The 112529-nt window shown below is 58.9% G+C and carries 114 protein-coding genes and 4 pseudogenes (1 of these 118 running past the window's edge); 54 read left to right on the plus strand and 64 right to left on the minus strand.

What is annotated here, in order from left to right:
• The 8 genes from MEB48_RS18950 to norR form a co-directional block, all read right to left on the minus strand.
• Window positions 1–886, minus strand: an 886-nt coding sequence (locus MEB48_RS18950) for an IS4 family transposase (protein WP_237885602.1), incomplete at its 3' end; no start/stop codon positions are given.
• Between the two features lie 200 nt (window positions 887–1086).
• Window positions 1087–1557 (minus strand): ubiquinone anaerobic biosynthesis accessory factor UbiT, encoded by a 471-nt coding sequence (gene ubiT / locus MEB48_RS18955; protein ID WP_237885493.1) that lies wholly within the window; start codon window positions 1555–1557, stop codon window positions 1087–1089.
• On the minus strand, window positions 1551–2441 hold the full coding sequence (locus MEB48_RS18960) for a U32 family peptidase (protein WP_237885494.1): 891 nt from the start codon (window positions 2439–2441) through the stop codon (window positions 1551–1553). Before MEB48_RS18960 ends, ubiT begins: the two co-directional genes overlap by 7 nt.
• 10 nt (window positions 2442–2451) lie before the next feature.
• A complete protein-coding gene (gene ubiU, locus MEB48_RS18965) occupies window positions 2452–3447 on the minus strand; it encodes a ubiquinone anaerobic biosynthesis protein UbiU (RefSeq protein ID WP_237885495.1) in 996 nt (331 codons plus the stop codon).
• A gap of 122 nt (window positions 3448–3569) precedes the next feature.
• Window positions 3570–4805 carry a molybdopterin molybdotransferase MoeA gene (locus MEB48_RS18970; RefSeq protein ID WP_237885496.1) on the minus strand — a complete coding sequence of 412 codons (1236 nt, stop codon included), beginning with the start codon at window positions 4803–4805 and terminating at the stop codon, window positions 3570–3572.
• On the minus strand, window positions 4802–5356 hold the full coding sequence (gene moaB, locus MEB48_RS18975; protein ID WP_237885497.1) for a molybdenum cofactor biosynthesis protein B: 555 nt from the start codon (window positions 5354–5356) through the stop codon (window positions 4802–4804). Before moaB ends, MEB48_RS18970 begins: the two co-directional genes overlap by 4 nt.
• A 247-nt stretch (window positions 5357–5603) precedes the next feature.
• On the minus strand, window positions 5604–6251 hold the full coding sequence (gene pdxH / locus MEB48_RS18980) for a pyridoxamine 5'-phosphate oxidase (RefSeq protein WP_237885498.1): 648 nt from the start codon (window positions 6249–6251) through the stop codon (window positions 5604–5606).
• Window positions 6252–6329: 78 nt separating this feature from the next.
• Entirely contained in the window at window positions 6330–7859 is a 1530-nt protein-coding gene (gene norR, locus MEB48_RS18985; protein ID WP_237885499.1) for a nitric oxide reductase transcriptional regulator NorR, read from the minus strand.
• Between the two features lie 154 nt (window positions 7860–8013).
• Here norR and ytfE point away from each other — a divergent pair, with 154 nt between their 5' ends.
• Window positions 8014–8688, plus strand: coding sequence for an iron-sulfur cluster repair protein YtfE (ytfE, locus tag MEB48_RS18990; protein WP_237885500.1), 675 nt, complete (start codon window positions 8014–8016; stop codon window positions 8686–8688).
• A gap of 75 nt (window positions 8689–8763) precedes the next feature.
• Here ytfE and MEB48_RS18995 read toward each other — a convergent pair whose 3' ends face one another.
• Window positions 8764–9201, minus strand: coding sequence for a hypothetical protein (locus MEB48_RS18995; protein ID WP_237885501.1), 438 nt, complete (start codon window positions 9199–9201; stop codon window positions 8764–8766).
• Between the two features lie 28 nt (window positions 9202–9229).
• Complete coding sequence (locus MEB48_RS19000; RefSeq protein WP_237885502.1) at window positions 9230–10420, minus strand: NnrS family protein; 1191 nt, start codon at window positions 10418–10420, stop codon at window positions 9230–9232.
• A 592-nt stretch (window positions 10421–11012) separates the two neighbouring features.
• On the opposite strand from MEB48_RS19000, the gene MEB48_RS19005 reads away from it, so the two are divergent.
• Window positions 11013–11696, plus strand: coding sequence for a Crp/Fnr family transcriptional regulator (locus MEB48_RS19005; protein WP_237885503.1), 684 nt, complete (start codon window positions 11013–11015; stop codon window positions 11694–11696).
• Entirely contained in the window at window positions 11693–11893 is a 201-nt protein-coding gene (locus tag MEB48_RS19010) for a protein DnrP (RefSeq protein ID WP_237885504.1), read from the plus strand. The genes MEB48_RS19005 and MEB48_RS19010 overlap by 4 nt, the downstream gene beginning before the upstream one ends.
• A 51-nt stretch (window positions 11894–11944) precedes the next feature.
• Here MEB48_RS19010 and MEB48_RS19015 read toward each other — a convergent pair whose 3' ends face one another.
• The 6 genes from MEB48_RS19015 to MEB48_RS19040 form a co-directional block, all read right to left on the minus strand.
• Window positions 11945–13786: a nitric oxide reductase activation protein NorD gene (locus MEB48_RS19015; protein ID WP_237885505.1), complete on the minus strand. Its 1842-nt coding sequence runs from the start codon at window positions 13784–13786 to the stop codon at window positions 11945–11947.
• A 78-nt stretch (window positions 13787–13864) separates the two neighbouring features.
• Entirely contained in the window at window positions 13865–15292 is a 1428-nt protein-coding gene (locus MEB48_RS19020) for a cbb3-type cytochrome c oxidase subunit I (protein WP_237885506.1), read from the minus strand.
• Between the two features lie 3 nt (window positions 15293–15295).
• On the minus strand, window positions 15296–15736 hold the full coding sequence (locus tag MEB48_RS19025; RefSeq protein ID WP_030130714.1) for a c-type cytochrome: 441 nt from the start codon (window positions 15734–15736) through the stop codon (window positions 15296–15298).
• A 246-nt stretch (window positions 15737–15982) separates the two neighbouring features.
• Window positions 15983–16240, minus strand: coding sequence for a cytochrome C oxidase subunit IV family protein (locus MEB48_RS19030; RefSeq protein WP_237885507.1), 258 nt, complete (start codon window positions 16238–16240; stop codon window positions 15983–15985).
• A gap of 11 nt (window positions 16241–16251) precedes the next feature.
• Window positions 16252–16839 (minus strand): cytochrome c oxidase subunit 3, encoded by a 588-nt coding sequence (locus tag MEB48_RS19035; RefSeq protein ID WP_237885508.1) that lies wholly within the window; start codon window positions 16837–16839, stop codon window positions 16252–16254.
• Window positions 16823–17614 carry a CbbQ/NirQ/NorQ/GpvN family protein gene (locus tag MEB48_RS19040; protein WP_237885509.1) on the minus strand — a complete coding sequence of 264 codons (792 nt, stop codon included), beginning with the start codon at window positions 17612–17614 and terminating at the stop codon, window positions 16823–16825. The genes MEB48_RS19035 and MEB48_RS19040 overlap by 17 nt, the downstream gene beginning before the upstream one ends.
• 313 nt (window positions 17615–17927) lie before the next feature.
• On the opposite strand from MEB48_RS19040, the gene nirS reads away from it, so the two are divergent.
• The 11 genes from nirS (at window position 17928) to MEB48_RS19095 (ending at window position 26845) form a co-directional block, all read left to right on the plus strand.
• Window positions 17928–19496, plus strand: a complete 1569-nt coding sequence (gene nirS, locus MEB48_RS19045; RefSeq protein ID WP_237885603.1) for a nitrite reductase — start codon at window positions 17928–17930, stop codon at window positions 19494–19496.
• Window positions 19497–19520: 24 nt separating this feature from the next.
• A complete protein-coding gene (locus MEB48_RS19050; protein ID WP_330932713.1) occupies window positions 19521–19835 on the plus strand; it encodes a c-type cytochrome in 315 nt (104 codons plus the stop codon).
• 16 nt (window positions 19836–19851) lie between these two features.
• Window positions 19852–20178 (plus strand): c-type cytochrome, encoded by a 327-nt coding sequence (locus MEB48_RS19055; RefSeq protein ID WP_237885510.1) that lies wholly within the window; start codon window positions 19852–19854, stop codon window positions 20176–20178.
• Window positions 20175–21353, plus strand: coding sequence for a cytochrome D1 domain-containing protein (locus MEB48_RS19060; protein WP_237885511.1), 1179 nt, complete (start codon window positions 20175–20177; stop codon window positions 21351–21353). The genes MEB48_RS19055 and MEB48_RS19060 overlap by 4 nt, the downstream gene beginning before the upstream one ends.
• 1 nt (window position 21354) lies before the next feature.
• Window positions 21355–21813, plus strand: a complete 459-nt coding sequence (locus tag MEB48_RS19065) for an Lrp/AsnC family transcriptional regulator (RefSeq protein ID WP_237885512.1) — start codon at window positions 21355–21357, stop codon at window positions 21811–21813.
• Window positions 21810–22325, plus strand: a complete 516-nt coding sequence (gene ahbB, locus MEB48_RS19070; protein ID WP_237885513.1) for a siroheme decarboxylase subunit beta — start codon at window positions 21810–21812, stop codon at window positions 22323–22325. Before MEB48_RS19065 ends, ahbB (MEB48_RS19070) begins: the two co-directional genes overlap by 4 nt.
• Entirely contained in the window at window positions 22318–22761 is a 444-nt protein-coding gene (locus tag MEB48_RS19075; RefSeq protein ID WP_237885514.1) for an Lrp/AsnC family transcriptional regulator, read from the plus strand. Before ahbB (MEB48_RS19070) ends, MEB48_RS19075 begins: the two co-directional genes overlap by 8 nt.
• Window positions 22736–23239 (plus strand): siroheme decarboxylase subunit beta, encoded by a 504-nt coding sequence (gene ahbB, locus MEB48_RS19080; protein WP_237885515.1) that lies wholly within the window; start codon window positions 22736–22738, stop codon window positions 23237–23239. Before MEB48_RS19075 ends, ahbB (MEB48_RS19080) begins: the two co-directional genes overlap by 26 nt.
• A 27-nt stretch (window positions 23240–23266) precedes the next feature.
• On the plus strand, window positions 23267–24445 hold the full coding sequence (nirJ, locus tag MEB48_RS19085; protein WP_237885516.1) for a heme d1 biosynthesis radical SAM protein NirJ: 1179 nt from the start codon (window positions 23267–23269) through the stop codon (window positions 24443–24445).
• A gap of 70 nt (window positions 24446–24515) precedes the next feature.
• Complete coding sequence (gene cobA, locus MEB48_RS19090; RefSeq protein WP_237885517.1) at window positions 24516–25355, plus strand: uroporphyrinogen-III C-methyltransferase; 840 nt, start codon at window positions 24516–24518, stop codon at window positions 25353–25355.
• Window positions 25352–26845, plus strand: a complete 1494-nt coding sequence (locus MEB48_RS19095) for a nitrite reductase (RefSeq protein ID WP_237885518.1) — start codon at window positions 25352–25354, stop codon at window positions 26843–26845. Before cobA ends, MEB48_RS19095 begins: the two co-directional genes overlap by 4 nt.
• A 403-nt stretch (window positions 26846–27248) precedes the next feature.
• On the opposite strand, the gene MEB48_RS19100 is transcribed toward MEB48_RS19095, so the two are convergent.
• Window positions 27249–27653, minus strand: a complete 405-nt coding sequence (locus MEB48_RS19100) for a TraR/DksA family transcriptional regulator (RefSeq protein WP_007907888.1) — start codon at window positions 27651–27653, stop codon at window positions 27249–27251.
• Between the two features lie 327 nt (window positions 27654–27980).
• A pseudogene (locus tag MEB48_RS19105) lies at window positions 27981–28229 on the minus strand (ABC transporter permease); the annotation flags it as partial.
• A gap of 64 nt (window positions 28230–28293) precedes the next feature.
• Between MEB48_RS19105 and MEB48_RS19110 the strand changes: the two are divergent.
• The gene (locus MEB48_RS19110) at window positions 28294–29214 is read left to right on the plus strand and encodes a MurR/RpiR family transcriptional regulator (protein WP_237885519.1); all 921 of its coding nucleotides are present in this window, start codon (window positions 28294–28296) and stop codon (window positions 29212–29214) included.
• A gap of 76 nt (window positions 29215–29290) precedes the next feature.
• On the plus strand, window positions 29291–29902 hold the full coding sequence (locus MEB48_RS19115; RefSeq protein WP_237885520.1) for a glutathione S-transferase: 612 nt from the start codon (window positions 29291–29293) through the stop codon (window positions 29900–29902).
• 219 nt (window positions 29903–30121) lie between these two features.
• On the opposite strand, the gene MEB48_RS19120 is transcribed toward MEB48_RS19115, so the two are convergent.
• Complete coding sequence (locus MEB48_RS19120; RefSeq protein WP_237885521.1) at window positions 30122–30661, minus strand: hypothetical protein; 540 nt, start codon at window positions 30659–30661, stop codon at window positions 30122–30124.
• Window positions 30662–30894: 233 nt separating this feature from the next.
• Complete coding sequence (locus MEB48_RS19125) at window positions 30895–31845, minus strand: hypothetical protein (protein ID WP_237885522.1); 951 nt, start codon at window positions 31843–31845, stop codon at window positions 30895–30897.
• Between the two features lie 270 nt (window positions 31846–32115).
• Between MEB48_RS19125 and MEB48_RS19130 the strand changes: the two genes are divergently transcribed.
• Together MEB48_RS19130 and MEB48_RS19135 are read left to right on the plus strand one after the other, a co-directional pair.
• A complete protein-coding gene (locus tag MEB48_RS19130) occupies window positions 32116–32799 on the plus strand; it encodes a response regulator transcription factor (RefSeq protein WP_237885523.1) in 684 nt (227 codons plus the stop codon).
• Window positions 32777–34171, plus strand: a complete 1395-nt coding sequence (locus tag MEB48_RS19135; RefSeq protein WP_237885524.1) for a sensor histidine kinase — start codon at window positions 32777–32779, stop codon at window positions 34169–34171. Before MEB48_RS19130 ends, MEB48_RS19135 begins: the two co-directional genes overlap by 23 nt.
• A gap of 198 nt (window positions 34172–34369) precedes the next feature.
• On the opposite strand, the gene MEB48_RS19140 is transcribed toward MEB48_RS19135, so the two are convergent.
• Window positions 34370–34876 carry a DinB family protein gene (locus MEB48_RS19140; protein ID WP_237885525.1) on the minus strand — a complete coding sequence of 169 codons (507 nt, stop codon included), beginning with the start codon at window positions 34874–34876 and terminating at the stop codon, window positions 34370–34372.
• A gap of 274 nt (window positions 34877–35150) precedes the next feature.
• Between MEB48_RS19140 and MEB48_RS19145 the strand changes: the two genes are divergently transcribed.
• Complete coding sequence (locus tag MEB48_RS19145; protein ID WP_237885526.1) at window positions 35151–35447, plus strand: DUF2388 domain-containing protein; 297 nt, start codon at window positions 35151–35153, stop codon at window positions 35445–35447.
• 57 nt (window positions 35448–35504) lie between these two features.
• Here MEB48_RS19145 and MEB48_RS19150 read toward each other — a convergent pair whose 3' ends face one another.
• The 3 genes from MEB48_RS19150 to MEB48_RS19160 form a co-directional block, all read right to left on the minus strand.
• Complete coding sequence (locus MEB48_RS19150; RefSeq protein ID WP_237885527.1) at window positions 35505–36437, minus strand: pyridoxal-phosphate dependent enzyme; 933 nt, start codon at window positions 36435–36437, stop codon at window positions 35505–35507.
• A 229-nt stretch (window positions 36438–36666) separates the two neighbouring features.
• On the minus strand, window positions 36667–37341 hold the full coding sequence (locus MEB48_RS19155) for an HAD family hydrolase (protein WP_237885528.1): 675 nt from the start codon (window positions 37339–37341) through the stop codon (window positions 36667–36669).
• Between the two features lie 68 nt (window positions 37342–37409).
• A complete protein-coding gene (locus MEB48_RS19160; RefSeq protein ID WP_237885529.1) occupies window positions 37410–37817 on the minus strand; it encodes a response regulator in 408 nt (135 codons plus the stop codon).
• Window positions 37818–38083: 266 nt separating this feature from the next.
• On the opposite strand from MEB48_RS19160, the gene MEB48_RS19165 reads away from it, so the two are divergent.
• Window positions 38084–38617, plus strand: a complete 534-nt coding sequence (locus MEB48_RS19165; RefSeq protein WP_237885530.1) for a sigma-70 family RNA polymerase sigma factor — start codon at window positions 38084–38086, stop codon at window positions 38615–38617.
• Window positions 38610–39146, plus strand: a complete 537-nt coding sequence (locus MEB48_RS19170; RefSeq protein WP_237885531.1) for a FecR family protein — start codon at window positions 38610–38612, stop codon at window positions 39144–39146. The genes MEB48_RS19165 and MEB48_RS19170 overlap by 8 nt, the downstream gene beginning before the upstream one ends.
• Before the next feature lie 285 nt (window positions 39147–39431).
• Here MEB48_RS19170 and MEB48_RS19175 read toward each other — a convergent pair whose 3' ends face one another.
• A complete protein-coding gene (locus MEB48_RS19175; protein ID WP_237885532.1) occupies window positions 39432–39815 on the minus strand; it encodes a hypothetical protein in 384 nt (127 codons plus the stop codon).
• A gap of 49 nt (window positions 39816–39864) precedes the next feature.
• Between MEB48_RS19175 and MEB48_RS19180 the strand changes: the two genes are divergently transcribed.
• The 11 genes from MEB48_RS19180 to MEB48_RS19230 all read left to right on the plus strand — a co-directional run bounded on the left by MEB48_RS19180 (window position 39865) and on the right by MEB48_RS19230 (window position 53766).
• A complete protein-coding gene (locus MEB48_RS19180) occupies window positions 39865–42228 on the plus strand; it encodes a TonB-dependent receptor domain-containing protein (protein ID WP_237885533.1) in 2364 nt (787 codons plus the stop codon).
• A gap of 75 nt (window positions 42229–42303) precedes the next feature.
• Window positions 42304–43245 (plus strand): class I SAM-dependent methyltransferase, encoded by a 942-nt coding sequence (locus MEB48_RS19185; protein ID WP_237885534.1) that lies wholly within the window; start codon window positions 42304–42306, stop codon window positions 43243–43245.
• 413 nt (window positions 43246–43658) lie between these two features.
• A complete protein-coding gene (locus MEB48_RS19190) occupies window positions 43659–45032 on the plus strand; it encodes a glutamine synthetase family protein (RefSeq protein WP_237885535.1) in 1374 nt (457 codons plus the stop codon).
• 9 nt (window positions 45033–45041) lie between these two features.
• Window positions 45042–46433 (plus strand): aldehyde dehydrogenase family protein, encoded by a 1392-nt coding sequence (locus MEB48_RS19195; protein WP_237885536.1) that lies wholly within the window; start codon window positions 45042–45044, stop codon window positions 46431–46433.
• Window positions 46434–46436: 3 nt separating this feature from the next.
• Window positions 46437–47597: an iron-containing alcohol dehydrogenase gene (locus tag MEB48_RS19200; RefSeq protein WP_237885537.1), complete on the plus strand. Its 1161-nt coding sequence runs from the start codon at window positions 46437–46439 to the stop codon at window positions 47595–47597.
• A gap of 105 nt (window positions 47598–47702) precedes the next feature.
• Window positions 47703–49268, plus strand: coding sequence for an amino acid permease (locus MEB48_RS19205; protein WP_237885538.1), 1566 nt, complete (start codon window positions 47703–47705; stop codon window positions 49266–49268).
• Between the two features lie 285 nt (window positions 49269–49553).
• A complete protein-coding gene (locus tag MEB48_RS19210; protein WP_442969111.1) occupies window positions 49554–50342 on the plus strand; it encodes a dienelactone hydrolase family protein in 789 nt (262 codons plus the stop codon).
• 233 nt (window positions 50343–50575) lie between these two features.
• Window positions 50576–50764, plus strand: coding sequence for a DUF1843 domain-containing protein (locus MEB48_RS19215; RefSeq protein WP_237885539.1), 189 nt, complete (start codon window positions 50576–50578; stop codon window positions 50762–50764).
• A gap of 41 nt (window positions 50765–50805) precedes the next feature.
• Window positions 50806–51453 (plus strand): DUF1842 domain-containing protein, encoded by a 648-nt coding sequence (locus tag MEB48_RS19220; RefSeq protein WP_237885540.1) that lies wholly within the window; start codon window positions 50806–50808, stop codon window positions 51451–51453.
• Between the two features lie 54 nt (window positions 51454–51507).
• Window positions 51508–52089, plus strand: a complete 582-nt coding sequence (locus MEB48_RS19225; protein WP_237885541.1) for a DUF1842 domain-containing protein — start codon at window positions 51508–51510, stop codon at window positions 52087–52089.
• Window positions 52090–52302: 213 nt separating this feature from the next.
• Complete coding sequence (locus MEB48_RS19230; RefSeq protein WP_237885542.1) at window positions 52303–53766, plus strand: GDL motif peptide-associated radical SAM/SPASM maturase; 1464 nt, start codon at window positions 52303–52305, stop codon at window positions 53764–53766.
• 213 nt (window positions 53767–53979) lie between these two features.
• Here the strand turns inward: MEB48_RS19230 and MEB48_RS19235 are convergent, their stop codons facing one another.
• The 3 genes from MEB48_RS19235 to MEB48_RS19245 all read right to left on the minus strand — a co-directional run bounded on the left by MEB48_RS19235 (window position 53980) and on the right by MEB48_RS19245 (window position 57443).
• Window positions 53980–54933, minus strand: coding sequence for a LysR family transcriptional regulator (locus tag MEB48_RS19235; RefSeq protein WP_237885543.1), 954 nt, complete (start codon window positions 54931–54933; stop codon window positions 53980–53982).
• Window positions 54934–54962: 29 nt separating this feature from the next.
• Entirely contained in the window at window positions 54963–55937 is a 975-nt protein-coding gene (locus tag MEB48_RS19240; RefSeq protein WP_237885544.1) for a quinone oxidoreductase family protein, read from the minus strand.
• 84 nt (window positions 55938–56021) lie between these two features.
• The gene (locus MEB48_RS19245; RefSeq protein WP_237885545.1) at window positions 56022–57443 is read right to left on the minus strand and encodes an MFS transporter; all 1422 of its coding nucleotides are present in this window, start codon (window positions 57441–57443) and stop codon (window positions 56022–56024) included.
• A gap of 129 nt (window positions 57444–57572) precedes the next feature.
• Here MEB48_RS19245 and MEB48_RS19250 point away from each other — a divergent pair, with 129 nt between their 5' ends.
• Window positions 57573–58466, plus strand: a complete 894-nt coding sequence (locus MEB48_RS19250) for a LysR family transcriptional regulator (RefSeq protein WP_237885546.1) — start codon at window positions 57573–57575, stop codon at window positions 58464–58466.
• Window positions 58467–58485: 19 nt separating this feature from the next.
• On the opposite strand, the gene MEB48_RS19255 is transcribed toward MEB48_RS19250, so the two are convergent.
• Window positions 58486–58662: a DUF1289 domain-containing protein gene (locus MEB48_RS19255; protein WP_038982653.1), complete on the minus strand. Its 177-nt coding sequence runs from the start codon at window positions 58660–58662 to the stop codon at window positions 58486–58488.
• 3 nt (window positions 58663–58665) lie between these two features.
• Window positions 58666–59037, minus strand: coding sequence for a hypothetical protein (locus MEB48_RS19260; protein ID WP_237885547.1), 372 nt, complete (start codon window positions 59035–59037; stop codon window positions 58666–58668).
• Between the two features lie 517 nt (window positions 59038–59554).
• On the opposite strand from MEB48_RS19260, the gene katG reads away from it, so the two are divergent.
• A complete protein-coding gene (gene katG / locus MEB48_RS19265; RefSeq protein ID WP_237885548.1) occupies window positions 59555–61843 on the plus strand; it encodes a catalase/peroxidase HPI in 2289 nt (762 codons plus the stop codon).
• A 560-nt stretch (window positions 61844–62403) separates the two neighbouring features.
• Here katG and MEB48_RS19270 read toward each other — a convergent pair.
• On the minus strand, window positions 62404–63258 hold the full coding sequence (locus MEB48_RS19270) for a sterol desaturase family protein (RefSeq protein ID WP_237885549.1): 855 nt from the start codon (window positions 63256–63258) through the stop codon (window positions 62404–62406).
• Between the two features lie 67 nt (window positions 63259–63325).
• On the opposite strand from MEB48_RS19270, the gene MEB48_RS19275 reads away from it, so the two are divergent.
• Entirely contained in the window at window positions 63326–64288 is a 963-nt protein-coding gene (locus tag MEB48_RS19275; protein ID WP_237885550.1) for an AraC family transcriptional regulator ligand-binding domain-containing protein, read from the plus strand.
• A gap of 29 nt (window positions 64289–64317) precedes the next feature.
• Here MEB48_RS19275 and MEB48_RS19280 read toward each other — a convergent pair whose 3' ends face one another.
• Window positions 64318–64692, minus strand: coding sequence for a tautomerase family protein (locus tag MEB48_RS19280; protein WP_237885551.1), 375 nt, complete (start codon window positions 64690–64692; stop codon window positions 64318–64320).
• 108 nt (window positions 64693–64800) lie between these two features.
• Between MEB48_RS19280 and MEB48_RS19285 the strand changes: the two genes are divergently transcribed.
• Complete coding sequence (locus MEB48_RS19285) at window positions 64801–65694, plus strand: LysR substrate-binding domain-containing protein (RefSeq protein ID WP_237885552.1); 894 nt, start codon at window positions 64801–64803, stop codon at window positions 65692–65694.
• Window positions 65695–65700: 6 nt separating this feature from the next.
• On the opposite strand, the gene MEB48_RS19290 is transcribed toward MEB48_RS19285, so the two are convergent.
• The 4 genes and pseudogenes from MEB48_RS19290 to MEB48_RS19305 form a co-directional block, all read right to left on the minus strand.
• Complete coding sequence (locus MEB48_RS19290) at window positions 65701–66594, minus strand: tyrosinase family protein (RefSeq protein WP_237885553.1); 894 nt, start codon at window positions 66592–66594, stop codon at window positions 65701–65703.
• Window positions 66581–67036: a hypothetical protein gene (locus MEB48_RS19295; protein ID WP_095055747.1), complete on the minus strand. Its 456-nt coding sequence runs from the start codon at window positions 67034–67036 to the stop codon at window positions 66581–66583. Before MEB48_RS19295 ends, MEB48_RS19290 begins: the two co-directional genes overlap by 14 nt.
• A 113-nt stretch (window positions 67037–67149) precedes the next feature.
• Window positions 67150–67290, minus strand: a pseudogene (locus MEB48_RS19300) (transposase domain-containing protein); the annotation flags it as partial.
• Window positions 67291–67442: 152 nt separating this feature from the next.
• Window positions 67443–67997 (minus strand): YdeI/OmpD-associated family protein, encoded by a 555-nt coding sequence (locus tag MEB48_RS19305; protein ID WP_237885554.1) that lies wholly within the window; start codon window positions 67995–67997, stop codon window positions 67443–67445.
• Between the two features lie 255 nt (window positions 67998–68252).
• On the opposite strand from MEB48_RS19305, the gene MEB48_RS19310 reads away from it, so the two are divergent.
• Window positions 68253–69062, plus strand: a complete 810-nt coding sequence (locus MEB48_RS19310) for an NYN domain-containing protein (protein WP_095060553.1) — start codon at window positions 68253–68255, stop codon at window positions 69060–69062.
• 192 nt (window positions 69063–69254) lie between these two features.
• On the opposite strand, the gene MEB48_RS19315 is transcribed toward MEB48_RS19310, so the two are convergent.
• The 4 genes from MEB48_RS19315 to MEB48_RS19330 form a co-directional block, all read right to left on the minus strand.
• Window positions 69255–70850 (minus strand): DHA2 family efflux MFS transporter permease subunit, encoded by a 1596-nt coding sequence (locus tag MEB48_RS19315; protein ID WP_237885555.1) that lies wholly within the window; start codon window positions 70848–70850, stop codon window positions 69255–69257.
• Window positions 70847–71938, minus strand: a complete 1092-nt coding sequence (locus MEB48_RS19320) for an HlyD family secretion protein (protein WP_237885556.1) — start codon at window positions 71936–71938, stop codon at window positions 70847–70849. Before MEB48_RS19320 ends, MEB48_RS19315 begins: the two co-directional genes overlap by 4 nt.
• A gap of 98 nt (window positions 71939–72036) precedes the next feature.
• Complete coding sequence (locus tag MEB48_RS19325) at window positions 72037–72450, minus strand: cupin domain-containing protein (RefSeq protein ID WP_237885557.1); 414 nt, start codon at window positions 72448–72450, stop codon at window positions 72037–72039.
• 82 nt (window positions 72451–72532) lie between these two features.
• Window positions 72533–73294 (minus strand): SDR family oxidoreductase, encoded by a 762-nt coding sequence (locus MEB48_RS19330; RefSeq protein WP_237885558.1) that lies wholly within the window; start codon window positions 73292–73294, stop codon window positions 72533–72535.
• 241 nt (window positions 73295–73535) lie between these two features.
• Between MEB48_RS19330 and MEB48_RS19335 the strand changes: the two genes are divergently transcribed.
• Window positions 73536–75125, plus strand: coding sequence for a winged helix-turn-helix domain-containing tetratricopeptide repeat protein (locus MEB48_RS19335; RefSeq protein WP_237885605.1), 1590 nt, complete (start codon window positions 73536–73538; stop codon window positions 75123–75125).
• Between the two features lie 80 nt (window positions 75126–75205).
• Here MEB48_RS19335 and MEB48_RS19340 read toward each other — a convergent pair whose 3' ends face one another.
• Window positions 75206–75796 carry a DJ-1/PfpI family protein gene (locus MEB48_RS19340; RefSeq protein ID WP_237885559.1) on the minus strand — a complete coding sequence of 197 codons (591 nt, stop codon included), beginning with the start codon at window positions 75794–75796 and terminating at the stop codon, window positions 75206–75208.
• Window positions 75797–75997: 201 nt separating this feature from the next.
• Between MEB48_RS19340 and MEB48_RS19345 the strand changes: the two genes are divergently transcribed.
• Window positions 75998–76657: a LysE family translocator gene (locus MEB48_RS19345; RefSeq protein WP_237885560.1), complete on the plus strand. Its 660-nt coding sequence runs from the start codon at window positions 75998–76000 to the stop codon at window positions 76655–76657.
• Window positions 76658–77406: 749 nt separating this feature from the next.
• Here MEB48_RS19345 and MEB48_RS19350 read toward each other — a convergent pair.
• Window positions 77407–78486, minus strand: coding sequence for an SDR family oxidoreductase (locus tag MEB48_RS19350; RefSeq protein ID WP_237885561.1), 1080 nt, complete (start codon window positions 78484–78486; stop codon window positions 77407–77409).
• 74 nt (window positions 78487–78560) lie between these two features.
• On the opposite strand from MEB48_RS19350, the gene MEB48_RS19355 reads away from it, so the two are divergent.
• The gene (locus tag MEB48_RS19355) at window positions 78561–78950 is read left to right on the plus strand and encodes a MerR family transcriptional regulator (RefSeq protein WP_237885562.1); all 390 of its coding nucleotides are present in this window, start codon (window positions 78561–78563) and stop codon (window positions 78948–78950) included.
• 73 nt (window positions 78951–79023) lie between these two features.
• Here the strand turns inward: MEB48_RS19355 and MEB48_RS29455 are convergent.
• From MEB48_RS29455 to MEB48_RS19370, 4 genes and pseudogenes are all read right to left on the minus strand, one after another.
• Window positions 79024–79170: pseudogene (locus MEB48_RS29455) on the minus strand (DUF6124 family protein); the annotation flags it as partial.
• Window positions 79171–79186: 16 nt separating this feature from the next.
• Complete coding sequence (locus MEB48_RS19360) at window positions 79187–79477, minus strand: hypothetical protein (protein ID WP_237885563.1); 291 nt, start codon at window positions 79475–79477, stop codon at window positions 79187–79189.
• Between the two features lie 180 nt (window positions 79478–79657).
• On the minus strand, window positions 79658–80080 hold the full coding sequence (locus MEB48_RS19365) for an MAPEG family protein (RefSeq protein ID WP_237885564.1): 423 nt from the start codon (window positions 80078–80080) through the stop codon (window positions 79658–79660).
• A 79-nt stretch (window positions 80081–80159) separates the two neighbouring features.
• Window positions 80160–81113: a diiron oxygenase gene (locus MEB48_RS19370; protein ID WP_237885565.1), complete on the minus strand. Its 954-nt coding sequence runs from the start codon at window positions 81111–81113 to the stop codon at window positions 80160–80162.
• A gap of 199 nt (window positions 81114–81312) precedes the next feature.
• Between MEB48_RS19370 and MEB48_RS19375 the strand changes: the two genes are divergently transcribed.
• Window positions 81313–82269, plus strand: coding sequence for an AraC family transcriptional regulator (locus MEB48_RS19375; RefSeq protein ID WP_237885606.1), 957 nt, complete (start codon window positions 81313–81315; stop codon window positions 82267–82269).
• A 38-nt stretch (window positions 82270–82307) separates the two neighbouring features.
• Here MEB48_RS19375 and MEB48_RS19380 read toward each other — a convergent pair whose 3' ends face one another.
• A complete protein-coding gene (locus MEB48_RS19380; protein WP_237885566.1) occupies window positions 82308–83168 on the minus strand; it encodes a LysR family transcriptional regulator in 861 nt (286 codons plus the stop codon).
• A gap of 184 nt (window positions 83169–83352) precedes the next feature.
• On the opposite strand from MEB48_RS19380, the gene MEB48_RS19385 reads away from it, so the two are divergent.
• Window positions 83353–84879 carry an MFS transporter gene (locus MEB48_RS19385; RefSeq protein ID WP_237885607.1) on the plus strand — a complete coding sequence of 509 codons (1527 nt, stop codon included), beginning with the start codon at window positions 83353–83355 and terminating at the stop codon, window positions 84877–84879.
• Window positions 84880–84916: 37 nt separating this feature from the next.
• Here the strand turns inward: MEB48_RS19385 and MEB48_RS19390 are convergent, their stop codons facing one another.
• Together MEB48_RS19390 and MEB48_RS19395 are read right to left on the minus strand one after the other, a co-directional pair.
• Window positions 84917–85306, minus strand: a complete 390-nt coding sequence (locus MEB48_RS19390) for a hypothetical protein (protein ID WP_237885567.1) — start codon at window positions 85304–85306, stop codon at window positions 84917–84919.
• Window positions 85307–85620: 314 nt separating this feature from the next.
• Window positions 85621–86505 (minus strand): LysR family transcriptional regulator, encoded by an 885-nt coding sequence (locus MEB48_RS19395; protein WP_237885568.1) that lies wholly within the window; start codon window positions 86503–86505, stop codon window positions 85621–85623.
• A gap of 105 nt (window positions 86506–86610) precedes the next feature.
• Between MEB48_RS19395 and MEB48_RS19400 the strand changes: the two genes are divergently transcribed.
• Window positions 86611–86904, plus strand: coding sequence for a muconolactone Delta-isomerase family protein (locus MEB48_RS19400; RefSeq protein WP_237885569.1), 294 nt, complete (start codon window positions 86611–86613; stop codon window positions 86902–86904).
• A 77-nt stretch (window positions 86905–86981) separates the two neighbouring features.
• Here MEB48_RS19400 and MEB48_RS19405 read toward each other — a convergent pair whose 3' ends face one another.
• The 3 genes from MEB48_RS19405 to MEB48_RS29460 form a co-directional block, all read right to left on the minus strand.
• On the minus strand, window positions 86982–87314 hold the full coding sequence (locus MEB48_RS19405; RefSeq protein ID WP_237885570.1) for a DUF1330 domain-containing protein: 333 nt from the start codon (window positions 87312–87314) through the stop codon (window positions 86982–86984).
• A 476-nt stretch (window positions 87315–87790) separates the two neighbouring features.
• Window positions 87791–88555 (minus strand): tetratricopeptide repeat protein, encoded by a 765-nt coding sequence (locus MEB48_RS19410; protein ID WP_237885608.1) that lies wholly within the window; start codon window positions 88553–88555, stop codon window positions 87791–87793.
• Window positions 88556–88822: 267 nt separating this feature from the next.
• On the minus strand, window positions 88823–88972 hold the full coding sequence (locus MEB48_RS29460) for a DUF2790 domain-containing protein (RefSeq protein ID WP_442969113.1): 150 nt from the start codon (window positions 88970–88972) through the stop codon (window positions 88823–88825).
• A gap of 328 nt (window positions 88973–89300) precedes the next feature.
• Here MEB48_RS29460 and MEB48_RS19415 point away from each other — a divergent pair, with 328 nt between their 5' ends.
• The 3 genes from MEB48_RS19415 to MEB48_RS19425 all read left to right on the plus strand — a co-directional run bounded on the left by MEB48_RS19415 (window position 89301) and on the right by MEB48_RS19425 (window position 92494).
• Window positions 89301–90041 (plus strand): response regulator, encoded by a 741-nt coding sequence (locus MEB48_RS19415; protein WP_237885571.1) that lies wholly within the window; start codon window positions 89301–89303, stop codon window positions 90039–90041.
• On the plus strand, window positions 90038–91351 hold the full coding sequence (locus MEB48_RS19420; protein WP_237885572.1) for an ATP-binding protein: 1314 nt from the start codon (window positions 90038–90040) through the stop codon (window positions 91349–91351). Before MEB48_RS19415 ends, MEB48_RS19420 begins: the two co-directional genes overlap by 4 nt.
• A gap of 213 nt (window positions 91352–91564) precedes the next feature.
• Window positions 91565–92494: an alpha/beta fold hydrolase gene (locus MEB48_RS19425; RefSeq protein ID WP_237885573.1), complete on the plus strand. Its 930-nt coding sequence runs from the start codon at window positions 91565–91567 to the stop codon at window positions 92492–92494.
• Between the two features lie 101 nt (window positions 92495–92595).
• Here MEB48_RS19425 and mqo read toward each other — a convergent pair whose 3' ends face one another.
• The 6 genes from mqo to MEB48_RS19455 all read right to left on the minus strand — a co-directional run bounded on the left by mqo (window position 92596) and on the right by MEB48_RS19455 (window position 98400).
• On the minus strand, window positions 92596–94242 hold the full coding sequence (mqo, locus tag MEB48_RS19430; RefSeq protein ID WP_237885574.1) for a malate dehydrogenase (quinone): 1647 nt from the start codon (window positions 94240–94242) through the stop codon (window positions 92596–92598).
• Window positions 94243–94560: 318 nt separating this feature from the next.
• On the minus strand, window positions 94561–95271 hold the full coding sequence (locus MEB48_RS19435; RefSeq protein ID WP_237885575.1) for a GNAT family N-acetyltransferase: 711 nt from the start codon (window positions 95269–95271) through the stop codon (window positions 94561–94563).
• 68 nt (window positions 95272–95339) lie between these two features.
• A complete protein-coding gene (locus MEB48_RS19440) occupies window positions 95340–95909 on the minus strand; it encodes a YceI family protein (RefSeq protein ID WP_237885576.1) in 570 nt (189 codons plus the stop codon).
• A 236-nt stretch (window positions 95910–96145) separates the two neighbouring features.
• A complete protein-coding gene (locus tag MEB48_RS19445; protein ID WP_237885577.1) occupies window positions 96146–96526 on the minus strand; it encodes a nuclear transport factor 2 family protein in 381 nt (126 codons plus the stop codon).
• A 78-nt stretch (window positions 96527–96604) separates the two neighbouring features.
• Complete coding sequence (locus MEB48_RS19450) at window positions 96605–97861, minus strand: cation:dicarboxylate symporter family transporter (RefSeq protein ID WP_237885578.1); 1257 nt, start codon at window positions 97859–97861, stop codon at window positions 96605–96607.
• A 113-nt stretch (window positions 97862–97974) separates the two neighbouring features.
• Window positions 97975–98400, minus strand: coding sequence for a VOC family protein (locus MEB48_RS19455; RefSeq protein WP_237885579.1), 426 nt, complete (start codon window positions 98398–98400; stop codon window positions 97975–97977).
• Window positions 98401–98517: 117 nt separating this feature from the next.
• On the opposite strand from MEB48_RS19455, the gene MEB48_RS19460 reads away from it, so the two are divergent.
• Window positions 98518–99393: a LysR substrate-binding domain-containing protein gene (locus MEB48_RS19460; protein ID WP_237885580.1), complete on the plus strand. Its 876-nt coding sequence runs from the start codon at window positions 98518–98520 to the stop codon at window positions 99391–99393.
• A gap of 38 nt (window positions 99394–99431) precedes the next feature.
• On the opposite strand, the gene MEB48_RS19465 is transcribed toward MEB48_RS19460, so the two are convergent.
• A complete protein-coding gene (locus MEB48_RS19465; RefSeq protein WP_237885581.1) occupies window positions 99432–100763 on the minus strand; it encodes an aminotransferase-like domain-containing protein in 1332 nt (443 codons plus the stop codon).
• A gap of 88 nt (window positions 100764–100851) precedes the next feature.
• Between MEB48_RS19465 and MEB48_RS19470 the strand changes: the two genes are divergently transcribed.
• Both MEB48_RS19470 and MEB48_RS19475 read left to right on the plus strand, forming a co-directional pair.
• A complete protein-coding gene (locus MEB48_RS19470; protein ID WP_237885582.1) occupies window positions 100852–101748 on the plus strand; it encodes a DMT family transporter in 897 nt (298 codons plus the stop codon).
• A 145-nt stretch (window positions 101749–101893) separates the two neighbouring features.
• Window positions 101894–102439: an Hsp20/alpha crystallin family protein gene (locus MEB48_RS19475; protein WP_237885583.1), complete on the plus strand. Its 546-nt coding sequence runs from the start codon at window positions 101894–101896 to the stop codon at window positions 102437–102439.
• Window positions 102440–102524: 85 nt separating this feature from the next.
• Here the strand turns inward: MEB48_RS19475 and MEB48_RS19480 are convergent, their stop codons facing one another.
• Window positions 102525–103442 (minus strand): universal stress protein, encoded by a 918-nt coding sequence (locus tag MEB48_RS19480; RefSeq protein ID WP_237885584.1) that lies wholly within the window; start codon window positions 103440–103442, stop codon window positions 102525–102527.
• Between the two features lie 129 nt (window positions 103443–103571).
• Between MEB48_RS19480 and MEB48_RS29145 the strand changes: the two genes are divergently transcribed.
• Both MEB48_RS29145 and MEB48_RS19490 read left to right on the plus strand, forming a co-directional pair.
• On the plus strand, window positions 103572–103856 hold the full coding sequence (locus tag MEB48_RS29145; protein WP_269137550.1) for a universal stress protein: 285 nt from the start codon (window positions 103572–103574) through the stop codon (window positions 103854–103856).
• A gap of 132 nt (window positions 103857–103988) precedes the next feature.
• Window positions 103989–104414 (plus strand): potassium channel family protein, encoded by a 426-nt coding sequence (locus MEB48_RS19490; protein ID WP_237885609.1) that lies wholly within the window; start codon window positions 103989–103991, stop codon window positions 104412–104414.
• A 46-nt stretch (window positions 104415–104460) separates the two neighbouring features.
• Here the strand turns inward: MEB48_RS19490 and MEB48_RS19495 are convergent, their stop codons facing one another.
• Entirely contained in the window at window positions 104461–105138 is a 678-nt protein-coding gene (locus tag MEB48_RS19495; protein ID WP_237885585.1) for a dienelactone hydrolase family protein, read from the minus strand.
• A 66-nt stretch (window positions 105139–105204) separates the two neighbouring features.
• Window positions 105205–105903 (minus strand): ion channel, encoded by a 699-nt coding sequence (locus tag MEB48_RS19500; protein WP_237885586.1) that lies wholly within the window; start codon window positions 105901–105903, stop codon window positions 105205–105207.
• Between the two features lie 378 nt (window positions 105904–106281).
• Between MEB48_RS19500 and ftsH the strand changes: the two genes are divergently transcribed.
• The gene (gene ftsH / locus MEB48_RS19505; RefSeq protein ID WP_237885587.1) at window positions 106282–108108 is read left to right on the plus strand and encodes an ATP-dependent zinc metalloprotease FtsH; all 1827 of its coding nucleotides are present in this window, start codon (window positions 106282–106284) and stop codon (window positions 108106–108108) included.
• A gap of 6 nt (window positions 108109–108114) precedes the next feature.
• Here ftsH and MEB48_RS19510 read toward each other — a convergent pair whose 3' ends face one another.
• Window positions 108115–110496 carry a phosphoketolase family protein gene (locus tag MEB48_RS19510; RefSeq protein ID WP_237885588.1) on the minus strand — a complete coding sequence of 794 codons (2382 nt, stop codon included), beginning with the start codon at window positions 110494–110496 and terminating at the stop codon, window positions 108115–108117.
• Between the two features lie 213 nt (window positions 110497–110709).
• Here MEB48_RS19510 and fnr point away from each other — a divergent pair.
• A pseudogene (gene fnr / locus MEB48_RS19515) lies at window positions 110710–111457 on the plus strand (fumarate/nitrate reduction transcriptional regulator Fnr).
• A 34-nt stretch (window positions 111458–111491) separates the two neighbouring features.
• Window positions 111492–112475 (plus strand): zinc-dependent alcohol dehydrogenase family protein, encoded by a 984-nt coding sequence (locus MEB48_RS19520; protein ID WP_237885589.1) that lies wholly within the window; start codon window positions 111492–111494, stop codon window positions 112473–112475.
• Here the strand turns inward: MEB48_RS19520 and MEB48_RS19525 are convergent.
• Window positions 112465–112529, minus strand: the 3' end of a protein-coding gene (locus tag MEB48_RS19525) for a universal stress protein (RefSeq protein WP_237885590.1). The gene runs 856 nt beyond the window's last position; 65 of the gene's 921 nt are visible here — the last part of the coding sequence; the start codon falls outside the window, past its right edge — the gene reads right to left on this strand; it ends in the stop codon at window positions 112465–112467. The two genes, MEB48_RS19520 and MEB48_RS19525, sit on opposite strands and share 11 nt — an antisense overlap.

Consider the following 112529-nt stretch of genomic DNA (forward strand, 5'->3'; position numbering starts at 1 on the left):
CCGATTCAAGACGCTGGAACATCCCTTCGATACTCCAGCGACGACGGTATAAATCGGCGATTTGCTCAGCGCTGATGGTGTCGGGCAAGTTGCTCCAGAACCACATCACGCAGTCGCCTGATTCGGTCGGTGTTTGCAGGCTCAGTTCAACTCGGCGCCAGCGGTGGCCGCCTTTGAGTTCGATAATTTGTTCGCGTACTGTCCCGGCCTCGACAGGCACCGGTGCTTGCCAATCGCTTTCCCGAATCAGCCGTGGATGCTTGCTTTGCTGGCGAATAATGAACGAAGCCCCCGTTTCCTCGCAGGCCTGCATGACGGGCAGCGTGCAATAAAGCCGATCGGCCATCCACAGCTGTCCCGCACTGGCGCGGGCTAACAACGGCAGCACGCTGACGCGCTCACTGGCGTAGGCATCCTCGCAAGGCTGCAAGTCAACGATCTGATCCAGGTCAGGATCGTAAACCACAACCGAAAACCCCGGCCGAGCTGCACCTCGTTCGCGCCGCAAAGCCCCCAGGCGTTTTTCGGTAGACGGCAGGTGATTGCCGTCAACAATGCGCAACTGCCAGCCGGGCAAAATGGCTGAACAGCCCAACTCTTTTATCGTCGGCGCCAGGCGCTCTGCGCTACCGGTGACCAAGGCTCGCAGCAATGCCGGTTCGGTGCGGCTGACCTTGTCATAGAGCGCCGCCAAGGTAACCGGTAGAGCATCCATCTGGCGCGCAGCGGCATGTAAGGACGGGCGCAGGCCCAATGAAACAAGGGACATCAGCTCAACGATGGTCGAAAACAAAAGCTCACGCGGGTACTGGCGTTGACGATGCTCTTCAAACACCTGATCAACCCACTCAGCAGGAATGGCGTGCTCCAGTGCCAACTTGACCATGACACTGGCCGGTGCCTTTTTTTCAAACCGCGCTAGAACTTCTGCCCACATCGTTTTCGTCACCCTGACTGGAGTTTTGGGGGAGTTTAAACGAAGACCTTGAAAGGGCTGGCCGTAAGGGCGGAACCCTAAGCCGCCGTTACCGCAGAAATGGATATGTACTGAGCCGCGAGCCAGCGCCCACAATTGAACGATATGGATTACCCCGCCGCCAACCCCTTCCCCGCCCGCTCCAGATTGCGCCACAGCCAGACAGGCAGAACATCAGGGTCAAGACTGTCGATCAGGTTCTTCAGCGCCAGCCCCAGTTCGGTATCCCCCTCAATCACCAAACGCCGACGAAAAAACAGCGTATCCGGATCCTCCTGACGGCTCGCCAACAGTAAAAACTCCCGCCAGTTACCACTGATCATCACATGCGCCGTAGCGTGCTCAGCAATCCGCAACCCTTTACCACTGATCGTCAAATACCAGGACAACCCCAGATCCGGAATCCGCAGACACAACCAACGCCCACGCAAAACCTCAAACTCGCCATCACACAACGGCCCGGCGAGGCAACGATTCAGCGCTTGCTGCAACGCCAGGCGCTGCACGGCAAAAGGCACCCGGCGCACTAGCGGCAATATCCGGTCGGCACCTTTCAACAGCCACTTTTTTCGATTCAACACAGGCCGACCTCCTCAACACGCAGCATGCCGGCCTGGCCATGCCAATAACCATTGCACCCTTCGACGAACACCGGCGGTGTCTCGCCCAGACGAACCCGTTGATAGGCCGCCACCACTTCGGCCATGCCCTGAGCACGAGGACTCAAGCGCAACAGATCGGCACCGCAGGCCACCAGCCCGGAATAATCGGCCAACAGATTGGTCACCTCGGCCGACATCGTTTGAATACCGTTGATGGTGAACAGCGCCTGCCCTTCCTGACTGGTCAGCGCCAAGCCGTCGGGGTAGTTGATGCAGCAAAACTGGCAGTCGTCCTTGGGCCGGTTTTCCGCCCGAGCCGTAAAGCAGCGTGCGGAGTAGGCCAACGGCAAATGCCCATAGGCGAAGATTTCAACTTCCGGCACTGCATGGCCCAGTTCGCGCACCTGCCCGATCACATCACCAATCAGCGCCGCCGAACATTCCACGGGCGGCACCCAGCGGGTCATTCCGCTGTCGAGCAATTGCGCCAATGAGTGACCGTTGTACAGATTGAGGGCCGGGCCGCCCACGAATGGCAACTTGCGCTCGGCCAAAAACTGCACCGCGCCCATGTCGTTGGCTTCCACCAGCAATTGGCCGTTATCGCATAGCCGGCGCAGGCTGGAGAGTTCGGACGCCGCTTCAATCAGCGTCAGGCTGGAAAGAACCAACTGCGCCTGACTGCACTCCTGCAACTCACGGCCCAAACCCAGCCATTGATCCAGTGAAAAGGCCCGACGTTTCGAGCACACGGTTTCCCCCAGGTAAATCACATCCAGGGGCAAGGCCGACATCTCGGCGTAAAAGTTGCTGAGTTGCTCTTTGTCCCAATAAAACAGGACCGGTCCCAGGCTGAGTTTCATGTCGAACCCCTCATTGCCATGATCGATGATAAGCACCCAGGGTGGTCTGGCTGCCTTCGGACAAACCGGCCAGCACCTGACGCCATTCCTCCTTGACCCGAAAACTGCCCGGTGTGCCACGATGGGCATCCAGTGCCGCGCGCCAGACACGGGTGACTTGTTCGACATAGGCCGGGCTGCGTTGGCGGCCCTCGATTTTCACCGCTTCGACGCCGATGGCCGTCAGTTCCGGCAGCAAGTCCAGGGTGTCGAGACTGGTGGGTTCTTCCAGCGCATGGAAGCGCTTGCCGCCGACCAGGAAGCGGCCCTTGCACAAGGTCGGGTAACCGGCTGGCTCGTCAGGGGTGTAGCGATCGATCAGCACTTCGCTGAGGCGCGCGCTCAAGCCTTCGGCGTCCTCGCTCCAGCGCACGGCCTTGGCCGGCGAACAGACACCGCACAGGTTCGGCGACTCGCCGGTAATGTATGAAGACAGATGGCAACGCCCTTCAGCCATGATGCACAAGCTGCCGAAACCAAACACTTCGATGGGCACCGGACTGCTGGCGGCGACCTGACGTACCTGCGCCAACGACAACACCCTCGGCAGCACCGCACGTCGAATGCCGTAGCGCTGCGCATAAAACTCCAGCGCCGCGGCATGGGTCGCCGAGCCCTGGACCGACAGGTGCAACGCCAGTTGCGGGTGACGCTGACTGGCGTAGTTGAGCACCCCAGGGTCGGCGGCGATCAGCGCATCGACACCGAAATCGGCGGCACGATCCACCGCCCGTTGCCAGCGCTCCCACCCCTTGGGTTGTGGGTACGTGTTGACCGCGACGTAGAGTTTGCGTTGATGCTGGCGAATGTGGGCAACGGCGGCGTCGAACTGTTTGTCGTCCATGTTCAGCCCCGCGAAGTGCCGGGCGTTGGTGTCATCGCGAAAGCCGACATAGACGGCATCGGCGCCTTGGCGCACCGCCGCTTTAAGCGCAGGCAGATTCCCTGCCGGGCAGACCAGTTGCATGGGTAATCCTCATGAAATTACGCGTCCGGAGCATCGCCCGGCGTCTGTGGCGCACCGTTCGAAAAAGGCGCTGCCAGTCTAGTCAAACCGGCAGGCACGGCCTTGACGGCAATCAATTGCCATCATTGCATCAGGTCGGCGAAGGACAGGAACATCACGTTGTCGTGCTTGAGCACTGGCTGCTCGCACTCGATCACCGCCAGCCCGTCGGCCCAGCACGCGGCGGTCAACATGGCCGAGCTTTGCTGAGGGTGCAATTCCACGCTCAACTGGCCGTCGGCGCCGGGCGTCAATCTGGCCCGCAGGTACTGCCGACGCTTGTTACGCTGCAACCAGTCGAACCCGGCGGGCACGGCCAACGGCACCGGCAGTACGTCAGTCACGCCTTGGGCCCTGAGCAGGAACGGACGCACCACCACCAACGCGGTGATCAGCGCCGCCGAAGGATTTCCCGGCATGCCGATCCACGGTTTGCCGGCCACTTCGCCAAAGGCCAGTGGCTTGCCCGGCTGGATGGCCAGCCGCCAGAAATCGACGTTGCCCAGTTCCTCGATCGCCTGTTTGAGGTGATCTTCCTCGCCCACCGACACGCCACCGGAACTCAACAGCAAGTCGCATTCCGAAGACGCCAGGCTCAAGGCATGCCGGCTGGCAGCCAACTCATCGACCATGACGCCATAGTCGTGAACCTCGACGCCCCAGCCGCGCAACAACGCGGCGAGGCAATACCGGTTGCTGTTGTAAATCTGCCCCGGCGCCAAAGGATCGCCCGGCTCACGCAGTTCATTGCCGCTGCTGAGCAGGCACACCTGCAACGGCCGATAGACCTCGACCCGCGCAATACCAGCACCGGCCAACAATCCCAGTTCTTGTGCGCGCAGGCGTTTGCCGGCCTTGAGCAACAGATCCCCGCGGCGAACTTCCTCACCCTCCTTGCGCACATGATCACCAACGGATACGGGCGAGAACCAGACGCGCTCGCCCTCGACCCGACAGCGCTCTTGCGGCACCACGGTATCGGCACCCGGTGGCAATGGCGCGCCGGTAAAGATCTGCACCGTTTGCTGCGCGAGCAAGGGCGAACCCGCTTGATCTCCCGCCGCAATGCGCCCGCCAATCGATAAACAGTCACCCGCCTGGGGCAGGTCAGCCGCCCTGAGGGCATAACCGTCCATGGCGCTGTTGTCCCAGGCCGGCAGGTTCACCGGGGAATGAATGTCCGCCGCCAGCACCCGCCCCATGGCTTGATCCAGACGAACCATTTGCGCCAGGGGCGGCGGCGGTGCGTGGTCCAGCAGACGGCTGATGGCCTCGTCCACCGGCATCAGGTTGCCGATGTCGCACACCCGCCCGGTCATGAGCGGGTCCCGCAGGCGTCGATGACCCGCTGCGCTTGCGGTTTCAAATGCGGGGCGAAATTGCACGGGCCGGTGCGACTGTCCAGTTGTTCGAGCAGAATCTTGTTCCAGGCCGTCCGGCAGGCACCCGGCGAGCCTGGAACGCAACACACCAGCACGCCGTTACTCATGCCGGCCAGTGCCCGGGACTGCAGGCTGGACATGCCGATTTCCTCCAGAGACACCTGGCGAAACAGTTCGCCGAAGCCTTCCACATGTTTGTCCAGCAGCGGCAGCACCGCTTGTGGTGTGTTGTCGCGAGCGGTGAAACCAGTGCCGCCGGTCATCAACACCACTTGCACTTTGGGGTCGGCGATCCACCGGGAAACGGTGGCGCGGACCTGATAAATGTCGTCCTTGACCAGATCGCGATCGATCAACACATGCCCGGCCGTTTGCAGCAAGTCCGTCAGGGTCTGTCCCGAAGTGTCGGTGTCAAAGGTGCGCGTATCGCTGATGGTCAGTACGGCGATGTTCAGGGGTTCAAACGTGCGTTGCGCCAGATGGGCCATATCCAGGTCTTCCCGTGAATGAGGGTATAGGACAAAGCCTGAACTGGAATGCCCGGTGAGCCTATTCCTCCAAGGAGGTACCTCGTCGGGGACATGGAGAGAATGTGCCGGGCACAAAACCTGTGGGAGCGGGCTTGCTCGCGAATGCGGTATGTCAAACAACATTAATGTCGACTGACACACCGCATTCGCGAGCAAGCCCGCTCCCACACTGTCCTCCATCGCTACAGGTCCTGCGCAATGGGGCTTAAGGCGCCAACCGGCTTCGTTTCCACAGACCATCGCGCAAACGGTAATCGACACGATCATGCAAGCGGTCAGCCCGCCCCTGCCAGAACTCCAGACGTTCAGGGCGCAGGCAGTAGCCACCCCAATGCTCGGGGCGCGACACGGTCTGGCCAACGAAGCGCTTGATGGTTTCAGCCAGCATCGATTCCAGCGCTGCACGACTGGCCAGCGGGCGGCTTTGCGGTGAAGCCCAGGCCCCCAGACGACTGGCCATGGAACGAGAATCGAAGTACTCATCCGACAACGCCGGATCGAGCCTGGACACCTGCCCTTCGATACGCACCTGACGCTCCAGCCCCGGCCAGAAGAACGTCATGGCGGCATAGGGATTGGCGGCCAGTTGCTGACCCTTATCGCTCTGGTAATTACCAAAGAACGTAAACCCTTCATCGCTCAACCCCTTGAGCAGCAGAACCCGACAATGCGGCCGTCCTTCAGGGTCGACCGTCGCCAGCACCATGCTATTGGCCTCGACAGGTGCGCACTCGGTGTCGCGGGCCTGTTGCAGCCACTGCCGGAACATCGCCAGCGGATCGTCCAGTGCAGCCTCATCTTGCAGGCCATTAAGGGTGTAGTTACGGCGCATTTGAGCCAAAGAAAGCGGCATGACGGTGATCTCCGGAAGGTTTTACGCAGTGTGCGAGGCACTGCGCAAAGCCACCTTGACCGCCATCAACACTGTCGCCTACTTGAGACGCAGACGCCGCGCCAGTTTGTGCAGGTTGCTGGGGTCGACTTCCAGGATTCGTGCGGCGCTGGCCCAGTTTTCCCCGGACAGGCTCAGGGCCTCGAGGATTTTCTTGCGCTGGTAATCGTCGACGGCTTCGCCCAAGGGCTGGAACGGCAGATCAGCCGTAACGTCCGGGGATGGCTCGATCGCCGATCCCGGGGCCGTCATCGCGCTGTCGAGATCGAGAATCTCAGGCTCCAGCGTCATGATCAACGCGCGACTCGTCCCACGACTGAGCTGCTTCAACGCAGCCCGACTGATCACGTGTTCCAATTCGCGCACATTGCCCGGCCAGGTATAAAGCAGCAGCGCGCGTTCGGCCGCCGGCGACAGGCGCAAACCACGCAGGCCGAGCCGCGCCCGATTGAGTTCAAGGAAACGCCCGGCCAGCATCAACACATCGTTACCGCGCTCACGCAGTGGCGGAATCGGCACCGGATACACCGAGAGCCGGTGATACAGATCGGCGCGAAACAAGCCGTCGCGGATGCTGTCCGGCAGGTGCCGGTTGGTGGCGGCGATGATTCGCACATCAACATGCAACGGCTTGTCAGCGCCGAGGCGCTGGATCTCGCCGTTCTGCAGGGTGCGCAGCAACTTCGCTTGCACGCTCAACGGCAACTCCCCGACCTCATCGAGAAACAGCGTGCCACCGTTGGCGGCATCGAAGCGTCCGGCGCGGTCACTGGTGGCGCCGGAAAACGCACCTTTGACATGCCCGAACAACTCACTCTCTGCCAGCGACTCCGGCAAGGCGGCGCAGTTAACGTGTATCAGCGGCTTGTGATGGCGCCTTGAAAGGCGATGCAAGCGCCGGGCGAACAGCTCTTTGCCGACACCGGTCTCGCCCAACAGCAATACCGGCAGATCGGAGTCGGCCAGTACATCCAGTTCATTGAGCAACTGATGCAACACCTCACTCTGCCCAAGGATCTCGCCCTCCTCGACGGGCATGCGCAAGTCTTGGGGATCGCTGCGGGACAGGCGCAAGCTGCGGTTTTCCTGCTCCAGGCGGGTGACCCGCACGGCGGCTTCGATCTGCAAGGTGCAGCGCTTGAGCTCTTCCCGCGCGCGGCTGTCAAAAGTCCCGGCGTGCAGCGCATCGAGGGTGATCGCGCCCCAGATCCGCCCTTCGACATACAGGCTCACACCCATGCAGTCATGCACCGGCAGCGGTTCGCCGATGTGGTTGTCGAGCAAGCCGTCGTAGGGGTCAGGCAGGCGGCTGTCGGGCTCGAACCAAGTCGGCTCGCGCGACGCCATGATTGCCGCCAGCCGAGGATGCTGGGCGATGACGAACCGGCGCCCCAACGCTTCATGAACCAGCCCCACCGTCGCAACGGGCCTGAGGCTGTCGTCATCCAGACGCAGCAAGCCCACGGCGCCACTGTTAAAGTATTCGCGCAAGGTCTGGACCAGTCGTTGCAACCGTACGGCATTGGGCAACTCGACGATCAGGTCGGCTGCCAGGCTTTCTCGCAGCATGGTAGTAATCACCCTCTATGGTTGGATTCACCCTAAAGCGTCAGGGTGCCTATCACCACAACTAAAAAATAATCGATGTTTTTCAATCACTTAAATATGGCATGCCGGATGCAATGAGCTTGGGGAACCGTTGAAACCCAAACAAGGAACCCTGATGAGCCAGACCCTATTGGAACAAAGCCTCGGCCAACTGGCCTGCGACATTCCCGGTGCCACCCGGATCTTTCACACCTTCAAACTGGACTTCTGTTGCGGCGGGCAAAAAAGCCTGCGTGAAGCGGCCCTTGGCAAAAACCTCGATCCGGTCCTCATTGCCGACGCCCTGCAGATTCTGCAAGACGCCGGCGAAACCCAGCACGACTGGCGCAACGAACCGTCGGAACTGCTGATCGCCCACCTGCTGACGCGCTACCACGCCCGCCACCGCGAGCAACTGCCGGAACTGATCCGTCTGGCCCGCCGCGTCGAGCAGGTTCATGGTGCGCGCAGCAGCTGCCCCAACGGCCTGGCCGATCTCCTGACCGACATGCAGCAAGAACTCGAAGGCCACATGCTTAAGGAGGAACAAGTGCTGTTCCCGATGCTGCAACAAGGCATCGGTGCTCAAGCGGCTCCGCCGATCCAGGTGCTGCGCTTCGAACATGATCAACATGGCGAAGCACTGGAGAAGATGCTCGCCCTGACCAATCACATCATCCCGCCTGCCGATGCCTGTAACACCTGGCGTGCCCTCTATCGCGGGCTGCTGGAATTCAAGGATGACCTGATGCAACACATTCATCTGGAAAACAACGTGCTGTTCATCAACGCCCTGAACCCTCGTCACTGATCGATCACCTGTCACACCCAACCCGCGCCAGCCCACCGGTTGACGCGGGTTGGGTTTATCCGGGAGTGCTTGTGATCAACCGTGCCAATAGAACATCGCCTTGGCCAGGATCACAATCAACACCATGTGCCCAAGGATGCTGCGGCGAATCCAGCTGGCGCGAGTCGCGGTCAGGCGCGCGTGGGTCAGCCAATAGGCCAACAGCAAGTAATGGCCGATGATGCTCAGGGCCAACAGGATTTTCAGGCTCAGCAACGTACCAAAACTGCTGGCCAGCGGCTGACTCAATGCGCCCCGGTACTGCCACGCCAAACCGATGCCGGCGCCATACAACAGCAACACCACGCCGTGCAGAACCTTACGCGAACGCAGTGCAATCGCCTGATCCGCCGTCGCTTGCGCAGTATCCGTCAACGGCTGGCGCGCGCGATGCCAGATGACCACCTCGAAAAACAGCGTGCCTATGAAGGCAATCGCTGCCAGCAAATGCGTGACCAGTAAAAAGGGGTACATCAGCGCCAGCCTCTGTCAGTTCGCGTGCTCATCCCGGATGACCGTCAACCCGGGCCCGCAGCAGCATCGGCCCATAACGCCAGGCATACAGCGCAAACGCCAGCGCCCAGCACAGACCGGCAAGCCACAATGCCGGCAAGGGAAAGAACTCGATCAACACGACCCGGCTCAGGCACGCCAGGTTGAGCAAGATGAACGCCAGGGTCATGCCCGACGGCGGTTCCAATGCGCGGCCGGTGTGGCCCAGGCTGACGCGCGCGATCATCGCCAGAACCAGACCGCCCATGGCCCCGATGGTCAGGCAATGCACTGCCAGACTCGGATTGATCGGTACACCGAAATGCCACAGCGCCATCCCGAGACACGCCACCGCCAACCAGCCATAAGCCAAGTGCAGCGACCACAGCAACGGCACGCTCCAGAGTGTCCGGTCATGCCAGCGCACCAGTCGCACCAGATGCCCCGCCGCCAGCACCGCGAACAGCAGGCCCACCCAGACATTGGGGTTGAGCGCAGGTCCTGCGGCATACAACAGCGCCACCAGCGGCGAGCCCACTAACAGCAATCGATCCAGCCAGGGCCAGGCGGCAACGCCTTCCACCCGACCAAGGCCACGCTGAGTGAAGAACGGAATCACCCGCCCGCCAATCAACCCCATCATCGCCGCCACCAGCCAGATACCGGTCAGCACGCCCTGGCGCTGCCAGCCTTCATGCCCCTCGACCAGACCGTACAGGGACAACCCGTCGGCCACGGCCAACAACAGCAGAACCACCACAATCGGGTAGTTACGTTTCTGCCGCACCTTCCACAAGGTGAAGCCCATGAGCACCGCCACCGCCAACGGGAACGCCATTTCCAGCACCGCGAGCAACGGCCACGGCACATTGGCCAACCAGGCCACTCGCGCCAATAACCACAGCAACGCCAGAGCGGCCAACGGTTTGCCGCTGAGGCCGGGGCGACCGGTCCAGGTCTGCACGGCCGTCAGCAGAAAGCCCGCGATAATCGCCAAGCCGAACCCGAACAGCAATTCATGCCGATGCCAGCCCAGCCAACCGCCTGCCGGCTGCCAGTCGGATATCGAACCACCAAAAGCCGCCAGCCACAGCGGAATGGCCAGCACCGCCAACAGGCAGCCGGCGAGGAAAAACGGCCGAAAGGCCAGCCGTAACAGCGGTGCGATTGCCATCGCTTTACGGCGGTCAAGCACTTGCATAAAGCCACTCCTCTACCTGTTTGCCGACCTGGCGCCAACCCGCACGCGCCGAGGTAAATCCAGGAGGCAATCATCGGGTATTCCCGATTCATTGCCTTTGTCGCAGATCAAGTGTGCAAGGGGCGTGCCCCGATGCCGAGCGCGCGCCCTTTGTGGCGAGGGAGCTTGCTCCCGCTCGGGTGCGCAGCAGCCGTAAACCGGCTGATGCGTAGTATCTGAAGAATTGCGATGGCCAGTATTGGGAGTGCTTCGCACTCCAGCGGGAGCAAACTCCCTCGCCACAAGGTATTCCCGACCAGGGTTTAAATGACCCTTTGATGGTCATTTAAACCCTAAACATCACGGTATTTTTTACCCTGATCGCTGACACCCCCAATAAACAAGGCCCTCCAAGCCTGGCCCGCGTCTTGCTCTGCATGGGCAACCTTTCATAAATCCTGGATCCCTCTCGATTACCCGGAGTCGTCATGAAAAAAGTCATCCAGCCACTGGCCTGGTTTGTTGTGTTGACCTCAATCCTGGCCCTGGCCAGCGGCGTGTCTCTAGGTCTCGTCTGACCTGATCCCCTTCTCTATCTTCAGGATGAATTCTCATGGTGCTTCATCGCGTCCATCACCAGATTCTGCGCAGTCATCACTTGTTCGAGCCGTTGAACGAAGAACAGCTGGATGAACTGATGAGTACCAGCCACTTGCTGAGCATCGACAAGGGCGAGCCGTTGTTCCGTCAGGGTGAGCCGGCCGATTCGTTCTATTTCATCATTGCCGGCGCGGTGAAAATCTACCGGCTGACACCCGATGGGCAGGAGAAAGTGTTTGAGGTCATCAGCGATCGGCAAACCTTCGCCGAGGCGATGATGCTGATGGACACCCCGAACTATGTGGCCTCGGCCGAAGCCATCTGCCCCACCCAGCTCTACCGGATATCCAACAGCACCTACATGCACCTGCTGCAGAGCAACAGCCGGCTGACTTTTGCGCTGCTGGGCAAGCTCTGTGTTCGCTTGCATCAACGGGTCAACGAAATCGAAACCCTGTCGCTGAAAAACGCCACCCACCGGGTCGTGCGTTATCTGCTGACGCAACTGGTGCGCCAGCAAACCATTGACAGCCAATTCGAATTGCCGATGGCCAAGCAACTGATTGCCGGGCATCTGTCGATCCAGCCAGAAACCTTTTCGCGAATCATCCGCCGCTTGATCGATGAAAACATCATCACTCAGGACGGCCGTCAGATCGCCATTCTTGATCGTCTGCGCCTGGAACAGTTCGAGTGAGCGCCATGCCCGTCTGCCTGTATTGCCAACATGCCAACCCACCACAAAAAGTCGAATGCCGCCAATGCGGCATGCCCCTGCCGGCACTGGCGTCACATGCAGCGCAACGTCGGTTGCGCCGATTCAAGTGGTTTTGCGTTGGCCTGACGGTCTTTTGCGTGGTGATGTTTTTCTGGTTGCCGCGCAGCATCAACTGATGCTGCATATTCAAACCCTGATGCCAGTCAGTTAAGGTGCAAAACCCGGGCTCAAGGTTGAGTCAGCTGCCGGTACAACTGCGGTAAGCGCAGAGGTAACTGCTCAGGCTGACGGATCAAGGTGTAGCCATTGGCGCCGAACATGTACGGCAGGTAATCCCCGGCCTCGCGATCGATCGTGATACAGAACGGCGTCAGCCCCTGACGCCGCGCCTGCAGCACCGCCTCGCGGGTATCTTCAACACCGTAGCGCCCTTCATACAGGTCCAGATCATTCGGTTTGCCATCCGTGAGCAGCAGCAACAGTTTGCTGCGCCGCTTGCTCATGCCCAATAGTTGCGTGGCCTGGCGAATGGCGGCGCCCATGCGCGTGTAATACCCCGGTTTGAGCCCTTGGATGCGACCTCGGGTGGTGTCGTCATAACGCTGGGTGAATGACTTGAGTTCCTGCATGCGCACTTGCTGACGACGCAGCGAGGAAAACCCGTACAGGGCGAAATCATCACCCAGCACCGACAAGGTTTCGCCGAACAGCAGCAGACTGTCGCGGATCACGTCGATGACGCGGTGCTCATCGTTCAGGTGGGCGTCGGTGGACATCGACACGTCGGCCAGTAACAGGCACGCCAGGTCGCGGCGAGTCTGCCGTTGCTCCATGAACAGACCGCGTTCGGCGCACTGGCCATGCTCGCGTTCGACGTGAAAATCCAGCCAGGCCTGCATGTCCAGCTCTGATCCCTGGGATTGTTGGCGTAACCATTGACGATCATTGCGCAGATGCTCGAATTGGCGCCGCAAGCGGTGCGCCGAGGCCTTCAAGCGTAATGGCAGCGGCTGCGCTTCACAGTCGCGGGGCACCATCATTTGCAGGTTGACGAAGCTGTCCTGCATCTGTTGTTTGCGGTAGTCCCACTCCGGCAACTTGATGCCCTCCCCGAGGGGAATATCGTCGACATCGGCCGGTGGTAAATCCAGATGCAGCTTGAGACCGCCGCCCTTGCGCAGACGTGTGCGCGACAGCGTCAATTCATCCAGGTCGTCGGCGACTCGGGCAGCGTCCGGGTCTTCGCTGTCGTCCGACCAGCGATCCAGGTCGACGTGCTCGGTCCAGCTGAACAGGTTCTCCAGACGCACGATTAACAACCCGCCGTCGCGGCTGCCTTCATCGATCCGCGTCGCGCGTTTACGCCCGCTTTTCTGTTCGCCCGGCGGCGTGGTCAAAGACTCTTCGGATTCATCGCCAAGATCGGCAGCCTGCGGGCTCGCGAGGTTTTGCGGCGGGTACAACCACAGCGGCAGCGGCCATGCGGCCCGTTCGCTGCGGGGAAAATGTTCGACACTGCCCGGTTCGCGTAGCGCCTGGCATAACGCTCGTTCCAGTGCGGCTTCGCTAGCGTTCAATGAGGCCGGATCGGGGCGTAATTGCAGATGGGCATCGACCAGTCGTTGGTAACGAACACGCAACGCGGGATAGCGTCGCAGCAGCTGTTGCGTCCAGCGTTGATTATCCCGACCCCAGTGACGCATCTGCCCGGCTTGTGCCGCCAGCAACGTGAGCCAGCGATAGAGTTCCTCGTTCAGTGCGATTTCAGGGAAGACCGCCAGGCTCGATGGCAGCCGCAAATTATTCGCGTCACACCACGCCAACGGCACTTGTTTGCAGGTGCCGGCGATTTGCTGCAACACATTGCGTCGCAGCAGCAGATCGCGGTCGCTGGCCGCTTCCACGCCGATGCCATTGGCGCCGCCCATGGCACGGAACAACAGCGCCAGCGGGCGTTGCTGGCTGGCCAGTTCAACCCGTGCTTCAGGGAAGTCCGGGCTGGCACGCCGGGTGATGAAACGATGCCAGACACTGCCGACCCACTCTTCCAGTTCGACGGTAAACGCCATGATGCCTGCCCTTGCTGGAAACCAAAAAAACGGCCCGCTGTATCAGCCGGGCCGACCTTTTCTAGCTGTTGCACTCGTTCATGAAGGTACGACCGTAGCCGGGGCACGCAAGGCTGCGCGGCTACGTTGCTTGAAGCTGAGCAGGTAACAGAGCAAGCCTGCGAAGAAGCCGAGACCGGCGCCCAGACGCGCCCAGAACAGCACCTGCAGATGTTCGACCGTGGACATGAATGGCAACGCAATCCCGTCGGCCTGCCAGCGTTGCAGGTAAACCTGGACGACACCGGCAGCGGTCAGGAACAGCGTGATCATCACCATCGACAGGGTCATCAACCAGAAGCCCCAGATTTCGAAGGTTTGCGAACGCTCGTCAGCGGCTTCACCCAGCCCGCGCAAACGCGGCATGGCATAGCTGATCAAGGTCATCACGATCATCGCGTAAGCACCGTAGAAGGCCAGGTGACCGTGAGCCGCCGTCAGTTGCGAACCGTGGGTGTAGAAGTTGACCGGTGCCAGGGTGTGCAGAAAACCCCAGACGCCCGCACCGAAGAACGCGGTAACCGTGGTGCCCTTGGCCCACAGTGTGGCGGCGCGGTTCGGGTGTTGCCGGCGACGATTCTTCACCATGCTGAAGGCGAAGATCACCATGGCCAGGAACGGTAACGGCTCAAGTGCGGAGAAGATTGAACCGACCCACAACCAGACCTCAGGCGCACCGATCCAGAAGAAGTGGTGACCGGTGCCGATGATCCCGGTAATCAGCGCCATGGCGATGATCACGTACAGCCATTTCTCCACGACTTCCCGGTCGACACCGGTGATCTTGATCAGCACGAAAGCGAGCATCGAACCCATGATCAGTTCCCACACGCCTTCCACCCAAAGATGCACCACCCACCACCAATAGAACTTGTCGCGGGCCAGGTTACCGGGGTTATAGAAGGAGAACAGGAAGAACACCGCGAGCCCGATCAGCCCGGTCATCATCACCATGCTGACGGTGGTCTTGCGACCTTTGAGCAGGGTCATGCCGATGTTGTAAAGGAAGCCCAGGCACACCACCACAATGCCCATCTTGGTGATGGTCGGCTGCTCCAGGAACTCCCGGCCCATGGTCGGCAGCAGCTCGTTGTGGGTCAGTTTGGCCAGGCCCGCATAAGGCACCAGCAGATAGCCGAGAATCGTCAGCACGCCCGCGACGGCGAATACCCAGAACAGAATGATCGCCAACTTCGGGCTGTGCAGTTCGCGGTCGGCCTCTTCCGGAATCAGGTAGTAGGCAGCGCCCATGAAGCCGAACAGCAGCCAGACGATCAGCAGATTGGTGTGCACCATCCGCGCCACGTTGAAGGGAATGATCGGGAACAGAAAGTCTCCCACCACGTATTGCACACCCATGATCAAACCAAACAGCACCTGACCGAGAAACAGCATCAGGGCAAACACGAAGTACGGTTTGGCCACGGCTTGCGAGGCGAATTTCAGATGCGGATTAGCAATGCTCATCGCTTAGCCCTCCTTGTTTGGCGGCCAGCCATTGGTGTTGATGTTCGAACTCCATTTGAGGAACTCGGCGATGTCATCCACCTCCTGCTCGCTCAACTTGAACTGCGGCATCGCTCGCCGGCCCGGTACGCCCAGCGGCTGCATTTTCATCCAGGCATGCAGAAAGGGTTTAAAACCCGCCTCCCCGCCGCGCCGCTGAAACACGTTGCCCAGCTCAGGCGCAAAGTAGGCGCCCTCGCCCAGTAATGTATGGCAGCCGATGCAGTTGTTTTGCTCCCAGACTGTCTTGCCGCGAATCACTGATTCGGTTAACTGCGCTTCGTTGCTGCGCACTGGAAAGGTCTGTTCCGTGTGATAGGTCAAGGCCAGGAATATCAGGAAGAAGAAGATGCTTCCCCCGAAGTAGATATTCCTGGCCATGCCTTTGGTGAAGGTCTCTGACATGGTCGCTTCCTCTTTGCTTGGCGTGCCCATGATAGAAAGCGAAGGGTTGAAACCTGCTTGATGGCGATCAAGAAAGGCAGATGGTTTGGGTCGGGTATCGATCGTATGGCTGACAGAGATTGAATGTGGGAGCGGGCTTGCTCGCGAAGGCGGCGTGTCAGTCAACATGGATGCTGAGTGTGCCGGCCCCTTCGCGAGCAAGCCCGCTCCCACATTAGAATCGCGCTGTTTTACAGACTGTATTCCTTAGCCGACCAACACCAGCGTCAGCCCCACAACGGCGGCCAACACCAGCGCCCAGCTCACCATCAACCGGCGCCACAATCGCGGGGCATGACGCATCTCCATAAAGCCATCGGCAATCAGCCAGGCCTTGCCGACCGCCACCAGTAAAATGGCCACCGACAGCAGCCACGTCGCGCCCACCTGTGCCAGCACCACGGTGCACACACTTAACGTGGCCAGCGCTGCCCAGCAGACGAGCAAAAACCTGGAAGCCGACATCAGAACCTCCGTCAATTCAGAACATAGACCAGCGGAAACAGCACGACCCAGATCAGATCGACCATGTGCCAATACAGCACACCCGATTCAAGCCCGCTGCGGTTGGCCGCGTTATACAGGCCGCGACGGCAGCGCTCGGCCAGCCATCCGAGAATGACCATGCCGAGCAGTACATGGAGAAAATGAAAACCGGTGAGGATCCAGTAGAGGGTGAAAAACGTGTTGTGCTCCATGCCCAGCCCCGAGGCCAGCAAGTGCCGGTATTCGGTAAGCTTCAACACCACGTAGACACTGGCGGCGAGCAATGCTGCCAGCAGGTAGACCGCGCCGTGGCGAGACCGAGAGCGCCTGACTTGCTCTTGAGCCAGTGCGGCAAACAGCCCAGCGGTGAGCAAACTGAGGGTCATCGCCAAACCGGTCGATGTGTTCAGCAACAGACGGCTTTCAATGAATAGCTGCGGCTTGAGTGCCTGAGTCACGGCGAATACCAGAATCAGAATGGCGAACACCGACAGCTCGGCCAGAATGAAAAACCACATCGCCAGGTCACCCGGCAAGTGATCTGGTGAAACACGTCTGGACTCAGCCGAAGTGGACATCAACCACGCCCATCAGCGCCGCAACCGTCAGCGGATCATCGCTCAGCGGCTCGGCCAGGCAGGCCATGCACGCTTCACGCGGGCTCATGCCGGAGCGGATCATTCGCGCGGTAAAAATCAACAGCCGCGTCGAGGCGACCTCCTCCAGGTCATGTTGATCCAGCCGGCGCAGTGCCTGTCCCAGCCGGACCACTTGCGCCGCCAGTGCGCTGTCCACCTGCGCTTCCCGGGCAACAATGCGCTCTTCATCGGCCACCGGCGGATAGCCGAAACGCATCGCCACGAAACGTTGTCGGGTGCTGGGTTTCATGCCTTTGAGCAGGTTCTGGTAGCCAGGGTTGTAAGACACCACCAGCATGAATGAGGGTGGTGCCTGCAGCACTTCGCCGGTGCGTTCCAGGAACAACTCGCGACGATCATCGGCCAGTGGGTGCAGTACCACCACCGTGTCCTGGCGCGCTTCGACCACTTCATCCAGATAACAAATGCCGCCTTCACGCACCGCGCGGGTCAGTGGTCCGTCCTGCCACCAGGTGCCTTGGGCACCGATCAAATGGCGGCCGATCAAGTCGGCGGCGCTCAAATCGTCATGGCAAGCCACGGTATACAGCGGCAGTTTCAACCGATGGGCCATGTGCTGGACGAAACGGGTCTTGCCGCATCCCGTCGGGCCTTTGATCAGCACCGGCATGCCGTGTCGCCAGGCCTGCTCGAACAGCGCCTCCTCATTGTTGAGCGGTTGATAGAAGGGTTCGCAAGACTGGATTCGGTCCATGGGCTGTCTGTTCCAAAAGCGGATTCAAGCCACACGCTACGGGCCCCTGCGACAACCTGGCAAGTGACATGGCCGGCAAACTTGATCGCGGTCAAGCAAGCATTGGCCTGCTCGGGCATAGCCTTGCACGGCACTAAGAACCTGCGTTCTGCGCTGCCGTTTCAGCACATCGCAAAGGTCTTGCCTGAGGAGAAATGGAATGCTGATCAGCAATAGAAAAACGTTTGCTCTGACTGTCGCCACATTGTGTTCGGCGCTGGCCTTTGCGGTGACTCACGCGGCTAGAGCCGACGAGCCTGCTACCACACCACCCATGCTCAAAACCGCTGGCGCTCCCGACATGAGCCAGGCCGAGTTCGACTCATCCAAGGAGATTTACTTCCAGCGCTGCGCCGGCTGCCACGGTGTTCTGCGCAAAGGCGCCACCGGCAAACCACTGACACCGGACATCACCCAGTCCCGCGGGCAACCGTTTCTGGAGGCGTTGATCACCTACGGCTCGCCGGCGGGCATGCCGAACTGGGGAACGTCGAATGCGCTGACCAAGGATCAGATCACGTCAATGGCCAAGTTCATTCAGCACGCGCCGCCGACGCCACCGGAATGGGGCATGGCCGAGACGCTGAAAACCTGGAAAGTGCTGGTCAAGCCCGAGGATCGTCCGAAGAAGCAACTGAGCAAACTCAACCTGCCGAACCTGTTTTCGGTGACGTTGCGCGATGACGGCAAGATTGCCTTGATCGACGGTGACAGCAAGAAAATCGTCAAGCTGATCGAGACTGGTTATGCGGTGCACATCTCGCGCATTTCTGCCTCCGGTCGCTACCTGTTGGTGATTGGTCGAGACGCCCGGATCGACATGATCGACCTGTGGCCGGTGGAGCCGACCAAGGTCGCCGAAGTCAAAGTGGGCATCGAGGCGCGCTCGGTGGAGACCTCCAAGTTCAAGGGCTACGAAGACAAATACACCGTCGCCGGCTCCTATTGGCCACCGCAATTCACCATCATGGATGGCGAAACCCTGGAGCCCAAACAGATCGTCTCGACCCGCGGCATGACTGTCGACAAGCAGGAATATCACCCCGAACCCCGGGTCGCGGCGATCATCGCCTCCCATGAATGGCCGGAGTTCATCGTCAACGTCAAGGAAACCGGCAAGGTCATGCTGGTCAATTACCAGGACATCCAGAACCTCACCATCACCTACATCGATGCCGCGCCGTTTCTGCATGACGGTGGTTGGGACAGCACCCACCGCTACTTCATGACCGCCGCCAACAACTCCAACAAAGTCGCCGTGATCGACTCCAAAGATCGCAAATTGGCAGCTCTGGTGGAGGTCGGCAAAACCCCTCATCCGGGACGCGGCGCCAACTTCAACCACCCGACCTACGGCCCGGTCTGGGCCACCAGCCACCTCGGTGATGACGGCATTTCCCTGATCGGTACCGACCCGGTCAAACACCCGCAATACGCCTGGAAACAGGTCGCCTCACTCAAGGGCCAGGGCGGCGGATCGTTGTTCATCAAAACCCACCCGGACTCCCGTCACCTGTATGTCGACACCACCCTCAACCCGGACGCCAAGCTGAGCCAGTCGGTGGCAGTGTTCAACATCGACAAACTCGACGCCGGCTACACCGTGTTGCCCATCGCCGAGTACGCCGGCATCAAGCAAGGCGCGATGCGGGTGGTGCAGCCGGAATACAACAAGGCCGGTGATGAGGTCTGGTTCTCCGTGTGGAGCGGTCAGTCAGAGGAGTCGGCGCTGGTGGTGATCGACGACAAAACGCTGAAGCTCAAATCAGTCATCAAGGACAAACGGCTGATCACCCCCACCGGAAAATTCAACGTCTACAACACCCAACACGACATCTATTGAGCTCCATCAATGCAAGGAATCCTTATGAAAAATATTCTGTTTTCACTGTTCGCCCTGACCGCTGCGCTGAGCGTGCAACCGGTCATGGCTCAAGACGGCCAGGAGCTGTTCAAGAGCAAACCCTGCGCCGCCTGCCATTCCATCGACACCAAGCTGGTCGGTCCGGCGCTCAAGGATGTCGCGGCCAAGAACGCTGGCGTAGCCGGGGCCGCGGACACCTTGGCCAACCACATCAAGAACGGTACGCAAGGCAATTGGGGCCCGATGCCAATGCCGGCCAACCCGGTGACGGATGAAGAAGCGAAGACACTTGCAACCTGGGTCCTGAGTCTCAAATAGCCAACTGGAGGGCGTCATGAAGGTTTATCGACACGCTGCGATTCTGGCGGCCCTCCTCCTCATTTGCGCAACCGCGGTTGCCGCGCCGGACGCCAAGCGTCAGGCGCAACTCGAACATTTGCTGGCCCAGGACTGCGGCGCCTGCCATGGCCTGCACATGACTGGCGGGTTGGGTCCCGACCTGACCCGCGCAACGCTGGCGGGAAAGTCCAGGGACAGCCTTATAGCCACCGTCAGCCAAGGCCGGCCCGGCACCGCGATGCCCGGCTGGGCTCCGTTGCTCAGCCCGGACGACATCCGTTGGCTGGTCGATCTTCTTCTCCAGGGATACCCCGCACCATGATCCGTTCAACCCTGCTTTTAGCGGCGACCGGGCTGTTGTTGTCCGCGTGTGTTCAGCCACCGTTGCGTGGTACCGGCGATCTGGGCGTGGTGGTGGAGCGCGCCACGGGTAGCGTGCAAATCATCGAAAGCGACACCCGCACGGCACTGGTCCGACTCGAGGGTTTCGGCGATCTGTCCCATGCCTCGGTGGTGTTTTCCCGCGACCAGCGTTATGCCTATGTGTTCGGCCGCGACGGTGGGCTGAGCAAGATCGACCTGCTGACCCAACGCATCGATCAACGGGTGATACAGGGCGGCAACAGCATCGGCGGCGCGATCAGTCAGGACGGCAAACTCATCGCCGTGTCCAACTACGTGCCCGGCGGGGTCAAGGTGTTCGATGCCGAGACCCTGCAACTGGTGGCCGATATCCCGGCCACGCCCCTGGCTGATGGCAGCAAGCGCTCACGGGTGGTCGGCCTGGTCGACGCGCCCGGTCAGCGTTTTGTGTTCAGCCTGTTCGATACCGGCGAGATCTGGACCGCCGATTTCAGTCAGGGCAACACGCCTCGGATCAGCCGTTTCACCGACATCGGCCAGCAACCCTACGACGCGTTGGTGACCCCGGATGGTCGCTATTACATGGCTGGACTGTTCGGCGAAGACGGCATGGCACAACTCGACCTCTGGCATCCGGAGCGTGGTGTACAGCGAGTGCTCGGTGATTACGGACGCGGCCAGGCGAAATTGCCCGTCTATAAGATGCCGCATCTGGAGGGCTGGGCCGTTGCCGATCACCAGGCCTTCGTACCCGCCGTCGGCCGTCACCAGGTGCTGGTGATGGATTCGCGCACGTGGCAGCAGACCGCTGCCATCCCGGTGGCCGGCCAACCGGTGTTCGTCACGGCGCGGCCGGACGGTCGGCAGCTGTGGGTCAATTTCGCCTACCCGGACAACGATCGGGTTCAAGTTATCGACAGCGAAATCCATGCCGTGGTCGCCGATCTGCGGCCAGGGCCGGCGGTGCTGCACATGGAATTCACCGCCCGCGGCGATCAGTTGTGGCTGTCGTTACGCGATGGCGATCAGGTTCAGGTCTGGGACCCGTACAGCTTGAAGCAGCTGAGCACCCTTCCCGCCACTGCGCCGAGCGGCATCTTCTTCAGCAGTCGCGCGCAAAAAATGGGTTATTGAAATGAACCTCGACCTGCTCAGCCGCCAACTGATCGACCGCTTCCAGCACGGCATGCCGTTGTGCGCGGAACCGTACAAGGAGATGGCGCGGATTCTCGGTTGCCGCGTGGGCCAGGTGATGGCTTGCCTGGAAGAAATGGATCAGGCCGGCACCCTCTCACGGATCGGCCCGGTGTTCGAACACAGTCGCGCCGGGGCCAGCACTCTCGCCGCCCTCGCCGTGCCCGCCGAACGCTTGCAACAGGTCGCCGAGCACGTCAGCCAGTATCCCGAGGTCAACCATAACTACGCGCGGGAGCATTTCTACAACCTGTGGTTTGTGCTGACTGGCCCTGATCGCCAACACATCGAGCGCGTTCTCGAACAACTCGAGAAAGACACCGGCCTCATGCCGCTGGATCTGCCGATGTTGACCGCTTACCGCATCGACCTCGGTTTTGCTCTGGGAGAAAGCCCATGACGCCGGGGTTGAGTCACAAACAGGCGCTGGCGCTGCGTCGGCATCTGGAAGATGGGTTGCCGCTTGTATCGCGCCCCTATCAGGCCCTCGCCGAACGGATAGACGCCGATGAAAACCAGGTGCTCGCGCAAATGCATCAGTGGCATGAGCAAGGGCTATTTCGCCGGATCGGCCTGGTGCTCAACCATCGTGCGCTGGGTTTTACCGCCAACGCCATGCTGGTCCTGGATGTTCCGGACGCGCTGATCGACGAAGTCGGCCAGCGCCTGGGGCGAGCGCCCGGCATCACCCTCTGCTATCAACGGCCACGGCGCCTGCCGCAGTGGCGCTATAACCTGTTCTGCATGGTTCACGGGCGTCAACGTGCGCAGGTCGAAGCGCAGATCCAGGCGTTGCTGGAAGAACACCTGCTGAGCGATCTGCCCCACCAACTGCTGTTCAGCACTCACGCGTTCAAACAGCGCGGCGGACGCTTCGCCCCCTCGCCAACAGGAGCCCCCTCCCATGGATGACCTCGACCGTCGGCTGATCAACCGCCTGCAACTGGGCCTGCCGCTGGTGCGCCACCCGTGGCAGGCACTGGCCGCCGAACTGGACAGCAGCAGCAACGAATTGCTCGCTCGTCTTCATCAACTGTTGGAAGACGGCATGCTCACGCGCTTCGGCCCGATGTTCGACATCGAACGCCTCGGTGGCGCCTTCACCCTCGCGGCGTTGGCGGTACCGGAAGAACGTTTCGACGAGGTCGCCGAGCAACTGCACGCCCTGCCTGAAGTGGCGCACAACTACCGACGCGAACATGCCTGGAACATGTGGTTCGTGCTCGGTTGCCCGACCGAACAAGGTATCGCTGAAACCCTGCAGCACATCGAAACCCTGACCGGCCTGCCGCTGCTCAACCTGCCCAAAGAGGAGATTTACCATGTCGGTCTGTACTTCCCGGTCTGAAGACACCCTGGCGCACCGTCTGATCGAGTTGACCCAGGCCGGCCTGCCATTGCTGGACGATCCGTGGGCCTGGCTTGCCGAACAGCTGGAGCTGAGCATCGAATCCACCCTGGACTTGCTCAAGCGCTTGCAGGCCGAGGGCGCCATCCGACGTATCGCCGCCGTCCCCAACCACTATCGCTTGGGCTATCGCTACAACGGCATGACCGTTTGGGATGTGCGCGACATCGACATGCCGCGCCTCGGCGCACTGATCGGTGCGCAGCCCTTCGTCAGCCACTGTTATCGACGCCCGCGACGAACCGCGTGGCGCTACAACCTGTTCGTCATGGTCCACGGCCGCAGCCGCGAGGAAATCGACAGCTACCGCGAACACCTGCGCTACTTGCTGGGCGATGCCTGCGACGCCGACGAGATGCTGGTGAGCAGCCGCATCCTGAAGAAAACCGGTTTGCGGCTGCCGCCAGTGCCACGCTGAACACGCGCTTATTTCAAGGAGATTTGCATGTTGAGGATCAGCCAATACCTGCGTGCCCTGACCGGTCAGGTGCCTGCGCCCAGAACCAGCCCACCGGGCAGCAACCGGCCGCCGGTGGTGATCTGGAACCTGCTCAGGCGCTGCAACCTGACCTGCAAACACTGCTACGCCACGTCCGCCGACAGTGTCTTTCGCGATGAACTGGATACGCCTGCTGCGCTGACCGTGATCGACGATCTGCACGATGCCGGCGTGAAGGTATTGATTCTTTCCGGCGGTGAACCTCTGCTGCGTGACGATCTGTTTGAGCTCAGCGCCTACGCCCGTACCAAGGGCTTTTTTGTGGCGTTGTCCACCAATGGCACGCTGATCACTGAGCAGAACATCACACACATCCGCGCGGCGAATTTCGACTATGTCGGGATCAGCATCGATGGCCTGGAAGCCACCCATGACGCCTTCCGCCAACTCAAGGGCAGTTTCGCCAGTTCCATGCGAGCGATCCGGCTCTGTCGTGAACAAGGCATCCGCGTCGGCCTGCGCACCACCCTGACTCAAGAGAACCATCAACAATTGCCCCAATTACTGGCGCTGATGCGCGAGTACGACGTGCAGAAGTTTTATCTGTCGCACCTCAACTACAGCGGTCGCGGCAAACGCAGCCGCCAGCTCGACGCTCGGCAGCAGATGAGCCGCGAGGCAATGACGCTGATTTTCGAACGGGCCTGGGAAGACATCCAGCACGGCCGCGATAGCGATTTTGTCAGCGGCAACAACGATGCCGACGCGATTCTCTTGCTGCAATGGGTGGGCCTGCATCTTCCCGAATATTACCGGCGCCTGGAACATATGCTCCGCGCCTGGGGCGGCAATGCCTCGGGCAGCGGCATCGCCAATATCGACAACACCGGCGAAGTGCACCCCGACACCTATTGGTGGCAGCACTCGGTGGGCAATGTCCGGCACACGCCGTTTCGCACGCTGTGGCTGGATCGCCCGGACGCTTTGTTGCAGCAGCTGCGTGTGCATCCGCGCGCCGTCGGTGGCCGTTGCGGCCAATGCCGCTGGCTGAACATCTGCAACGGCAATACCCGCACCCGCGCCTGGGCCGAAGGCGACCTCTGGGGCCAGGACCCCGGTTGCCACCTCAGCGATGAAGAAATCGGTATGCCGCCATTAATGACCATCCCTTGCGTCATGCACTGAAGCACCCGCCTGGCGAGCCATCTGGCAAAGGATGGGGCCGGCCCACCTGATGAAGAACCAAGGACGTCCCATGCACCCATCGATTGTTTTACCGGCCGCACTTGCGTCTCCGTTCAGACCGGGCGAAGTGGCCCTGGTCGGCGCCGGCCCCGGTGATCCACGCTTGCTGACCCTGCGTGCCTGGAGCTTGTTGATGCAGGCCGACGCCGTGGTTTACGACCGCCTGATCAGCCCCGAGCTGCTGACGTTGATCCCCCTCACTTGCGCCCGGCATTACGTCGGCAAGGCCAGCGGTTGCCACAGCCTGCCCCAGGAACAGATCAACGAACTGCTCGCAGACCTCGCCGATTCGGGGCAGCGCGTGGTCCGGCTCAAGGGTGGCGACCCGTTCATATTCGGCCGTGGCGCCGAAGAACTGGAGTATCTGCTGCAACGCAACATCGACTGCCAGGTAGTCCCGGGCATTACCGCCGCTTCCGGGTGCAGCGCTTATGCGGGCATTCCGCTGACCCATCGGGATCTGGTCAACTCCTGCCGCTTCATTACCGGGCATTTGCAGCGCGATGGTGAGTTGCAATTGCCTTGGAGCAGCCTCGCCGACAGCAGCCAGACCCTGGTGTTTTACATGGGGTTATCGAACCTCGGGATTATCGCCCAGCGCTTGATCGAAGCCGGAATGGCAGCCGACACACCGGCGGCGCTGATCAGCAATGGCACGCGTCCCGACCAGTACGTCGCGCGAGGCAGGCTGCACCAGTTGCCGACCCTGGCGCTGGATTGCCCACCGGGCATTGCGACGCTGACAGTGATCGGCAAAGTGGTCGATCTGTTCGCAACCCAACAGCAGGAGTACCCGGCGCGCTTTTACTCCGCTCCCGTGTTGCAACGCCACGGTAAGGTGGCGATATGAGGCGCATGCTGCTTGCCCCATTGTTATGGGTCGGCGCGGCCCATGCCGGTGTAGCGCTTCCATCCTCCGAAGCAGCCGCCGACCTCTACCAACAACATTGCCAGCGCTGCCATGGCGCCAACCGTTTAGGCGGTACGGGGCCGGCCTTGCTGCCGGAGAGTCTGAGCCGGATCAAACCCGATGAAATCCGCAGCGTCATCCAGAACGGCCGTCCCGCGAGTCAGATGACCGGGTATGCCAACGTGTTCAGTCCGGCACAGATCGACGCCCTGGTGGATTACCTTCAGCAACCACCCGCCACTCCACCCACCTGGAATAACGACGACATTCGCGGCAGTCATTCCATTCTCGCCGATATCAGCAAACTGCCCGACACGCCCCAGCATGGCGCCGATCCGCTGAACCTGTTTGTGGTGGTGGAAGCCGGCGACCATCACATCAACATCCTCGACGGCGATCATTTCGACGTGCTGGCGCGGTTTGTTTCACACTTTGCGGTGCATGGCGGACCAAAGTTCTCGCCGGATGGGCGCTTCGTCTACGTCGCCTCACGCGATGGCTGGGTCAGCCTGTACGACTTGCACAACCTGAAGCTGATCGCCGAGGTCCGCGCCGGGCTCAATACCCGCAACCTGGCGGTGAGCAAGGATGGCCGCTGGGTGCTGGTGGGTAATTATTTGCCGGGCAATCTGGTGGTGCTCGATGCCCGCGATTTGTCACTGGTCAAAACCATCCCCGCAATCGGCCAGGACGGCACCGCGTCACGGGTCAGCGCGGTGTACACCGCCCCGTCACGGGACAGTTTCATCGTGGCGCTCAAGGATGTGAAGGAAGTCTGGGAGTTGTCGAGCGCCGGCACACCGGACTTCGAACCACGACGGATCCAGGCCGAAGATGTGCTGGACGACTTTTCCTTTTCACCGGACTACAAGCAACTGCTGGCCACGTCGCGCAAGGCCAAGGGCGGTCAGGTGATCGACCTCGACAGTGGCAAGGTGGTCACCGACATACCGCTGCCGGGCATGCCGCATCTTGGGTCCGGGACCTACTGGAAACGTAACGGTGAGTGGGTGTTCGCCACGCCGAACATCAGCAAGGGCTTGATCTCGGTCATCGATTTCAAGACCTGGAAACTGATCAAGGAAATTCCGACCTTGGGGCCGGGCTTTTTCATGCGCAGTCACGTCAATTCGCGGTATGCCTGGACTGACGTGTTCTTCGGGCCGGACAACGATGCGATCCACCTGATCGACAAACAGACTCTGGAAATTGCCCACACCTTGCGCCCGATGCCTGGCAAGACGGCTGCCCACGTTGAGTTCACTCGCGATGGCCGCTACTTGTTGTTGAGCATCTGGGCCAGCGATGGCGCGCTGATTGTGTATGACAGCAATACCCTTAAGGAGATCAAGCGACTGCCGATGAACAAGCCGTCGGGTAAATATAACGTGGGGAACAAGATTGAGTTTGTGGAGGGGACTTCGCATTAGGGTTTGGGTTTGGGTTTGGGTGTATATCCGTTTCTGCGGTAACCGGATTGCCCACTGCGCAGAACCTGCGCTCGACCTCTCGAAGGGGCGAGTACCGCAAAAGCACTGCGCGGCGGCCTACCGGCCGGCCTGCTTCCTCAACACCTGCGCGTACACCTGATCGTTCCCACACTCCGCGCGGGAACGATCAGAGTGGGAACGGCTCCTGGTGCTTTGCTTTGGCTTTTTATGTTGACCTGCCCCGTCGGAAGGCCGAGCGCAGGTTCTGCGCAGTGGGGAACGACAGGGGCAAAAGCCCTTGGTTACTTGGGGCTTTTCCAAGTGACTCGCTGTAAAAGCGAAACCGCCCGCAGCCGTTACCGCAGAAACTGATATGTACATCACAAATCAGGACGCTACGAAATCAGGCCTGACGCTGGTGCTTGTCGATCTGCTCGTGACGCTCTTGAGCTTCGATGCAGTACTTGGTGGTCGGGCTGATCAGCAGGCGTTTCAGGCCGATGGCCTCGCCGCTGTCATCGCACCAGCCAAAGCTGTCTTCCTTAATGCGTTCCAGAGCCTGTTCCAATTGAGGCAGCATGCGCTGGTCGCGATCGATCGCGTTCACCAGCCAAGTGCGCTCTTCTTCGACAGAAGCCGCGTCAGCCGGATCGGCCGGGGTGTCCAGGCTCTCGATGGCGATGCGATTCTGTTCGATGCGTTCATGGGTTTCGACTTTCATGTTCTGCAACAGCTCAGAGAAAAAAGCATGTTGCTCGGCATTCATGTAGTCATCCGCCGGCATGGCCAGCAACTTGTCCTTTGTCATTGATATCTCTATAAAAAAACGTGCATTAAGGCGAATTAGGGAGCGATCCGTTGAACCTGAAGCGGTCATTGGAAAGGCGCCGTTTATTCCAAGCGCCACCCGGCACTCAATTTACGAGGGGCGGCAGTCTAAGGCCCACTTGAGGCCTCAGCAACTGAAAAGACAGCAAATCTGTCCGACAAAGCCCTGAAAGTGCACTATGGCAGGCTTTGAGGCGCTTATCGGAGTGCGTTTATAGCAAGAAATTCACTCGAGCGGCTGTATATAGAAGACAAACGGCTGCGCCACGCAGGTCAGGCGTGGCGCTTTTCTGCATTTTGTCCGGCTTCAGCGCTTGAGTTTGCGCTTGTTGCGGTACTGGTCGATAACCACCGCCACCACAATAATCAGCCCCTTGATGATGTCTTGAATATAAGCATCAACACCGACAAAGGTAAAGCCACTGGCCATGACCCCGAGAATCAACGCGCCGATCACGGTGCCAGTGATCCGCCCGACGCCACCCGCCAGGCCTGCAAGCAACCCGGCGGTGCTGTAGACGATTACCAGATGCCGCTTGACGTTGATCCCGGAGGTACCGGGGGATGACGCGACCTGTCATCTCTATAAGCACAATAAGCACAAGCCAGAAGGATTCCTTATGTCCCGCACCGATCAGCCGGCTACGACCGAGAGCACGCCCGACAGCGATCTCGCCAGCCCACCGATCAATGCCGAGCGTTTGTTGCAGCTGATCACCGATGAATATGAAAGCCTGCCGCGTCAGCTCAAACGCATCGCCAGCTACATGAGCCAGCAGAGCGACCGGATCATGGTCGACCGCATCAGCGACATCGCCCGCGAATGCGAAGTGCACCCGTCGGCCATCGTGCGGTTTTCCCAGCGCTTCGGCTTCAGCGGGTTCAGCGAAATGCAGGCACTGTTCCGCGAGGCCTACACCCATAAAACCACGCCGGTGCAGAACTACCAGCAACGCATCCGCAGCATGATCGCCAACAAGTCGCAGAAAGCCAGCGGCGGCGATCTGGCGCGCGAATGCATTAACGCCACTCTGTCGGGCATCGAACGGCTGGGGCTGGAACTCGATGACCAGTCCTTCGACAAGGCCGTGGATCTGGTGGTGAATGCCGACAACATCTACGTGGTCGGGGTGCGCCGTTCGTTCGCAGTGGCCGATTACCTGGTCTACAACCTGCAACACACCAACAAGCGCATTCATCTGGTGTCGGGTCTGGGCGGCAGCTACCGCGAACAGATGCGCAGCGTGCGCGCCAATGACCTGGTGATCGCCATCAGCTTCACGCCCTACGGCAAGGAAACCCAGCACTGCCTGCGCATCGCCCAGCACAATCAGGCGAAAACCCTGATCATCACCGACAGCAACCTTTCACCTTTGGCCAAGCGCGCCAACACCGTGCTGCTGGTCAACGAAGGTAGCTCGTTTGCCTTCCGCTCGTTGAGTGCAACCTTGTGCCTGTGCCAGGCGCTGTTTATCGCCGTGGCTTATCGGCTGGAATTGAAGGTTGATGAAATTCACGAACAAGTGGGGTTTGAGGATTAGCCTAATGCCGCTTGCAGGTCGCTGAACCTCAGCTAAGGTTGTCCATCCCCGATGGACTGTCTTAAGGAGAGGCTCAATGAAACTGATCGGCATGCTGGATTCGCCCTACGTGCGGCGCGTCGCCATTTCCGCCAAGTGCCTGGGCATACCGCTGGAGCATGAGTCGGTTTCGGTGTTCAGGAACTTCGAGCAATTCCAGCAGATCAACCCCGTGGTGAAGGCACCGACCCTGGTGCTGGATGATGGCGAGGTGTTGATGGATTCGACGCTGATCATCGACTACCTGGAGGCTCTGGCGGCGCCGGGTAAAAGCCTGATACCCAACAATCCGGAGCAACGCTTGCGCTCGCTGCGCCTGATCGGTCTGGCATTGGCGGCGTGCGAAAAGTCGGTGCAGCTTTACTACGAACGCAACCTGCGGCCAGCGGAGATTCAGTACGCGCCCTGGGTGGAACGGGTCGAAGGGCAATTGGCCGCGGCGTATTCGGCGCTGGAGCGGGAGCTGGAAAAACAGCCGCTGAAAACCGACGGTTCGATTGCGCAGGACGGAATTACCCTGGCGGTGGCCTGGAGCTTTACCAACCTGGTGGTGCCGGATCAGGTGGAGGCCGCGCAGTTTCCGCGGACCAGCGCGTTCACAGAGTATGCCGAGGGGCTAGAGGTGTTTGTCGGTACGCCGATTAACTGAGCCACAACGATCGTTCCCACGCTCTGCGTGGGAATGCATCCAATGACGCTCTGCGTCATATCGGACGCGGAGCGTCCGGGGCGGCATTCCCACGCGGAGTGTGGGAACGATCATCACAGGTCATCGCCGATCATGAGGGCACTGACTACCTGTAGGAGCGAGGCTTGCCCGCGAAGGCGCCCTCAAGCATTCCATTTCTGCCGCACTCGGCACCGATCTTCAACTGGAAAAAACGTAGCGTCCTTTGACCTTCTTCGAACCCAGAAACCCCAGATCCGGGAACAACAGCGTTTTAAGGTAGGCGACAAAAAACACCATGCCCAGGGTGATCCCGGCACCGACGAGCGTCAGCAGCGGATCTTCCTCAAACCCCTGGAACATTCGTGGAAACTGGCTCAGGGAAAGGATCACGTAAATGGTGTAGGCCTGTGCAACGTTCTTATAAAAACCCCAGGCGAACAGCAGCGGCACTCCTGCGGCAAACAGGGTGAAAAACACGGCGGCACCTGGCCCGATCATCGAGCCGAGGAAGAACCCGAAGACTGCACCGAGCAACGCTTGAGCAATCGTCAGGAAAAGTAATGTCTTGATCTTGCCGGAGTGCCGCTGACACAGCGCAGGGTCCGCATAAGCACCGATCCAGTACGCCAGCACCCGATCCTTGACCTCCCCGCCGGACAGCGTCTTGAAAATTTCGGTCTTCGAATGCCCGCTTTCGAGCATCGCCACCAGTTGCCGTTTGCTTTCCTTTTTGTCCACGGTATTTCTCCCGTCAGGCAACACAAATCAGAAGTGGGAGCGGATGCGCTGCCGCTGGGGACGATTCTCGCTGCTTGGGCATCCGAAAAGCAAAACGCCGCTTCTACCTGAAATAGAAGCGGCGCAGGCAGAGCGCCTCAAAGGGCTCACGTCAGCAAGGCAATCAGAATGATGATCGGGATAGGTACGCCGAGAAGGAACAGCAATATTGAACGCATGATGGATCTCCCGGGTTAGCGAACAGGTGGCAGCGTCGTGGTTGTGGTGGTGGTCACGTAGGCATCGGTTTCCAGATACTCCACGGCATCCCGACGACGACCGCCGAAGATCGCGGCGAGGCTGGCAAAAAATGCCCCGGCCAGCAGCGCGACGAACATCCACAACGCCGTCAAGGCTGCGGCTTTGGCTGCGGTGTCGGCCGCTTGTTGCGCGGCCAGTTTGGCGTCGGCGACGGATTTTTGGGTGCGGGCATAGACTTCATCGACACGACGCTCGGCGTCCGCTTGAGTGAGGTTGGTCCGCTGGGCGACCAGTTGTGCCAGGTAAGCCCGATCCTCGGGCGCCAATTGGCCGTCGTTGCGCAGGCTGCGCGCGAAGATCCGGGTGACGGTGCCATTGGTGGCGTCATCGCTGACGGCGACTGGCCGATCATCGCGAAACAGGCTGTCGATGAAGTAGCCGTATGGATCACTGTCGGTATTGCCGACAGCACTGCCGGCCGCCTGGGTCATGGCGCTGGCGGCACCGCCGGCGACCGTGGCCCCGGCCTGCACGCCGCCGCTGACGATGTTGCTGACCGAGCCGACCACCAGGGTCGCGGTCACCAGCGTCGCGATACACCAGGCCAGGAAGCCATGGGCCGTGTCACGGAAGTAAACCTCATCGCCGTGCATGTAGGCCCATCTCACCCGCAGGCGACCGGCGATATAGCCGCCGAGCCCGGAGGCCACGATCTGGGTAAAGGCCAGCCAGACAATCGTCGAGATACCCAGGCTTTTGGCGCTGACGCCCTCATGGGCCCACGGCGAAACCGCCGAAAAACCCAGACCAAACCCAAGCAGCACGAGGATCAGCGACAACGCCGCAGCCGCCGCGGCCCCGGCGAAGATAGCGGCCCAGGACACGCCCGAGAGCGTGCTGAACTCATCTGCGACAGGATAAAAACCATCAGAGGATCTGTTCATTGTTGTAGTGCTCCAGGCAGGTGTTACAACTCGTCAAACGAGCAATTGCAGTCAACGTGCCAGTCGTACCACTTCAATAAATCGTTTTATTTCAATGAGTTGAAATCAACGAACTTCTCAGGATCATGCAGTTTGCAAGGAGCAGGCCTGATCGGCGGGTTTTATGCATTGCTTGAAACGGCGCCTGCATGAAGTTTTATTTAGAAAACCATCGATCATTTCTTGGCAAAATGTCGCGCAACGTCTTGAACACCTAATCAGGCAAGCCCTATGACCCGCATCTTGACCATCGAAGACGACGCCGTGACCGCCCGGGAAATCGTCGCCGAACTGAGTAGCCACGGCCTCGACGTGGATTGGGTCGACAATGGCCGTGAAGGTCTGGAGCGTGCAGTCAGCGGCGACTACGACCTGATCACCCTCGACCGCATGCTGCCGGAGCTCGATGGCCTGGCGATTGTCACCACCCTGCGCACCATGGGCGTGGCCACGCCGATCTTGATGATCAGCGCTCTCTCCGATGTCGATGAACGGGTTCGCGGCCTGCGTGCCGGAGGCGACGATTACCTGACCAAACCGTTCGCCACCGATGAAATGGCCGCACGGGTCGAAGTTTTGCTGCGCCGGCAGAACACCGTGACCGCCCAGGCCACCACCTTGCGCGTGGCCGATCTGGAGTTGAACCTGATCAGCCACGAGGCCAGCCGCGACGGTCAATTGCTGACGCTGTTGCCCACCGAGTACAAGTTGCTGGAGTTTCTGATGCGCAACACCGGGCAGATTCTGTCGCGGATGATGATTTTCGAAGAAGTCTGGGGCTATCACTTCGACCCCGGCACCAACCTGATCGACGTGCACATCGGCCGTCTGCGCAAGAAGATCGACCCGCCAGGCAACGTCCCACTGATTCGGACTGTGCGAGGCTCGGGTTATGTCATTGCTGAACCCCTCTAAAGGCTGGCGCTCCTCCAGCAGCCGCTTGCTGGCGCTCTACAGTTCGCTGTTCGTGGCCTGGAGCGGGATTCTCATGGGGGTCATGTATTACGAGGTGTCCAGCTACCTGGACACCCTGGCCAAGCATTCGCTGATGCAACGTCAGCATCTGTTTTCTCGCTTTTCGGGCGAGCAACTGGAGGACGCCCTCGCCGCCAGTGTGACTTTCGACATTCGCGGCATCGATGCCTATGGCCTGTTCGATGACCAGCAGCGCTATCTCATCGGCCCCTTGCGCCAGATCCCCCAAGGCCTGCCGCTGGACGGCAAGATCCACATCCTCAGCAACTGCGTCGACGCCGACGACCCGACCCTGCCCGCCGACAGTTGCGACGCCGTGGCGACTCGAACCCTGGACGGGCGCTGGCTGGTGTTGGTGCGGGACAACGGTTCGCTATTTGCCGTGACCCGAATCATCCTGCACGCGCTGCTGTGGGGCGTGTCGCTGACCATTCTGCCCGGCATCGCCGGCTGGCATTTATTAAGACGACGCCCGCTACGGCGGATCCGGGCGATCCAGGCCAGCGCCGAAGCCATTGTCGCCGGTGACCTGACCCGGCGCCTGCCGCTGTCCAATCGTCGTGATGAACTGGACATGCTCGCCGCCATCGTCAACGCCATGCTCGAACGCATCGAGCGCTTGATGAACGAGGTCAAGGGCGTGTGCGACAACATCGCCCATGACCTGCGCACACCTCTGACGCGCCTGCGGGCGCAGCTGTACCGGATTCAGCAGCAGGCCGATGACGGCTCGACGCTGGCCGTGCAATTGGATTGCGTACTCGGCGAGGCGGATACTTTGATGGCGCGTTTTCGTGGACTGTTGAGGATTTCCGAACTGGAGGATCGCCAGCGCCGTTCGGGTTTCGTACAACTGGACCCAGTGCCGTTGCTGCAAGAGTTGCATGACTTTTATCTGCCGCTGGCGGAAGAAGGCGAACTGACCTTTGAACTGCAACTGCCCGAATCACTGCCCCAACTCAACGGCGACCGGGCGTTGCTGTTCGAAGCCGTGGCGAATTTGCTGAGCAACTCGATCAAATTCACACCGCCGGGTGGCGAGGTGATTTTGCGTGGGGTGAATGACGCTGGGCACACGCGGATTGAAGTACTCGACTCCGGCCCCGGCATTGCGCTGGCCGAACGTGAGGCGGTGTTTCAGCGCTTCTATCGCACCGAAGGCGGTAACCCGCAAAGCGGATTCGGGCTGGGATTGTCGATCGTCGCGGCGATTGTCAGCCTGCATGGGTTTACGCTGGAAGTCGGTAGTAGCGAACTGGGTGGTGCGTTGTTGGTGCTTGATTGCCGGCAGAGTTTGATTGCTCAGGCCTGACACGATCTCCATCACGAAGAAGCTCTATGTGGGAGCAATGATTACTGTAGGAGCCAGGCTTGCCGGCGAAGGCGCTCTTAAGGACGCCTTCGCCGGCAAGCCTGGCTCCTACAGAGCGCAATGTCAGATGTTGACTGGAAGGCAGCTATCGCGAGCAGGCTTGCTTCCACAGGGATTTGCTTAGGCCGGGAACTCGATTCAGTACCCCGGGACTTCTCGCAGAAACACCGGCAGGTCGGTGATCGGCGGCAGGGCCGGAATCTCGCAGTACATCTGGACCACCCAGCCTCGGTGATAACTGGCATGGTTGACCACATGTAACAACATCGCGCCGGCGCTCATGATCCCGTTTTCCCCTGAGACGGAGGTGAATTCGATGGGTTTATCCAGCGAATCATCGGTCTGGGCCGAGCTCCATCCACAGAACCATTGATCGATCTCCTGCTGCACCAGTCGCAGTTCGGTGAGTTCGGGATGGAGCAGACCATGGGAAGTTTTGAAGCCGTGGCCTCGGCCCTCCAGGTGGGCTTTCCAGATGCAGTCCACCACGTAGATATGGTTCAAGGTGCCAATGATGTTGTTGAACACCGACATCCGTTTGCGGTTGAGCTCTTCCGGTGGCAGCGCCATGAGGCTGTCGAAGAGTCGCTGATCGGCCCAGCGCCTGTAATCGGCGAGCATGCGGGCAGTGCGTACGTTGATCATCAGAGGTCTCCCATGACGATGGGCGCATTGCCAAGAATAGCCCTCGCGGCTGGCAGCATCGTAATCGCTGATAACCGGCACTTCGCGCAACACGACCTGTGTAGCAGCCGAACGCAGCCTCGCGGGCTCGGCAGCTGCTACGGATCGCGTTAAGGATTAACTCCGGGTTCTGAGCGGCCGCCCACGCCTATATCGAAACGGCAGGGAACTCCTGAGCTGCGTCAAGCATCCTAAATAATGTGTTACTTCCTTTACGCTTTCGGAGGACGCCGTCATGCGCCATCTGTTGCTCATATCTTCGCTAGCGCTTTGTTTGCCCGTGGGTTCGGCCCTGGCCGATGTGGAGGCAAAAGATGTCGCCACCTCGGCGGGGCTTTCCGCATCGCTGTACTCGACGTTCAAGGATGACAAAATCGTGGTTCCCGCACGGGATGACGCTTCTAGCTTCGTGGCGAGTGGCGGTACGATTCGCGGCGTTTACCTGGAATCGGTGTTGAAGGAAATTCGACAAAATCATCCCGACCTCAAGGCAAGCGACGAGGAGCTGGCCAGAGCGATCCTTGCTCAGTAACGCTGAAACCTGCAAAAGTCGGCCGTGGGGCTCGCAACACCGGATAGTGTTCGAGCCCTAGGTTGCTTGCGCCCCAGCGGACAGGCGCGCCCAGCCGGCTACCAACTGTGCGCTGATGCTGACGCCGCCGCACACCACAATGACCACATCGTGGGCCTTGGCAATCGCCGGATGGTCCAGGTACGCCACCGCCAATGAAACCCCGCACGCCGGTTCGACCAATTGGCGCAGGTCGTTGGCGTAACGAACCACGCCCATGATCGCCTCATCATCGCTGAGCACCACGCATTCGTGCGCAAAGTCGAGGATGTGCTGCACCGGCCAGGCTGCCACTTGTGCCGCGCCCAGTGATGTGGCGACAGTATCGATGCGCGGCAACCTGACCGGGTGGCCGGCACTGACGGCCGCCGCGAAAGACGCCGCGCCCCGGGTTTCGCAAGCAACGATCCGACAATCCATGCGCCGATGACGGATCAGTCCAGTGAGCAGGCCCGCCAGCAAACCGCCGCCGCCCACCGACGTTACCAACACATCGACCTGAGGACAGTCCTCGATAATTTCATCGACCATCGTGCTGTGCCCTTCCCACAACACCGGATGATCGAAGGCTGGCACATATTCAGTGTCCGCGCCCTTTGCGAGCTCTTTCGCCCGTTGATTGGCTTCGTCCCAGACTTTGCCATGGACGATCACCTCGGCACCGGTTTTCCTGATCCTGGCGCGGGTGGTTTCCGGGGTGGTGTTCGGCACCACGATGCAGGCTTTAAGCCCCAGCTTGGCGGCGGCCACCGCGGTGGCCAACCCGGCGTTACCACCGGAAGGACAAACCACTTTGCGCTTGCCCTGCTCCGCTGCCTGGCTGCACAGCAGGCCCATGCCGCGCAGTTTGAACGAGCCGCTGGGTTGCAGGTTTTCCAGCTTGAGCCAGATTCGCCGGGCCGGGGTCGACAGACCCGGGTGTAAAATCAGGGGCGTTCTGATGTGAAGCATCGTGTGCTCCTTGTGGCAGCACCGGCTCACTGAGATCTTTCAATGAGCCAACAATCAACGGATAGACTTATCCTTATCCAAGCTTAGTTCACCCACCCTCCGGCTACCGTTATGGCCATAACACGATGCCCCATGTAGGAGCCGGCTTGCCGGCGAAGGCGTTTTCATGAGCGCTGCATGCCGTGAGGCCGCCTTCGCTGGCAAGCCAGCTCCTACACATTAGCTCGCTTCAACATTGGATTGTGTACAGGCTGATTTGGCTGTGGAGATCCACTCGGGCCTCGACCAAGTCGTAGCTGGCCAGGGTCGCATGCGGGGTCTGGAGCGGATGAACATGGGTCGCGGTGATGACCATGACGTGGGCACCCGCCGCTTCACCTGCGCGAATCCCCACGGCGGCGTCTTCGAAGATCAGACAATCGGTGGGCTCGACCCCTAACCGACGAGCAGCCAGATAATAGCCCGCTGGGTCAGGTTTACCGGCGCTGACGTCTTCGGCGGTGATCATCACGCCAGGTTCAGGAATGCCTGCCGCCGCCATTCGGCGCAGGGCCAGCGACCGTGGCGCGGAGGTGACGATCGCCCATTGGTTGGCAGGCAGCGACGTGAGGAAACTCGCCGCGCCGGCCACTTCGACGATCCCTTCCACATCCTCGACTTCCGCCTCGGTGATCCACGCGGCTTCAGCAGCGGCGTCTACTCCGGGCAAGGCTAGACGGGTGATGGTGTCGATGGCGCGAACGCCGTGGATGGTCGGCAGGAAGGTATCGACATCGATCCCGTGGCGTAAGGCCCAGGTGGTCCAGATCCGCTCGGCGGCAGCGATGGAGTTGAGGACGGTTCCGTCCATATCGAACAGGAAGGCGCGGTATGAGGTGTTGAACACGGATGCTTGAAGGGACAAAGGGCGGACTTCCTTTCGCAAGAACCAGGCGAGTATTTTCAAGCAATGTACATCACCCGCGACAGCGCCTACAGGGGTCGATTCGACTGCAAGGCGTTTTGCACACAATCGAGCAATTGGCCCACCGCCCAAGGTTTCTTGATGAACGCAACCGGGTGCTTGACCCCAGAACTTTTCGGGGTTTCGAAGCCAGACATGATCATGATCGGTTTGTCCGGCCAACGGTCGCCGAACTGATTCGCCAGGTCTGCGCCATTGAGCTTGCCCGGCATGGTGATGTCCGTCAGCAACAGGCCTACCTCTGGCGCATGCTGCTCCAGAAACTGCGACGCAGCGTCCGCGCTGACCTTGGGTTCAACCGCAAAGCCTTCCTCCTGAAGAATTTCGCACAGAAACTCCAGGATCAACGGGTCGTCCTCAACCACAAGAATCAAACCGTCAGACAAGTGCGCGCCCGTCGCTGATACTGGCCCCATGACTGTGCCACTCCCTGATTACGTAAATGATTTGCGCGGGCTCAAATCCGCCACCTACAGGTATGAGCAGCGGACTTCGTGGAAATTCATTTTTGATACAGCCGGATGACGAAATCGCGCGAAATGCAAGCCTTGCGCCAGTTTTGATGCGATTCGAATCCTTGTTTTTGCGTTCGTATCGGACTTGAACGTCGCACAGCAACATGACAGCATTCGCATTTGCAACAGCTTCCCATTTGCGAATTATCTTCGTTCGAGGTTTCGTCGTGTCGGGTCAGTCCGCTTCGTCCCTTTCCGAGCTTTACCGTGGGCATCACGGCTGGCTGTTCGGCTGGCTGCGCAAAAAGCTCGGCTGCCCCGACAATGCGGCCGACTTGGCCCATGACACCTTCGTCAAACTGCTGGGCCTGGACGTCTTGCCGACATTGCAGGAACCACGGGCTTATCTGCTGGTGGCAGCCAATCGTCTGTTGATCAATCAGTATCATCGGCGCCGGGTCGAGGAAGAAACCCTGCGCAGTATGGTCGTACTACTCGATCAGCAAGCCCAACAAGGCCCGGAACAGATCATTGCCGTGCGCCAATTGCTCGGCAAAGTGCTGTTGCTGCTGCTCGAAGAGCTGGAAGAGAAACCGCGCAAGGCTTTTCTGATGGCGCGTGTCGATGGCTGTTCCTATGCCGAAATTGCCAGACACCTTCAGGTCTCCGAAAGCAGCGTCAAGCAGTACCTGGCCAAGTCACTCGCGCACTGTCACGCTCGTTTATTCGACGCCTTGCCTGAGGTGTTAAGAGATGAGTGAAATCCTCACCCAGGATCAGATTCGCGAGCAGGCTGCCGCTTGGCTGGTGCGTCTGGACGAGGCGCCCTCACCTGAAGAACTGGCAGAATTCAACGCGTGGCAGGCTGCAGATGTGCGCCATGGACAACTGTTCGAACAGCTTCAACAGCTGTGGCAATCCTTCTCGCCGCCACCGAAAACCCGGTCCCGTCGCGCCCGCCTGATGGGCGCAGCCCTGGTGTTGCCGGCGGCGATCGCCGTCGGCCAGTGGCTGCCGGTGCAGAGCTGGATGACTACCCCCGCTGAATCGGTTGCCCCGATCCGTAGCCAGCTGATTTTCCACGACAGGCCTTTGCCCGACGTACTGGCTGAAATTGAACAGCATCGTCGAGGGTTGGTCTGGGCGTCGGACGCACAATTACAATCTCTGCGTTTTACCGGCGCACTGCCCGCGCAAGATAGCGATGCCGCACTGGCTCTATTGCAGGCGTCCTTGCCAATCCGCATCGAAACCTACAGTAAATATCTGGTGCAGGTGCGGCGGCGCTGAGTCCTGTCGCAAGCTGCGCAATCGTCTTTTGCAGGAGCCCGGCTTGCCGGCGAAGGCGTTTTCATCGGCGCTGCATGACGTGGGGCCGTCTTCGCTGGCAAGCCAGCTCCTACCACAGACATCGTGAACGACACCGCCCCCCGTAGGAGCCCGGCTTGCCGGCGAAGGCGTTTTTATCGGCGCTGTATACCGTGAGGCCGTCTTCGCTGGCAAGCCAGCTCCTACCACAGACATCGTGAACGACACCGCCCCCCGTAGGAGCCCGGCTTGCCGGCGAAGGCGTTTTCATCGGCGCTGCATGACGTGGGGCCGTCTTCGCTGGCAAGCCAGCTCCTGCCACAGACATCGTGAACGACACCGCCCCCCGTAGGAGCCCGGCTTGCCGGCGAAGGCGTTTTCATCGGCGTTGCATGACGTGGGGCCGTCTTCGCTGGCAAGCCAGCTCCTACAGATGCCGTGAACGCCGCGAACCTCGTAGGAGCCCGGCTTGCCGGCGAAGGCGTTTTCATCGGCGTTGCATGACGTGGGGCCGTCTTCGCTGGCAAGCCAGCTCCTACAGATGCCGTGAACCTCGTAGGAGCCCGGCTTGCCGGCGAAGGCGTTTTCATCGGCGTTGCATGACGTGGGGCCGTCTTCGCTGGCAAGCCAGCTCCTACTGCCCGATTTCATTTCAGCCCGGTCATTGGAGTTAATACAGTCGATTCCATGAGCTACAACAATGACCAACCAGACCTTTTCCTTCTTTCGCCTGAGCGCTCTGGCGCTTGCCTTGAGCTGCGCGGTACCGGCCTTCGCCGACTCCGCGACAGACACTTATCACTTCGAACTGGCAAGCCAGCCGCTGGACACTGCACTGACGGCATTGGCCACGCAGACCGGGCTGTCCATCGGCGTCGATGCGGCGCTGTTGCGTGGCAAAACGGCGCCGTCGCTCAAGGGTGATTACAGCACCGAACAGGCACTCGATAGCCTGTTGCGCGACAGTGGCCTGCAATGGCGCTTCAGCGGAAAAAACAGCGTCACGCTACAACCGGCTCCGGCGCCGCTGGAACTGGGCAGCGGCTCGCTGTCCCTGTCCGACACCGTGGTGTCCGCCACACGCAGCGAGACCAGCATCGCCTCGATTCCCGGCACCGTGCAGTTGATTCAGGCCAGGGAGATCGCGCAACAATCGGCTGCCGGGCGCAAGGTGGCCGATATTCTCGGCACGCTGGTGCCCGGTCTGGCGCCCTCCTCCGGCACCATGAGCAATTACGGCCAGACCCTTCGCGGGCGTAATGTGCTGGTGCTGATCGACGGTGTTTCGCAGAACGCCAGTCGCGACGTTTCGCGCCAGCTCAACAGCATCGCGCCATCGAGTATCGAACGCATCGAGGTGGTTTCCGGTGCCAGCAGCCTTTACGGCGCGGGCGCCTCGGGCGGGATCATCAACGTCATTACCAAGCGTAACGAGGGGCAATCCCTGGCGATGAGCAGTCGCATAGGCCTCAGCAGCGCCGACAACCTCAATCGCAAAGGTTTTGCCTACGAAGTGTTCCAGAGCGTGACCGGGCGCGAAAAAGCCTTTGATTGGTACCTGTCCGCGGACCTGTTGCAACGCAATGACCAGTTCGATGGCAACGGCAATCGCATCGCCCAGGAAGCGTTTCAGGGCAGCGACATGGACACCGAGAGCCATGACCTGCACGCCAAATTCGGCTTCGATCTGGATGACGACCGACGCCTGAGCCTGTCCCTGCAGGATTACGAGGACAAACAAGACACCGGCTATGTGGCGGGCGCTCGCAATGGCGAGTCGGTGGCGATCAAAGGATTGCAGTTGAGCGACCAGCCGTTCACCCATAACCAGGCGGTGAATTTCAATTACAGCGATCGCGATCTGTTCGGCCAGCAGTTGATGGTGGAAAGCTACTGGCGCAAACAGCAGGCGCGGTTCTTCCCATACAACTGGGGCGCCAACGCCGGGGTCGTGGCTTCCGAGAGCGAAGCCGAGGTCTATGGCCTGCGCACCGCTGTGGAAAGCACACTGCCCTCGATTGGCAGCGCCACCGGTAATCTGGTGTGGGGCGCCGACTTCGAGAACGAACAAATCAGCCAGCAGGGTGACCGCTACAACGTCGACGGGTTGGCCTACACGCCAACCGGCCAGCGCTACGCCTTCGGCCCGGACATTGAAACCAACACCACGGCACTCTTCGCGCAATCGAGCTGGGACATTGGCGACTGGACCCTGCGCGGCGGTGCGCGGCACGAGTGGATTCACAGCGACGTCGCCGACAGCATTGCCTTTGGCGGCATCTGGCAAGCGGGCGTGACCGAGGTGTTGCCCGGCGGCACGCTGAAGTACGAAGACACCCTCTACAACCTCGGCGCGGTCTACCACATCAGCAGTGCGCAGGATGTGTTCGTCAACTTCAGCCAGGGCTTCTCGCTGCCCGATGTGCAGCGCTTCCTGCGTGATGTGCGCGGCAGTTACAACATCCAGGACCTCAACGCTCAAGCGATCAAGGTCGACAGTTACGAACTGGGCTGGCGCGGGGACTGGGAGTCGTTGCAGGCCAACGTCACCCTGTTCGAAAACCGCTCGGACGTAACGCAGTACTACGACTCCGTCACCCGTGCGCAACGGCTGATCGATCAGAAAGAACGTGTGCGCGGGGTCGAAACCAGCCTGACGTATCACCTCGATCAAGCCTGGTCGCTGGGCGGAACCTACGCCTGGACCAAAGGCGAAACCCGCCAGAACGGCGAATGGCTCGACCTGCCGGCCACGCGCATCTCACCGGCCAAAACCACCGCCTTCGTCGCCTTTGAGCAGGACGATTACAACCTGCGCTTGCAGGCCATGCGCCTGGACAGTTACGACGCCGGTTTTCAGGATGGCAACGGTCGTAAAATCGAAGGCTATACCACGGTCGACCTGCTGGCCGGCGTGGAACTGCCGGTGGGCAAACTGGACATGGGCGTCTACAACCTGAGCGATCGCAACTATGAAACGCTTTACATGCAGGCCAACGCGGCCGCGCCTTACCCTCATGCCGAAGGCCGTCGATTGGCGGTCAGCTATTCGGTGGATTGGTAAACGCGCGCGCTGTTCGTTCGTGGGGGGCGAATTGTGGTTAAAATGCCGCCCCTTTTACATGACCGACCTTGCCCGATGAACCCAGACGCCCTCTCCGTCCTCCACGACCATTTGCTGACTGCCCTTGCGGCTGCACCCGCAGAAACCCGTCGGCTGTTCCACGGCCGTGGCCGCTGCTGGCCGGGGCTGGAGCAATTGACTGTCGACTGGCTGCAGGGCGTGGTGCTGGTCTGCGTGTTCAAGGAGCCGCAAGCGTCGCAACTGGACGATTTGAAGCAGCGGCTGATGGCGATCACGCAGTCGCCTGCATGGACGACATCCGGCGCGCATACGTTGCTGCTGCAACATCGATACCTGCAGGAAAGCACCACCGAATGGCTGCTGGGGGAGCCGATCGACGAGATGACGATCACCGAGGGCGGCTTGCAGTATCGCGTGGACCTGGGCCGCAAACAGAACACCGGTCTGTTCCTCGACATGCGCTATGGCCGCGATTGGGTGCGGGCCAACTCGGATGGCAAACGGGTATTGAACCTGTTCGCCTATACCTGTGGGTTTTCGGTGGCCGCGATCGCGGGTGGCGCTACGCATGTGGTGAACCTGGACATGTCCCGCGCGGCCCTGAGCCGTGGCCGCGACAATCACCGGCTCAACGGGCATGACCTGAGCAAGGTGAGTTTTCTCGGCCATGACCTGTTCAAGTCATGGGGCAAAGTCATCAATAGCGGCCCTTATGATCTGGTGATCATCGACCCGCCGTCCTTTCAGAAAGGCAGTTTTCTGCTGACCAAGGATTATCAACGCGTACTGCGCCGGCTGCCGGAATTGCTCAGCCCACAAGGCACAGTGCTGGCCTGCATGAACGACCCGGCTTTCGGTGCGGACTTTCTCATCGATGGCGTCACCCGCGAAGCGCCGAGCTTGCGGTTTGAGCAGCGGCTGGAAAATCCGCCGGAGTTTCCCGACGCCGATGTTGAGTGCGGGTTGAAGGCGTTGGTGTTCAGGCAGGGTAGTTAGAGATCAAAAGATCTGTTGATGTTGATCCAACACCAGGCAGTTTGGTCGCGAAGATTAGACTAATGGTACTTGAGTGCCAGCCCTCGGCTTCTTACGATGGTTACACGTAGCGGTTGGAGGTTTAAGGCCGCTGCGTAGGTGATGAGTGAACTGAACCCCAATAAGCTCACCACTTGTTTCATGCGCATCTTGAGCCTCTGGCTCTACTTCCTCCCCATCAAAGAGCTTCGAGGCTCTTTTTTTGTCTGTAAAAAACTCCAGCAATCTTAAAACCGGGCATCCGAGCGCAGTAGGCTAAGCTTTCAGCAGCTCATTGCTCACGATGCTCGATTCTGCAGGTTTTGGTTTTTTCTGGAGAGCGTCTGCAACAGCTATTTCAGACAGGCCCAAACCTTTCACGCAGGATTGACGTGATGACCGAGCCCCTTCTCAGCTTTGATGCACTCAAGCGCGCCGCTGCCGCAGGCGAGATCGATACCGTGTTGGTCTGCATGGTCGACATGCAAGGACGACTGGTCGGCAAGCGATTCCAGGTCGAGTTTTTCATCGACAGCGGTCATGAAGAAACCCACTGCTGCAATTACCTGCTGGCCGACGACATCGACATGGAACCGGTGCCGGGTTATGCCGCGGCCAGCTGGAGCAAAGGCTATGGCGATTTTGTCCTGAAACCCGACATGGCCACGTTGCGTCGCGTGCCCTGGCTTGAGTGCACGGCACTGGTGCTCTGCGATGTACTCGATCACCACCATCGGCGCGACCTGCCGCACAGCCCCCGGGCAATCCTGAAAAAGCAGGTCGAGCGCCTGCGCGAACGCGGCTATACCGGCATGTTCGCCTCGGAGCTGGAGTTCTATCTGTTCGACGAGAGCTATGAGGCGATCCACGAGCGCAACTACCACAAGCCGAAGACCGCCGGCCATTACATCGAGGATTACAACATCCTGCAGACCACCCGCGAAGAGCCGGTACTGCGGGCGATTCGCAAACACCTGCAGGCCTGCGGCATTCCAGTGGAAAACTCCAAGGGTGAATGGGGGCCGGGGCAGGAAGAGATCAACATTCGTTATGCCGATGCCCTGACCATGGCTGACCACCACGTCATCATCAAACACGCCTGCAAGGAGATCGCGCAACTGCAGGGCAAGGCGATCACGTTCATGGCCAAGTGGCGCTATGACGCCGCCGGTTCCAGCAGCCATGTGCACAATTCGCTGTGGGACAAGAATGGCAAAAAATCGCTGTTCTTCGATCCCAAGGCCGAGTTCGGCATGTCGAAGCTGATGCGCTCGTGGGTGGCCGGACAGCTCAAATACGCCAACGACATCACCTGTTTTCTCGCGCCCTACATCAATTCGTACAAGCGCTTTCAGGCTGGCACCTTCGCCCCGACGCGGGCGGTATGGAGTCGGGACAATCGCACGGCGGGTTTTCGTTTGTGTGCGGAAGGCAGCAAGGCCATCCGCATCGAATGCCGCATCGGCGGTGCCGACCTCAATCCCTATCTGGCTTTTGCTGCCTTGATCGCTGCCGGGCTGGCCGGTATCGACGAGAAGCTCAACCTCGCGCCGCCCTTCGAGGGCGATGCCTACGTCGACGAGCATTTGCCTGAAGTGTCGAAAACCCTGCGCGACGCCTGCGCAGCACTCAAGGCCTCGAGCATGTTGCGCGAGGCGTTCGGTGATGAAGTGATCGACCACTACGTGCACACCGCCGACTGGGAACAGAAAGAGTACGACCGGCGAATCACCGATTGGGAACTGCAGCGCGGCTTCGAGCGCTATTGAGCACACACCATGACTGAGATCGTTCAACTCATCTCCCCGGTCGATGGCCGGGTCTACGCCGAACGCCGTCGGACCGATGCGGCGCAGATCGACCAGGCACTGGAGGCGGCCGCAACCGCCCAGGCGCAATGGCAGCGCCGGCCACTGAGCGAACGCGCCGCGTTTTGCAGCGCTGCGGTGGACGCAATGCTGGCGATGCAGGCCGACATCGTGCCTGAGCTGGCCTGGCAGATGGGCCGCCCGGTACGCTTTGGCGCTGGCGAGCTGCGTGGTTTCGAAGAACGTGCGCGGCACATGATCGCCATTGCGCCTGAGGCGTTGGCAGCGATTGAACCTGCGCCTGTCGCCGGTTTTCGGCGCTGTATCAAACGTGAACCGCTGGGTACGGTGCTGGTCGTTGCACCGTGGAATTATCCCTATCTGACGGCGGTGAATACGATCATTCCGGCGCTGATGGCCGGCAACAGCGTGATCCTCAAACACGCCACGCAAACGCTGCTGGTCGGCGAGCGTTTCGCCGAGGCCTTGCGCCGCGCCAATCTGCCCGAAGGCCTGTTTCACAACTTGCTGCTCGATCATCAGCAGATCGCCGCGATGATCGTTTCAGGACGGGTGCATCAGGTGAACTTCACCGGTTCAGTCGACACCGGCAAGGCTATTGAAACCGCCGCCATGGGCCGCTTTCTCGGCGTGGGTTTGGAGCTCGGTGGCAAAGACCCCGCCTACGTCCGGGCAGACGCCAACCTTGAACATGCGGTGGATAATCTGGTGGACGGCAGCTTCTTCAATTCCGGACAGAGCTGCTGCGCCATCGAACGTATCTATGTCGATGAAAAAATCTACCCGGCCTTTGTCGAACGCTTCGCCGCCCTGGCCCGTCAATACGTGCTGGGCAACCCGCTGGACGAAGCCACTACCCTTGGCCCGATGGTGAGCCCGAGCGCCGCTGAGTTCGTGCGCGGGCAGATTGCCGATGCCCTGTCACAAGGGGCCAGGGCGTTGATTGATCCAAAGGACTTTCCCGCCGACGCGCCGGGCAGCACCTACCTCGCGCCGCAGGTACTGGTGGACGTCACCCACCAAATGTCGGTGATGCGCGAAGAAAGCTTTGGGCCGGTGGTCGGCATCATGCCGGTGCCCAGCGACGACGAAGCCATCGCCTTGATGAACGACAGTGAGTTCGGGCTCAGCGCTTCCATCTGGACCCAGGATCTCGCCGCTGCCGAACGCATCGGCGACGAGATCGCCACCGGCACCGTGTTCATGAACCGCTGCGATTATCTGGACCCGGCCCTGGCCTGGACCGGGGTGAAAAACAGCGGGCGCGGCGTAACGCTGTCGCGCCTTGGCTATGAACACCTGACCCGGGCGAAATCCTTCCATCTGCGCCACGAGATCTGAGCCATGAGCCTGACCGCAAACTGGAACTACCCCACGAGCATCCGCTTTGGCGTTGGCCGCATCGCCGAACTGGCCGAGGTCTGTCGCAGCCAAGGGATTCAGCGACCGTTGCTGGTCACCGACAGTGGCCTGGCGCGTACGCCGATCACCACGGCGGCGCTGGAATCCTTGCGCTCTGCCGGCCTCGGTGTAGCGCTGTTTTGCGACCTCAAGCCCAATCCGATTGAAGCCAACCTGGCGGGTGGGCTCGATGCCTGGCGTGCTGGCAAACATGATGGCGTGGTCGCTTTCGGCGGTGGCAGCGGGCTGGATATGGGCAAGCTCATCGCGTTCATGAGCGGCCAGACCCGACCGGTTTGGGATTTCGAAGACATCGGCGACTACTGGACACGCGCCGATGAAAGCAGCATCGCCCCGGTCATTGCGGTGCCGACCACCGCAGGCACCGGTTCCGAAGTCGGCCGTGCGGCGGTGATCATCGACGAACGTACGCACACCAAACGCATCATTTTTCATCCAAAAATGATGCCAAGGGTAGTCATCAGCGACCCGGCCCTCACCGTCGGCATGCCGGCAAAAGTCACCGCCGGCACCGGCATGGATGCATTTGCCCATTGCCTGGAATCGTACTGCGCTCCCGGTTTTCATCCGATGGCCGAAGGTATCGCGGTGGAAGGCATGCGCCTGGTGGCCAATGCCCTGGTCCGAGCCGTACACACCCCCTCCGACCTCGACGCGCGCGCGCAAATGCTGGCGGCTGCCGCGATGGGCGCCACCGCTTTCCAGAAAGGGTTGGGCGCCATTCACGCGCTTTCGCATCCGGTGGGATCCCTGTACGACACCCACCACGGCATGACCAATGCCACTTTCATGCCCTATGTGCTGAAGTTCAATCGCCCGGCCATCGAAGAACGCATCACCCGTCTGGCGGCTTATTTGCGTCTGCCCTCCCCGGGGTTCGACAGCTTTCTGGCCTTTGTTCTCAAGCTGCGCAAAGACGTCGGCGTGCCGCATACGCTGTTTGAGCTGGGCGTGGATGACAAGCAGGCCGATCTAATCGCGGACATGGCGATTGTCGACCCCTGCGCCGGCGGCAACCCGTTGCCGTTGACACGAACGGGGGCGGCAGAAATTTTCGACGCGGCGTTTCACGGCCGCCTTTAAGCGGGTTAGAGACAGGAGCAGTACGACAGGGGGTTGAAGACAAACCCATTCGGCAACGCATCACGCGGATGGATGTGGATCAAAACCTGAACAAGAGCACACGTTATGAGTCCAGTAAGCCAACCCGGCGCCACCGCGCCGCAAGACGACGACCTCAAGGTGTTGCACAGCATGGGCTATGCCCAGCAACTCGCGCGACGAATGGGCGTTTTCTCCAACTTTGCCATTTCCTTTTCGATCATTTGCATCCTCTCGGGTGGCATCAACTCGCTGGCACAGGGCACCTCGGGTGCGGGCGGTGCGGCAATCGGCATCGGCTGGCCACTCGGCTGTCTGATCTCCGGGGTTTTCGCCATGGCCATGGCACAGATTTCCTCGGCCTACCCCACCGCTGGCGGCCTCTATCACTGGGGCTCGATTCTCGGTAATCGCTTCACCGGCTGGCTGACGGCCTGGTTCAATCTGTTGGGACTGATCACGGTGCTCGGCGCGATCAACGTCGGTACCTATTACTTCTTTTTCGGTGCCTTCGGACCGGCCCTGGGAATGGAAGACACCATCACCACACGGATCACTTTCCTGGCGATCCTGACCGGCGTCCAGGCCTTGTGTAACCACTTCGGCATCGGTCTGACGGCTAAGCTCACCGACTTCTCGGGCTACCTGATCTTCGCCACCGCGATCGCGCTGACCATCGTCTGCCTGATCGCCGCCCCCAGCTATGACTTCGCCCGGTTGGTGACCTTCGGCAACTATTCCGGCGAGGCCGGCGGCAACGTCTGGCCACAGGTGTCGAATGGCTGGGTTTTCATGCTCGGCCTGCTCTTGCCGATCTACACCATCACCGGCTATGACGCCTCGGCGCATACCTCCGAAGAGACCCATCAGGCATCCGTGTCGGTACCGGTCGGGATGGTCAGCTCGGTGGCCTGGTCGTTGCTGTTCGGCTGGGTCATGCTCTGCTCGTTTGTACTGATGCTGCCGAGCATGGACGAAGCGGCGAAGCAGGGTTGGAATGTGTTCTTCTGGGCGATGGACACTCAGGTGAACCCGGCGATCAAGATGGCGCTTTACGTAGCGATTTTCATCTCGCAGGTTCTCTGCGGGCTGGCGACCGTGACCTCGGTTTCACGCATGATCTTTGCGTTTTCCCGTGACGGTGGCCTGCCCTTCTCGAAAACATTGGCCTCGGTCTCACCGACCCATCGCAGCCCGGTGGCGGCGATCTGGACCGGCGCCATTCTTGCGGTGCTGTTCGTGTGGGGATCGTCCCTGGTGTCGATCGGCGAAACGCCGGTTTACACGATTGTGGTCTCCTGTACGGTGATCTTTCTGTTCTTCTCTTTCATCATTCCCATCGTGCTGGGCCTGTTTACCTACGGAACCCCGAAGTGGCCGCACATGGGGCCATGGAACATGGGGCGCGGGTTGTATTCGTTATTCGCCATCCTCTCGATCCTCTCGATGGTGCTGATCTTTGTCATCGGCATTCAGCCGCCGAACGATTGGGCGCTGTACATCACCCTCGGTTTTCTGATTCTGACGGCGATCGTCTGGTTCGGCTTTGAAACCCGACGCTTCCAGGGCCCGCCCGTGGGCGACATGATCATCAAGCGTCAGGCAGAAATCGCAGCAGCTGAAGAGGCGTTGAACAAACAGGCTGGGAGCTGATTGCCACGCTTTTCGTAGGAGCCAGGCTTGCCGCAATGCCAGTCAGTTAAGCCGCGAAACCCTGTAGGAGCGAGCTTGCTCGCGAAGACGGCGGCACAGCAAACATTGAGGTTGCCTGACCCACCGCTTTCGCGAGCAAGCTCGCTCCTACAGGAATTTCGCTTAACTGACTGGCATTGAGGCTTGCCGGCGAAAGTGCACTAAGGACGCCTTCGCCGGCAAGCCTGGCTCCTACATGTCCGGGCGCCGAATCACAATCTGGATCAACCAACAGGAAGCACGCAGATGGACCGTCTCACAGCGAAAGATTTTGCTCCTGAACTGCTCGAACTCTACGACTACTACGCCCACGGCAAAATCAACCGGCGAGAGTTTCTTGATCGTGCGGCGCTGTTCACCTTGGGCGGCTTGACGGCGACGACCCTCCTCGCCGCCCTGAGCCCGAATTATGCGTTGGCCGAGCAGGTGCAATTTACCGACCCGGACATCATCGCCGAATACATCACCTACCCCTCACCCAAGGGTCACGGGCAGGTTCGTGGTTATTGGGTGCGCCCTGCGAAAGCCACCGGCAAGGTGCCGGCGGTGGTGGTCGTGCATGAGAATCGTGGGCTCAACCCTTACATCGAGGATGTCGCCCGGCGCCTCGCCAAAGCGGGGTTCATCGCACTCGCCCCTGACGGTCTGACCTCGGTGGGTGGCTATCCCGGCAACGACGACAAAGGCCGGGAATTGCAGCAGACCGTCGACCCGGAAAAACTCATGAATGACTTTTTCGCCGCCATCGAGTGGCTGATGAAACATGAGGCAACCAGCGGGAAAGTCGGAATCACCGGCTTCTGTTATGGCGGTGGAGTCGCCAACGCTGCGGCCGTGGCCTATCCGGAACTCGGGGCCGCCGTGCCCTTTTATGGCCGTCAGGCAAAGCGGCCGGCAAGACCTATGAAGCCTATATCTATCCAGGCGTTAATCACGGTTTCCATAACGACTCTACACCTCGATACGATGATGCCGCCGCCAGGCTTGCCTGGGACCGGACACTGGTCTGGTTTCGGCGTTACTTGGCTTGATTAATCAAATACGAATAATGGCGATAAAGAATTTAACGTTTATGAAGAAGTCACTGAACAGGTCTCCCTTCATCGCCAATCTTAATATTGAATACACCGCCCCCTAACCCATCGCGATTAATAAAATAATATTAAAAATTACTCTTCCGTTGCCCATTGCATATTTATCCGCGCCTGCTTAACTGCACAAACTGCTAATAACAGCAGTGCCCGCAAAACACCACGGAAGGAATCGTTATGAGCAGTTCAACTCGCCATAGCATGCCCCCCTATGGGGTGGCCATCCAAGGCGCGATCAAGGCAGGCGACCTGCCGCAAATGAAGACGCTGTTGAAACAACGCGATGCATCCACACCTGAAAACAAAGAGCTAAGTAACGCTTACGAGCAGCTGGCCAAGGAAGTCGCACGCCTGGAAAAGCACTAACCGCTATTTCCGCTCCCCTTATTGCAATGGAGGCAATAACCATGTCTGGTTCTAATCAGCAATTTGTCGGTTTGTTCCCGCTCGGCTACCGAATGGGTACTTCGATGCCGGGTGCACAAAGTCTGGCACTCAATCTTCTGGTCTTTACCCCTGATGAGACTGTCAACGGCACCGCGGCAATCACTCAGGCGACCAACCCGCCTCTGGATGTGCATTCTGATGTCTGGGGCGAATACACCTACCTGACGGTCATGTCACCCGGCGTCAGCAAAATCCTGATCACCGCCCAAGGCAATCACGGCGGCTCAGGCTCGAATTCCATCGTGAATTTCAAGTTGCAACTGGTGGTGGGCACCGACTGGAAAGAAGGCGTCGCCAACTATTCGTACTTGAATGGTCAGCAGCAGTGGATCGAGGTCAATAATGCTCCCGCCCATCTCATTGAGGCGGTACCGTCCCACGTCTCCCCGCTGCCGTTGGAACCCGGCCCGGTGATTCCGCCGGAATCATCATATCCACCGATCATGCCGCTGTACGCCGCACCGATTCAAAGTGCAATGGCCAGTGGTGACCTGGCCCAGATGAAAAACCTGTCGCGTCTGGCCCAGCAGCAACTGGATCAGCAACCCCAACTGCAGAGTGCGCTTGAAACGGCCAAGGAAGAAATCAGCCGGCAGGAACGCCGCTGACTCGACCACGAAATATGCCCGACTTGTCTTGAATACAAATAAGGGAGTAGCACCATGTCAATCGGACTTTTTCATACCCGCCTCAATGTCAGCAATCACCTGCTGGGCGCACCGGTTTTAACCCTCGATCTGCTGGTGGATACCGCAAAGAAAAAGGTCAGCGGAATTGCCAGTATTTTCCAAAGCACCTACCCGCCCCTCAACTTCCGTGCCCGTGTATGGGGTGAGTACGCCGAGGCCAAACTGGTGCCGACGGCCGAGAACCACATCATCCTCACTCTGGCGGGCAGCCCAAGCGGCCCTCTCAGCCAGATCGCCCAGACCTTCGGTTTGAAGGGCATTTTAGGCGGCGATTGGGCGAGCGGTTATGCCGACTACAAGTACGAGAATCAGGGCCAATGGCATTACGTGAAACACGCAGCCGTCAGCCAGGCTCCCGTTATCGTGCGACCAGAGCATCCGCACCATGCCGTGCCGCTCTACGCCGTCGCGGTGCAGCAAGCGCAAACCAGCGGTGACCTGGCGCAACTGAAGGCCGTGGTCAGCCAGGGTGAGCAACAACTGGCCCACAGCGGTGCACTGCGCAACGCGCTGGACCAGTTGAACGTTGAAATCGCCCGGCTGGAGGCCCGCTAACCCACGTAACACCGCAATCCATGTAGGAGCGAGCTTGCTCGCGAAAGCGGTGTGTCAGGCGACATCAATGTTGATTGTGCCGCCGCCTTCGCGAGCAAGCTCGCTCCTACAGGTTCCGCGCAAAAGGTAAATCCGGTCGCGCCACTGTCCCAAGGAAGGCGCGAACACTTCGATGGATTCGTGCCGCGCACGCGTTGTGCGCAAGGATTTCCCATGTCAGACAGTCGCCCCGCCCGCTACCTCAGTGAAACCGACCTCAAACGCTACGTGCCGGTGCATGTGGTCTGGGAAATCACCCTGGCCTGCGATCTCAAATGCCTGCATTGCGGCTCACGCGCCGGCCATCGACGCCCCGACGAATTGAACACCCGGGAATGCCTGGACGTCATCGATTCTTTGGCCGCCCTCGGTACCCGCGAGGTCACCCTGATCGGAGGTGAAGCCTATTTGCGCAAGGACTGGACCCAACTGATCCAGGCCATCCACGATCACGGCATGTATTGCGCCATACAAACCGGTGGACGCAATCTGACACCGGCGAAAATGCAAGCCGCAGTGGATGCCGGGCTCAATGGCGTCGGTGGTTCACTGGATGGATTGGCCCCGCTGCATGACGCGGTGCGCAATGTTCCTGGCTCGTTCGACAAGGCGGTAGACACCTTGCGACGCGCCAAACAGTCCGGGCTTGCGGTGAGCGTCAACACCCAAATCGGCGCGGCCACGTTGCCCGACTTGCCTGAGCTGATGGACCTGATCATCGGCCTTGGCGCCACTCACTGGCAGATCCAGCTGACGGTCGCGATGGGCAATGCCGTCGATCATCCGGAGCTGTTATTGCAGCCGTATCAACTGCTGGAAGTGATGCCGTTGCTGGCGCGTCTGTATCGCGAAGGTGTCGACCGCGGCCTGCTGATGAACGTGGGCAACAACATTGGTTACTACGGTCCTTATGAACACATGTGGCGTGGTTTCGGTGACGACCGTGTGCACTGGAGTGGCTGCGCCGCCGGCCAGACCGTGCTGGCGCTGGAAGCCGACGGCACCGTCAAGGGTTGCCCGTCATTGGCAACGGTGGGGTTTTCGGGCGGCAACGTACGCACCATGAGCCTGCACGATATCTGGCACTACAGCGAAGGCATGCACTTTGGCCGACTGCGCGGCGTCGAAGATCTGTGGGGTTACTGCCGAAGCTGTTACTACAACGATGTCTGCCGTGGTGGCTGCACTTGGACCTCGCACTCGCTGCTCGGCAAACCCGGCAATAATCCTTATTGCCATTACCGTGCGCTGGACCTGCAAAAACGCGGGCTGCGCGAGCGCATCGTCAAACTCGAAGATGCAGCCAAGACCTCCTTCGCCGTCGGACGTTTTGACCTGATCACCGAACGCATCGATACCGGCGAGAAGGTCAACAGCGTCAGCGACAGCGGCCAGGTGATCAAACTGGCCTGGGCGAACCAAGGCCAGAAATCACCGGACGAAGGACGTATTCCACCGCAACTGGCGCTGTGTCGCGGCTGCTTGCAATACATCCATGCGCACGAAGTGACCTGCCCCCACTGTGACGCCGATGTCGCCGCCGCTGAAGCTGTGCACCAGACAGACCGTGCGCGGCAACAAGCGATTATCAACACCCTGACGGGTCTGTTGGGGGTGCAGCAAAATACCTTGATGTGACATTCGTCACGCACAAAAAACGCCCTGTAGGAGCCAGGCTTGCCGTAATGCCAGTCAGTTAAGACACGGAACCCTGTAGGAGCGAGCTTGCTCGCGAAAGCGGTATATCAGGCGACATCAATGTTGACTGTGCTGCCGTCTTCGCGAGCAAGCTCGCTCCTACAGGAATTTCGCTTAACTGACTGGCATTGAGGCTTGCCGGTGAAGGGCGTCCTACAGAGCGCCTTCGCCGGCAAGCCTGGCTCCTACCAAAAGCCAAGGTGGCCCATCCGCAAATCTGACCTCCAGCCATTCCTTGAATGCCATGAGCGTCGCCGGTGTGAACGCGGCAGATGCTCGCACCAGATAAATTCCGCCCTGGGCATCCAGATCCCACTCCGGCAGAACGCGAACCATCTGGCCGTTGGCAATTTCCCGGCTCATCAGCCACTCGCCAGCGCCCAAAATACCGACGCCGGCCTTGGCCGCGGCGAGCAACGCCTCGCCGTCGTTCGAGGTCAAGGTTCCCCTGGTGATGACCCTCTCCTGCCGATCACCCTTCGACAAACGCCATTCAGGAAACGCCGCAAGGCCGGTAAAGCCCAGGCAGTTGTGCTCGCTCAGTTGTTTCGGACTGGTCGGTAAACCATGCTGCTCTATATAACTCGGTGAAGCGCATAGAATGCGGCGATGATCGCTGAGCTTCTTCGCGACGAGGCGGTTGTCGTTCAATTCGCCGATACGAATCGCCGCATCGAATCCTTCCCCAATGATGTCGACGACGCGATCGCTGTAATCCACCTCGATGGAGACCAGCGGATGAGCCGCCAGAAATTCCGGCAACATCGGCGCCAGCCACAGGCGCCCCATCGCGGCAGGAAAAGCCAGGCGCAAGACGCCACGAACCTGCGCCGCGCCCAGTGACGCTTCCTGTTCAGCCTCGATGATCAGCCCCGTGGCAGAGCGCAGGCGTTCGACAAGGCGGTTGCCGGCATCGGTCAACCGCACTTGCCGCGTCGTACGTTCCATCAGCCGCACGCCCAAGCGCTTTTCCATGGCTGCCAGGCGCTTTGAAATCACCGTCGGATGGCGTTGCAGCAACCGTCCGGCGGCCACGAACGAATGCGCCGAGGCAACCGCGAGAAGCGCTGCAATTTCATCGATGTGGCGGCTGTCCAGTGGGTTCACAAAACACTCTTTTTTCAGATAACAGACGATCAGGGCTTGAGGACGATCGCTCCGCGAGATTGGCCGCCTTCCAGATCGGCATGAGCCCGGGCTACATCGGTCAATGCATAGCGGCCCCAGATGCCGGGCGTGATTATGCCCGCCTCGACCGCGGCCAGTACATCCTCGGCCCGCTGCCGATATTCGGTGATACCCGTGGTGTGCGCAGCGAGTGAAGGACGGGTCAGGAACAACGAGCCCTTGGCATTGAGCGTGCCCACTTCGACCGCTGTCGGCGCCCCGGAGGATGCCCCGAAAGACACCATCAACCCACGCGGCCGCAAGCAGTCGAGCGACGCTTCGAACGATACTCGCCCGATGGGATCGTAGACCACATCGGCTTTCTTGCCGTCGGTGATCTTTGCGACATCCGCGGCCAATGTTTGTGCATTGAACACCAGCACCGCATCGCAGCCCAGCGCCTTGGCGGTCTCGACACTTTCGGCCCGGGAGACAACGCCGATGACAAAAGCCCCCAGGTGTTTGGCCCACGTCGCCATGATCTGCCCGAGGCCGCCCGCTACGCCATACAGCACCAGGGTGGTGCCGGGGCCGACCGGATAAGTCGTCTTCAGCAGGTACTGCGCGGTAATGCCTTTGAACAACACCGCGGCGGCCTCTTCAGCCGTCAACCTATCGGGAATTGGCACCAGCCGCTCGGCCGGAAACAGCCGCGCACTGGCGTAAGCGCCGATAGGCCCTGTTGCGTAGGCCACCCGATCACCCACCTTGACGTTACTCACATTCGCGCCGATGGCGGCAACCCGGCCAGCGCCTTCAAGGCCCAGACCCGACGGCAATGGCAGCGGCACGGCACCTTTGCGCTGACTCACATCGAGGAAGTTGACGCCAATCGCCTCCTGCTCCAGCCAGACTTCACCCGGCCCCGGCTCACGCGCCGTCACTTGCTCGATGGTCATCACCTCAGGTGCGCCGGTGTGTGCGATACGAACGACAGAAACCATTGCCTGACTCCTTCACTTCAGCGCAGCCCATCTGCGCCATGTGCGGGAAGTATCGGTATTCGATTTCAGGTGAACAATACAGCTTCACTGCAGTTCATTACTGCATGTGGTGCAGCAGTGTGAATCTCGCAGCGTAAGCGCGATTCCCAGTGCCAGGACGATCAACACCATGGCGACGGCAAACGTTATCCGCATACCGTTGGCGATGGCAGCGGGAGATGCCGTGGTGATGTCTGGCGTCGCCGAGGCAAAGGCGAACACCGCGCCCATGACCGAGGCGCCGGTGATGAGGCCGAGATTGCGCGACAGGCTGAGCATGCCGGCAATCACGCCGCGCTGGTCCGGGCGGATGTCGGTCATGATCGCGGTGTTGTTGGCCGCTTGGAACAACGCATAGCTGGCAGTAATCACCGCGATGGGCGCGAGATAACCGAGGATGCCGAAACCCGCTGGCATCATGGATAACGCACCTGTGCCGAGCGCCATTGCGAGGAGCCCGACAAGGGTCATGCGCCGAGTGCCAAAACGGTCCACCAGGCGACCGGCCGGCACACCGGTCAGCGCCGCCACCAACGGGCCGACCGACAAGGCAAGGCCGACAAGCGCTGTACCAAGCCCAAGCGCACCCGAAAGATAAAACGGCCCGACCACCAGCGTCGCCATCATCACCGTCGAAACGAGCGTGCTCATGGCCAGGCTCGCGCTCAATCCCGGCTCCCGGAACAGCGCCAATTTAATCAGTGGTGATGCAACCGTGGTCTCAACGAATATAAAAAGCCCAACGCCGAAAACAGCCGTCAGCAGCAGCGCGATATTGAGCGGACCAAAATCACCATGCCCGATCGTCATGGCCAGCGCATACGCCCCGAGCGTCAGCGCCAGCAGCAACGTGCCTGCCTTGTCGAAACCCACCCGCCCTGTTTTCTCTCGCTGAGAATCCGCAGGCAAATAGCGATACGCGAGCCAGATATTCAGAATACCCAGCGGCACGTTGAGCAGAAAAATCGCCTGCCAACCTGCGCCTGCGATCAACATCCCACCGAGCGACGGTCCCAGCGTGGTGCCGATCGCCGACGTCGTGCCGAGCAATCCCATGGCCCTGCCAGTCTGCGCTTTCGGCACCGTCTCACCGACAAACGCCACGGTCAGTGCCAGCATGATCGCCGCCCCGAGCCCTTGCACTGCCCGAGCGCCAACCAGCCACCCGAGCGACGGTGCGACACCACACGCCAGCGACGACAGGGTAAAAATGCCGATGCCCGCCAGCAGCAAACGTCGACGGCCGACGAGGTCACCGAGTCGTCCGACGCTGACAATCAGCGTGGTGATCGCCAGCAGATACGCCAGAACGATCCACTGCACCTCCTGAAAGGAAGCATCGAACGCCTCGGCTAGTGTCGGCAAACCCGCGTTGGCGATGCTGGTGTCGAGTGAGGGCATCAACATCGACAGCGAAAGACTGGCGAGCGCCCAGCGGACCGAGCCTGATTGAGTGATGAGTTTCATGGTTTGGCCACATTTTGAAAGGTAGATCAGCAGCGTATGCCTGGGCGTGATAAGGCGGAAGACGCATGACTTGCACTTGATAGATGCGTTTGACGCCATGTCATCCGCACGCCGTGCTAACGTTGGGACATGACGACTCCCGACCTGAATTTACTGATTACCCTGGATGTGCTGCTCGCCGAAGGCAGCGTCGCACGCGCCGCCCAACGACTGCGCCTGAGCCCCTCAGCCATGAGCCGGGCGCTGGCGCGATTGCGCGAAACGACGGGCGACCCGCTGCTGGTCCGGGCCGGACGCGGGCTGGTGCCGACGCCCCGGGCGCTCGAACTGCGCGAACACGTCAGTCGCTTGGTGCAAGACGCAGAAGCCGTTTTGCGTCCCGCCGAACAACTCGACCTCAAGCAACTTGTGCGAACGTTCACCCTGCGTACCAGCGATGGTTTCGTCGAAAACTTCGGCCCGGCGTTGATAGCTCGCGTCAGTGAGGAAGCGCCCGGCGTGCGCTTGCACTTTGTGCAGAAGCTGAACAAGGACAGCGCCGCGCTACGCGACGGTTCGGTCGACCTGGAAACTGGCGTGGTCGGCGGCACCACGAGCCCTGAGGTGCGCACCCGGGCGTTGTTCGAAGATCGCTTCATCGGCGTCGTGCGTATGGGGCATCCGCTGAGCCAGGGCAAGGTCACCGCTTCCCGTTATGCCGCTGGCAGGCACATCCTGGTCTCGCGGCGCGGGCTCGATAAAGGGCCGATGGATGAAGCCTTGAAGGGGTCGGGACTGGAGCGCGAGATCACCACCATCGTCGGCGGTTTCTCGGCCGCGCTGGCGCTGGCTCGCGCCTGCGACCTGATCGCCACCGTGCCCGCGCAGCACACCCGAAACCTGCGCGCCGGCCTGCACAGTTTTGACCTTCCGTTCGACCTGCCGCCGATCACCGTTTCGATGCTCTGGCACCCACGGATGGATGCCGATTCAGCGCATCGGTGGCTACGTGATTGCGTTCGGGAGGTTTGTGCGCAGCCCTAGAATTTCAGACCTGACCGCTTCATTTTTTCTGCAGCCCCTTCAACCGCAAACTCGCCCGCTGTACCGCCGCCATTTTTTCCGGACGCTTCATGCGCTTCCATTTTCTGATGTCGTCCTTGGTGCGGCCACAACTGACACACAGCTCGCCACTCAGCTGGCAAATGGAAACACACGGATTTTCGATATCCTTGGCCACGTTTCAACCCCGTGTGGAGCGCTTGGGCGCCAGGCGTTGCTGCCAGTTGCCGGCATTGGCGCGCTGACATTGTTCTTCAGAATCGAACTGCACATGGGCCGCTACCGGGCTGACGCGAACGTCCGCTTCGCTTAACGCCATGGCCGTCAGTTCGACCATGCGCTCGCCCTGCCCGCTCGCCAGCGCCTGATCCTTGTTGGCCTGCGTATCGAAGACCCAGATCACCCGCAGGCTGGAAGGAAAGACGTCGTAGTCGATTTCGTGGGTCAGCCAGCAGAACCCGACTATTTCCGCTTTGGCGGTTTCACACGCCTCGGTCAGGGTGGCAACCAGGCGACGTTCGATGTGGGCCTGATCGCGTTTGCTTAAAGACATCGGGTAAGGGTCCTTGGTGGGCGTCGATGGAAAGGGCTCATCATACGATACCGGGCTGATCCGAGAGTTACTGCGTCTGTGCCGCCGTCTTCGCGGGCAAGCCTCGCTCCTACAGAATCTACAAACGCCACAGAACCTGTAGGAGCGAGGCTTGCCCGCGAAGAGGCCCAAATACCCACCGCAAATCCCGGCCTTGGAAATGCCAATGATGAATATTGCGAGGGGCCAGATAAAAGAAAACGCCTATCACCCCCCAATACTCCACCTATTAGCTGACTGCTTTATAGGCGTCTAACCTTAATGCAGCGCTGGCGTTAGCCGGCCGGTTGAGACTTGATAAAAGATACGAATGAGTCAGAAGCGTACTAGGCTTGCCGTGGGCCACCGTGCTGGCAACTCGATTGCTGTTCTCCAGATTTCCCGTGTGACCACGACGATCGGTTGATCGAACGGCTACAGCCTATGTCATTGATTTCGCTCGTCGCTATTGCGCGCCCACCCCGGGCCGGATAGCCGGATGAATACGACCAAAGGTAGCGCACACATGGCAAATGAATCGAAATGCCCGTTCAATCACGCCGCCGCTGGTGGTGGCACGACGAACCGCGATTGGTGGCCCAACCAACTGAACCTGAAGATTCTGCACCAGAATTCGCGGCTGTCCGACCCCACGGATGAGGGCTACAACTACGCCGAAGCGTTCAAAAACCTGGACTTTCAGGCGCTCAAGCAAGACCTGAACGCGCTGATGACCGATTCACAAGACTGGTGGCCGGCAGACTTCGGTCACTATGGGCCGCTGTTTATTCGCATGGCCTGGCACAGCGCCGGCACCTACCGCACCGGTGACGGTCGTGGTGGTGCCGGTTCCGGTCAGCAGCGCTTTGCGCCACTCAATAGTTGGCCGGACAACGTGAGCCTCGACAAGGCGCGCCGGCTGCTTTGGCCGATCAAGCAGAAATATGGTCGCAACATCTCTTGGGCCGACCTGATCGTCCTCACCGGCAACGTCGCCCTCGAATCCATGGGTTTCAAGACCTTCGGTTTTTCCGGCGGTCGGCCGGACGTCTGGGAACCGGATGAAGCCGTCTACTGGGGCTCCGAAAGCAAGTGGCTGGCGGGCGACACCCGCTACGAACAAGACAAAAAAGAACCCATGCAGGAACCCGGCGAAGGCCCACTCGTCGCTGAGCCGGGGGAAAACGAGGATAGCCGTACCGACAAAGGTCGCAATCTGGAGAACCCGCTGGCCGCAGTGCAAATGGGCCTGATTTACGTCAACCCCGAAGGCCCGGAAGGCAACCCGGACCCACTCGCTGCCGCAAAGGATATCCGCGAGACCTTCGGGCGCATGGCGATGAATGATGAAGAAACCGTGGCACTGATCGCCGGCGGCCACGCCTTCGGCAAGACCCACGGCGCAGGCCCTGCCGATAATGTCGGTGCCGAGCCCGAAGCCGCTGGCCTTGAACAACAGGGCCTGGGCTGGAAGAGCACGTTCGGCAGCGGCAAAGGCGGCGACACCATCACCAGCGGCCTGGAAGTGACCTGGACCACCACCCCGACGAAGTGGAGCAACAACTACCTGGAAAACCTGTTCGGTTTCGAATGGGAACTGACCAAGAGCCCGGCGGGTGCGAGTCAGTGGACCGCGAAAGACGGCGCCGGCGCGGGCATCATTCCGGATGCTCACGACCCGTCGAAGCGGCGTAATCCGACCATGCTGACCACGGACCTGTCCCTGCGATTCGACCCGATCTATGAGCCGATTTCGCGACGTTTCCTCGAAAACCCCGATCAACTGGCCGACGCGTTCGCCCGCGCCTGGTTCAAGCTGCTCCACCGTGACATGGGCCCGCTCTCGCGCTACCTCGGCCCGGAAATGCCCAACGAAGAACTGCTGTGGCAAGACCCTCTCCCGGCGGTCGATCATGCCTTGGTCAACGACAGCGACATCGCCGCACTCAAGGGCAAACTCCTCGCTTCGGGCTTGACTGTCTCGCAACTGGTGTCGACCGCCTGGTCGGCAGCTTCCACCTTCCGTGGCTCCGACAAACGCGGCGGCGCCAACGGCGGACGCCTGCGTCTGGCTCCGCAGAAATTCTGGCAGGCCAATCAGCCTGAGCAACTGGCGAGCGTACTGGCGAAACTCGAGAGCATCCAGAACGAGTTCAACAGCGGCGGCAAGAAAATCTCGCTGGCAGACCTGATCGTGCTGGCCGGTTGTGCCGGCGTCGAACAGGCGGCGAAAAATGCCGGCCAGACCGTGACGGTGCCTTTCACACCGGGCCGGGTGGACGCCTCGCAAGAACAAACGGACGTCGAATCCTTCGGGTTCCTCGAACCCGCTGCCGATGGCTTCCGTAACTTCCTCAAGAGCAAATACCGCGTACCGTCGGAGGCTTTACTGATCGACAAGGCGCAACTGCTGACACTCACCGCGCCAGAAATGACCGTGCTCATTGGCGGCATGCGTGTGCTCAATACCAACGTCGGACAAACCCGACACGGCGTCTTTACGAAACAGCCGGAAGCGTTGACCAACGACTTCTTCAAAAACCTGCTCGATATGAGCGTGGAATGGAAACCGGTCTCTGACGACAACGAGGAGTTTGAAGGGCGCGACCGGAAAAACGGCGATCTCAAATGGACGGGTACGCGGGTTGATCTGGTGTTTGGTTCGAATGCGCAGTTGAGGGCATTGGCTGAGGTCTATGCATGCGACGATGCGAAGGAGAAGTTTGTGAAAGACTTCGTTGCGGCTTGGGACAAGGTGATGAATCTGGATCGGTTTGATCTGAGATGAAGTGAGCAGCATTGCTGAAAACCCGCAACGCCTCCCTGTATGGAGGCGTTGTGTTTTTTGCTGATCGCAGGAAGATTAAACGGGAGAAATCGTGGCGAGCGCACCAATCAGAATGGTCAACACCAGAAATCCACCCAGGAAAAATGCCATCTTGCCCATGGGGCCTCCTACGTTATGAGGTTGCGGTGCAGTGGCTACCGCAGCTGCTGACCGTGCTGTCATTGTGAGCCGCAGGTCGATCCCATTACAGATGCAGATAGTCAAGAAAAATACGGATCAGCACGACGCTCCCCGAAGTCCCCCACCGCGTAGATACCGTCTCACCGAGCAAGTGTAGGAGCTGGCTTGCCAGCGAAGACGACCTCACGTCATGCAGCGCCCATGAAAACGCCTTCGCCGGCAAGCCGGCTCCTACGGGGTCGGTGTCGTTCACGGCATCTGTAGGAGCTGGCTTGCCAGCGAAGACGGCCTCACGTCATGCAGCGCCGACGAAAACGCCTTCGCCGGCAAGCCTGAACTGGTCAAGTAAATCCGGACACCGTTTACGGTGTTTATGCCGCTCATCGCGCCACCTTCTGGTTAGCGTTTACCCTGGGTGCGGAGCGGCGGGAACGCACGATGGGCCAGAACAATTCTTCTTTCCAGCTTATCGGTGACAAGTGTTCGATTCCGTAGGCCGGCGGACGCCGACGGGTAATTTTTGCTGTTCCGAACAGTACATCCCAAAGAAATAACAGGTTGCCGAAATTGCCTTTGTAATGCGTAACGCCATCCTCGGCAGTCAAACCATGATGTGCAGAGTGAGTGGAGGGTGTGGAGAAGGTTCGCTCCAACACCCAGACAATCGGGCGTAACGCGGGGATGCGATAAAGTTTGTCGTCCCACGCAATGCTGCTATGTGCAGCGAAGATCACGGTCATTTTTACAATCAAATAAACGTAATAAACATGTGCAAGCCCAAGATAAATCAGCATGCCTGATAGCCAGATACCGGGCATCAAAAGATAGTAGAAACTGTTGTTGCGATAGACGATGCGTACACTCATATAGGGTGCGGAATGATGTGCACGGTGCAACGCATAAAGTGCGGGAACCCGATGAGTCAGGCGATGCCACCAATATTGGGTCATGTCATCCAGCAGTAAAAACAATACAAATCCAGCCATCCACGGGATTCCGGCCAACGCGTCTTTCATGTCCGGTACAGCCTGATACAGTATCTGGCCACTTAGCCACATGACTAAAGGGAATGTAACCGCCACCAATATGCCGGAGCCGACGACTTCAATGAGTACGTCACGTTTGCCGCTTGACGACTGACGAAACGAGGAACAGGCAAGCTCAAGCAAAATGAAGGCAAGGAAAATCCCGGCCACTATTACAGCAGGGTTATTGGCGAGCATTATTGTATTCATGGCACTCTCGATTTAGGCCCTTGCGGGCAATGCCTTGTCATTAGAAACCCAGGAGTCAGCCCTCCCAATGCGCGAAATGGACAGAATTGAGCGAGAACCGGCCAATCGCCCGCCCCAGCGCTTTCATCGAGGCAGGCTGGGCCAAGTGCTGGAGCGCTTCCTTGACAGCCAGGTTTCCCGAAAAAGCGCGGATTACAGCCTGATCGAACTGGATCAGCTTTGGCGCGAGGCGGCGCGCCTTGATCCGGCCATCGGGTTGAAACTGTTCGCACTGTTCACGCCTCAGGACTGGCACGTCCTGGCTTATCTTTGCCTGTATAGCCCCGACGTTTTGTCGGCGATGCACCTCTGGGCCCGGTATGCACCGCTTGCATCGGACACCGACAATGTGAGGTTGGTGAATGATGAAAATGGCGTCGGAATCGAGTTATGCGTCGACGCGCCAGGAGAGTTGGCGCGGTATGTCATCGAACACTACGGCGTAATGTCCATCGCGCAATTGCGACGTGGAACGGGGCAGGATGTGCAGCCGATTCTGGCAAAATTCATGCATTCGCGTCCGTCGTATTACAAGCAATACAGCCAGTGGTTTGGAGACCGTATCGAGTTTGACTGCCCGGTTAACTGCTTCTATTTCCGTGCTCAAAGCTTGAGTCTGCCGATGCAGACCCGTCATCACGGGATGTTGGAGTTATTGACTCAGGAACTGGATCGACGGATCGCCGCGCATCGCAACTTCAGCGGTTGGTCAGCCAAGGTTGCCGAAGGTGCGCGACGATCTCTGGCGAGGGGTGAAACGCCAAATCTGGACGATCTGGCAAAGGCGCTGCACCAGACGCCCAGAACATTACGCAGACGCCTGGAAGAGCAAGGCACGACTTTCAGGCAATTACTCGATCAGATTCGTGCAGAACTGGAACTGCATCTTGAGTTGCAAGGCGAGTCGTTAACGGAGATTGCAGCTCAATTGGGCTATAGCGATTTGACTGCTTATCTTCATGCCCGAAGTAGATGGCGTGACGTTAAATAACTGGTATTTGCGAAATCGCTGATAGAAAACTAGTTACCCCGTCCGCCACCAAACGACCATTCATCTGCCGCGGTAGTGGTAATCACCACCATGACGTCCTCAGAGTCGATGCCCGGCGCTCGACTCAGTCTCTCGACCAGGTTGCGATAGAAACGCTGTTTCGTTTCGATATCTCGAAGACGGCCGGCAGTAATCGCGATCAGCACAAAGTCATGGCTGCGCGGACCGCCCAGGTAGCCGGGATCAAATACCAGTTCGCCCACTTCATGTTGGTGAATGACCTGGAACCGGTCAGCCATCGGCACTTCGAAGCTTTCTACTAACGCGTCGTGCAGCCCCTGTGAGAGGGCCTGTAAATACTCGGCCGACTTTCCCCGGTGCAATGAAATACGTGCAATTGGCATAACGGTCTACTCCTGAAAAACCCACTGACAGGAGAAAACTATCAAGTCGCGATAATTCCGAATATCAGATTTAATGGCGACCATAGTCCTGAATGAGTGGATGATTCGATGCGCCGTCCGACCTTCGATCTTGATGTGCTGCGTACTTTCGTGACCGGTGTGGAGTTCAACAGCTTTGCCAAAGCCGCGGATCGGCTCAATCGCTCGACGTCTGCCGTGAGCGCCCAACTCAAGAAGCTTGAGGAACAGATAGGCACGCCAGTGCTGTCCAAATCCGGTCGAGGGCTGGTATTGACGCCGGTGGGTGAATCCCTGCTCAGCCATGCCCGCCGACTGCTTGAACTGAACGACAGCATTTTCCAGACCCTGCACGAAAGCCAGACCGCCGCAACGGTACGCCTGGGGCTTCAGGAAGACTTTGGTGAACACTTTCTCAGCGACATTCTGCGACGCTACGTCAAGATGTACCCGAGGGTGAGCCTCGAAGTCAGGATCGCGCGTAATACCGAACTGCTTACGTTGATCGACAGCGGTGGCCTGGACCTGGCCCTGACTTGGGACACAGGGCACAAGTCCCCTTATGCCACGCGCCTGGGTGAAACGCAGATGCACTGGATCGGACCTCGTGACACGCCATCGCTCAGCTGCTCTGTAGATTCTCCCCTGCCATTGATCATGTTCGACGCCCCTTGCGTATTGCGCAACGCGGCAATCCAGGCACTGGATGAGGCGCGGATTCCCTGGCGAATCGCGCTGACCAGCCCCAGCGTTGGTGGAATCTGGGCAGCCGTTGCTGCCGGTTTGGGCCTCACGCTGCGAACCCGCATTGGACTGCCTGGACATCTCGCCGTCATTGCCGGTCTACCCACCCTTCCTACCCTCGGCTACGTGCTTTATCGTGGAGCAGAACACCTGGCGCCAGCCACCCGACAATTGGCTGCATTGATACAAACCAGTCTGCAAGAGCAGGTGTTCACTCTCACTGGAGGCGCCACCGTTTGACGCTGCCTAAAGCAAGTCACCCAAGGTGTCGTACTTGTAATACTGGCTGTAATTCAGCACATCCCGGGGTGTGACCTTTTCCGGGAAGGGGCTGTACATCGGATCATCAATCCGATGGAACTTGAGCGAATCCGGGGCATTTCCCGCCGGTACGTAGGCTGCGGCGGGATGCTTCGCTTGCCATGCCGCCCAGAGCCGGTCGACATTGCAATGATGTAGAAAGAACACTGGGTCGTTCGGCGAGGACGACAACCCCATGTCACCACCGACCCACACATGGACGTTGTTATGAATGCGTTCTTCGCCCGCCCATCCCTCGATGCTGTTGCGCGCACCACCGGTGGATTGCGCCGCGTTGTAGGGCGCTTTGTCATACACCGGGTTTTCATGGATGACCTTGCGCACATTGGCTCGGCTGGGCAGCGACCCACCTCTTCCCAGATAGCGCACCAAGGGGCGGTTTACCCCGTCTAGTTCCATGGTGCGGCCATTACCCGTCAATCGCACCCGCCACTTCCCACTCACGAACTGTCCGAGGTACTCATCCGACCAGATGAGTGAAGCCCTCGGGTCCTGCAGTTCCGCGTCAGTGTTCCAGTCCCAGTACGGGATTCGAAAGTTGGGGTCGCTTATCGCCTTGCGAAGTAACGTTTCCAACCTCACGAGGAAGTAGCGATGCCATGGCAAGAATGATGGCCCGCCATGCGCAGCGTTCCTCGCCATCTGCCCGGCAGGCGTTGAAATCGTCATGGCCCGGTGGTGCCAGGCCACGAAGGAGTCATAAATCGAGAGATTGGCCTGTCCGGGCCAGGGATTCTGCGCGGGGTCCTTGAGCCGCTTTACCCCTTCAATGTATTTCTTAAGCGCCGGGAGATCATTGACCGCATTAGACCTGATCATGATGTGCTCCGTGGGCATGGTGGTCGGGGTGCTCTCCCCCATCGCCATCGCCCTTGGCGAAGGATTCCGGATAGGCATCGATCACCGCGGTCATCAAATCGAGAGCCGATCCGTAAGTGACGAATGGGGTTGCGTGCGTATGGACCTGGCCCGCATCGTCCACAAACAGATGCGCCTGGACCGGGGTCCCATCGACCTCCACCTGGTAGGTGGTCACGATCCGGACAACGTGTCCTTTGTGGTTAATCTCGCGAACAGTCCTGGCCTCATGTCCTGCGTGCGGGTCCACGTACTCAGGGAACTGCGCCTTGATCCATGCAGGGTGCGTTTTGTCAGGATCGGTGATGGATATCTCTGCGAGAGCACCTATGTCAGGCGGGCTCAATAGCACGTTGGGTTTTGTACCCGTTGGTTCGGGGCTGGAGACATTCTTCCGTGTCATGATTCCTCCTGGAGTGTGCCCCCGGACGATTGCCCGGACTGGCTGGAGGAAGTGTAGTTGGTAGCGGGTAGGCATGCCGTTGAACTCATCCGCCGGGCGGACTCGCTGTGGATTCACCCTACGGGCACCCAGCGATACGGCAGCATGTCGGTAATCTCACTCGCCCGTTGTGTCGGCAGGCGCGTGAGGATGCCCTTTAAGTAAGCATACGGATCATGCCCATTGAGCTTTGCTGATTGGATCAGGCTCATGATTCACTTTTACAGACGCATTCCCATCTCGCGACCATTGAGTGCACCCTAACGATTAAGCTAACAGGCGAGCAAAAGCGTAGCTTTTGCGAGTCCAGTGAGCGAAGCGAGCGGTGTTGAGCGCCTTGTCAGGCGTATTCAACGGAATGTTCCATTTAAAAATTTTCTGCCTCGGGCGCACGGAAGGCCTTACTGTAGTAGCCAGACTGGTCGAAACAGCAAACCTGCTTCTTGCCGGATGCAAGCATATCGCAGGCATCACCAATTCGTTTTGCGCGCGTCTTAAGTTGCTTGGCTGAAGTAATCCAGTGTATCCAGTCTACTCGTGCGATGGTCGTCGTATTGTTCCAAACTTTACGAGCCTCAGGAGTGGCTGCCAGTGCCTCCTGAAAATCTGGTGGGATGTCAGGCTCGGGTTCCTTCTTCACAGGGGCTAGCTCTACTGTAACGATATCCCCAACGGCCGCGCCTGCGGCTTCGTGTAACTCTCTACTTACCTGCAGCCAATGGCTCAGCTGACCATCCGGCTCAAGGGTTGCCTGGAAATGGTGCCCATTGATTGTGCCTTCAACTGTCGTCCTTCCTCGCCTCGGAAGCTGTTCACTCGCGTCTCTTGGCAGTACTACGAACGCCCACGACGTATCATTGCCAGGCTTTGCCGGACGAAGAAGCTTTGCTTCGAATCGGGATTTCACATCGATTGTTGTCATTGCAACTCCTCCAACTAATACGCCAAGCTCTGCTGCGGTAAAGATTCAGTGCAGAAAGTCGACGCTACCTATTAGCCACTAGTCTGTCCAGCGGCTGCTATCGGTCGATTAAAAGTCATTGGCTAATCGTTCCGCTTTGCACATCACCGCAAACCCGTAGCCGTTGGCAAAACACGCTCTCTAGCGCGAAGCGGTGATCCCTTTGTTCATCCGTGATTTAACGGTATGTTGAAGTCCTCAACTCAAGGACGACCCATGGCCATCCACGCACCCACCCCCACGCAAAAACACTTGGCAGTGTTAATCGACGCCGACAATGCCCCCGCAGCAATTGTTGAAGGTTTATTCGAAGAAATCGCCAAGTACGGTGTCGCCAACGTCAAGCGGATCTATGGCGACTGGACTGGCCCTCAGTTGGGTGGATGGAAAAAGGTGCTACTCGACCATTCGATTCAGCCTATCCAACAGTTCGCGTACACCAAAGGTAAGAACGCAACAGACAGTGCCTTGATCATCGACGCAATGGACTTGCTGTACACCCGACGCTTCGACGGTTTCTGCCTGGTTTCGAGCGACAGTGACTTCACCCGCCTCGCTTCGCGGTTACGAGAAGAGGGTTTGACGGTCTACGGGTTTGGTGAAGAAAAAACCCCGAGACCGTTCGTGTCGGCCTGCGACAAGTTCATCTATACCGAATTGCTGCGCGGTGAAGTGCTTGTTGCTGCAAGCAATGGACATGGTCGACCCGAACCTGAGCCACCCGCCGAAATCGAGGCCGTCAAAGTCGCCAGTACGCCCGAAGTAAAAAAGCTACCCAAGGCACCAGTAAGTTTCATCGCAAAAATCTTGGATGACATTGCCGACGAGGACGGCTGGGCTCACTTGGGTGCGCTGGGCACCAACATCAGCAAATTGAGACCTGAGTTCGACCCTCGCACCCATGGTTATAAAAAGCTCAGTGAGTTGATCAAGGGGTATCCGGATACGTTTGAACTGCAAACTAGAGGAACGTCGGGAGTGGGTGGTTCAATACTCTATGCCCGGCACCGACAGCCGAGCTCGTAGCCCCCGTCACCAACGACCGCTCTTGGCTGTGGATTCAACCGGTTGCCAAACAGTTGGCAGGGGCGATCAATGTAATTCATGAGCAATAGCCGACCGCAGTCTGAAGCATCCAAGCGCTACATTGAAAAGTACGGAATTCCCTACGGTAGCTGGTGACCGTAGGAGTAGTCGAAAGCTCGAGCCGGGGCTGTCTCACGCTACTGCTCGCGAAGCGCGCACTTTCTCGTATCGCGAGAATCCGATCTTGATGCCGACCAGAATGGGGGCAGCGATTACAAAAAGCAGGGCCACTGCGATGAACGCTGTGTCGAAGGCAATCACCGTGGATTGACTTGTCACTAACCGGCCCAGAAGGCTCGTCGCTGCCCGGCCAGCGGCCACTGTATCCATTCCTTTCGCGCTCAGCATGGCTGTCGTGGTCGTCATCCGCTCGATGACCGCGGCCCCGCCTGGGGTGACGTTGGCGCCGAGAACCACGGCATTGGTGACGACGTTATGGTCGATCAGGGTCTGGAGCCCTGCGACTCCAATAAGGCCACCTAGCTGGCGCCCCGTATTGAAAAGGCCTATTCCGCTAGCGAGGTTTCGGCTGTTGAGGTGGCTGAAAGCGATCAGCGTGATCGATAGAAACAGGAAGCCAAGCCCCAGGCCGCGCAACAGGATGGCGGCCATCATGTCGTCCGCGCCGCTTTCGCTGGTCGAACCGGACAGCATCCACATCGCCACCATGATCATCAGGATTCCAAAGGGCACGGTGGCGAACGGCGCAACGCGGTGGGCCTGCATGAGCCAGGCAGATATGAGCAGCGCGCCGACAAAAAAAACGCCACTGGGCAACAGGAGCTGGCCGGCATCGGTAGGCGTGAACCCGAGGACCGACAGGGCAAACGCCGGAATCAGGAACGCGCTGCCGAACAAGGCCGCGCCAGCGACAAAACTGACGATAAAAGCGAAGGAAAAATCGCTCGATTTGAACAGGGTGAAATCAAGCAGCCCCTGCCCTTTGGCCAACACCTGTTGACCGAGAAATGCCAGCAGAGCGGCTGCGCCGATCACGGTTAGCCACAGGATGCGAGGCTCCTCGAACCAGTCCCATCGGCTGCCCTGGCTAAGAACGTAGGTGAAACAGCACAGAGTGGCAGAGATCAGCGAGAAGCCGATCCAGTCAAACGGACGATGCCGGGCCTTGGCGGGCATTGGGCCGTCTGCGATCAGCACAAGTCCGGCAGCCGCCAAGGCAATCGGAACAACGCTGAAGAAGATCCATGCCCAGGATTGGCTATCGATCAACCACCCCTGAAGAGCCGGGGCGAGCGTCGCGGGCGCGACAACGGAGCCCATGGCAAACAGGGCCTGGAGGATTGGCTGATGAGACCGCGGATAAGCGCGAAATATCATCGCCTGGCCCCCGACCAGCAGCGTGCCGCCAGAGAAGCCCTGAATAACCCGAAGTGCAACCAACAGATCCAGCCGAGCGGTGATGGCGGCAATGCCGCACGCCAAGCCCATGACCAGGGTTGAGCCGATGATCACATGACGCGCAGCGAAACGGTTCATCAGCCAGGGCGCGGTCATGAACCCGATCAGCTTGAGCGCGATGTAGCCGATATCCAGCCAGGCAAACTCATCAGGCGTTGCATAGGTGTCGCCGATGATGTCGCTGCGTCCGAGCGACAGAACGGTGCTGGCGATCGCTTCCGTCAGCGTGGCAAGCACGATGCCCGCAATGAGCAGGACACCGGTCGTAGCGCTGGCGTTGCTCCGCGTGGCGCTGGCAACCGTGTTCATGAGCCCTCCCCTTGCGCAACCTCGACACGCGCGGACAGCCCCGGGACGATGCGGCCCGGCAACGGGTTGTGGACAAGCCGGATCTTTACCGGAACCCGCTGCACGACACGCACAAAGTTTCCTGTGGCATTGTCTGCGGGAAGCAAGCTGAAGGCCGACCCACTACCCGGCGCAAAGCTGTCGACCACGCCTTCAAGCGCCTCGTTCGGGTAGCCGTCGACCGTGATGCGCACGCGCTGACCGGGCCGGATATGTTCGAGCTGGGTCTCCTTGAAATTCGCCACGACCCACACATCATTGACCGGCACGATATCGAGCAAGGCCCCACCCGGCGTAACGAACCGGCCGACGCGGACCTGACGGTTACCGACAACGCCATCAACAGGCGCGTGTACCACGGTGCTGTCGAGATCGATCTGGGCCAGATCGCGCGCGGCCTGTGCCTGCGCCACAGCAGCAACGGCAGCTTCTCGCTGGGCCACAAGGACGGTGATGCGTTGCTGTTGAGCCTCGACCGTTGCCGACGCTGCCGATACCGTCGCCTCGGCTCTGGAGCGTGCCGTGCCGGTTTCATCGACGAGGGCCTGGCTGACCGCGTTGCTGACGATAAGTTTTTGGCTGCGATCGTGGGTCTTGGTCGCCAGATTCATTTCGGCGGAGGCCGAGCGTCGCTGGGCTTCGGCCTGTCGAATCAGGCTACGCTGAAGCTGGGTTTCGGCATCGACATGGGTCAGGCGCGCCTGGGCAGCGCTGACATTGGCCACTGCCTGCGCAAGCCGTGCGCGATAGTCCCGATCGTCAATCCGGAACAGGACGTCACCCGCCCGGACGGTCTGGTTGTCCTCGACCTCTACCGCCGTGACATAGCCGGCAACTTTGGCGGCGAGCGAGGTGAGGTCGCCGCGCACATAAGCGTTATCGGTGGAGGTCGCACCGCTCGAAAACGCCATGGCCCATCCGCCAGCCAAGACCACCACGGCGCCGATGCACAGCAGGATGCCGATCATCTTTCTCTTGCTTTGCCGCGCCACCACGACAGGGATCTCGACGCTTGCGCCGGTGGCGGCCTTGTCCTGAAGCGAGTTCATGTTCTCATTTCCTGTTCAATGCCAAGGACCTGCAACAGCCACAGGACGGCAGTGACCTGCCGCCCGGCTGCAGAGCGTCGATGAGTGCGCTGATCGGCTCACTTTTTAATAGGTGTAACGAGTTCCTTTTCGTTGCTGTCGAGGACGAACACGGCCAGCAGGCGTGCGGGTTTCGTGTCGCTGGCGTTCGCGCTGACTTCGTGCACGGAGCCCGGCTCCTCTACGAAGTTTTCGCCGACGTTGTAGATCTTTTCCGGCTCGCCTTTGACTTTGATGCGAAACGAGCCCTCCAGGACCGTTGCATAAATGAAGGCTGTTTTCGGATGGGTGTGGGACGGCGACGCGGCGCCCGGCCCGTACTCGACCAACACGCCCTTCATGCTCTTGCCAGGGATGTTGGGAATGGGCCGGTCGAATACGACCGTCACCTTGCCTGCGGGCGGCTCGGCGGCTGACGCTGCGCTGATCGACAGCACTGCAAAGGCGGCGGCCAAAAGATATCGGGTAAACATGGCAATGCTCCTTTATGCGTATGTGTTGTGATGGCGCGGCCCGTTACCGAGCCGACGCTTTCCTGATGTGTCTTAGGTAGCCTCAGCGCGCCGCCTGGGCCGTCGACTGACCGAGCCAGTCCTCGAAGCGGATCGCGCCCAGGCGCGGGTTCTTGCCGGGGGTCAGCGATTGATCGTCGAGCTCCGAGCCGAAGTAGCGCGCGTGCACATCCGGCACGACCTTACGCGTGTCCTGAGTGACCCGCAGGAAGCGCCTGACCAGTTCGTCGAGTGGCATGGCCTCGGGACCGGCGACTTCCACCGTGCCATTGACCGGCGTTGCCAGCGTGACCTCGGCGAGCGCCGCCACCACGTCGTCAGACGCCATCGGCTGGATCAGCGCCGGCGACAGGCTAATCTCCTCGCCGACGGTGGCCGCCTGCGCAATGCCGCCGACAAACTCGAAGAACTGTGTGGCACGCAGGATGGTGTAAGGAATGCCGGACGCCTTGATCAGGTTTTCCTGCGCGACCTTGGCCCGGAAATAGCCGTTCTCGGGAAGCCGCTCACTGCCGACGATCGACAGGGCAACGTGATGGCGAACCCCGGCGGCCGCCTCCGCAGCCAGCAGGTTACGGCTCGACGTTTCGAAGAAGTCGAGAACGGCCTGGTCTTCCCACGAAGGCGCGTTCGCCACGTCGACGACGATATCGGCGCCATCCATCGCTTGGGCCAGGCCCTCGCGGGTGATGCTGTTCACGCCCGTGCTGGGGGCGGCTGCGAGCGCTTCATGGCCGCGCTCGCGGAGGATTGTCACAAGTTTCGATCCGATGAGGCCGGTGCCTCCAATGACGACGATCTTCATGGTTTCTCTCCGCTTCTCGACTGCAACCATTGCTGTCGATGTAGATAGAGAGTGCCAGCGCGTGTCAGGGAAGTCCTTGTACCGGCCTTGGGTTTGCCTTCAAGGAAGCTTGGTTTTTCGTCCAGAAAAACAGCTATTCGACGGGTATCCCTTGCCGCGGGCGCTGCCGTATTATCGACACCACTTACCCATCGCCAACTCGGACACGGAATCGAGGGCGCTCGACCAGGGGATCCTCACCTTGCCATTCGTGTTTGAAGACTACGTGCTCGATCAGGAGCGCCGGGAATTGACCTTGCGCGGGCAAGTCGTGGCTGTCGGACCGCAGGTCTTCGATCTATTGCTGCAGCTCGTCAGCAACTGCGATCGCGTCGTCAGCAAGGATGAACTGCTCAAGGCCGTGTGGGGCGGTCGGATCGTCTCGGAGTCGACCATCACCAGCCACATCAATGCGGTGCGCAAGGCCATCGGCGATACCGGCGAGGAGCAGCGCCTGGTGCGCACGGTCGCCCGCAAGGGATACCGCTTCGTAGGCGAAATCAAGGTGGATGAGGTAGGGGAAACGCGACAGCCTGACATCGAAGAACCCACGCCCGTGGACCTGAAACAAACGCCTCCGCCCACCCTCGTCCTGCCGGACAAACCCTCCATTACTGTCTTGCCCTTCCACAACCTGAGCGGCGATCCGGAGCAGGAGTATTTCGCCGACGGCATGGTAGAGGACATCATCACCGCCCTGTCGCGTATCCGTTGGCTGTTCGTCATCGCACACAATTCAAGCTTCACCTACAAGGGTCGGGACGTGGACGTCCAGGGCGTCGGCCAGACGCTCGGCGTGCGCTATGTGCTGGAAGGTAGCGTGCGCAAATCCGGGAACAAGCTACGCATCACCGGGCAACTCATCGACGCGACGACCGGGACGCATATCTGGGCGGAGCGCTTTGAAGGCATGCTCGATGATATCTTCGAGCTGCAGGATCAAATCACCGAAAGTGTCGTCGGCGCCATAGCGCCGCAGCTGGAACGGGCGGAAATCGAGCGCGCCAAGCGAAAACCGACGGAAAGCCTGGACGCTTACGACTATTACCTGCGCGCAATGGCGAAACTGCACAACGGCACCCGCGAAGCCATCGAGCAAGCGCTGCCGTTGTTCTACAAGGCCATCGAACTCGACCCGGAGTTTGCATCGGCCTACGGCATGGCTGCCTGGTGCCACTTCTGGCGCAAGTTGAATGGCTGGATGATCGATCGGCCTCGAGAAATCGCCGAGGGCGCACGACTTGCGCGTCTGGCGGTGGAACTCGGCCGGGATGATGCCGTGGCGCTGACGCGAGGCGGACATGCACTTGCCCATCTCGCCGGCGATATCGATGGCGGCATTGCCTTGCTCGACAGGGCACGCCTGCTCAACCCCAACCTTGCCCCCGCCTGGTTCCTCGGCGGTATCCTGCGCGCACTGCGCGGTGAAACAGACGCCGCCATCGAGCATTTGACGCATGCCGTTCGCTTGAGCCCGCTGGATCCGGAAATGTTCAGAATGCAGGTCGGGATGGCGCTCGCGCACTTCGTCGCCGGGCGCTTCGATCCCGCTGCTGCCTGGGCGGAAAAGGCGCTGGGTAACCTGCCCTGCCTCCTGGCATCGGTTGCCCTGCTGGCGGCCAGTCATGCGCTCAGCGGACGCATGGACAAAGCGAAGCAGGCGATGCAGCGTTTGCATGAGCTGGATCCGTCTTTGCGTGTTTCCAATTTGAAGGAGTGGTTGCCAATCCAGCGTCCTGAGGATTTTGCGCGGTTTGCTGATGGACTGAGGCTGGCCGGGTTGCCGGAGTGAGCCCATGGATCTCTTACTAAGCACTCAGCAATTATTTAGCGAAATAGCAAAGTAAGGATCCTTCGGCGTATGCAGAAGTGTTAGAGCTCCCTCGGGTGGATTCCAGCGTGTTCCGCTGCCAACAATGACCTGAACTGCGAAACGATCTCTGAAGAGAGTCCGGCAGCTTCGAACACTGCGCAGGTAAAGCTAACGGGTGCAGAGCCTGGAGCAGTTATGATGCGGTCGGCAACCACAGCTACTTGACTGCTTCGATAAAGCGCGGCGCCTTCATAACCTACGGCATTCTGTTGTAAGAAGTCAGCGGTGTTCGAAGTATGAGAAACCGAGTCGAGAAGCCCGGCCCTCGCCAGTGCCAGCGTTCCCCCACAGATACCGGCAATTGCCGCTCCACTTGAACGACTAGCAAGCAGAAAGTCCCGAATATCCGGTGCATCTGCACGCTCCCAGATCATTCCACCGATGACGACAACAACGTCCGGCTTCCAGTCGAGGCATTGTTGCAAGTTGCTATCCACAGTTACAGCCAATCCACCCTGCGAGCGGAACTGCCCCGTAGCAGAGGCAAAAAACCTGGCGTCGATCCCATAAAACGGGGATGCGGTTCCTGCAATGAAAGCGTATTCCCAGTCCGCAAAACCGGGTGTCAATATCAAGCCCACGCGTGCCATCAGTCAGATTCCTCCATGAAAACGAATAACATAAAGCGACAACGAATAGATCTCAATGGCTGCAGCGGGTCGATTACCGTGACCGGCAAAATCACCTGAGTCCAGAGTGAAACAATGTAACCGTTCGGCAAATACATCTTCTCAAACTCAGTGGCTTTGACTTTGCAACCTGGCACGGGCACAGTCTGGCGCTACATGAGGATGGATGCCTCGGTGAGGCTTAAGGAGAATGCCGTGTTTCCGATCAATATTTGGCTTGCCTATACTGCCGCGTGCTTGCTATTGGTACTTGCACCAGGCCCGGACAATCTGCTAGCCGTAGGCCGAGGACTCAGTCAGGGCAAGATAGCCGCTATCGTATCGGGGATGGCATCCGGGGCGGGAATTCTCTTTCATGTGGCAACCGCTTCGCTAGGACTGACTTTGCTTATGCAGACGTCCGCAGTTGCCTTCTGGGTCGTCAAGCTCATCGGCGCCGGTTATTTACTTTGGCTTGGCATAAAAGTCCTACGCTCACGTAGCCTGATTAGTTTCCAGCCAGCGACTCGGCAATCACTGCCGAGCATTTTCCTCACGGGATTACTCTCGGCAGCACTCAATCCGAAGCCTGGGTTTTTCGTCCTTGCGTTCATCCCGCAGTTCGTCGACCCACAACGCGGATCAGTGAGTGTACAGATGCTGGTGTACGGCATATGGTTCGCCGCACTGACGGCAGTGGGATTCGCACTGATGGGCGTATTTGCCACTGCACTCTCCCGGTTTTTGCGTCAGAGGCCACGACTGGTGAATGGCCTGAACGTAGGGGCAGGACTCACCTTCGTCGCTTCGGGAGTATCGATAGCGACACTCAGCCAGAAATAGGATCAGTATATTGGCGTCGCGGGGCTAAGATTTCAGCCTCGCTGAGCCTCGGTGATTATGGATGCTGACGACTTTAAGACTTATCTTTTCAGAGCTCAGATCATGGCTCTGTATAACCGCAAAATTGTCATTCGCCGTCAGAATCTTGTTCGCATGCTGCCTTTTTATCGCAACTGCTAATCACATCCTTACAGACGTTTCGCATGGACTGCTCTGGGATTACGGTTACGGGCCTGACACTTACTTGGGCAGCCGTATTTTCTGGGGGGCGCTTACGTTTTTTGACCCGTTTGCAGCTTTGCTACTTTTCATCAAGCCAAGAGCCGGAATCGTGCTTACGGTAGCGATTATTATGGTCGACGTAATCCATAACACTTTTTACGTCGCATTGAAGCAACAATGGCTAGAGCCGTTCTACCTGTCCCAAGTAGCTTTTCTTATCGTAGTATTCCTACTCTCACCCATCGCCTGGAATGGCCCTATTCGGGACGTAGTGCTCACCAATCCAGTCCGACTGTGATTCGCCCCATTTAATGAAGTCTGCGCCAACAACTGCGGTGTTGCGGTGTAATGTGGTACAGCAACGCCGTGAACTGCACCCTGCTCTCCCAGCATAGGATCGACAATGACTCGACAAGGGCCGATCTCAAGCACGATGGTTGCACTTCTAAGTTGATGAATCCGCATTACTTGCCTCTGGAAAGTCCATTTAATCGGGGCTAACGGCGTTGTCGCCCCTTGGGGAGCAGTCAGCGGGCCTTGCCCTTGGCTATGCAATATGAGTTGACGAACGTTGCAGTGTGCTGCAAAGACTGACGTATATCCGGTTTGGCTATTCCATGCCTGTTGGCAAATTGCTCGACCGCCGCGGTATCAAAACGAGTGGTCTGGATAAAGTCCAAGGCTTCGGGTTTTGTATTCAAAAACCGCGCGACGGGAGGAATACTCAGTAGCAACTTCAGCAATCGGAGTGAAATGTAATACTTGGGAGACTTTAAGCCCAAAGGTTGTGCCACCTGTGCCAGGAGTTCTCGCAAGTTGGGAGTTTGGTCATCAAGCGCCAGCAGTTCCTGGCCCACCATGGCAGGATCAAAAGCACAAACCGCCACCAGCTCAACCAGGTAATCCACGGTGACCAGTGGCAGCCAGTGCTCGGCGGTACCGGGCACTGCAGTCAGCTTTCCCTGCACAAGGTTGCGTATCAGCTCCACCAGCGGCTGACCGTCAAGGATATGCCCCGTGCGGCTGTGGCCACAAACCGTCGCGGGGTGGACAACGGTAATCTCCCCGCCCTTGGCCGACATGACCTCCAGGGTCGCAAAATGCGCCTCCAGCTTGCTCCCCTCGTAACCACCGACCTGCCGGTAGACGGCAGGCCAATTCGTCAGCTCCGGATGACGAGGATCAATTCCGATGCGTTGCAGATGTTCATGATTTTTCAGCATGTAGCCGCCGATCATCACTAACCGGCTTTTTTGCTCAGCCGCCAACAGCGCCACGCGCTTTGCCCCTTCCACATTCACCGCACGAGAATGCTCCACTGAAAGCCCCCATGCGAAGTGGGCGCCCAGGTGGAATATGACTCTGGCGTGCCTTAGCACTTCTCGGTCAGCAAGACTCAGCCCAAGGTTGTCCCGTTCCAGATCGCCAGTTACGGCAAATATCCGGGTTGCGTTCCCTCCCAAATTGTCGACTTGCTCCCGCAGTGCAGCTAGTCGCTCCGGGCGACGCATCAACACCCGAATGGTGTGACCTTTTGCACTCAGGTGCGCCACCAAATGTTGACCGATGAAGCCGGTACCCCCCGTGACAAAGCACTCCACGCTCATTTCCCTGCTCCTTGTTTAAGGTGAGAAATCAAGCGTAAACTATCGACCCAACTCTACAGTCAAGCGATGTATTTATGAAAATCGGCGAACTCGAGGCCCGCAGCGGCGCCAGCCGCCATACGCTGCGTTACTACGAGCAAATCGGCCTGATCTCACCGCTGCGGCAAACTAACAACTATCGCGTTTACACAGTGCAAACTCTGCAGGATCTGGACTTTATCCAGCGCGCGCAAAGCATGGGGTTTTCTCTGGGGGAAATAGGCGAGATTCTGGATGCGCAGCGGAACAAGCTGATCGATTGTGCTGACGGCGCTAAGCTGATTGAAAAGAAGATGGCAGAAATCAAACAGAAAATCGCCGACTTCCAAAGCATTTATCGGTATCTGGATGAAGAGCGTGCAAACCTCGAAGCCAGTGCTGCCAAGCAACTTGAGCTTCAGCAGCTGAACAACTCTTCCAATTGAACCGCATTATCTAACCTTCTGGCCTGGCCCTGGAGGCTTTTCACTGCGTGACGCGTTTAGACAACGCCCTCACCTACTCCTGCGGATCGATCTGAACCAACACCCGATTCACCGACAGCTCTGCCAGGGAAATCATCTGCCGGATGGCTCACGCCATGCTGCATTGCGGGCCGGTGAGACTGAACGCCAGCTCGCTGGCCATGACATTGACTAACGCGATCAATCGCAAGAGTGCGCTATTTGATCTGCACAATGACCGGGCCTTCCGTTACGATCGGCGGGTTCACCTGGATATTCGAGGCATTTTTCTGAATCCAGTCGCGCGCGACTTTCAAGCTCGCATCAGTTCCGGCCTTGTCCGTGCAAACAGTCACCGCAGTACCGCCATCACCCGTATTCAGCAGTGTGTAGCTTACGAGGCCAGGCACTGTCCGCAGGGTAGCTTCGACATCAGCGTTGCGCTGTTCTAAAAGCTCGAAAAGCTGCTTTGCTCCAGTACCCAAGTAGGTTCTTATAACCGCATACATAGTCGTCTCCTTTGGGAGTACCGTCTTGATGCCAATCCAGATCCGCTGATGGTCGCTATCACTCAGGTCTCAATTCGCTCCCGATTTATTCAGCTTAGCCAAACGCCGGCGACAAGCGAAAGACAGCGACTACCGGGCTGATACGCGGTTCGGTCGAGGATCATCCCTCTGTTTGTTTATTCATACGCCGTAACAAGCGGCTATAACAATGAGCGCGAGAAAACAGACCAACTGAACGAAAAAAAAGGTAAATCGAACCGCCACGAACGTATTGGTTTGCACATGGGATACGTGAACCAGAGACTGACACACGCGGGCAATCAGGACGATTACGGACAAGTAGCTCACTGCAGGATCGTCGACACCAAGGGTTGAAATCACCAACACGATGGCACCAAAGACAGGCAGATTTTCCACACAGTTCGCGTGTGCTCTTATCCCACGCAGATACCAATCCTCGCCTTCGAGCTGATCGCATCGGAAAGAGGCAATCGGAACATTCGAGAACAAGATTCTGACCCAGCGATACACCCCGACGGTTGCCATCAACAGCAGCAAAGTCCAGGTCGAAAATCCAAGCAACATCCACATCGGTATTGTCATGGCTGCCAACCTCGATAACTCATTTCAGCACGTCATTCCACAGCCGCGCGGCCGACGTACGGTCGGCCGCCGCAGTCGATCAATTGCTCATGATTGGCGCCAGTGCGGTCTGAATCGTGGACATCTGTGCGGGTGTTGTCATGTGCGTAAGCAACCGGCCAAAGTGTGGATGCTGCACGCCCGAGATTATGTATTGCCAGCGGTAGGCGCTCAGCACGCAGGCGTTGATTTGCGCTGTCTCATCGACACTGAATGATCGTGAAACATTGCGAATAAAGTAGTCGGCATCGGATGCCGATTGTGCCTGCAGAATTCCGTCGACGGCCGCCACCAGCGCAATCAGATCGTTCACTGCCTGGTCGCGCTCGGTTGGTGAGAGTTTCGCGTGCTCGGCCTTCCACTCCAGTTCATCGAGTACGACGTGCCGGCTTTCATCCTTCCAGTGAAACTTGAAAACATCCTTGAATAGTGGGCACAACTCCTCACGCGGGGCGATGCTTTGCACGTAGTGCGCCTGAACAAACAGCTCGATATGACAGGTCAGCGCCAGCACCGACCAGGTGCTGGCCGCAAGTACCGAGCGCGCCACATCGTTTGGATCGGCAACTTGACGATATCCCGCTGGCAATTGCGAACCAATCATCGTCTCCATGCGCCGGAACAGCTCCTGGTGCTTGATCTCGTCGTTAGAAAAGCGCACCAGTGCTTCGAGTGCGAGTTGATCGTCAAAGACATGGGCTCGACCTTGATCGAGCATTTTGGCGCTGATAAAACGCTCGACCAAGCCAAAGATATACGCATAAGTTCGGCCCTGAATCTGGCTGAGCAGGCGCGCCTCGTCCGCGGTGAGAAAAGTCAGGCGGTCGATCCGCGATAGTCCGTCGGGCAAGAATTTGCGCGAGAAGTTGAAACTCCGGTCCTGCAGCAAATCACGATCAATCTGCCATTCCGCTTTCTTCGATGATCTGACAAGTTGAGCATAGCGGTCGGCGTTGTCCGAATCTGAGCTGGGCATGGTAGCAACGGTATTCATATAGATCTCCTGCTAGCCTGGTCGAGTTGGAATGGGGCAATTACGGTTAACGTCGGAGCCAATGACCATCGGTGAAGCATCTGGGGATAGTCTCGATCACCGAGTCCGCGTTGGTGCTAATCTAGGCCTCGCAGTTCAGGCGACGAATGACCAGTCCGCCTGATTACATGCTCCGGACTCCGGAATGGAGGGCTGGCAATTGTTGGATGCGTTTTCTGATGTGTTGCGTGTGATTCGGCTGTCTGGAGGGGTCTTCCTCGAGTCGGAATTCACTGCGCCCTGGTGCATCAAGGGAAGAATCTCTGCGGACGATTGCAAACCGTTCCTGGAGGCACCTCGACATATCATTGCGTCGCATTTTGTCGCCGCAGGGCATATGCATTTACAAGTCGACGGTGGTGCCGCCATTGACGTGCGGGCAGGCGAACTCGTTCTGCTTCCTCACAATGACGCTCATTCTTTTGGCAGCGATCTAAGCATTGCGCCCATGCCGGCGGGCGAAGTTATTCAGCCGCCAGAAGTCGGCGCTATTTCACGAATCAAGTACGGCGGGGGCGGCGAAGTCACGCAGCTTTTGTGCGGATTCCTCGGTTCTGAAACACCCTTCAATCCATTGCTTTCGTCGCTGCCATCCTTATTGAAATTAGACTTGCGCGCGACAGTTTCGGGAGCCTGGATTGAAAGCTCATTCCGTTTCGCTGTCAGTGAGATTGCAGCGGGGCGTCTCGGCTCGACAACGGTCATCGCCAAGCTCTCCGAATTGCTATTCGTCGAAGCCGTCAGCCAGTATGTCGCGAGCCTCCCCGCTGAGCGGCGCGGGTGGCTGGCGGGTTTGCGAGATCCGCATATCGGGCGCGCACTGGCGCTGCTCCATGCTCGTCCAACCGAGGGCTGGACTGCAGAAGCCCTGGCTCTTGCAGTGGGCATGTCACGCTCGGTATTCGCGGAGCGATTCACGGCATTGGTTGGACAGCCACCGATGCAATACCTGACGCTCTGGCGTATGCACGTGGCGGCTCAACAGCTGCGCGAAGGTCGCGGTAATGTGGCGCAAATTGGCTTTGCAGTTGGCTATGAATCCGAAGCCGCGTTCAGTCGCGCATTCAAACGCCAGTTCGGCACATCACCTGGCACTTGGCGCAGACAATCAGCGTGAGAAGGTCCGGTGCCGATGGACGCTCTGATCAATTTGTTCTACATCGATGGCGACTCAGACATCTCCGCCAGCAGTTGACCAAATGCATGGGCCGCCGGCGTCTTTCCTGTGACACTCCATATCAGTCTGAAATCAGCCTCCACCAGCGGTGGCAGGCCATGTTGACCGTCAATCACCACCATGCCGGGTTCTAGATCTCCCAGCGGTAGCGCGGTGACGGCAAGTCCCGCCAATACCGCCGCACGCAATCCTTGTTGACTGGGAGAGGTAAAGGCGACCCGCCAATTCACGGTGGAACTCGCCAACGCCTCTACGGCCACCTGGCGGTGTACGCAAGGCGCTGGTGCAAACGCCAGCGGCAAAGGGCAATCGCCGGTAAAGTCGAAACCCTGCGCCGCGGCCCAGACAAACCGGGTTTCGCGCAGCACGGTACCGCCGAACTGACTGCCCGGCAATGCCATGACCACGGCCAGATCGAGTCCATCGGCATCGACCAGCGCGCGCAGGTCGAGGTAGGTGCCGACGGTTACATCCAGACGAACGGCGGGAAATTGTCTGGCGAACCGAGTCAGTAACGGCGGCAGGCCATCGCCGATAAAGTTTTCCGGCACACCAAAGCGCACGGCGCCGGAAACCGATGACGCTTCGAAACGCCGGGAGAGAGCGTCTTGCGCTCTGAGGACGTGTTCGGCATGGCGCAGAAAATCCTCGCCATCTTCTGTCAGCGTCAAACGTCGGGTGGTGCGCACCAGTAGCGCGGTACCGGCCTGTTCTTCCAATCGCCGGACCTGATGACTGATCGCTGACTGGCTTAAGTGCAGCCGCTCTGCGGCACGAGTGAAACTACCGGTCTCCTTGATCGCGACAAAAGCACGCAACAGCGCTGGGTCGAAGTCCATTTAGCCCACTCATGATGAATATTAATAAAACTTACGAAATTAAATCATTTCTGTCATTTTTTAATTACTTCCAGAATGCGGCCGGTCACTTGGAGTTATGTCTGGTGACGCTGGTCAGGCGATCGTACCAACGCCCCTTGGGGCGGCCTTGCCAGTGCCCATCAACTTGATCTGGAAGATCACGATGCTGTTCTCTTCTTCGCAAAAAGATGTTTTCACAATAGCCGCCGTGTGTTTGGCCTCGCTGATGTTCGGCCTGGAAATCTCGAGCGTGCCGGCCATCCTGCCAACGCTTGAATCGGTTCTGCATAGCGATTTCAACGATATGCAGTGGATCATGAATGCCTACACCATCGCCTGCACCATGGTGCTGATGGCCACCGGCACACTGGCGGATCGGTATGGGCGCAAGCGAGTATTTGTCATTAGCCTGGTGCTTTTCGGCATTACCTCACTGGCCTGTGGATGGGCGCAAAGCGCCAGCGTGTTGATTGCAAGCCGATTCCTGCAAGGCATGTCCGGTGGTGCCATGCTGATCTGTCAGGTGGCAGTGCTGTCTCACCGATTCCAGTCGGGAGCTGCACGCGGTAAAGCGTTCGGTGCCTGGGGGATCGTGTTCGGCATCGGTCTGGGGTTCGGCCCGATTATCGGCGCAGCTATCGTGGCGCTGTCGAGTTGGGAATGGGTATTCCTGGTGCATGCGCCCATTGCCGTGCTCGCGCTCGCGCTGGTGATCGCCGGTGTCGATGAATCACGCGACCCGCAGCGTCGCAGGCTGGATGTGTTGGGCATAATTTCGCTATCGCTGGCAGTGTTGGGTCTTTCCTGGTTCATCACTCAAGGAGCTGGAGTGGGTTTCTCCAGCGGTTCGGCCATCACCAGCCTGATTGTGGCAATGCTCAGCTTCATCGTCTTTGTCGTCGCCCAGCGACGCTATGCCGATCCCATGTTCGACTTCTCGGTGTTCCGTATCCGCCGCTTCTCGGGGGCTTTGCTCGGGTCGGCAGGCATGAATTTCAGCTTCTGGCCCTTCATGATCTACCTGCCTCTGTACTTTCAAAATAGTCTGGGCTACGCCGGTATCGGCACCGGTCTGGCACTACTGGCCTATACGCTGCCGACGCTGATAGTCCCCCCATTAGGCGAACGGCTTGCGCTGCGTTATCGACCTGACGTGGTGATTCCCGCGGGCTTGTTCACCATAGGTCTGGGATTCCTGCTGATGAAATGGGGCAGCAGTGTCACGCATGCCAGTTGGCTGACGATGCTTCCAGGCTGCCTGATCGCCGGGATCGGACTGGGGCTGACCAACACACCTGTGACCAATACCACCACCGGATCGGTGCCCAGTGAGCGTGCCGGCATGGCATCGGGCATCGATATCAGCGCTCGTATGATCAGCCTTGCCATCAATATCGCGCTGATGGGTTTCATCCTGGTGGAAGGCATCCTGTCTTCCCTGCGTAACCAGTTATCGGGCTCGCCCGATGAAGTGCAGTTGAGGTTGCTGGCGGAGAATATTTCAGCCGGTAACTCCGCGGTGTTGGGGCAGACCGGCCAGGGCGCTACGATTACGCTCGATGTCGCCAACGCAGCGTTGGCGCATGGGTTTGGCTGGGTGATGCTGTATGGCGGTGTTGCTGCGTGGGTGCTTGTGGCGGCGAGTTGGGTGGTCTTTCGTTCAAGCAAAGCCGTGAATGCTCAGCAGTGACTGTCATCCGTAGGACGTGTGATCCCATGGCTTCGCACTAGCGACGATAGTAGCGGTGATCGTCTTCGTAGCGGTGCCGCATGGCACGATCATGGTGGCGCTCCCAGTCACGACGGCGTTCAGCTTCTCGGCGGGCTTGCTCTCTGCGCCAGTTATCTCTACGCCAGTCGTCTCGGCGCCAATCGTCTCTACGATCGTGCCGACGGTGGTCATGCCAGTATCGGTCGTCATGGGCAAGCAACGGCCCTGACTGCTTGCCGGCCAAGATCGGCCAAGGGTTGCCGGCGGCCTGTACAGGAGTCTGAACGGCTGTGACTGCAGTTGCGAAAACAGGGGTTGAGGTCTTCATCTGTGTTGCTGATGCCGAGCCCACTGCCGCGAACGCGAACAGGCCGAAGAGCACCATCCGTGGGTCATGAAATTTCATGAGCGAAGACAACCTCTGATAGACAATTGGATGTATGGCCATCTGGCTGCGGGAAGCCTGCGAGTTCGCGCTTACCGAGCGGATGTGCCTATCCACATAGACAGATAAATAAGGAAAAGTTCTAGGGAGCCGCTGCTTAAATAGCCAGCCAAAAAAGGGACGTTCAGCCTTCTCACTGAAAACCGCGAACAGAGTTAACGATGAAAGTTATGCGAGGCGGTTCGGATGGGTAAGCGTCCGCGGAACATACCTTGCATAGTTAAACGGTCGCCCATGTGGAGATGGAGTTGAATCTAGTCCTTGCAGAATTAATGCTAGGCCGCCAAGAGCGCTTGCCGGAGCGTCGCGACAAGCGGCTTGGGGTCGTCCTTGCGCCAGATGGCATAGACCCTGACCCGTGAAGGAAACCAGGGCAGCTCGCGAAATATGACGCTATCTGCAAGAAAATCCCGAAGACTCGCCTGGACAAAGGTAATGCCCAAACCTGAGGCCACCAGCCGCAAGGCTACCAGCAGGTCATCCGCCTCTACCTTGATGTCAGGCAAGAAACCGCAAGCGGAGCAGTTCTCAAGAAAACGCTGGCGGGCCGCAGGATTTTTTGACCGGGCCAAGGCAACCCAACGCTCCCCGTTCAAGTCTTGAGGAGCAATGCTCGCTTGCGTGGCCATAACATGTTTTTTTCCCAGAACAAGCAGGAGCGCTTCGCTTGAAACCTCCATGGACTCTATGTCTGCGCTCTCAGGAACTGAATAAACCAGCCCGAAATCGAGCGCTCTACCGAGCAGGGCCTCGGATTGTTCTGAGGAGCCCATGGGACGGAGTTCGAAGGTAGCAGCCCGATGGCCTGATTGCAGACCCGCAAGGGCACGCGGTAATACATTGGAGTGCATGGCCGCTTCGACATAACCCACGGCGATATGGCCTGTCTCACCAAGAGCGATACTGCGCGCCGCTGCTTCGACTTCAGATGCATGGGCGACCAGGCTGCGCGCCTCCTGAAGGAAAAGACGTCCTTCGTCAGTCAGGCGCATGCGCTGACGTGCGCGTTCGAATAACCTCAGACCAAGCTGCGCTTCAAGCTGAATGATTTGCCGACTCAAAGGCGACTGCGAGATATGTAGACGGCTGGCGGCTTGACCGACATTTTCAGTTTCAGCGACAGCGATAAACGCAACAAGCAATCGAAGATCTAAGGTCATGTGAATCGGGTCTCAAGTCATGTAGAACGCGTCTTGGACCAGAATAGTATTTTTTGCAATTATCCGTGAACTGTTTAAACGAATAACGCCTTGAAGGGGATATATATGCAGTTCATCACGCTTTCGCGTCGAGTCTCGGAGCGTTTTTCCGATGCGGATTTTGCGCCGCATCTCGAAGCCGAAGCTCAGCGTGCCAGGGCTCTCTATCTGGAGGGATTTATCCGCAACATCTGGCACCGTGGTGACATGGGTGGCGCCTGCCTACTGGTTGAGGCTGAAAACGAGACTGCCGTTCGGGAAAAGCTGGCAACGCTGCCACTGGTAAATTCCGGGATGCTGGAAGTTACTTCTGTTGTACCGTTGAAACCTTATGGTGGATTTGGCCCAAGAACCCAGTAACTGGATTCGACCCCATCAATTCATCGGTGGGCTGGCGCCAGCTCAGGCCGAAGAAAAACTTAACGTCGTGTCCGGGATTAGTTGACCACTACAAAGGACGGAAACTCAATAATCGCAGCTCTATCCAAGGACGGAACGCCCTCAATTTGGCGCATATCATTTCGACTAACTGCAGATATCAAGCGACCTTGATATGGCTTTAGAGACGGAAGGACTAAGGATGCGTACTCCGTATACGCATCCGGATTGTTTACCTGAATAAAGAACACCGCATATCCAGGCTTGTTGGGGCTGGCCATTTCGGGACGCGTCTGTCCCGATGCAATGCTAGTCGCGAGAGATATCAAAGTGACAAACGCTAGAACTCCGCTGGCGATCATACGACGGGGACTCGACTTAATCATTTTCATACTGACGTTCCTTTTCTGCTCAGTTGCAAATCACAGTCAGCATTGCAGAAAACGACGATACAATCTAAGACTGATATGGACACATTTAAGACCATCTGAGCATCACATGGATTTTAAGTTACTTCGCGCCTTTGTCGTTGTTGCTGAGACCGAAAAATGTCGGTTCGATTGCACATCTCACAGCCGCCGTTTAGTCGTCAGATTATGCAACTTGAAGGATCGATCCCCAGACGATCCTTGAGCACTTGCTTGCCGTAGGCTTTGCCTATTTCCCGCAGCTTTCGGCGAAAAGACCCGATCGAATCGAATCACTTTTTTACCGGCCATTCCAGCATTCGGGGTTAAGGGGCAATCGCCAGTCTTTCATTCGAGTTTTTATGGCGATAACTGGCGAAGCAGATTTTCTGATTGCCTGCTTTGGGGTCGATTGCTACCCGTCACCAATGGCTGTAAATCGGCTGTGGACATTCAGAAATTCAACCGCGCACCAGATAGGCTCCTGAGGGAACCCGATATCGGAGCTTCTTGCATTTGCCGGGTGCAGGCTGATGCCCCGGCGGACGATCAGGAAACCAGATTCGGCATTTACCTGGAGGCGGCATATGGCCGCGGGGAATCTCAACCTCGGCGTACGCCCGCACTGGCTCGACATTAGTCATTTGCAATTTTCCTTCGGGCCCGGCTCTGTCAGCCATCGGTGCATCCGAAACCCGATCTGTCTCTGCACTAACGAAGTTGTCAGCGTCGCGCCCAGTGTCCGGAATGGATTGCTCAACAACCGCCTCTTCCACTTCGTGGCGTCTTTGGATCTCTTCTTCCAGCCCCTTCTGTACGGCAACCAGGCCCTCTTTGGCATTGGGTGGAGTACCCGAAGATTGGGCCTGCTGCGCCGCCTGGATCAATTGGAAGTTGCGGTTGCGCAACTCGACATTGCGACCAACCCGCATGTTCGAGCGCACCGCCAAGGTTTCAGCCTGCTGGTACTGCCCCTGCTGAAGACGCAATACACCAAGGTAATGCAGAGTCGCGGGATTGTTCGGCTGGATATGCAGCGCACGCTCCAGCGTGGCGGCGGCCTGCTCCAGTTGGCCATTTTCATACTGTCGCGAGGCTGTTTCGATCAGGGTGGTTGATGCGCTGTTGCTTTGCGCGGGTGCTCTTCGCTCGGCAGCGATAGAACAAAACGACGCGGCGGCGCAGAACACCAGGATGAGGCCCGGCAGAAAACTCTTGGTTGGCATCAGGAAGCGGACTCGACTGGACTCGGACGGCACTGCCGTAAAACAGACCACAGCGCTGCTCGGCATTTCCGACACAGGGCCGCTATTGACCTGGCCAATACCCTGAAGTTCCTGCTGCAACGGCCGTCGCAACCAGTATCATTTTTTGCCACCCCAACATCTAAGCATGATCTATTGCTGCACTTCACGCAGGGCAGAAAGCGGCCAGAAGCGGACTGTAGACAGATAGCCGCATCTGTTAAAGCTGTAATGAACGAGCACTCTGAATCAGCCGCCGTTGTAACAGTTCGCGGCCAGCTTGCCGTATGCTAGGACCCGCTTCTCACCGTGGGAGTCCAGGTAGGTCATCTGTGCGTTCACCAAAATGCAGTGCTGGCCGCTCTCTTCCATTAGCGAGATCACCTGATCGATGTCCAGCCATGGAAAGCAGTGCGCTGGCGCTCAGAACGGGTAAGCAGGCATGCGGCGGAGAGGGTTTTTAAAGTTCATGGTTATTTCCTTGCAGTCGATAAGTTTGTCGTGGTTATCGAGGCGAGTCGTGTTGTCTCGATGGTCAAGAAGTCCCCAATTGGCTTCGTTACGTGACTGAGACGGGTTGAAGAAATACAGAGCGATACAATCGCCGCCGTTATTTGGGTGCGTCTGGCTACTGCCTTACGCCGGGACAGACTTACGAAGCCCTACGGACAGGCGCCGGGGCATCGCCATACTGCGCAATCGACGCGCACACTTCGGAGCACAAGGAATGGGACACATCGATCACGTATTGATCGTGGATGACGATCGCGAGATCAGGGAGCTGGTCGGCAATTACCTGCAGAAGAACGGCCTGCGCACTACAGTCGCCGCGGACGGGCGCCAGATGCGGGCCTTTCTCGAAACCAATCAAGTCGACTTGATCGTGCTCGACATCATGATGCCGGGCGACGATGGCCTGCAGCTGTGCCGGGAACTGCGGGTAGGCAAACACAAGGCCACCCCCGTGCTGATGCTCACCGCACGCACCGACGAGACCGACCGCATCATTGGTCTGGAAATGGGTGCCGACGACTACCTGGCCAAACCATTCGCCGCCCGCGAACTGCTCGCGCGCATCAACGCGGTGCTTCGGCGCACCCGCATGCTGCCGCCCAATCTGCTCGTCACCGAGAGCGGTCGCCTGCTCAGGTTCGGCCGTTGGCGCCTGGATACCACGGCCCGTCACCTGCTCGATGACGACGACACCCTGGTCGCCCTGAGCGGCGCGGAATACCGGTTGCTACGCGTGTTCCTCGATCACCCGCAGCGTGTGCTCAGCCGCGATCATTTGCTCAACCTGACCCAGGGCCGAGAAGCGGATTTGTTCGATCGCTCCATCGACCTGCTGGTCAGCCGCCTTCGCCAGCGCTTGTTGGATGATGCCCGTGAGCAAGCCTATATAAAGACGGTGCGCAGTGAAGGTTATGTCTTCACCTTCGCGGTAGAACTGCTTGAGGAGCAGGTATGAGGTTCGCGTTGCATTGGCCGCATACGCTGGCGTCGCGGTTGTGGCTGATTTTTCTGGCCGGTCTGCTACTCGCTCAGGGACTGACGTTCGGAGCGCAGTATTACGAGCGTTACCAGAGTACGAAAACGGCCATGCTGGGCAATTTCGAGCATGACACGGCGACCTCCATCGCCATCCTCGACCGCTTGCCCGCCCCTGAGCGCCTGGAGTGGACCAAACGCCTGCAGCGTCGCAACTACGATTATCTGCTGCGCGAACATGACGCCGGCATTCCGCTCGCTTCGAACGATCTCGCCGCGATAGCCGCGCAATCGCTCGAAGCCTCTCTGGGTCGCGACTATGACCTGACCTTCGTCCAGATCCCTGGCCCACGCGAACATTTCCAGGCCCAGCTGCACCTGGCCGATGGCAGCCCGGTCACCATCGATGTACGCCCCTCGGTCAGGCCGCTGTCGCCCTGGCTTCCCTTTGTGCTGTTCGGTCAGCTCATGCTGATGATCGCCTGCACCTGGCTCGCCGTCCGGATTGCGACCCGCCCGCTCAGCCGCCTGGCCGAAGCGGTCGAAAATCTCGACCCCAACGCACACCCCGTGCATCTGGATGAAAACGGCCCCCGTGAAGTGGCCTATGCGGCTCGGGCCTTCAATACCATGCAAGCACGGATCGCCGAATACTTGAAGGAGCGCATGCAACTGCTGGCGGCGATTTCCCATGATTTGCAGACGCCCATCACCCGCATGAAGCTGCGCGCTGAGTTCATGGTCGACTCCGTGGAGAAAGACAAACTGGGCAGCGATCTCTACGAAATCGAGCATCTGGTCCGCGAAGGCGTCGCCTATGCCCGCAGTGTTCATGGCGCGGCTGAAGCCAGTTGCCGCATCAACCTGGACTCCTTTCTCGATAGCCTCGTATTCGACTATCAGGACACCGGCCATGAAGTCAGCCTCTGCGGCAAGAACGGCGCGGTCATCGAGACACGCCCTCATGCCCTGCGGCGCATCATGGTGAATCTGGTTGATAACGCACTCAAATACGCTGGTAACGCTGAAGTGGAAATCGCCAGCAATGCCAGCGCGGGCGTTTCGATCAGCGTGCTCGACCGCGGCCCGGGCATCTCAGAGGACGTTTTGGCAGAAGTGACGAAGCCGTTCTATCGCGTGGAAAGCTCACGTAACCGCAACACCGGGGGCACCGGCCTAGGCCTGGCCATCGCTCTGCAACTGGCCGTGGCCATCGGCGGATCGCTGAGCCTGCGCAACCGCGAAGGCGGGGGTCTGTGCGTCACTCTCAACCTAGGGTCCAATCCGTAGGTGGTTCTCGGCCGTGCAGACCCTACCGATGGGCCTGCACGAGCAGGGTTTTGTATGCAACTGTATCCAGCGCCTTTCCATACTCACAAATATTAGAAACGGCCGGTTCTGAACACAGCCGGTATACATTCCCCTGCAAGAATTCTCCTTGTCGACTCGCCATCGGATACCCGGATGGCAGAGAGCTAACTACAGTCAACCGAGGAACTTTATATGAGCAAAATCACCCACACACTTCTAGCCATCAGCGCGGCATTTGCAACGTTGGCGGCAGACTTCAGCCTCGCAGAGACACCAAAAACCCGTGGCAACAGCTACATAACGACCCAGGATGGCGTACAGCTTTACTACAAGGACTGGGGTCCGAAAGATGGACAAGTCGTGACGTTCAGCCATGGTTGGCCGCTGAATTCGGACAGCTGGGAATCGCAGATGATGTTCCTGGCGGACAAGGGCTACCGCGTCATCGCTCACGACCGGCGCGGCCATGGGCGCTCCAGCCAGCCGTGGGAGGGCAACGATATGGATCACTACGCTGACGATTTGGCCACTGTGATCGAAACGCTCGACCTGAAAGACGTAACCCTGGTCGGTTTTTCAACCGGTGGCGGTGAGGTTGCCCGCTACATTGGCCGGCACGGTACCGGGCGCGTGAAAAAAGCAGCGCTCATCAGTGCCGTCCCGCCGATGATGCTCAAAACCAATGACTACCCAGGCGGCCTGCCGATTGAAGTCTTCGATGGCCTTCGCAAAGCGTCGCTGGAAAACCGCTCGCAGCTGTATCGCGACATCGCCTCCGGCCCGTTCTTTGGCTTCAACCGCAAAGGGGCAACACCCTCGCAGGGGCTGATCGATTCGTTCTGGGTCCAGGGCATGCAAGCGGGCCACAAAAACACCTATGACTCGATCGCCGCGTTCTCAGCCACTGATTTCCGCCCGGATCTGGCCAAATTTGACGTGCCCACACTGATCGTGCACGGCGATGACGATCAGATCGTACCGATCGCTGCCTCGGCGCATGCCGCAGCCAAGCTGGTCAAAAATTCGAAGTTGATTGTCTATCCTGGCGCACCCCACGGCTTGGCAGATACGCACAAGGAGCGGCTCAATCAAGATCTGCTGACGTTCCTCCAGCAAAAGTGACTATCGAGCCCCGCGCAAGCGGGGCTTCCTGGATCGAATTCCAGACACAAAAAAGCCCACTGACCGTCACCGGTTCAGTGGGCTTTTGACAAGGCCTCTAGTTACAAAGCCATATCCGTCGCAGCATTAGCCTTCGGTGCCTTGGCCGGAGCAGCCGGAGCAGCAGCCGGAGCCGCCACCTGACCAATCACCGGCGGCGGAGTCAGCTCCAGCACCTTGGCGGTGTAAGCCCACTCTTCAGCCACTTTCGCAGGGTTGCTGTTCAGCTGAGTGCCATAACTCGGCACGATCTGACGCAGTTTTTCCTGCCAGGCTGGGGTCGCAACCTTGTCCTTGAACACTTTCTGCAGCACGGTCAGCATGATCGGTGCGGCAGTCGAAGCGCCTGGCGATGCGCCCAGCAGACCAGCAATAGTGCCGTCAGCAGAAGCAACGATCTCGGTACCCAACTTCAGCACGCCACCGGCAGCTTCATCACGCTTGATGATTTGCACGCGTTGGCCGGCTTGCCACAGGCGCCAGTCTTCAGCTTTGGCGTTCGGGAAGTATTCTTTCAGGGCGTTGAGGCGGTCTTCGTCAGACAGCATCAGTTGGCCTGCAAGGTACTCGACCAATGGGTATTCCTTGATGCCGACCTTGGTCATTGGCCACACGTTGTGTGTGGTCGTGGTGGTCAGCAGGTCCAGGTACGAACCTTCTTTGAGGAACTTGGTGCTGAAGGTCGCGAATGGGCCAAACAGAATGACGCGCTTGCCGTCCAGCACACGGGTGTCCAGGTGCGGAACCGACATTGGCGGTGCGCCAACGGAGGCTTTGCCGTAGGCCTTGGCCAGGTGTTGTTCGGCCAGGGTCGGGTTTTCGGTCACAAGGAACGAGCCGCCGACCGGGAAGCCTGCGTATTCCTTGGCTTCAGGAATGCCGGACTTCTGCAGCAGGTGCAGTGCACCGCCGCCCGCGCCGATGAAGACGAACTTGGCGTCGGTTTCGGTTTTGGTGCCGTCTTTCAGGTTTTTGTAGCTGACGCGCCAGCTGCCGTCTTCGTTCTTGGTGATGTCTTGCACTTCGCTAGACAGTTTCAAGTCGAACTTCGGTGTGGTTTGCAGGTGCGCGACGAACTGGCGGGTGATCTCGCCAAAGTTCATGTCGGTGCCGATCGGGCTCCAGGTGGCCGCGACTTTCTGGTTCGGGTCACGCCCTTCCATCATCAGCGGAACCCACTTCTTGATCACAGCCGGGTCTTCGGAGTACTGCATGCCGGCGAACAGCGGGCTCGCTTGCAGGGCTTCGTAGCGCTTTTTCAGGAACTTGATGTTGTCATCGCCCCACACGAAGCTCATGTGCGGAGTGGAGTTGATGAACGAACGCGGGTTCTTCAGCACGCCTTGCTGAACTTGCCAGGCCCAGAACTGACGGGAGATCTGGAAGGCTTCGTTGATTTCAACGGCTTTCGCGATCTGGACGTTGCCCTTGTCGTCTTCCGGGGTGTAGTTCAATTCGGCCAGGGCGGAGTGACCGGTACCGGCGTTGTTCCAGCCGTTGGAGCTTTCCTGGGCGACGCCGTCGAGGCGCTCGACCATTTCCATCGACAGGCCGGGTTCCAGCTCATTGAGCCACACACCCAGGGTTGCACTCATGATGCCGCCGCCAATGAGCAGCACATCGACTTTCTTTGTCTCTTCCGCGTAGGCGGACGTGATCCCCATCGACAAAGCCAGCCCCAGCAGGGCTGTGTTCAGTTTCTTAAACATCTGTAGCACCTATGATAAACGCCATCCGCCCCCAATCCTCAATCATGAGCAACCCAGGTGTACGGGTACGCAGGCAGCGTGCCGTGGGTTCCTGCACTTACAAGGATTTGAAGGTGGGCACACAAGGCCGACGTGATTCCATCGACCTCAGTTATATGTCCCTCGTGCACTGATTTTTATCGTTATTGGCTCAGCTACTTTGAGCGACATTGATTCTGTCTGCACGTCTGTGGACATGCGAACTGAATAAGTCAAACCAAGTTGTGCGACAGAATATCACGCCTCGGCCAGCCTGCGCGCCCGAAAGGACCCAACAGTCTAGACGGGACGAGGGCCGCGCACTGCGGTTTCGCCCAAACGATTCAGCACAAACGCCTGCGCGTTGCGCGTCATTTGGTCGAGATGGCGGTCACGTTGCTTCTCTGCATCGATCATCGCCCGCTTGCCGTATTTGTGCAGCAGATACGTATGTATCTGCCGCACCTCCAAAGAACTGTAGATCGAAGTCACATCCAGCAAGCCCATCAAGCCTTCGGTGCCGTGATCACGGGTGTTCATCAACACTTGAGTGCCGCGCACGCCCAGCACTTGAAAGCCCATCGATTCGAACCAGGGCACTTTGGCGACGCTGCAGGTCAACTCTGCATGCGGATAGCGGCTGAGCATGTCTTGCAACATCGCCCGCGCAACGCCCCGTCGCCGATGGCCGGCCTGCACCGCCATATACGCTACGCCGCACGCATCGGGATCGTCCTTGACGGGCAGGTACAGCAGAAAGCCGATGACCTTCTCAGGGTCTTCATCGTCCATTGCGACGATCAGTTCGACAGCAATGCCTTTGGCGCCGCCGAGCGCTTCGAGGTAGAGATGAACCTCATAGCCCACTGTGTATTGATACACGTTGTACAACGGGTTGCTCGGCGCGATGCCCACCATGCTGATGTCGGTCAGATTGTCGACGACCATCTGCAGGATCTGGCTGTTGATGGGCTCCGGGCACGAGGTGGCGAAGTGGGTGAACTGGGGCATTGCGTTTTTGACTCCGGGTTAAGGCTTAGCCCCGCTATTGTCACAGATCGAGCCCCCTCACAGGAAAATCACTGCTCGGGTGCGACGATGCGGAAGCGGATGTTGATGTCATTGGAGACGACATTCCCCGCCCACTCCCCTTCCCCAATATTGAAGTCGCTGCGTTTAACAACGATGTCGCCATCGAAGATCCCGATGGCATGTTCCGGCTTCAACTTCACCTTCACTTGCAACTCACGCGTCATACCCCTGAGGGTGAGATTGCCGGTGATCAAGTAATGGTGATCGCCCAGTGCTTCCACGCCGGTCGATTCAAAGGTCGCCACCGGATAATCCGCCGTGTTGAACCAGGCAGGCTTTTGCAGTTCGCTGTTGGCATCGCTATCCCCGGCGTCGATGCTGGCAAGGTCGATGGTCAACTTGGCGTGGGCCGTTTCGGGGTTTTGCGTGTCGAAATCGAGTGTGACTTCGAACTTGCCGAAAGTGCCGTAGGCCCGGGAGCCGAACTGGTTATAGGTGAACGAGATTTTGCTGGCGGTGGTGTTCACCTGGGTGTATTCGACAGCGTGGGCGCAGGGCAAAGTGCCGACCAGGAGGATGGCGAGCAATGCGGCGAAACGCGGGAATCGAGAGGGCATGGGATTCTCCGGTTGAAGCGCCCGTCAGGGATTGAGGACCGCGCCCGTGTGGCTGCGATAGCTGGACTTAAGCAAATATTCGATGGTTACGCCAGGTGCGGGGATAAATGCAGTTTGTAGCCAGCTGGCGTAGCCTGCTGCTACAAAGAATGCATCGTGGTTGAGAATGATTGGAAAGTCCTCGGCGTGAGGACCTTCCTGGTTTTTTCAAACGGTAACGTTACTAACCCGAGGGATCAGGCGTTCGGATGGGTGTGGTAGATCTTGCTGACGATGGTCCACTTGCCTTCTACCTTCAGCAGGTTAAAGAAGTCGGTGAAGCGGAACCCGGAAACGTTGTCGGTATCGACCCGCGCACTGGCTGCCGTACCGACGATGTCGATGCGCACGATGGCGGCTTTGGCTTGCGGGGATGGACGGAACGCATTGTCGATAATGTCGTAGAGGTTCTGGATCGCACCGCCGACGAGCTTGTCGCCATCGACGCCAAACAGGGTGGCCTGCTCGTTGAAAGCGGGCTTCATCAGCGCGCTGTCGGCCTTCGCGCCACCTTCGTTGTACTGGTTAAGTACGTCGACAATCGCGTTGTATTCCTGAACGTAAGTTAGATTGCTCATTGCATGACTCCTGATAAGTAACTGACACGGGTTAATACACGGAACCCTGTGGGATTGCGCTTGACTGGAGGCTGGTGATTAGGTTTTCTGCGCCACTCGGGCAACTGAAGGCTCAATACTGACCTTTTCCCATTTGGCGATGACCAAGGGCGCGATCGCATTGCCCAGCACGTTCAGGGTGGTGGTGCCGCTGTCGATAATCCGGAAGATGCCGGCAATCAGTGCGACCCCTTCCAGTGGCAGACCGGCAGACGCCAGGGTGGCGGACAGGATAATGATGGCGAATCCGGGAACGCCGGCAGCTCCTTTGGAGGTCAGCACCATCGTCACCACCAGCAGTATCTGCTGGGACAGCGACAGGTCGATCCCATAGAGTTGCGCGACAAAAATCGTCGCCACGCCGAGGAAGATCGACGCGCCATCCAGGTTGAATGCGTAACCCACCGGCACCACGAAACTGACGATTCGACGCGGCACGCCATAGTGTTCCAGCTTGCTCATCAACTGCGGCATGACCGATGCCGATGCGGCACTGGAGAACGCCAGAATCAGCTCATCACGGAAATACTTGATCAGTTTGAAAATGTTCTCGCCAATCAGGTAGCAAATACCGCCCAGCACCACCAGCGCAAAGACAACCAATGCCAGATAAACCACACCGATCAACTTGAGCAGAGGCAATAGCGAGGCAAAACCGAAGGTCGCCACGGTAGCGCCGATCATGCCGAATACCCCGATCGGCGCATACGCCATGACAATACCGACAACCTTGAACATTGCATCAGAGATGCCTTGAACCACCGCCACCACCGGTGCGCTTCTTTCTTTGGGGAGCGAGTTCAATGCCAGGCCGAACAGCACGGCGAAGAACAGTACCGAGAGCAACTTCGCTTCCGACATCGCGATAAAAACATTATCGGGAACAATGTTCTGCAGAATGACGAGAGCGCCCTTCGAAGGCTCCATGTTGACCGAAGCGGTGCTCTGGGAAATGCCCGAAATATCAGTGCCCGTGCCGGGCTCGAAGATATTGGCGAAACACAACCCCATCACAATGGCCAGGCCGGTAATCGCGAAGAAATAGCCCAGCGACTTGACGCCCATGCGCCCAAACGACTTGTTATCACCGCCGCCGGCAATACCCAGGATCATGCAACAGAAGACAATGGGCACAACGACCATCTTCATCATCTTGATGAAGATATCGCCAAGGGGTTTGAGGATTTCAGAACTGACCCAGCCTTGATACTGCGGGTGTGTATTGAAGTACCAACCGACGAGCACGCCAAGCAACAGCCCGGCAACTATTTGCCAAACCAAAGGGATACGTTTCATGTCTAGCCTTCTTGTTGGAGTGAAAGGACTGCATTACATGGCAGTTGCTAGAGTCATGAGCTTCCAGCTCATTTGAAATCGAATGGCACAACAAGGTTGTGCCATGACTTCTATTACTTGGCGAAGAGCTGGCTCATATCCTTGAACGCCTTGAACTCAAGTGCGTTGCCACACGGATCGAACAGGAACATGGTGGCTTGTTCGCCGACCTGCCCTTTGAATCGAATGTAGGGCTCAATCACAAACTCGGTACCAAAGGACTTCAGTCGCTCGGCCAGGGCTTCCCATTGCTGCCACTCCAGAATGATGCCGAAGTGCGGAACGGGGACGTCGTGCCCGTCTACCGGATTGCTATGCACGCTCTCCTGAGAAGCAGTTTTTGGGTGCTCATGGATAACCAGTTGGTGACCGTAGAAATCAAAGTCGACCCACTGTGTGCTGGAGCGTCCTTCTTGCAGTCCGAACACTTCAACGTAAAAGGTGCGTGTCGCCGCGAGGTCATAAACAGGGATCGCCAAGTGAAAAGGAGAAATGCTCATCTGAACTCCAATCAAGGTTGTTATCGGTTTTGTTTTGAGTACGGAGTCAATCGTAGAGCCGCAGACCAAACAAAAAAATCAATATATATTTCTTAGAAACACAATTAATATTTGTGAATGATCAAAGAATTGAAAACTCTCATTGCCGTCGCGCGCGAAGGCACCTTTGCCGCTGCCGGGAACAGGATCGGGCTGACTCAGGCTGCCGTGAGCGCCCAGATGCAGCGTCTGGAGGCCGAGCTGGGCTTCCAGATTTTCGAGCGCAAGGGCCGCTCGGCTCACCTCAACAGAATGGGGCATCAGATACTTCTGCAGGCGCAGGAGCTGCTTCGCCTCTATGACAATCTGGGGTCCACCACCGCTGGGCTGCCAGCCAGCGTGTTAGTGAACATCGGTGCCATCGCTTCCGTGCAGCGCTCGTTCCTGCCGGATGCGCTCGCCAGATTTCACCAACAGTGCCCGCAATGTCGAACCCGGGTGATTCCGGGTCTGTCGATGGAGTTGGTCAATCTGGTGGATGCCGGCGAGATCGACATGGCGGTGATCATTCGCCCGCCCTTTTCGCTACAAAGCGATCTGCGCTGGACGACCCTGGCACTCGAGCCCTACCGGCTGATCGTTGCGCGTGATGTGCCCGGAGAAGACTGGTCGGCACTGCTTTGCAACCAACCCTTCATTCGCTACGACCGATCATCTTTTGGCGGCAGGCAGGTCGATCGTTTCTTGCGGCAAATGCATTTCACCTTGCGTGAAGTGTGCGAGCTGGATGAACTGGAGGCCATTATCAAACTGGTCGAAAATGGCGTCGGTGTCGCGCTGGTGCCACAGACCGCGATTCATCAGGATTGGCCCGCGGGGGTGCGTGCGCTCGATCTTGGGCAACACACCTTCCATCGTGATATCGGCCTCGTCCATCGGGCTCGACAAAGTTTTACCGAGCCGGTGCGGGTACTGGCGCAACTGATCATTGAGCAGGTTCAAAGCGGCGCTTGAATCAGACTACGACACTGCTACAAATGTGTAGCGACTTATTACGAATAAACCCCAACCATCCACTTCACTTTTTCCAGCGCCTCCCTCAGTGCGCCCATCTCCACGGAGCCCAGCGCCAGGCGAAACGCATGCGGGACGTTGGCTGAGGTGGCAAACGGTTCGGCGGTGGAAACCGACACGTTTTCGCGCATCAACGCCATGGCGATCTGGTCGGCCCTTGCGTCTTCCGACAATGGCAGCCAAAGAAAATACGACGATGGATGGCGAATGCAGCGCAGTCCCGCCAGTACCTCGCCGGCCACGACTTGCCTCGCTTGCGCGTCCCGGCGCTTTTCGGCTTCCAGTTGCAGGACGGTGCCGTCGTCGAGCCATGTCGTGGCGATCGCCGTCATCACGCCAGGGGTATTCCAGGTAGTCGCTTTAATCGTGCGCTCCAACGCGGGCACGTTTTGAAGGGGGGCGACGACGAAGCCGACGCGCAATCCGGTAGCCACGCTTTTGGAAAGCCCTGACACGTAAACCGTCCTCTCGGGGGCGAGTACCGCCAGCGGTGCGGGGGGATTTTCCGCCAGGAAGGCGTAAGCGGCGTCCTCGATGATCAGCAGTCCATGCCGGCGCGCAATCGCCACCAGAGACTCGCGTTGATCGGTACTCATCACCCACCCCAGCGGATTGTGCAGGGTCGGCATCGTGTACACGGCCCGCACGCGTCTATGCCGGCACAGGCTTTCCAGCGCCTCAAGATCAGGCCCGTGATCGAGCACCGCAATGGGCACGATTTCAAGGTGCAGTGAGTCGGCCAGGGCCTTGAATCCTGAATAGGTCAACGCGTCTGCCGCAATCACATCACCGGGTTGCAACAGCGCCATCATCGTCACGGCCAGCCCCTGCTGGGCACCGTTGACGATCAACACCTGCTCCGCCTCAACCGTCAGACCCCGGACGCGCAGATGGCGCGCCACAGAGGCACGTTCATGCGGGCGCCCGGCGTGTGGCTGGTAGCGCAGCAGCGATTCCAGATCGCCGGCCGCTGCGAGCTGGCGCAGGGCATTGCGCAACAGTTCTGCCTGCCCGGGAAGCGCTGGATAGTTGAAGTTCAGGTCGGTCATGCCAGCGGCAACCGCATGCTGGTCGATTGCCTGGTTAGGCGACCACGAGGTTTCCCTGACAAACGTCCCCCGCCCCGCTTCCCCGCTGACCAGGCCCATGGCTTCCAGCTCCGCATAGACCCGGGTTGCCGTCACCAGAGCCAGCCCTTCGGTTGCCGCCAACAGACGGTGCGTCGGCAAACGCGTGCCCGGCAACAATCGTCCGCAGCGGATATCCGCCGCAAACGCATCCACCAGTGATTTGTAGCGAGAGCGAGGCATGCGCAAGTGTATCCATGACAATATTTTGATTGTATTGAGTTTCGTCCATACGATGCCTCCCATGCAACCTGCATAAAGGGGATCCTCAATGGAACGCACATCGAATCTGCAACACCACACCACGGAAAAGACCGCGAGCGGATGGCTCAACGGGTTCATCGGCGTGCTCATCTTCAGCGGCTCGTTGCCGGCGACACGGGTGGCCGTTCTGGAATTTGATCCGGTCTTCTTGACCGTTGCCCGGGCCAGCATCGCGGCCATTCTGGCGCTGTGCATGCTGCTGCTTTTCAACGAAAAACGGCCGGCCAAAAGTCAGCTTTTCTCCCTGGCAATCGTGGCTCTTGGCGTTGTATTGGGGTTTCCGCTGCTGACCGCGTTGGCGCTGCAATATGTGACGTCCGCGCATTCCATCGTCTTCGTTGGCCTGTTGCCACTGGCCACCGCAGCGTTTGGTGTCTGGCGCGGTGGCGAGCGGCCCCGGCCGGTTTTCTGGTTTTTCTCGGTGTTGGGAAGCCTGTTGGTGGTGGGGTTTGCCGTTTCCCAAGGCCTGACCGCTGCTCCTGCGGGGGACATCCTGATGTTGCTGGCGATTCTCGCCTGCGGACTGGGCTATGCGGAAGGCGCAAAGCTTTCCAGAACACTGGGCGGTTGGCAGGTGATTTCCTGGGCCTTGGTGCTGTCGTTGCCCGTCATGATCCCGCTGACCTGGTTTCTGGCCCCGCCTGCGCTCTCGGGCATCACCCTTCCCGCGTGGTTCAGCCTGGCTTACGTCTCGCTGTTCAGCATGTTTCTCGGCTTCGTATTCTGGTACCGCGGGCTGGCTCAAGGCGGGATTGCCGCCGTCGGTCAGCTGCAGCTGCTGCAGCCGTTCTTTGGTCTGGCGCTGGCGGCCACGCTGCTGCACGAGCAGGTCAGCCTTGGCATGTTGGGTGTGACCGTTGCGGTGATTCTTTGCGTGGTTGGTGCACGCAAGTTCTCGAAATAGACGGCTAGCAGTCAGAAACCGACTGTTGGTCGGCCCCTGAGCCACAGGAATACTAACCTTTTAAGGTAAGGCCTGAATCTGTTGTGGTGGACCAGCCTCCGAGATGTTCCCGGCCCACCGCCGTACTGAAAAGGAGGAATGAAAAATGGCCAATTTCGAGAAGAAAATGCCGGTGCATACCGACGACGAAAAAACCGATCAGCAACCGATGGCAACAGATCCTTGGCGTCCCCTGGAAAAACTGCGCCAGCAGGTCGATCACCTGTTCGAAGACTTCAATCGTGGTTCGGGGCTGACGCCTTTTCGGCGTGGGCTATTTGATGTCGAACCGTTCTGGAGTCGCGAATTTATCGGCCGCAGCCTGCCAGCGGTGGACATTACCGAAAAGGATGAAAGCTTCGAAATCACCGCCGAACTGCCAGGCATGGATCAGGAAAATATCGACATCAAACTGTCCAACGGCAATCTGATCATCAAAGGTGAAAAGAAAGAGGACAAGGAAGAAAAAAGAAAAGGCTATCACTTGTCAGAGCGTCACTATGGCTCCTTCCAGCGGGCGTTCAGCCTGCCTAAAGGTGTCGATGCCGACAAGATCGAAGCAAATTTCAGCAAAGGCGTGCTGAGTATTTCGCTGCCGAAGAAGCCCGAAGCCATGAGCGCGGACAAAAAGGTACAAATCAAATCCAGCTGAATCACCCCTTCACGCGACAGAAGCCCCTCACCGGGAAACCGGCGAGGGGCTTTTTTTGTTTCGTGAAAGAGACTGGCAGAAACTGTCAATCGACCTGGGACAATGGCTTGATGATCGTCAGACTGCAAGGTGCCCGGTTCAATATGCTTTCGGCCGTACTGCCGATAAAAATATCGATCCCGTGATGGTAGGTTGTCCCCAATACCACCATGTCGAAAGCATGTTGTTGTGCGAAATGTGTGATCACCTCAGTGGGGATGCCAGGCAGTAAATGTTGCTGCTGTTTTTCGATACCGTAGCGTTCGGCAAGCACCTCAAAGGCCTCTAGCTGAGCATCGCTGATTGCGTCTCTCAAACTGCCATCCAGTGTCGCTGTCGGCACGTTTACCTCAGACCCTCCCAACTCCGACCAGCCGTCGACGTTGAGCAGGTGCAAGGTGGCGCCACACGACTCAGCCAGCGTCGAGGCGAGGTCGAGAATCCGGTCATTCAGCCCTTGGGTCAGCGTCTCCAGATGGGACAGGTCGATGGTGGCGAGTATGTTCAACGGGTTTGGGTGTACGGCATCGGTGACCAGGTGCAAAGGGGCCGGACAGTCGCGCAGCAACTGCCAGTCCAGAGGTCGGTGGAAGGCGCGGTCGAATGCCGACACGCGGTGTGTGTCCTTGATCACCAGGTCCGCATGGAAGTCATTCACGTACTCAAGCAGGTGCGCCAGGCTTGGTCTGGCCCAGACCACTTCAGTGGTCACCTGCAACCCTTCGCATCGTTGAAACCGGGCTTGCTGCTCAAGCCAGTGACGATGCACCTGCAAATAACCTTCCCGCGCCTGGGCCATCGCGTCGTGATCGAACAGGCCGGCCACCGCCAGTGCCTGAACATGATCGAAAGCGACAATGTGCAACATTGCACCGGTTGCACAGGCCAGGGCTCGCGCCCGATCGAAAGCCGGTGTATGGACCATTTCGGTCGGGGCAATCAATAGCAGACGTTGAATTCTCACCCCTACTCTCCTTGCAACATCCTGCCGGGTTTGATCGTGGCTAGAACCACAGAGTGATCGTTCCAGAGCCGGAGGATTTGATCTTTGTCAGCTACAGGGGTCGGGCCGCATGCTGCATCACTCGTCGGGTTGATAAAGATCAATCCCGCTCCCCCGGTCGGTGGCAGGATAAAAACACGGCCTCCCGCCCAAACGCAGGGGTGCCATGGAGCACAGGTGTTTCTGCAATTTTTGACGATCATGGGCAACCCGGCCAAGGTTCTTAGCCGATATGCCGATGCCTACAATGTCGATGTAATTGTCATGGGCCGAGTCGGCCATCGTGGCATGGGCCGATTGGTGGGCAGCACGGTGGAGCATCTGCTGTACAAAATGCCGTGCAGTGTATGGGTGGTTTCACCTGAGGATCTGTAGAGGGCCATTTCGTAAAGCAGTCATATTGCGCCGACGCTCCATCGCGCAGGTTGAAAATCATTTGCTGCTCGCCTGAGTCAATGACCTGGGAAAATCGTGGATCGCACCGAGCGCTTTCACTGGAGGTGCATGATGTTCGCGGTCACGTTGATCAATACTTTGGCGGTGGTCGTCGCCGTGTTGATTCACTACGAATGCCTGTTACGCCTCAATGACTGGTTGCCGAGGCTTAAACTCTGGAACCGTTTCAGGATTGTCATCGGGGTGTTCGGGGCGCTGTTGGCCCATGCAATAGAGGTCTGGTGCTTCGCGCTGGTCTATTACCTGATGGTGCTCTCCGGTGACTGGGGCAGCCTGATCGGCAACTTCGATGGGTCACTGATGGACTGCGTGTACTTTTCATTCACCACGTACACGACAATCGGTTTCGGCGATATTTCACCCGTGGGCAACCTCAAGTACCTGACGGGTCTGGAGGCCCTGACCGGCCTGGTACTCATCACCTGGACGGCATCCTTTCTGTTTATCGAAATGCAGAAGTACTGGAAGCGCAAATAACCCACTCTTCGACACCCGATCTGTGGCGCCCCCTGGAAAGCTGGCATCAGACGCTGGTGGTCGGCGTTGGACGACTACCGTGCAAATATCGCTCGAACCAGTCGCCAGCCAGTCTGGCGACTGCTTCAAGCGCACCGGTTTCTTCAAAAAGATGCGTAGCGCCCGGCACGACTTCCAGACGTTTTTCACAGTGCATGGCATGACTGCTTTGCACATTAAGATTGAGCACCACCGGATCCTGCTCACCGACAATCTGCAGGGTCGGTGCCTTCACGCGGGCCAGCGCCGCACCCGCAAGGTCGGTCCGCCCTCCTCGGCTCACCACGGCATGCACCACGTCCGCACGTTCGGCCGCGGCCATTAGCGCCGCAGCGGCACCGGTGCTGGCGCCGAACAATCCAATCCGAAGCGGCTGCAGTTCGGCATCCCGGCCAATCCAGTCGATCACCTTCACCAGTCGCCCGGAAAGCAGCTCGATGTCGAAACGCAATTTCCGGGTCTGATTGTCCAGGTGTTGCTCGGGCTCCGTGAGCAGATCGAACAGTAAAGTGCCCAATCCCCGCCGGGCCAGTGACTCGGCAACGTGTTGATTACGCGGACTTGAACGACTGCTGCCGCTGCCATGGACGAACACCACCAGACCGATAGCGTTCTTTGGCAGCCTCAGGTCGGCAGACAGCGCCACGTCCCCCAGGTCCAGCTTTCGATAGAGAAGCTCAAACATTGGAATTCTCCTGACCGGAACACTGCCGGATTCTCTGCGCCAGGCCTGCCTCAGGCAGATCGAGAGTCACTTGGTCGAAGTCGACGGATAGAGACCGGCAAGGCGCGCGATCAGGACGCCAACGTAAAAAACACCTGCAAACTCTTCGACCATCACCAATGAGCGGGCGTGGTTGGTCAATGGGATAACATCACCGTAACCGGTGGTCGTGAGCGTTGTGAGGCTAAAATACATCAGTTTGAAGAACGTGCCGGGCTGTGTGAAATCGAGGCGGCCAGGACCGAATGAACCAGGGCTGGATATCTCGATCAGGGTGTAGATGAAGGACCAGATGAAGGCCATCATGATGTAGCCCGCAAGCGCACCATGCAGCTTGTCGGCTGTAATGGGGCCGCGCTTGAGAACATAGCGAAGCACTCCGCTGATCGAGACTGCAAGCGATGCGGCATACGTCATCGCGGCAAGCTCCAGAATCACGATACTCCCCGTCCACAACGCCACCCATTGAAGGCCGACACCAAGCACCGCCAAGCCCAGTTTGAGAATGAACCCCCGCCGAGTCTGCCTGGTAGCGAAAGCGCCCACGAGCAGCACGATTGAAAACAGAACACCGAGCAACGTGCGAGCGAATATGCCTTCCTCAAGGAAGGGAAACAGCAGGATCAAGCCAAGCAAGAGCAGCAACAGATAGGTGCAAGGCCCATGGCCTATGAGCATCTGGGCTAAATCCTCGTCGGATTTGGTTTCATCTTGCGGAGTTGTCATAGCAGTCTTCCCAGAGACCGAACTAACGCTCGCGACCTGACGTTGCGCGATTGAAACTTGACCAGACTTTAGAAGAATGGATAGTTGTAAATTCTAGTCGCGAATGCGTGTGTAAGAATTCTGTCATCGCGAGCCTCTGCCAACTCTGCGCAAACAATCCAGTCTGATGTATTGCCTGGAAAGCTTATTCGATTTTTTCATAGCTCCTGGCCAGGTCGACATGGCGCAACGCTTCCCCCCGTGAGGGAGAAGCTGAAGCAGGCTATCTTTATTAAATGGGTCCGGCCGCTGGTCTACAGAAACAGCGTGTCGTCATCCAATGAATTTTCATCCCCTGGGCGTGGAACAACCCTGCGTTTCCCACGCTGAGCCAAGGCCATGAAAAAGAACGAACAGTGGAACCTGTCCTACTTCGCGATTGCTTTTGTCGTGCTCAGCCTCATGCAGATCTTCTTTGGCGAGCGCCAGGCGGTGCAACCCCTGCCGTACAGCCAATTCCTGCAACTGCTGAACGAGCAAAAAGTCAGTGATTTACGGGTGGAGAAGGACCAGATCACCGGCAAGTTGCAAGAGCCCATTGACGGACGCGAGCGGTTCTCCACGGTGCGGGTCGACCCGGCGCTGGCGAGCGAACTGTCCCAGTCGGGCGTCGGTTTTACCGGGACCACCGAAAACACCTTTATGAACAGTCTGTTGGGCTGGTTGTTGCCGTTCATCCTGCTCATGGTGTTCTGGAATTTTTTGTTTCGGGGGATGGCGGACAAACAAGGCCTGGGCGGGCTGATGAATGTCGGCAAGTCCCGGGCCAAGGTGTTTGTCGAACGCGACACCGGGGTGACCTTCGCCGATGTCGCGGGCATCGACGAAGCCAAGGCCGAACTGGTGGAAATCGTCTCGTTCCTCAAGGACAAGGCCCGATACGCACGCCTGGGCGCGCACATTCCCAAGGGCACCTTGCTGGTCGGCCCGCCGGGCACCGGCAAGACCCTGGTGGCCAAAGCTATCGCCGGTGAAGCCGGGGTGCCGTTTTTCTCGATCTCGGGGTCCGAGTTCGTCGAGATGTTTGTCGGCGTCGGTGCGGCCCGGGTCCGCGACCTGTTCGAACAGGCACGACAGGCGGCGCCCTGCATCATCTTCATCGATGAACTCGACGCGCTGGGCAAGATGCGCGGCGTCGGTACGCTGGGCGGCAATGACGAAAAAGAACAGACCCTCAACCAGTTACTGGCCGAACTGGACGGCTTCGATCCCCGTGAGGGCGTCGTATTGCTGGCTGCGACCAACCGGCCGGAGGTTCTCGATCCGGCGTTGTTGCGGGCCGGCCGCTTCGACCGACAGATTCTGATCGACCGCCCCGATCGCAGAGGGCGGGAGGCGATCCTTAAAGTTCATCTGCAGAAAATCACTGTGGAGCCAGGGCTCGATGGTGCGCGTATTGCCGAGATCACCACTGGCTTCACCGGCGCCGACCTGGCCAACCTGGTTAACGAAGCGGCCATCGTCGCCACCCGTCGCGGCGCCGAAGCGGTCAACCTGGACGATTTTACCGCGGCGGTAGAACGCCTCATCGCAGGGCTGGAACGCAAGAGCAACCTGCTCGATCCTGACGAACGCCGGGTGGTGGCCTATCACGAAATGGGGCATGCCCTGGCCGCCAGCACGCTGCCGGCGATGGACCCGGTGCATAAAGTGTCAATCGTGCCCCGCGCCATCGGCTCGCTCGGCTATACCCTGCAGCGACCGACCGAGGATCATTTCCTGATCAGTTGCCAGACGCTCAAGGACCGGATTGTCGTGCTGATGGCCGGGCGCGCCGCCGAGGACCTTGTCTATGGCCAGATCTCCACCGGGGCCGCCGATGATCTGGGCCGTGCAACCGATATCGCCCGACAACTGATTACCCGGTTCGGCATGAGCGCCGAACTTGGGCAGTCGGTGCTGGAGCGGCAAACCCCAACGTACCTGGGGGATCGCATGGCCACGCTGGGTGATAAGGACTATTCGGAACAGACCGCCCGGGAAATCGATCTGGGTATTCGCGCCCTGCTCGATGAAGCCTACCAACGGGCCAAGGCATTGCTTGCGAGTCGACGGGCCGACCTCGATGAGGGGGCCCGCCTGTTGCTGGAAAAGGAAACCCTCACCCCCGAGGAATTTCCCCCACTGATGCCGCTTCACCCTGCCCCGCCATTACCGAAACCCTGATATCCATCAATGCCGATTACCCGGCGCAGGAGTCCATTGCCACTGCATCACCTCGGGCATGTCTTGCCCGTGTTCGATGAGGTAAAGCTTGTGCTTTTCCATCGTCGCCCAGTACCGCGCCCGGGCAGTCTGGAGCTGATCGTGCAGCCGGGGTACGCGCTCGATGACATCCAGCGCCAGTTGATACCGATCCAGATTATTGAGCACCGCCATGTCGAAGGGTGTGGTGGTCGCCCCCTCGTCCTTGAAGCCGCGAACGTGGAAGTTTTCGTGATTGGTGCGCTTGTACAGCAGTCGGTGGATCAGCGCGGGATAACCGTGGAAGGCAAAGATCACGGGGCGGTCGACGGTGAACAGTTCATCGAACGCGTTGTCCGGCAAGCCATGGGGATGGTGGTACGACGGTTGCAGGACCATCAAATCGACGACGTTGATCACCCTCACCCGCAAATCCGGCGCGTATTCGCGCAGCAAGGTGACCGCGGCCAGGGTTTCCAGAGTCGGAACGTCGCCGGCACAGGCCATGACCACGTCGGGATCGTTATCATCCCGGCAGGCCCAGTCCCACCGTCCGATGCCGACCTGGCAATGATGGATCGCCGCATCGATATTCAGCCATTGCCACTCCGGTTGCTTGCCGGCCACGATCACGTTGACGTAATTGCGGCTTCTGAGGCAATGATCGGTCACTGACAACAGACAATTGGCATCGGGCGGCAGATAAATCCGGACCACGTCCGCGGTCTTGTTCGCCACCAGATCAATGAACCCCGGGTCCTGGTGGGAAAAACCGTTATGGTCCTGGCGCCAGACGTGGGAGGTGAGCAAATAGTTGAGCGAGGCAATAGGTTTGCGCCATGACACTTCGGCAGCAGTCTTCAGCCATTTGGCATGCTGGTTGAACATCGAGTCGACGATGTGGATGAACGCCTCATAACAGGAAAACAGGCCATGTCGACCCGTCAGCAAATAGCCTTCGAGCCAGCCTTCGCACACCTGTTCGCTCAGAATTTCCATCACCCGGCCATCGGCCGCTAGATTGACGTCGTCGATGCCTAGCGGCTCCATCCATGCCTTGGCACTGACTTCATAGACCGCATCCAGCCGGTTCGAGGCGGTTTCATCCGGGCCGAACAGGCGAAAGTTGCTCGACGTCAGATTGCCTTTCATCACGTCTCGCAAAAACGTTCCCAGTACTCGTGTGGCTTCTGCCCGCAGGCCACCGGGAACCTCGACGCTCACCGCATAGTTGGTAAACCGCGGCAGTTCCAGCGGTCGCAACAGCAGCCCACCGTTGGCGTGGGGATTGGCGCTCATACGCCGGTGGCCGGTCGGCGCCAGGGCGGCGATTTCGGGCAGCAAGGCGCCATTGGCGTCAAATAATTCGTCAGGGCGGTAGCTGTTGAGCCATTCCTCCAGTTGCCGCAAGTGCATGGGTTGCTGGAAATCGGCCAAGGGGACTTGATGCGCACGCCAGGTGCCTTCGACCCGACGGCCATCGACGAACTTCGGTCCCGTCCAGCCTTTGGGCGTGCGTAATACCAACATCGGCCACAAGGGACGTTCCGGTGCCCGGGTTTGCGGCTGTTGACGCGCGACCCGCTGAATTTCACGAATCTGCAGCACTATCATGTCCAGTGTCCTGGCCAGGGCTTGATGAACCTCTGTCAGGTCATCGCCTTCGACGAAAAACGGATCGTAGCCATAGCCATACATCAATGCGGACAACTCCTCCTCGCTGATGCTGGAGAGCACCGTCGGGTTGGCGATTTTGTACCCGTTCAGATGCAAAATCGGCAGCACAGCCCCGTCTCGCGCCGGGTTGAGGAATTTGTTGGAGTGCCAACTGGCCGCCAGTGTCCCGGTTTCGGCCTCGCCGTCGCCAATGACACACGCCACCATCAGGTCCGGATTATCGAACGCGGCACCATAGGCATGGGCCAGGCTATAACCCAGCTCGCCTCCTTCATGGATCGACCCCGGAATCTGCGCCGAAACATGGCTGGAAATGCCGTAGGGCCAGGAAAACTGCCGGAACAGCCGAGTCAGACCGTTGGTGTTGCACTCCACCGATGGATTGAATTCGGTGTACGTCCCCTCCAGATAGGTCTGGGCCACGACCGCCGGGCCGCCATGTCCGGGGCCGGCAATGAAGATCATGTTCAGGTCATAGGCCGTGATCAGGCGATTGAGGTGCGTATAGATCAGGTTCAACCCCGGCGTGGTGCCCCAGTGCCCCAGTAACCGTGGCTTTACATGCGCCAGCGTCAGCGGCTCCTTCATCAGCGGGTTGCCCTTGAGGTAGATCTGCCCGACCGCCAGATAATTGGACGCCCGCCAGTAGGCATCCAGCCCTTCCAATTGCTCGACACTCAGAAAATCGCTCATGAAGTTCTCCGCGAGTGGGCTCGGTCTACTCAATAGACCTGCGTCAATTTTGGGAGACTGCTACAGCGCAAGACTTGATTTACATCAAGTTTTGCACACGCCGCCCCGGCGCAACGGGGGGCCTTTTTTCCACTCGTCGATTGCCCCCGTAAACGCCCGATTGAAACGGTGATCCGAACTATCCTTCACCTCAATTCAGGGAGACTCTCTGCAATGCCCGAAACCCGGCCCTACCAACCTCACTATCTGAAAGCCGCCTGCTCCAATTGCAGCGTCCTGGAGTTGTGCCTGCCGATTGGCTTGACCGGCAAGGAGGTCGAGCGGCTGGATACCCTGATCGTTCAGGCGGGTAAAGGTTAAAAAAGGGGCCGCCCTGTACCGGGCCGGTGATCCGTTGCGCTCGCTGTATGCGGTACGCATCGGCTCATTCAAGACCAGCATGCTGTCTGTGGATGGCCGTGAGCAAGTGACCGGTTTTCAGATACCCGGCGAGATGCTCGGTCTGGACGCCATCAGCGACGATCGGCACGCCTGCAGCGCCTTTGCCCTGGAAGACAGCGAAGTCTGCCCGCTGCACTACGCACAACTGGAGAAACTCGCCCAGGAACTGCCCTCACTGCAACACAACATGAACAAACTCCTGAGCCGGGAGATCGTGCGTGATCACAGCATGCTCATGATGATGGGCAACATGAACTCCGATGAACGCCTGGCAGCTTTCCTGCTGAACCTGTCGCAACGGCTGAGCATTCGCGGGTACTCATCCAGAGACTTTGTGCTGAAGATGCGCCGTGAAGAAATCGGCTCGTATCTGGGCCTGCGCCTGGAAACCATCTGCCGGGGCATCGCCCATCTGCGGGATCTGGAATTGGTCGAGATTTCCGGGCGCAACGTCAACGTCCTGAATCTGGACGGGCTCAAGCAACTGGTCGCCGGCTGTCACCGCCAGTCGACCTTCTGACACCCTACGGTGCATCGGCTTTTGGAGAATCGTCATGCGCGCCATGGTTCTGCATGCCCCCGGTCAGCCGCTGCAACGGGAAGAGCGCGCCATCCCGACACCCGACGCACACCAACTGTTAATCAAAGTCCTGGCCTGTGGCGTGTGCCGCACCGACCTGCATCTGGTGGACGGTGAATTGCCGCAAGCGCTGCTGCCGCGGGTACCTGGTCATGAAATCGTCGGTGAAGTGACGGCGGTGGGTGCCGATGTAGCGCCCGACTGGGTCGGCAAGCGCGTTGGCGTTCCCTGGCTTGGCTGGACGTGCGGTGAATGCACATTCTGCCGCTCGGGCCGGGAGAATCTCTGTGATGGGGCCCAGTTCACCGGCTGTCATCTGGATGGCGGTTATGCCGACTACGCCGTTGCCGACGCCCATTTCTGTTTTCCCATTCCGGACGCTCTCTCGGCCGCCGAAGCCGCACCGCTGCTGTGTGCCGGGCTGATCGGTTTTCGCGCCTTGCAAATGGCCAAAGGGGCGCGTCATCTGGGGCTTTATGGCTTTGGCGCGGCGGCGCATCTGGCGATTCAGGTGGCGCGAGGCCGAGGGCAACAGGTGTATGCCTTCACTCGCCCGGGCGACAACGAGGGCCAGGCCTATGCCCGAACCCTCGGCGCCGAATGGGCGGGCCCCTCGGATCAGCCGCCACCACACCCGCTCGATGCCAGCCTGATCTTCGCCCCCGTCGGCGCGCTGGTGCCACTGGCGCTGGAAGCCACCGTCAAGGGCGGCTGTGTGATATGCGCGGGCATCCACATGAGCGACATTCCCGGCTTCCCTTATCGGCTGCTGTGGGGCGAGCGCAGCATCCGTTCGGTGGCGAACCTGACCCGCGAAGACGGCACCGCGTTTTTTGCAGAGTTGCGTCATACGCCCGTGCACAGTGACGTCACCTGCTTCGCCCTGGACGATGCCAACCAGGCACTGGCAAGCCTGCGGGCCGGTCAGGTCAAAGGGGCGATCGTGCTCATCCCCTGACGTGCGACACCGGCTGCTTGACCGCCAGAATACTGCCCGGCACCGAGTAAAGGG

It is taken from the genome of Pseudomonas sp. PGPR40 (assembly GCF_022014505.1).
In the GTDB taxonomy this organism is placed as follows: domain Bacteria; phylum Pseudomonadota; class Gammaproteobacteria; order Pseudomonadales; family Pseudomonadaceae; genus Aquipseudomonas.

Coding starts and splice junctions, on each gene's coding strand:
- MEB48_RS18960 (WP_237885494.1), bottom strand. CDS start 2,441: ATGAAACTCAGCCTGGGACCGGTCCTGTTTTATTGGGACAAAGAGCAA.
- ubiU (WP_237885495.1), bottom strand. CDS start 3,447: ATGCAACTGGTCTGCCCGGCAGGGAATCTGCCTGCGCTTAAAGCGGCG.
- MEB48_RS18970 (WP_237885496.1), bottom strand. CDS start 4,805: ATGACCGGGCGGGTGTGCGACATCGGCAACCTGATGCCGGTGGACGAG.
- moaB (WP_237885497.1), bottom strand. CDS start 5,356: ATGGCCCATCTGGCGCAACGCACGTTTGAACCCCTGAACATCGCCGTA.
- pdxH (WP_237885498.1), bottom strand. CDS start 6,251: ATGCCGCTTTCTTTGGCTCAAATGCGCCGTAACTACACCCTTAATGGC.
- norR (WP_237885499.1), bottom strand. CDS start 7,859: ATGCTGCGAGAAAGCCTGGCAGCCGACCTGATCGTCGAGTTGCCCAAT.
- ytfE (WP_237885500.1), top strand. CDS start 8,014: ATGAGCCAGACCCTATTGGAACAAAGCCTCGGCCAACTGGCCTGCGAC.
- MEB48_RS18995 (WP_237885501.1), bottom strand. CDS start 9,201: ATGTACCCCTTTTTACTGGTCACGCATTTGCTGGCAGCGATTGCCTTC.
- MEB48_RS19000 (WP_237885502.1), bottom strand. CDS start 10,420: ATGCAAGTGCTTGACCGCCGTAAAGCGATGGCAATCGCACCGCTGTTA.
- MEB48_RS19005 (WP_237885503.1), top strand. CDS start 11,013: ATGGTGCTTCATCGCGTCCATCACCAGATTCTGCGCAGTCATCACTTG.
- MEB48_RS19015 (WP_237885505.1), bottom strand. CDS start 13,786: ATGGCGTTTACCGTCGAACTGGAAGAGTGGGTCGGCAGTGTCTGGCAT.
- MEB48_RS19020 (WP_237885506.1), bottom strand. CDS start 15,292: ATGAGCATTGCTAATCCGCATCTGAAATTCGCCTCGCAAGCCGTGGCC.
- MEB48_RS19025 (WP_030130714.1), bottom strand. CDS start 15,736: ATGTCAGAGACCTTCACCAAAGGCATGGCCAGGAATATCTACTTCGGG.
- MEB48_RS19030 (WP_237885507.1), bottom strand. CDS start 16,240: ATGTCGGCTTCCAGGTTTTTGCTCGTCTGCTGGGCAGCGCTGGCCACG.
- MEB48_RS19035 (WP_237885508.1), bottom strand. CDS start 16,839: ATGTCCACTTCGGCTGAGTCCAGACGTGTTTCACCAGATCACTTGCCG.
- MEB48_RS19040 (WP_237885509.1), bottom strand. CDS start 17,614: ATGGACCGAATCCAGTCTTGCGAACCCTTCTATCAACCGCTCAACAAT.
- nirS (WP_237885603.1), top strand. CDS start 17,928: ATGCTCAAAACCGCTGGCGCTCCCGACATGAGCCAGGCCGAGTTCGAC.
- MEB48_RS19050 (WP_330932713.1), top strand. CDS start 19,521: ATGAAAAATATTCTGTTTTCACTGTTCGCCCTGACCGCTGCGCTGAGC.
- MEB48_RS19055 (WP_237885510.1), top strand. CDS start 19,852: ATGAAGGTTTATCGACACGCTGCGATTCTGGCGGCCCTCCTCCTCATT.
- MEB48_RS19060 (WP_237885511.1), top strand. CDS start 20,175: ATGATCCGTTCAACCCTGCTTTTAGCGGCGACCGGGCTGTTGTTGTCC.
- MEB48_RS19065 (WP_237885512.1), top strand. CDS start 21,355: ATGAACCTCGACCTGCTCAGCCGCCAACTGATCGACCGCTTCCAGCAC.
- ahbB (WP_237885513.1), top strand. CDS start 21,810: ATGACGCCGGGGTTGAGTCACAAACAGGCGCTGGCGCTGCGTCGGCAT.
- MEB48_RS19075 (WP_237885514.1), top strand. CDS start 22,318: ATGGATGACCTCGACCGTCGGCTGATCAACCGCCTGCAACTGGGCCTG.
- ahbB (WP_237885515.1), top strand. CDS start 22,736: ATGTCGGTCTGTACTTCCCGGTCTGAAGACACCCTGGCGCACCGTCTG.
- nirJ (WP_237885516.1), top strand. CDS start 23,267: ATGTTGAGGATCAGCCAATACCTGCGTGCCCTGACCGGTCAGGTGCCT.
- cobA (WP_237885517.1), top strand. CDS start 24,516: ATGCACCCATCGATTGTTTTACCGGCCGCACTTGCGTCTCCGTTCAGA.
- MEB48_RS19095 (WP_237885518.1), top strand. CDS start 25,352: ATGAGGCGCATGCTGCTTGCCCCATTGTTATGGGTCGGCGCGGCCCAT.
- MEB48_RS19100 (WP_007907888.1), bottom strand. CDS start 27,653: ATGACAAAGGACAAGTTGCTGGCCATGCCGGCGGATGACTACATGAAT.
- MEB48_RS19110 (WP_237885519.1), top strand. CDS start 28,294: ATGTCCCGCACCGATCAGCCGGCTACGACCGAGAGCACGCCCGACAGC.
- MEB48_RS19115 (WP_237885520.1), top strand. CDS start 29,291: ATGAAACTGATCGGCATGCTGGATTCGCCCTACGTGCGGCGCGTCGCC.
- MEB48_RS19125 (WP_237885522.1), bottom strand. CDS start 31,845: ATGAACAGATCCTCTGATGGTTTTTATCCTGTCGCAGATGAGTTCAGC.
- MEB48_RS19130 (WP_237885523.1), top strand. CDS start 32,116: ATGACCCGCATCTTGACCATCGAAGACGACGCCGTGACCGCCCGGGAA.
- MEB48_RS19135 (WP_237885524.1), top strand. CDS start 32,777: ATGTCATTGCTGAACCCCTCTAAAGGCTGGCGCTCCTCCAGCAGCCGC.
- MEB48_RS19140 (WP_237885525.1), bottom strand. CDS start 34,876: ATGATCAACGTACGCACTGCCCGCATGCTCGCCGATTACAGGCGCTGG.
- MEB48_RS19145 (WP_237885526.1), top strand. CDS start 35,151: ATGCGCCATCTGTTGCTCATATCTTCGCTAGCGCTTTGTTTGCCCGTG.
- MEB48_RS19150 (WP_237885527.1), bottom strand. CDS start 36,437: ATGCTTCACATCAGAACGCCCCTGATTTTACACCCGGGTCTGTCGACC.
- MEB48_RS19160 (WP_237885529.1), bottom strand. CDS start 37,817: ATGGGGCCAGTATCAGCGACGGGCGCGCACTTGTCTGACGGTTTGATT.
- MEB48_RS19170 (WP_237885531.1), top strand. CDS start 38,610: ATGAGTGAAATCCTCACCCAGGATCAGATTCGCGAGCAGGCTGCCGCT.
- MEB48_RS19175 (WP_237885532.1), bottom strand. CDS start 39,815: ATGAAATCGGGCAGTAGGAGCTGGCTTGCCAGCGAAGACGGCCCCACG.
- MEB48_RS19180 (WP_237885533.1), top strand. CDS start 39,865: ATGACCAACCAGACCTTTTCCTTCTTTCGCCTGAGCGCTCTGGCGCTT.
- MEB48_RS19185 (WP_237885534.1), top strand. CDS start 42,304: ATGAACCCAGACGCCCTCTCCGTCCTCCACGACCATTTGCTGACTGCC.
- MEB48_RS19190 (WP_237885535.1), top strand. CDS start 43,659: ATGACCGAGCCCCTTCTCAGCTTTGATGCACTCAAGCGCGCCGCTGCC.
- MEB48_RS19195 (WP_237885536.1), top strand. CDS start 45,042: ATGACTGAGATCGTTCAACTCATCTCCCCGGTCGATGGCCGGGTCTAC.
- MEB48_RS19200 (WP_237885537.1), top strand. CDS start 46,437: ATGAGCCTGACCGCAAACTGGAACTACCCCACGAGCATCCGCTTTGGC.
- MEB48_RS19205 (WP_237885538.1), top strand. CDS start 47,703: ATGAGTCCAGTAAGCCAACCCGGCGCCACCGCGCCGCAAGACGACGAC.
- MEB48_RS19210 (WP_442969111.1), top strand. CDS start 49,554: ATGGACCGTCTCACAGCGAAAGATTTTGCTCCTGAACTGCTCGAACTC.
- MEB48_RS19215 (WP_237885539.1), top strand. CDS start 50,576: ATGAGCAGTTCAACTCGCCATAGCATGCCCCCCTATGGGGTGGCCATC.
- MEB48_RS19220 (WP_237885540.1), top strand. CDS start 50,806: ATGTCTGGTTCTAATCAGCAATTTGTCGGTTTGTTCCCGCTCGGCTAC.
- MEB48_RS19225 (WP_237885541.1), top strand. CDS start 51,508: ATGTCAATCGGACTTTTTCATACCCGCCTCAATGTCAGCAATCACCTG.
- MEB48_RS19230 (WP_237885542.1), top strand. CDS start 52,303: ATGTCAGACAGTCGCCCCGCCCGCTACCTCAGTGAAACCGACCTCAAA.
- MEB48_RS19240 (WP_237885544.1), bottom strand. CDS start 55,937: ATGGTTTCTGTCGTTCGTATCGCACACACCGGCGCACCTGAGGTGATG.
- MEB48_RS19245 (WP_237885545.1), bottom strand. CDS start 57,443: ATGAAACTCATCACTCAATCAGGCTCGGTCCGCTGGGCGCTCGCCAGT.
- MEB48_RS19250 (WP_237885546.1), top strand. CDS start 57,573: ATGACGACTCCCGACCTGAATTTACTGATTACCCTGGATGTGCTGCTC.
- MEB48_RS19260 (WP_237885547.1), bottom strand. CDS start 59,037: ATGTCTTTAAGCAAACGCGATCAGGCCCACATCGAACGTCGCCTGGTT.
- katG (WP_237885548.1), top strand. CDS start 59,555: ATGAATACGACCAAAGGTAGCGCACACATGGCAAATGAATCGAAATGC.
- MEB48_RS19270 (WP_237885549.1), bottom strand. CDS start 63,258: ATGAATACAATAATGCTCGCCAATAACCCTGCTGTAATAGTGGCCGGG.
- MEB48_RS19275 (WP_237885550.1), top strand. CDS start 63,326: ATGCGCGAAATGGACAGAATTGAGCGAGAACCGGCCAATCGCCCGCCC.
- MEB48_RS19280 (WP_237885551.1), bottom strand. CDS start 64,692: ATGCCAATTGCACGTATTTCATTGCACCGGGGAAAGTCGGCCGAGTAT.
- MEB48_RS19285 (WP_237885552.1), top strand. CDS start 64,801: ATGCGCCGTCCGACCTTCGATCTTGATGTGCTGCGTACTTTCGTGACC.
- MEB48_RS19290 (WP_237885553.1), bottom strand. CDS start 66,594: ATGATCAGGTCTAATGCGGTCAATGATCTCCCGGCGCTTAAGAAATAC.
- MEB48_RS19295 (WP_095055747.1), bottom strand. CDS start 67,036: ATGACACGGAAGAATGTCTCCAGCCCCGAACCAACGGGTACAAAACCC.
- MEB48_RS19305 (WP_237885554.1), bottom strand. CDS start 67,997: ATGACAACAATCGATGTGAAATCCCGATTCGAAGCAAAGCTTCTTCGT.
- MEB48_RS19310 (WP_095060553.1), top strand. CDS start 68,253: ATGGCCATCCACGCACCCACCCCCACGCAAAAACACTTGGCAGTGTTA.
- MEB48_RS19315 (WP_237885555.1), bottom strand. CDS start 70,850: ATGAACACGGTTGCCAGCGCCACGCGGAGCAACGCCAGCGCTACGACC.
- MEB48_RS19320 (WP_237885556.1), bottom strand. CDS start 71,938: ATGAACTCGCTTCAGGACAAGGCCGCCACCGGCGCAAGCGTCGAGATC.
- MEB48_RS19325 (WP_237885557.1), bottom strand. CDS start 72,450: ATGTTTACCCGATATCTTTTGGCCGCCGCCTTTGCAGTGCTGTCGATC.
- MEB48_RS19330 (WP_237885558.1), bottom strand. CDS start 73,294: ATGAAGATCGTCGTCATTGGAGGCACCGGCCTCATCGGATCGAAACTT.
- MEB48_RS19340 (WP_237885559.1), bottom strand. CDS start 75,796: ATGGCACGCGTGGGCTTGATATTGACACCCGGTTTTGCGGACTGGGAA.
- MEB48_RS19345 (WP_237885560.1), top strand. CDS start 75,998: ATGGATGCCTCGGTGAGGCTTAAGGAGAATGCCGTGTTTCCGATCAAT.
- MEB48_RS19350 (WP_237885561.1), bottom strand. CDS start 78,486: ATGAGCGTGGAGTGCTTTGTCACGGGGGGTACCGGCTTCATCGGTCAA.
- MEB48_RS19355 (WP_237885562.1), top strand. CDS start 78,561: ATGAAAATCGGCGAACTCGAGGCCCGCAGCGGCGCCAGCCGCCATACG.
- MEB48_RS19360 (WP_237885563.1), bottom strand. CDS start 79,477: ATGTATGCGGTTATAAGAACCTACTTGGGTACTGGAGCAAAGCAGCTT.
- MEB48_RS19365 (WP_237885564.1), bottom strand. CDS start 80,080: ATGACAATACCGATGTGGATGTTGCTTGGATTTTCGACCTGGACTTTG.
- MEB48_RS19370 (WP_237885565.1), bottom strand. CDS start 81,113: ATGAATACCGTTGCTACCATGCCCAGCTCAGATTCGGACAACGCCGAC.
- MEB48_RS19380 (WP_237885566.1), bottom strand. CDS start 83,168: ATGGACTTCGACCCAGCGCTGTTGCGTGCTTTTGTCGCGATCAAGGAG.
- MEB48_RS19385 (WP_237885607.1), top strand. CDS start 83,353: ATGCTGTTCTCTTCTTCGCAAAAAGATGTTTTCACAATAGCCGCCGTG.
- MEB48_RS19390 (WP_237885567.1), bottom strand. CDS start 85,306: ATGAAATTTCATGACCCACGGATGGTGCTCTTCGGCCTGTTCGCGTTC.
- MEB48_RS19395 (WP_237885568.1), bottom strand. CDS start 86,505: ATGACCTTAGATCTTCGATTGCTTGTTGCGTTTATCGCTGTCGCTGAA.
- MEB48_RS19400 (WP_237885569.1), top strand. CDS start 86,611: ATGCAGTTCATCACGCTTTCGCGTCGAGTCTCGGAGCGTTTTTCCGAT.
- MEB48_RS19405 (WP_237885570.1), bottom strand. CDS start 87,314: ATGAAAATGATTAAGTCGAGTCCCCGTCGTATGATCGCCAGCGGAGTT.
- MEB48_RS19410 (WP_237885608.1), bottom strand. CDS start 88,555: ATGCCAACCAAGAGTTTTCTGCCGGGCCTCATCCTGGTGTTCTGCGCC.
- MEB48_RS19415 (WP_237885571.1), top strand. CDS start 89,301: ATGGGACACATCGATCACGTATTGATCGTGGATGACGATCGCGAGATC.
- MEB48_RS19420 (WP_237885572.1), top strand. CDS start 90,038: ATGAGGTTCGCGTTGCATTGGCCGCATACGCTGGCGTCGCGGTTGTGG.
- MEB48_RS19425 (WP_237885573.1), top strand. CDS start 91,565: ATGAGCAAAATCACCCACACACTTCTAGCCATCAGCGCGGCATTTGCA.
- mqo (WP_237885574.1), bottom strand. CDS start 94,242: ATGTTTAAGAAACTGAACACAGCCCTGCTGGGGCTGGCTTTGTCGATG.
- MEB48_RS19435 (WP_237885575.1), bottom strand. CDS start 95,271: ATGCCCCAGTTCACCCACTTCGCCACCTCGTGCCCGGAGCCCATCAAC.
- MEB48_RS19440 (WP_237885576.1), bottom strand. CDS start 95,909: ATGCCCTCTCGATTCCCGCGTTTCGCCGCATTGCTCGCCATCCTCCTG.
- MEB48_RS19445 (WP_237885577.1), bottom strand. CDS start 96,526: ATGAGCAATCTAACTTACGTTCAGGAATACAACGCGATTGTCGACGTA.
- MEB48_RS19450 (WP_237885578.1), bottom strand. CDS start 97,861: ATGAAACGTATCCCTTTGGTTTGGCAAATAGTTGCCGGGCTGTTGCTT.
- MEB48_RS19455 (WP_237885579.1), bottom strand. CDS start 98,400: ATGAGCATTTCTCCTTTTCACTTGGCGATCCCTGTTTATGACCTCGCG.
- MEB48_RS19460 (WP_237885580.1), top strand. CDS start 98,518: ATGATCAAAGAATTGAAAACTCTCATTGCCGTCGCGCGCGAAGGCACC.
- MEB48_RS19465 (WP_237885581.1), bottom strand. CDS start 100,763: ATGCCTCGCTCTCGCTACAAATCACTGGTGGATGCGTTTGCGGCGGAT.
- MEB48_RS19470 (WP_237885582.1), top strand. CDS start 100,852: ATGGAACGCACATCGAATCTGCAACACCACACCACGGAAAAGACCGCG.
- MEB48_RS19475 (WP_237885583.1), top strand. CDS start 101,894: ATGGCCAATTTCGAGAAGAAAATGCCGGTGCATACCGACGACGAAAAA.
- MEB48_RS19490 (WP_237885609.1), top strand. CDS start 103,989: ATGTTCGCGGTCACGTTGATCAATACTTTGGCGGTGGTCGTCGCCGTG.
- MEB48_RS19495 (WP_237885585.1), bottom strand. CDS start 105,138: ATGTTTGAGCTTCTCTATCGAAAGCTGGACCTGGGGGACGTGGCGCTG.
- MEB48_RS19500 (WP_237885586.1), bottom strand. CDS start 105,903: ATGACAACTCCGCAAGATGAAACCAAATCCGACGAGGATTTAGCCCAG.
- ftsH (WP_237885587.1), top strand. CDS start 106,282: ATGAAAAAGAACGAACAGTGGAACCTGTCCTACTTCGCGATTGCTTTT.
- MEB48_RS19510 (WP_237885588.1), bottom strand. CDS start 110,496: ATGAGCGATTTTCTGAGTGTCGAGCAATTGGAAGGGCTGGATGCCTAC.
- MEB48_RS19520 (WP_237885589.1), top strand. CDS start 111,492: ATGCGCGCCATGGTTCTGCATGCCCCCGGTCAGCCGCTGCAACGGGAA.